The sequence below is a fragment of the Bacillus carboniphilus genome (genome assembly GCF_020524035.2).
Taxonomy (GTDB): Bacteria; Bacillota; Bacilli; order Bacillales; family JAIVKR01; genus Bacillus_CC.
In genome coordinates, this window is record NZ_CP129013.1 from 403,700 (window position 1) to 519,042 (window position 115,343).

101 protein-coding genes, 14 pseudogenes and 1 riboswitch (1 of these 116 cut by a window edge) are annotated in these 115,343 nt (G+C 34.6%); of the genes and pseudogenes, 79 read left to right on the forward strand and 36 right to left on the reverse strand.

The features are described from left to right. The 6 genes from kynU to LC087_RS02090 all read left to right on the forward strand — a co-directional run. A protein-coding gene (gene kynU / locus LC087_RS02065; protein WP_226538846.1) for a kynureninase crosses the window boundary here: on the forward strand, nt 1–515 show its 3' end. The gene continues 742 nt to the left of window position 1, outside the view; only the last 515 of its 1,257 coding nucleotides appear in the window; its start codon lies beyond the left edge, outside the window; it ends in the stop codon at nt 513–515. Nucleotides 516–935: 420 nt separating this feature from the next. Further along, a complete protein-coding gene (locus LC087_RS02070; protein ID WP_226538847.1) occupies nt 936–1,133 on the forward strand; it encodes a hypothetical protein in 198 nt (65 codons plus the stop codon). A gap of 163 nt (nt 1,134–1,296) precedes the next feature. Continuing rightward, on the forward strand, nt 1,297–2,784 hold the full coding sequence (locus LC087_RS02075) for a hypothetical protein (RefSeq protein WP_226538848.1): 1,488 nt from the start codon (nt 1,297–1,299) through the stop codon (nt 2,782–2,784). Beyond that, nucleotides 2,781–3,677 (forward strand): hypothetical protein, encoded by an 897-nt coding sequence (locus LC087_RS02080; RefSeq protein ID WP_306019852.1) that lies wholly within the window; start codon nt 2,781–2,783, stop codon nt 3,675–3,677. Before LC087_RS02075 ends, LC087_RS02080 begins: the two co-directional genes overlap by 4 nt. Beyond that, nucleotides 3,674–3,949, forward strand: coding sequence for a hypothetical protein (locus LC087_RS02085; RefSeq protein ID WP_226538850.1), 276 nt, complete (start codon nt 3,674–3,676; stop codon nt 3,947–3,949). The genes LC087_RS02080 and LC087_RS02085 overlap by 4 nt, the downstream gene beginning before the upstream one ends. A gap of 131 nt (nt 3,950–4,080) precedes the next feature. Continuing rightward, nucleotides 4,081–4,434 (forward strand): LytTR family DNA-binding domain-containing protein, encoded by a 354-nt coding sequence (locus LC087_RS02090; RefSeq protein ID WP_226538851.1) that lies wholly within the window; start codon nt 4,081–4,083, stop codon nt 4,432–4,434. Nucleotides 4,435–4,560: 126 nt separating this feature from the next. Here the strand turns inward: LC087_RS02090 and LC087_RS02095 are convergent, their stop codons facing one another. The 4 genes from LC087_RS02095 to LC087_RS02110 form a co-directional block, all read right to left on the reverse strand. Then, a complete protein-coding gene (locus LC087_RS02095) occupies nt 4,561–5,334 on the reverse strand; it encodes an ABC transporter ATP-binding protein (protein WP_226538852.1) in 774 nt (257 codons plus the stop codon). A gap of 84 nt (nt 5,335–5,418) precedes the next feature. Continuing rightward, on the reverse strand, nt 5,419–6,132 hold the full coding sequence (locus LC087_RS02100; RefSeq protein WP_226538853.1) for a LytR/AlgR family response regulator transcription factor: 714 nt from the start codon (nt 6,130–6,132) through the stop codon (nt 5,419–5,421). 234 nt (nt 6,133–6,366) lie between these two features. Continuing rightward, complete coding sequence (gene brnQ, locus LC087_RS02105; protein ID WP_226538854.1) at nt 6,367–7,668, reverse strand: branched-chain amino acid transport system II carrier protein; 1,302 nt, start codon at nt 7,666–7,668, stop codon at nt 6,367–6,369. Between the two features lie 285 nt (nt 7,669–7,953). Next, on the reverse strand, nt 7,954–8,364 hold the full coding sequence (locus LC087_RS02110; RefSeq protein WP_226538855.1) for a hypothetical protein: 411 nt from the start codon (nt 8,362–8,364) through the stop codon (nt 7,954–7,956). Nucleotides 8,365–8,525: 161 nt separating this feature from the next. Between LC087_RS02110 and LC087_RS02115 the strand changes: the two genes are divergently transcribed. Beyond that, nucleotides 8,526–8,837, forward strand: coding sequence for a hypothetical protein (locus LC087_RS02115; protein ID WP_226538856.1), 312 nt, complete (start codon nt 8,526–8,528; stop codon nt 8,835–8,837). A gap of 5 nt (nt 8,838–8,842) precedes the next feature. Here LC087_RS02115 and LC087_RS02120 read toward each other — a convergent pair whose 3' ends face one another. Genes LC087_RS02120 through nagA form a run of 3 tightly spaced genes read right to left on the reverse strand, consistent with a single transcriptional unit; the run spans nt 8,843 to nt 10,512 of the window. Next, a complete protein-coding gene (locus LC087_RS02120; protein WP_226538857.1) occupies nt 8,843–9,286 on the reverse strand; it encodes a GNAT family N-acetyltransferase in 444 nt (147 codons plus the stop codon). 55 nt (nt 9,287–9,341) lie between these two features. Beyond that, complete coding sequence (locus LC087_RS02125) at nt 9,342–9,689, reverse strand: amidohydrolase family protein (protein ID WP_306019855.1); 348 nt, start codon at nt 9,687–9,689, stop codon at nt 9,342–9,344. Then, nucleotides 9,667–10,512, reverse strand: a complete 846-nt coding sequence (gene nagA, locus LC087_RS02130; RefSeq protein WP_306019857.1) for an N-acetylglucosamine-6-phosphate deacetylase — start codon at nt 10,510–10,512, stop codon at nt 9,667–9,669. Before nagA ends, LC087_RS02125 begins: the two co-directional genes overlap by 23 nt. A gap of 95 nt (nt 10,513–10,607) precedes the next feature. Between nagA and LC087_RS02135 the strand changes: the two genes are divergently transcribed. The 4 genes and pseudogenes from LC087_RS02135 (at nt 10,608) to LC087_RS02150 (ending at nt 14,030) form a co-directional block, all read left to right on the forward strand. Next, complete coding sequence (locus LC087_RS02135) at nt 10,608–11,381, forward strand: S8 family serine peptidase (protein WP_306019858.1); 774 nt, start codon at nt 10,608–10,610, stop codon at nt 11,379–11,381. Then, the gene (locus tag LC087_RS02140) at nt 11,302–12,537 is read left to right on the forward strand and encodes a cell wall-binding repeat-containing protein (protein ID WP_306019860.1); all 1,236 of its coding nucleotides are present in this window, start codon (nt 11,302–11,304) and stop codon (nt 12,535–12,537) included. Before LC087_RS02135 ends, LC087_RS02140 begins: the two co-directional genes overlap by 80 nt. Then, nucleotides 12,521–12,688: a hypothetical protein gene (locus tag LC087_RS02145; RefSeq protein ID WP_306019861.1), complete on the forward strand. Its 168-nt coding sequence runs from the start codon at nt 12,521–12,523 to the stop codon at nt 12,686–12,688. Before LC087_RS02140 ends, LC087_RS02145 begins: the two co-directional genes overlap by 17 nt. A 159-nt stretch (nt 12,689–12,847) precedes the next feature. After that, nucleotides 12,848–14,030, forward strand: a pseudogene (locus LC087_RS02150) (multidrug effflux MFS transporter). 3 nt (nt 14,031–14,033) lie between these two features. Here the strand turns inward: LC087_RS02150 and LC087_RS02155 are convergent. Beyond that, a pseudogene (locus LC087_RS02155) lies at nt 14,034–14,938 on the reverse strand (DMT family transporter). A gap of 201 nt (nt 14,939–15,139) precedes the next feature. Here LC087_RS02155 and LC087_RS02160 point away from each other — a divergent pair. Next, nucleotides 15,140–16,110, forward strand: a pseudogene (locus LC087_RS02160) (S8 family peptidase). 116 nt (nt 16,111–16,226) lie between these two features. Next, nucleotides 16,227–16,517 carry a hypothetical protein gene (locus LC087_RS02165; protein WP_306019863.1) on the forward strand — a complete coding sequence of 97 codons (291 nt, stop codon included), beginning with the start codon at nt 16,227–16,229 and terminating at the stop codon, nt 16,515–16,517. A gap of 478 nt (nt 16,518–16,995) precedes the next feature. Here LC087_RS02165 and LC087_RS02170 read toward each other — a convergent pair whose 3' ends face one another. Next, complete coding sequence (locus LC087_RS02170) at nt 16,996–17,619, reverse strand: YczE/YyaS/YitT family protein (RefSeq protein WP_226538863.1); 624 nt, start codon at nt 17,617–17,619, stop codon at nt 16,996–16,998. A gap of 436 nt (nt 17,620–18,055) precedes the next feature. Between LC087_RS02170 and LC087_RS02175 the strand changes: the two genes are divergently transcribed. The 4 genes from LC087_RS02175 (at nt 18,056) to LC087_RS02190 (ending at nt 21,353) form a co-directional block, all read left to right on the forward strand. Continuing rightward, nucleotides 18,056–18,733, forward strand: a complete 678-nt coding sequence (locus tag LC087_RS02175; RefSeq protein ID WP_226538864.1) for a PspA/IM30 family protein — start codon at nt 18,056–18,058, stop codon at nt 18,731–18,733. 19 nt (nt 18,734–18,752) lie between these two features. After that, nucleotides 18,753–19,286, forward strand: a complete 534-nt coding sequence (locus LC087_RS02180) for an NfeD family membrane protein (RefSeq protein ID WP_226538865.1) — start codon at nt 18,753–18,755, stop codon at nt 19,284–19,286. A 36-nt stretch (nt 19,287–19,322) separates the two neighbouring features. Beyond that, nucleotides 19,323–20,882, forward strand: coding sequence for a flotillin lipid rafts scaffold protein FloT (locus LC087_RS02185; protein ID WP_226538866.1), 1,560 nt, complete (start codon nt 19,323–19,325; stop codon nt 20,880–20,882). A 153-nt stretch (nt 20,883–21,035) separates the two neighbouring features. Beyond that, nucleotides 21,036–21,353, forward strand: a complete 318-nt coding sequence (locus LC087_RS02190) for a hypothetical protein (RefSeq protein WP_226538867.1) — start codon at nt 21,036–21,038, stop codon at nt 21,351–21,353. A gap of 84 nt (nt 21,354–21,437) precedes the next feature. On the opposite strand, the pseudogene LC087_RS02195 reads toward LC087_RS02190, so the two are convergent. Both LC087_RS02195 and cudC read right to left on the reverse strand, forming a co-directional pair. Then, nucleotides 21,438–23,010, reverse strand: a pseudogene (locus LC087_RS02195) (sodium:solute symporter family protein). Nucleotides 23,011–23,179: 169 nt separating this feature from the next. Further along, nucleotides 23,180–23,727, reverse strand: a pseudogene (gene cudC, locus LC087_RS02200) (choline uptake/conversion transcriptional regulator CudC). A 254-nt stretch (nt 23,728–23,981) separates the two neighbouring features. Here cudC and betB point away from each other — a divergent pair. From betB to LC087_RS02245, 9 genes and pseudogenes are all read left to right on the forward strand, one after another. Continuing rightward, nucleotides 23,982–25,439, forward strand: coding sequence for a betaine-aldehyde dehydrogenase (gene betB, locus LC087_RS02205; protein ID WP_226539061.1), 1,458 nt, complete (start codon nt 23,982–23,984; stop codon nt 25,437–25,439). A gap of 61 nt (nt 25,440–25,500) precedes the next feature. Then, nucleotides 25,501–26,709, forward strand: a complete 1,209-nt coding sequence (locus LC087_RS02210; RefSeq protein ID WP_226538869.1) for a choline dehydrogenase — start codon at nt 25,501–25,503, stop codon at nt 26,707–26,709. A 500-nt stretch (nt 26,710–27,209) separates the two neighbouring features. After that, a complete protein-coding gene (locus LC087_RS02215; protein ID WP_306019870.1) occupies nt 27,210–28,688 on the forward strand; it encodes a glycine betaine uptake BCCT transporter in 1,479 nt (492 codons plus the stop codon). Between the two features lie 257 nt (nt 28,689–28,945). Continuing rightward, entirely contained in the window at nt 28,946–29,533 is a 588-nt protein-coding gene (locus tag LC087_RS02220) for a GNAT family N-acetyltransferase (protein WP_226538871.1), read from the forward strand. A gap of 426 nt (nt 29,534–29,959) precedes the next feature. After that, nucleotides 29,960–30,277 carry a hypothetical protein gene (locus LC087_RS02225; protein WP_226538872.1) on the forward strand — a complete coding sequence of 106 codons (318 nt, stop codon included), beginning with the start codon at nt 29,960–29,962 and terminating at the stop codon, nt 30,275–30,277. A 63-nt stretch (nt 30,278–30,340) separates the two neighbouring features. Continuing rightward, entirely contained in the window at nt 30,341–30,889 is a 549-nt protein-coding gene (locus LC087_RS02230) for a cysteine hydrolase family protein (RefSeq protein WP_226538873.1), read from the forward strand. Between the two features lie 159 nt (nt 30,890–31,048). Next, nucleotides 31,049–32,454: pseudogene (locus LC087_RS02235) on the forward strand (nicotinate phosphoribosyltransferase). 21 nt (nt 32,455–32,475) lie between these two features. Continuing rightward, nucleotides 32,476–33,288 carry an ammonia-dependent NAD(+) synthetase gene (nadE, locus tag LC087_RS02240; protein ID WP_226538874.1) on the forward strand — a complete coding sequence of 271 codons (813 nt, stop codon included), beginning with the start codon at nt 32,476–32,478 and terminating at the stop codon, nt 33,286–33,288. A 378-nt stretch (nt 33,289–33,666) separates the two neighbouring features. Next, on the forward strand, nt 33,667–34,341 hold the full coding sequence (locus LC087_RS02245; protein WP_226538875.1) for a MerR family transcriptional regulator: 675 nt from the start codon (nt 33,667–33,669) through the stop codon (nt 34,339–34,341). Nucleotides 34,342–34,426: 85 nt separating this feature from the next. Here LC087_RS02245 and LC087_RS02250 read toward each other — a convergent pair whose 3' ends face one another. Beyond that, nucleotides 34,427–34,792 (reverse strand): YueI family protein, encoded by a 366-nt coding sequence (locus LC087_RS02250; protein ID WP_226538876.1) that lies wholly within the window; start codon nt 34,790–34,792, stop codon nt 34,427–34,429. Nucleotides 34,793–34,960: 168 nt separating this feature from the next. On the opposite strand from LC087_RS02250, the gene LC087_RS02255 reads away from it, so the two are divergent. Together LC087_RS02255 and LC087_RS02260 are read left to right on the forward strand one after the other, a co-directional pair. Continuing rightward, complete coding sequence (locus LC087_RS02255) at nt 34,961–35,974, forward strand: right-handed parallel beta-helix repeat-containing protein (RefSeq protein ID WP_226538877.1); 1,014 nt, start codon at nt 34,961–34,963, stop codon at nt 35,972–35,974. Nucleotides 35,975–36,158: 184 nt separating this feature from the next. Further along, on the forward strand, nt 36,159–36,335 hold the full coding sequence (locus tag LC087_RS02260; RefSeq protein WP_226538878.1) for a hypothetical protein: 177 nt from the start codon (nt 36,159–36,161) through the stop codon (nt 36,333–36,335). Nucleotides 36,336–36,633: 298 nt separating this feature from the next. Here LC087_RS02260 and LC087_RS02265 read toward each other — a convergent pair whose 3' ends face one another. Together LC087_RS02265 and LC087_RS02270 are read right to left on the reverse strand one after the other, a co-directional pair. Continuing rightward, the gene (locus tag LC087_RS02265) at nt 36,634–38,403 is read right to left on the reverse strand and encodes an ABC transporter ATP-binding protein (RefSeq protein WP_226538879.1); all 1,770 of its coding nucleotides are present in this window, start codon (nt 38,401–38,403) and stop codon (nt 36,634–36,636) included. Next, on the reverse strand, nt 38,400–40,118 hold the full coding sequence (locus LC087_RS02270; protein ID WP_306019876.1) for an ABC transporter ATP-binding protein: 1,719 nt from the start codon (nt 40,116–40,118) through the stop codon (nt 38,400–38,402). The genes LC087_RS02265 and LC087_RS02270 overlap by 4 nt, the downstream gene beginning before the upstream one ends. A 152-nt stretch (nt 40,119–40,270) precedes the next feature. On the opposite strand from LC087_RS02270, the gene LC087_RS02275 reads away from it, so the two are divergent. The 6 genes from LC087_RS02275 to thiM all read left to right on the forward strand — a co-directional run bounded on the left by LC087_RS02275 (nt 40,271) and on the right by thiM (nt 46,034). After that, a complete protein-coding gene (locus LC087_RS02275) occupies nt 40,271–41,269 on the forward strand; it encodes a C45 family autoproteolytic acyltransferase/hydrolase (protein WP_226538881.1) in 999 nt (332 codons plus the stop codon). Between the two features lie 153 nt (nt 41,270–41,422). Next, nucleotides 41,423–41,525, forward strand: a riboswitch (TPP riboswitch). Nucleotides 41,526–41,636: 111 nt separating this feature from the next. Beyond that, nucleotides 41,637–42,305: a thiaminase II gene (gene tenA / locus LC087_RS02280; protein ID WP_306020743.1), complete on the forward strand. Its 669-nt coding sequence runs from the start codon at nt 41,637–41,639 to the stop codon at nt 42,303–42,305. Nucleotides 42,306–42,333: 28 nt separating this feature from the next. Continuing rightward, nucleotides 42,334–42,915: an ECF transporter S component gene (locus LC087_RS02285; RefSeq protein WP_226538882.1), complete on the forward strand. Its 582-nt coding sequence runs from the start codon at nt 42,334–42,336 to the stop codon at nt 42,913–42,915. Nucleotides 42,916–42,931: 16 nt separating this feature from the next. Then, on the forward strand, nt 42,932–44,380 hold the full coding sequence (locus tag LC087_RS02290) for an ABC transporter ATP-binding protein (protein ID WP_226538883.1): 1,449 nt from the start codon (nt 42,932–42,934) through the stop codon (nt 44,378–44,380). A 24-nt stretch (nt 44,381–44,404) separates the two neighbouring features. Then, nucleotides 44,405–45,205 carry an energy-coupling factor transporter transmembrane component T family protein gene (locus tag LC087_RS02295; RefSeq protein ID WP_226538884.1) on the forward strand — a complete coding sequence of 267 codons (801 nt, stop codon included), beginning with the start codon at nt 44,405–44,407 and terminating at the stop codon, nt 45,203–45,205. 19 nt (nt 45,206–45,224) lie between these two features. Next, on the forward strand, nt 45,225–46,034 hold the full coding sequence (gene thiM, locus LC087_RS02300) for a hydroxyethylthiazole kinase (protein WP_226538885.1): 810 nt from the start codon (nt 45,225–45,227) through the stop codon (nt 46,032–46,034). 36 nt (nt 46,035–46,070) lie between these two features. Here thiM and LC087_RS02305 read toward each other — a convergent pair whose 3' ends face one another. The 5 genes from LC087_RS02305 to LC087_RS02325 form a co-directional block, all read right to left on the reverse strand. Beyond that, the gene (locus tag LC087_RS02305) at nt 46,071–46,271 is read right to left on the reverse strand and encodes a cold-shock protein (protein WP_226538886.1); all 201 of its coding nucleotides are present in this window, start codon (nt 46,269–46,271) and stop codon (nt 46,071–46,073) included. A 232-nt stretch (nt 46,272–46,503) separates the two neighbouring features. Then, nucleotides 46,504–47,187, reverse strand: a complete 684-nt coding sequence (locus tag LC087_RS02310; RefSeq protein WP_226538887.1) for a hypothetical protein — start codon at nt 47,185–47,187, stop codon at nt 46,504–46,506. Next, the gene (locus tag LC087_RS02315) at nt 47,184–47,921 is read right to left on the reverse strand and encodes a hypothetical protein (RefSeq protein ID WP_226538888.1); all 738 of its coding nucleotides are present in this window, start codon (nt 47,919–47,921) and stop codon (nt 47,184–47,186) included. The genes LC087_RS02310 and LC087_RS02315 overlap by 4 nt, the downstream gene beginning before the upstream one ends. After that, nucleotides 47,902–48,789, reverse strand: a complete 888-nt coding sequence (locus tag LC087_RS02320; protein ID WP_226538889.1) for an ATP-binding cassette domain-containing protein — start codon at nt 48,787–48,789, stop codon at nt 47,902–47,904. Before LC087_RS02320 ends, LC087_RS02315 begins: the two co-directional genes overlap by 20 nt. Then, on the reverse strand, nt 48,786–49,097 hold the full coding sequence (locus LC087_RS02325) for a GntR family transcriptional regulator (RefSeq protein WP_371932644.1): 312 nt from the start codon (nt 49,095–49,097) through the stop codon (nt 48,786–48,788). Before LC087_RS02325 ends, LC087_RS02320 begins: the two co-directional genes overlap by 4 nt. Before the next feature lie 509 nt (nt 49,098–49,606). Between LC087_RS02325 and LC087_RS02330 the strand changes: the two genes are divergently transcribed. Then, on the forward strand, nt 49,607–50,794 hold the full coding sequence (locus LC087_RS02330; RefSeq protein WP_226538890.1) for an ETX/MTX2 family pore-forming toxin: 1,188 nt from the start codon (nt 49,607–49,609) through the stop codon (nt 50,792–50,794). An 89-nt stretch (nt 50,795–50,883) separates the two neighbouring features. Here LC087_RS02330 and LC087_RS02335 read toward each other — a convergent pair whose 3' ends face one another. Then, entirely contained in the window at nt 50,884–53,040 is a 2,157-nt protein-coding gene (locus LC087_RS02335; protein WP_226538891.1) for a DNA topoisomerase III, read from the reverse strand. 198 nt (nt 53,041–53,238) lie between these two features. On the opposite strand from LC087_RS02335, the gene LC087_RS02340 reads away from it, so the two are divergent. After that, nucleotides 53,239–54,612 (forward strand): MFS transporter, encoded by a 1,374-nt coding sequence (locus LC087_RS02340; RefSeq protein WP_226538892.1) that lies wholly within the window; start codon nt 53,239–53,241, stop codon nt 54,610–54,612. A 14-nt stretch (nt 54,613–54,626) separates the two neighbouring features. Here the strand turns inward: LC087_RS02340 and LC087_RS02345 are convergent, their stop codons facing one another. Continuing rightward, nucleotides 54,627–55,139 (reverse strand): GNAT family N-acetyltransferase, encoded by a 513-nt coding sequence (locus tag LC087_RS02345; RefSeq protein ID WP_226538893.1) that lies wholly within the window; start codon nt 55,137–55,139, stop codon nt 54,627–54,629. A 246-nt stretch (nt 55,140–55,385) separates the two neighbouring features. Here LC087_RS02345 and LC087_RS02350 point away from each other — a divergent pair, with 246 nt between their 5' ends. Next, nucleotides 55,386–56,207 (forward strand): hypothetical protein, encoded by an 822-nt coding sequence (locus tag LC087_RS02350; RefSeq protein WP_226538894.1) that lies wholly within the window; start codon nt 55,386–55,388, stop codon nt 56,205–56,207. 92 nt (nt 56,208–56,299) lie between these two features. On the opposite strand, the gene LC087_RS02355 is transcribed toward LC087_RS02350, so the two are convergent. Continuing rightward, nucleotides 56,300–56,815, reverse strand: a complete 516-nt coding sequence (locus LC087_RS02355; protein ID WP_226538895.1) for a gamma carbonic anhydrase family protein — start codon at nt 56,813–56,815, stop codon at nt 56,300–56,302. Nucleotides 56,816–57,065: 250 nt separating this feature from the next. Here LC087_RS02355 and LC087_RS02360 point away from each other — a divergent pair, with 250 nt between their 5' ends. From LC087_RS02360 to LC087_RS02390, 7 genes and pseudogenes are all read left to right on the forward strand, one after another. Then, the gene (locus LC087_RS02360; RefSeq protein WP_226538896.1) at nt 57,066–58,064 is read left to right on the forward strand and encodes an ABC transporter substrate-binding protein; all 999 of its coding nucleotides are present in this window, start codon (nt 57,066–57,068) and stop codon (nt 58,062–58,064) included. 180 nt (nt 58,065–58,244) lie between these two features. Next, a pseudogene (locus LC087_RS02365) lies at nt 58,245–59,251 on the forward strand (ABC transporter permease). After that, nucleotides 59,226–60,020, forward strand: coding sequence for an ABC transporter ATP-binding protein (locus LC087_RS02370; protein ID WP_226538898.1), 795 nt, complete (start codon nt 59,226–59,228; stop codon nt 60,018–60,020). The pseudogene LC087_RS02365 and the gene LC087_RS02370 overlap by 26 nt, the downstream one beginning before the upstream one ends. A gap of 408 nt (nt 60,021–60,428) precedes the next feature. Beyond that, nucleotides 60,429–61,512, forward strand: a pseudogene (gene hppD, locus LC087_RS02375) (4-hydroxyphenylpyruvate dioxygenase); the annotation flags it as partial. A 91-nt stretch (nt 61,513–61,603) separates the two neighbouring features. Then, nucleotides 61,604–62,134: a flavin reductase family protein gene (locus LC087_RS02380; RefSeq protein WP_371932645.1), complete on the forward strand. Its 531-nt coding sequence runs from the start codon at nt 61,604–61,606 to the stop codon at nt 62,132–62,134. 5 nt (nt 62,135–62,139) lie between these two features. Beyond that, on the forward strand, nt 62,140–63,051 hold the full coding sequence (locus LC087_RS02385; protein ID WP_226538901.1) for a fumarylacetoacetate hydrolase family protein: 912 nt from the start codon (nt 62,140–62,142) through the stop codon (nt 63,049–63,051). Nucleotides 63,052–63,082: 31 nt separating this feature from the next. Further along, on the forward strand, nt 63,083–64,228 hold the full coding sequence (locus LC087_RS02390; RefSeq protein WP_226538902.1) for a homogentisate 1,2-dioxygenase: 1,146 nt from the start codon (nt 63,083–63,085) through the stop codon (nt 64,226–64,228). On the opposite strand, the gene LC087_RS02395 is transcribed toward LC087_RS02390, so the two are convergent. After that, nucleotides 64,223–64,579: a hypothetical protein gene (locus LC087_RS02395; protein WP_306019887.1), complete on the reverse strand. Its 357-nt coding sequence runs from the start codon at nt 64,577–64,579 to the stop codon at nt 64,223–64,225. The genes LC087_RS02390 and LC087_RS02395 overlap by 6 nt on opposite strands. Before the next feature lie 658 nt (nt 64,580–65,237). Between LC087_RS02395 and LC087_RS02400 the strand changes: the two genes are divergently transcribed. The 3 genes from LC087_RS02400 to LC087_RS02410 all read left to right on the forward strand — a co-directional run bounded on the left by LC087_RS02400 (nt 65,238) and on the right by LC087_RS02410 (nt 67,380). Then, on the forward strand, nt 65,238–65,807 hold the full coding sequence (locus LC087_RS02400) for a GrpB family protein (RefSeq protein ID WP_306019889.1): 570 nt from the start codon (nt 65,238–65,240) through the stop codon (nt 65,805–65,807). Between the two features lie 163 nt (nt 65,808–65,970). Continuing rightward, on the forward strand, nt 65,971–66,306 hold the full coding sequence (locus LC087_RS02405; protein WP_226538905.1) for a PadR family transcriptional regulator: 336 nt from the start codon (nt 65,971–65,973) through the stop codon (nt 66,304–66,306). 615 nt (nt 66,307–66,921) lie between these two features. Next, complete coding sequence (locus LC087_RS02410; protein ID WP_226538906.1) at nt 66,922–67,380, forward strand: serine hydrolase domain-containing protein; 459 nt, start codon at nt 66,922–66,924, stop codon at nt 67,378–67,380. Between the two features lie 10 nt (nt 67,381–67,390). Here LC087_RS02410 and LC087_RS02415 read toward each other — a convergent pair whose 3' ends face one another. The 3 genes from LC087_RS02415 to LC087_RS02425 are packed head-to-tail and all read right to left on the reverse strand — an operon-like array spanning nt 67,391 to nt 69,809. Beyond that, a complete protein-coding gene (locus tag LC087_RS02415) occupies nt 67,391–68,230 on the reverse strand; it encodes a hypothetical protein (RefSeq protein ID WP_306019892.1) in 840 nt (279 codons plus the stop codon). A 31-nt stretch (nt 68,231–68,261) separates the two neighbouring features. Then, nucleotides 68,262–69,023, reverse strand: a complete 762-nt coding sequence (locus tag LC087_RS02420) for an ABC-2 family transporter permease (protein ID WP_306019894.1) — start codon at nt 69,021–69,023, stop codon at nt 68,262–68,264. Beyond that, complete coding sequence (locus LC087_RS02425; protein WP_226538908.1) at nt 69,024–69,809, reverse strand: ABC transporter ATP-binding protein; 786 nt, start codon at nt 69,807–69,809, stop codon at nt 69,024–69,026. A gap of 193 nt (nt 69,810–70,002) precedes the next feature. Here LC087_RS02425 and LC087_RS02430 point away from each other — a divergent pair, with 193 nt between their 5' ends. After that, nucleotides 70,003–71,172 carry a M20 family metallopeptidase gene (locus LC087_RS02430; protein WP_226539065.1) on the forward strand — a complete coding sequence of 390 codons (1,170 nt, stop codon included), beginning with the start codon at nt 70,003–70,005 and terminating at the stop codon, nt 71,170–71,172. 10 nt (nt 71,173–71,182) lie between these two features. Here LC087_RS02430 and LC087_RS02435 read toward each other — a convergent pair whose 3' ends face one another. Beyond that, complete coding sequence (locus LC087_RS02435) at nt 71,183–71,620, reverse strand: MarR family winged helix-turn-helix transcriptional regulator (RefSeq protein ID WP_226539066.1); 438 nt, start codon at nt 71,618–71,620, stop codon at nt 71,183–71,185. A 122-nt stretch (nt 71,621–71,742) separates the two neighbouring features. On the opposite strand from LC087_RS02435, the pseudogene LC087_RS02440 reads away from it, so the two are divergent. Both LC087_RS02440 and LC087_RS02445 read left to right on the forward strand, forming a co-directional pair. Next, nucleotides 71,743–72,158 (forward strand): annotated as a pseudogene (locus LC087_RS02440) (organic hydroperoxide resistance protein). A gap of 238 nt (nt 72,159–72,396) precedes the next feature. Further along, nucleotides 72,397–73,737, forward strand: a complete 1,341-nt coding sequence (locus LC087_RS02445) for a helix-turn-helix transcriptional regulator (protein WP_226538910.1) — start codon at nt 72,397–72,399, stop codon at nt 73,735–73,737. A gap of 325 nt (nt 73,738–74,062) precedes the next feature. Here LC087_RS02445 and LC087_RS02450 read toward each other — a convergent pair whose 3' ends face one another. After that, complete coding sequence (locus tag LC087_RS02450; RefSeq protein ID WP_226538911.1) at nt 74,063–74,206, reverse strand: hypothetical protein; 144 nt, start codon at nt 74,204–74,206, stop codon at nt 74,063–74,065. Nucleotides 74,207–74,342: 136 nt separating this feature from the next. On the opposite strand from LC087_RS02450, the gene LC087_RS02455 reads away from it, so the two are divergent. Beyond that, entirely contained in the window at nt 74,343–75,200 is an 858-nt protein-coding gene (locus LC087_RS02455) for a vanadium-dependent haloperoxidase (protein ID WP_226538912.1), read from the forward strand. A 60-nt stretch (nt 75,201–75,260) separates the two neighbouring features. Here the strand turns inward: LC087_RS02455 and LC087_RS02460 are convergent, their stop codons facing one another. Further along, nucleotides 75,261–75,569, reverse strand: a complete 309-nt coding sequence (locus LC087_RS02460) for a MerR family transcriptional regulator (protein ID WP_226538913.1) — start codon at nt 75,567–75,569, stop codon at nt 75,261–75,263. 114 nt (nt 75,570–75,683) lie between these two features. Then, a complete protein-coding gene (locus LC087_RS02465) occupies nt 75,684–75,956 on the reverse strand; it encodes a hypothetical protein (protein WP_226538914.1) in 273 nt (90 codons plus the stop codon). A 276-nt stretch (nt 75,957–76,232) separates the two neighbouring features. Here LC087_RS02465 and LC087_RS02470 point away from each other — a divergent pair. From LC087_RS02470 to LC087_RS02540, 15 genes and pseudogenes are all read left to right on the forward strand, one after another. After that, a pseudogene (locus LC087_RS02470) lies at nt 76,233–76,692 on the forward strand (MarR family winged helix-turn-helix transcriptional regulator). Nucleotides 76,693–76,881: 189 nt separating this feature from the next. After that, nucleotides 76,882–80,127: an efflux RND transporter permease subunit gene (locus tag LC087_RS02475; RefSeq protein ID WP_226538916.1), complete on the forward strand. Its 3,246-nt coding sequence runs from the start codon at nt 76,882–76,884 to the stop codon at nt 80,125–80,127. A gap of 31 nt (nt 80,128–80,158) precedes the next feature. Continuing rightward, on the forward strand, nt 80,159–81,013 hold the full coding sequence (locus LC087_RS02480) for a TetR/AcrR family transcriptional regulator (RefSeq protein WP_226538917.1): 855 nt from the start codon (nt 80,159–80,161) through the stop codon (nt 81,011–81,013). An 823-nt stretch (nt 81,014–81,836) separates the two neighbouring features. After that, nucleotides 81,837–88,387, forward strand: a pseudogene (locus LC087_RS02490) (DNRLRE domain-containing protein). 208 nt (nt 88,388–88,595) lie between these two features. Continuing rightward, a complete protein-coding gene (locus LC087_RS02495) occupies nt 88,596–88,868 on the forward strand; it encodes a hypothetical protein (protein ID WP_306019904.1) in 273 nt (90 codons plus the stop codon). A gap of 662 nt (nt 88,869–89,530) precedes the next feature. Then, nucleotides 89,531–89,849, forward strand: a pseudogene (locus LC087_RS19540) (RHS repeat-associated core domain-containing protein); the annotation flags it as partial. Nucleotides 89,850–89,908: 59 nt separating this feature from the next. After that, nucleotides 89,909–90,034, forward strand: a pseudogene (locus LC087_RS19545) (hypothetical protein); the annotation flags it as partial. 165 nt (nt 90,035–90,199) lie between these two features. After that, nucleotides 90,200–90,364 carry a hypothetical protein gene (locus tag LC087_RS02505; RefSeq protein WP_226538920.1) on the forward strand — a complete coding sequence of 55 codons (165 nt, stop codon included), beginning with the start codon at nt 90,200–90,202 and terminating at the stop codon, nt 90,362–90,364. A gap of 30 nt (nt 90,365–90,394) precedes the next feature. After that, entirely contained in the window at nt 90,395–90,853 is a 459-nt protein-coding gene (locus LC087_RS02510; protein ID WP_226538921.1) for a hypothetical protein, read from the forward strand. 47 nt (nt 90,854–90,900) lie between these two features. Then, nucleotides 90,901–91,731 carry a hypothetical protein gene (locus tag LC087_RS02515; protein ID WP_226538922.1) on the forward strand — a complete coding sequence of 277 codons (831 nt, stop codon included), beginning with the start codon at nt 90,901–90,903 and terminating at the stop codon, nt 91,729–91,731. 342 nt (nt 91,732–92,073) lie between these two features. Continuing rightward, on the forward strand, nt 92,074–92,340 hold the full coding sequence (locus LC087_RS02520) for a hypothetical protein (protein ID WP_226538923.1): 267 nt from the start codon (nt 92,074–92,076) through the stop codon (nt 92,338–92,340). A 432-nt stretch (nt 92,341–92,772) separates the two neighbouring features. Further along, a complete protein-coding gene (locus LC087_RS02525) occupies nt 92,773–93,858 on the forward strand; it encodes an SDR family oxidoreductase (RefSeq protein ID WP_226538924.1) in 1,086 nt (361 codons plus the stop codon). A 330-nt stretch (nt 93,859–94,188) separates the two neighbouring features. Then, nucleotides 94,189–94,980, forward strand: a pseudogene (locus LC087_RS02530) (TerC family protein). A 180-nt stretch (nt 94,981–95,160) separates the two neighbouring features. Further along, nucleotides 95,161–95,889 (forward strand): RNA polymerase sigma factor SigI, encoded by a 729-nt coding sequence (gene sigI, locus LC087_RS02535; RefSeq protein ID WP_226538926.1) that lies wholly within the window; start codon nt 95,161–95,163, stop codon nt 95,887–95,889. After that, nucleotides 95,886–96,098: an anti-sigma factor domain-containing protein gene (locus LC087_RS02540; protein ID WP_226538927.1), complete on the forward strand. Its 213-nt coding sequence runs from the start codon at nt 95,886–95,888 to the stop codon at nt 96,096–96,098. Before sigI ends, LC087_RS02540 begins: the two co-directional genes overlap by 4 nt. Before the next feature lie 60 nt (nt 96,099–96,158). On the opposite strand, the gene LC087_RS02545 is transcribed toward LC087_RS02540, so the two are convergent. The 3 genes from LC087_RS02545 to LC087_RS02555 form a co-directional block, all read right to left on the reverse strand. Next, a complete protein-coding gene (locus tag LC087_RS02545) occupies nt 96,159–96,362 on the reverse strand; it encodes an alpha/beta-type small acid-soluble spore protein (RefSeq protein WP_226538928.1) in 204 nt (67 codons plus the stop codon). Nucleotides 96,363–96,493: 131 nt separating this feature from the next. Then, on the reverse strand, nt 96,494–99,544 hold the full coding sequence (locus LC087_RS02550) for an efflux RND transporter permease subunit (protein ID WP_226538929.1): 3,051 nt from the start codon (nt 99,542–99,544) through the stop codon (nt 96,494–96,496). A 121-nt stretch (nt 99,545–99,665) separates the two neighbouring features. Then, the gene (locus tag LC087_RS02555) at nt 99,666–100,343 is read right to left on the reverse strand and encodes a DUF1836 domain-containing protein (protein WP_226538930.1); all 678 of its coding nucleotides are present in this window, start codon (nt 100,341–100,343) and stop codon (nt 99,666–99,668) included. A gap of 190 nt (nt 100,344–100,533) precedes the next feature. Here LC087_RS02555 and htpX point away from each other — a divergent pair, with 190 nt between their 5' ends. The 3 genes from htpX (at nt 100,534) to LC087_RS02570 (ending at nt 103,837) form a co-directional block, all read left to right on the forward strand. Further along, on the forward strand, nt 100,534–101,409 hold the full coding sequence (gene htpX / locus LC087_RS02560) for a protease HtpX (RefSeq protein WP_226538931.1): 876 nt from the start codon (nt 100,534–100,536) through the stop codon (nt 101,407–101,409). A 101-nt stretch (nt 101,410–101,510) separates the two neighbouring features. After that, on the forward strand, nt 101,511–102,065 hold the full coding sequence (locus LC087_RS02565) for a GNAT family N-acetyltransferase (RefSeq protein WP_226538932.1): 555 nt from the start codon (nt 101,511–101,513) through the stop codon (nt 102,063–102,065). A gap of 422 nt (nt 102,066–102,487) precedes the next feature. After that, a complete protein-coding gene (locus LC087_RS02570) occupies nt 102,488–103,837 on the forward strand; it encodes a TrkH family potassium uptake protein (RefSeq protein ID WP_226538933.1) in 1,350 nt (449 codons plus the stop codon). A 62-nt stretch (nt 103,838–103,899) separates the two neighbouring features. Here LC087_RS02570 and LC087_RS02575 read toward each other — a convergent pair whose 3' ends face one another. Both LC087_RS02575 and LC087_RS02580 read right to left on the reverse strand, forming a co-directional pair. Next, entirely contained in the window at nt 103,900–104,655 is a 756-nt protein-coding gene (locus LC087_RS02575; protein ID WP_226538934.1) for a sulfotransferase family 2 domain-containing protein, read from the reverse strand. A gap of 378 nt (nt 104,656–105,033) precedes the next feature. After that, nucleotides 105,034–105,786: a sulfotransferase family 2 domain-containing protein gene (locus tag LC087_RS02580; protein WP_226538935.1), complete on the reverse strand. Its 753-nt coding sequence runs from the start codon at nt 105,784–105,786 to the stop codon at nt 105,034–105,036. Nucleotides 105,787–105,978: 192 nt separating this feature from the next. On the opposite strand from LC087_RS02580, the gene LC087_RS02585 reads away from it, so the two are divergent. From LC087_RS02585 to LC087_RS02605, 5 genes are all read left to right on the forward strand, one after another. Then, a complete protein-coding gene (locus LC087_RS02585) occupies nt 105,979–106,143 on the forward strand; it encodes a hypothetical protein (RefSeq protein ID WP_226538936.1) in 165 nt (54 codons plus the stop codon). Further along, nucleotides 106,136–106,321, forward strand: a complete 186-nt coding sequence (locus LC087_RS02590) for a hypothetical protein (protein ID WP_226538937.1) — start codon at nt 106,136–106,138, stop codon at nt 106,319–106,321. Before LC087_RS02585 ends, LC087_RS02590 begins: the two co-directional genes overlap by 8 nt. 134 nt (nt 106,322–106,455) lie before the next feature. Beyond that, complete coding sequence (locus LC087_RS02595) at nt 106,456–106,755, forward strand: ArsR/SmtB family transcription factor (RefSeq protein WP_226538938.1); 300 nt, start codon at nt 106,456–106,458, stop codon at nt 106,753–106,755. Nucleotides 106,756–106,878: 123 nt separating this feature from the next. Further along, entirely contained in the window at nt 106,879–107,649 is a 771-nt protein-coding gene (locus tag LC087_RS02600; protein WP_226538939.1) for an SDR family NAD(P)-dependent oxidoreductase, read from the forward strand. A gap of 43 nt (nt 107,650–107,692) precedes the next feature. Then, the gene (locus LC087_RS02605) at nt 107,693–108,574 is read left to right on the forward strand and encodes an acetoacetate decarboxylase family protein (RefSeq protein ID WP_226538940.1); all 882 of its coding nucleotides are present in this window, start codon (nt 107,693–107,695) and stop codon (nt 108,572–108,574) included. Between the two features lie 25 nt (nt 108,575–108,599). Here the strand turns inward: LC087_RS02605 and LC087_RS02610 are convergent, their stop codons facing one another. Continuing rightward, nucleotides 108,600–110,369 carry a B12-binding domain-containing radical SAM protein gene (locus LC087_RS02610; RefSeq protein WP_226538941.1) on the reverse strand — a complete coding sequence of 590 codons (1,770 nt, stop codon included), beginning with the start codon at nt 110,367–110,369 and terminating at the stop codon, nt 108,600–108,602. A gap of 219 nt (nt 110,370–110,588) precedes the next feature. Here LC087_RS02610 and LC087_RS02615 point away from each other — a divergent pair, with 219 nt between their 5' ends. From LC087_RS02615 to LC087_RS02635, 5 genes are all read left to right on the forward strand, one after another. Continuing rightward, nucleotides 110,589–112,811: a PAS domain S-box protein gene (locus LC087_RS02615; protein WP_226538942.1), complete on the forward strand. Its 2,223-nt coding sequence runs from the start codon at nt 110,589–110,591 to the stop codon at nt 112,809–112,811. 656 nt (nt 112,812–113,467) lie between these two features. Then, nucleotides 113,468–113,611 carry a hypothetical protein gene (locus LC087_RS02620; protein ID WP_226538944.1) on the forward strand — a complete coding sequence of 48 codons (144 nt, stop codon included), beginning with the start codon at nt 113,468–113,470 and terminating at the stop codon, nt 113,609–113,611. Nucleotides 113,612–114,003: 392 nt separating this feature from the next. Further along, entirely contained in the window at nt 114,004–114,390 is a 387-nt protein-coding gene (locus tag LC087_RS02625; protein ID WP_226538945.1) for a hypothetical protein, read from the forward strand. A 32-nt stretch (nt 114,391–114,422) separates the two neighbouring features. Then, nucleotides 114,423–114,833, forward strand: a complete 411-nt coding sequence (locus LC087_RS02630; RefSeq protein WP_226538946.1) for a hypothetical protein — start codon at nt 114,423–114,425, stop codon at nt 114,831–114,833. 86 nt (nt 114,834–114,919) lie between these two features. After that, complete coding sequence (locus LC087_RS02635) at nt 114,920–115,324, forward strand: hypothetical protein (protein WP_226538947.1); 405 nt, start codon at nt 114,920–114,922, stop codon at nt 115,322–115,324. The last annotated feature ends 19 nt before the right edge of the window (nt 115,325–115,343 follow it).

Sequence of the window (115,343 nt, forward strand, 5' to 3'; positions counted from 1 at the left end):
AGAGACATCACGAAAAAGAGCCTGCTTTTAAAGGTTGGTTTGGCTGTGATAAACAACAGCAATTTAACATGAGTCATACGTTTTATAAAGCTAAAGGTGCAGGTGGATTTCAACTGGGTACGCCTCATATTTTAAGTTTAGCCCCATTAAAAGGGTCATTAGAATTATTAGAACAAGCCGGTATAGAAAACATACGTTTAAAATCAATGAAAATAACAGATTATATGGTCGATATAATAAAAGAGTTGATACCTGAATTAACAATTGTTTCCCCTTTGTTAGCTAATAACCGTGGTGGGCACATTGCTATTACGCACGATGAAGCTTATCGAATTTCAAAAATCATGAGAGACTATAAAGTAATTGTAGATTGTCGGGGTAATATTATTCGTTTATCACCCCATCCTCTTTACTGTTCCTTTCGAGAAGTATGGGAAGTGGTCAATCTTTTGCAAAGAATAATTGACGAAGAACTATATTTAAAATATGAGAAGAAGTTGGACATAATTACATAATAAATAATGGATGTTTTACAAAAATACGTTTAGCAAACTAGAAGTGCGTGTTAAAAAAGTAGGGAGTAGGCATTATAAAAGGAATGCAGCTCAAGGAGAGGAGAGTGGAATCTTTATTCGATAAAATAAAAGATTAGATGGGAGTAGTGATTCAAGCGGATTGTTCATTTATTTTCCTTTTTGAACTTGAAATAAAGAGAAAACAGGCATTCCTTTCTTATACAATCAAAATTATATGAATTTTTAGAATTAAAACATTTATTTCAATATTGTTAATAAAGAAATAATCATGCAAACTAGCAGAAGAATCAATAGAGTAATATGATTATGCAATAACATTTGTGGGCAACGAAAATCTTAGATACTATAATAATGAACACAGCCGGAAGGGATTAAAATTATTGGATGGGGGAATTTAACATGAACTATGTAAAGCCTACTGTAGAATTAAACAACGAAATGACTAGCAATGAAGCAATCGAATGGGCAATTGTTGCAATCGTGGCAATTGTAGTAGTTGGAGGATATGCAGCATATTGCACAGCTACTGGAGCAAACTTCGATTCTGCATTTAACTTTTCTGATCAAGAAGTAAGCATTGGCTGTAGCCAAAACTAATCGTAATTTATCAATAATAGTTATTAATTTTATCTGAATCTTTTACTTATTCCTACGGCTGTTGTTCTCTTAATAGAGTACCTCATTCAAAAATTATGCTAGAATAAATACTTTTGAAATACAAATAGATTACAATAAAGGAAGAAAGACTGAAGGTGGACATATGCAAATTACAACAATCAGTAAAATGATACTAAGGATGTGGAAAAACCGTTATGTAGCACTTGTCAAACGGTTTCCACTGGCAGGATTGCTTCCGATTATTTTTCCTATTGTTTTATATATCGCCTTTAATCAATTATATAATTATTTCAAAGTTCAAGTATCGGATTTATTAGGTTTTGAAAACGGGGATATTGTTTTTGAGTTTATTGGGAATATTGGTGTATTCTCATTTTTTGCTATGCTTTGTTCAACTTTAATATTGTGGCAATGGGGAATACGTGAAACGATTAATCATCCTATTTTAGAACATCTACCTGTCCGAAAGGGGAAATGGATGATTGGACAAATGTTTTTAATTCTAGTCATAATGTGGATCATATTTAATGTTATGTTCCTTCCATTTGTCTATGTTTTTTTAAACGAATATAATTTAAGTCTCGTAAATAAAAGTCTAATTACGGTCTTGTTTTCGTTGTTAATCTTAATCGCGATTACATGGAGTTTTATTTGGCAACAAATGATTGATATTTTGTCTAAGCTATTAGCATCTAGAACAAATGCTTCTTTTCAAAGAATTTTGCACTCATCTCTTTTATTATTATCTATGGTAATGTCGTTTGGTTTGTTAAGTGCAATTTATGTTTACGACCTTTCTAAAGACTGGATTCCAGGTTTCTTATTTTCAAGGATACTAGTAGATATTGTCGATCTTAATAGCCAAGGAATTATGTTAAGTCTTTATCTTGTTTTAATGTTTATTGGTTCTGTTGTATTAAGCTATTTATTTATTTATATTGATTCATTTGTTTCATTAGATGAAGTGGCGAGCTATGTTCCTCTCCGAAGGCTTCGTTTTGGTAAAGTAAAGTTTTGGACAATTACTAAAAGTGAGATAAAAAGGATTGTGAGAAATGAAGAGACTTTACTAAACGTTTCTCTTTCACTGTTATTATTATGGGGGATGGGCTGGATCATCATTTTAAATGACTGGAGAATGTATTTTACTATTTATTTAGACAGTCTTTTTTATGGTTTGCCTGTCGTGTTAAGTGTTGTCAGCTTACAATCACGCGGAGCAGATCAAAATATTAATGATTTTATTCGAACAATGCCAATTAATGCTTTTCAATATGTACTTGGTAAAATAGTGGTTTACTTAACGGTTTTACCACTATTTTCTTACCTTATTTACACACTAATTCTTATCTCAATTGATTCATATCAATATAGCATGGAAACAATGATTTCATTTTATTTATATCAAATAATGTTGTATCTTGTAGCGTATACAGTAGGAACATTTTTTCCTAAACAAAATGGTGGACAACTATCCCAAATGTTACTCTTCTTTTTATTTAGTTTACCTGTTATTTTAGGATTTCAATATATTCAAGATTTTTCTTTTATGTATTGGATTATTGCTTTTGTTATTTGTAGTTTATACTTTTTCTTAGTGAAAAATGAAAAAAGGGAGGGGTTGTCATGATCAATCATTTGTCGATCCCCTTTTGGCCATCTGAGCTTCAGTTGACGGAAGATCGGATCTTAGATAAAACGTTGGAGACGGAACATCCAATCAATCCAATATCCTATCAATTGCTAAAAGAAATTGATGGGAAAAAATCAGTTGAAGAAATTGTAGTGAAAGTGACTGAAAAATATGGATGGCCTTTTGAAGAAGTGTTACAAGATTTTAAAGGCCTACTCGTGGGTTTAAATCAAAGCTTTTGTATTAATTGGAGGCAGCCATTATCAATTTTAAATGTTTTAAGAACAAGTTTAATTTCGGTACTTTTCTTTTTAAGAACAATGCAGAAAACAAGCTTGGATCGTAATGTCAGAATTACGTTATCTAAGGACGATTCAATTATGCAAAATATGAAGATCTTGTTCTTATCTGTAATTAAACATAATATTGGGAAGACATTGCTTTTGTTATTGCTTTTCTTCATGGGGGCTTATATTTTTAGTTTAAATATGATTCTACTGCCCTTTTTTGCAACTTTCGCCTTTTTATTAAGTTTATTCATTCATGAATTAGGACATTTTTTATGTTATCGAAAGCTTTTAATAAACCGATATGGAGCTTTTGTTGGAGTAACAAGAAGAACGATTGCTATATATCGTCGAAAGAGTGAACCTAGAGAAGAACTGCTTATTTCTTTAGCGGGTCCGGTTTTGGCTATGGTTTGTTGTATTCCTTCAGCTATTCTTGCTTATTATCACTTTGGTTCTGAATTATTTATGTATTATATGGTTTCGAGTGCCATTTTTATATCACATTTTATTTCATTAATGCCATTTGCTGTTGACGGAAAGAAAATTATTCAATCACTACTTTTTCTTAAATTACAATCAAGGGGGAGACATCAACAATGAATCTAGTAAAAGCCTTTTTCTCTGGTTTTGCATTATTATTAGTTTTGATCATTGTCGGTTCATTAGGGCTAGGAGTATATGCGGATCTCAACAATTGGGAATCATTTACTTTCGATCTTTTTGGTACTTCTTTTTATCGGTTTGAAAATTTTGAAGACGGTGGGCATCGACTTCATTTTAAATTAGGAATTATTTGGTTTGGTGTTGTCGGTGGTATACTGAATGCATTGCTAGCTTTCTTCATTCATCGTTTTGAACAAAAAACATCATAATAGTTACAAATGTTTTAAAAAAACGACCTAATATGACAAAAATATGACATGATAAGATTTTCCGGTAGATTTTTATTTAAAAACCCTTCATAATTAAATTAAATGAAAATGTTGATTATGGAGGGGATGGGATGGTTAAACTTGTAAAATTAAGTGATCAGGTGAAGTTAGTTATTGAGTTTCAATCTAAACTTCACTTTATAGAAGTTATGGATATCGTCATGATTGAAAAAGTTCTTAGGAAAACAGTAGTCACGACTAAAGATGGACGGTCATTTGAGACTTATATATCCCTAAAAGAATTCGAACAAAAATTACCAGACAATTATTTTTTCCGAACTCATAAATCTTATATTATTAATATGTGTCAAATTATGAGGATAGAGCCATATTCTTCAACTATTTCTTCGGTAATATTTAAAGGACTTAAAAAGGGCGCTTTTATCACAAAGGAGCGTTATAAAATTTTACTTGAAATGATCTGAAAATTTCAATTTAAAAGAAAAAAGATTTTTAATAATAAAAAGACCATAACCATAAATCGGTAATGGTCTTTAGGTTTGAAATTTTCTTTATGTTCAATGTTGCTAAACGGGCGCACTGAGCTTTTCTTATTTCCATTTTTCTAATGTTTGTGATAAGGTGTATTCGTTGTACAGTTCCCCACTAACTTTAATGTATACTTCCTCAAGGCTTTTCGATTCGTACCGTGAAAATAGCACATCAACCGATTCTCCTGAAGTTAATAGAGAGCCATCCTTCATAATTGAAATACGGTCACAAGTTGTTTCAGCAAATTGTAAGTTGTGAGTCGTAAGTAATATGCTCGTTCCTTTTTTCTTAATTTCTTTTAGTAAATCTTTCACAATAAGTATCATATCAGGATCTAGGCCGTTTGTTGGCTCATCAAATAATAGAAATTTTGGATGATGAAGAAGAGCTGAAATAATTTGAAGCTTTTTCTTCATTCCATGAGAAAAGGACTTAATAAGCTCATCTTTATGTTTCCATAAATGAAAAATATTCATCCACTCTTCTATGCTTTCGTAAGTTGATTTTGAATCTAGTTGTCTAAGGGATCGTACGAAATCTAAAAACTCAAAAGCAGTTAAGTCATCAATAAGTTGATCAGAATCAGGTACAACGCCTATTAATTGTTTAACCTTTAGGTTTTCTTTAGGAATAGGGTGATCAAAAATAGTGATCGATCCATTGTCGGCTTGAATTAGTCCTGTAAGTAGCTTTAAAGTAGTTGTTTTACCACAGCCGTTAGATCCAATTAGGCCAAAAATTTCATTATCATTAACTTGAAAAGAGATATTTTCAATAATTTGTTTTTTCCCAAAGTTTTTTGACAAGTTGGAAACGTTTAGTATTGGTTTCAATGGATTCACCTCTAGGATCACTATAATACCAAATAAAAAGAAAAGCTAGTCTTCTTGTTGGAAGTGGTCGGATTTTTGAGTGAATTAAATTGACAGTTGTTTGATAAGAGGTTGATACTTTGATTTACTTACTTTCACTAAGTCAGAAGAACCAGACACTTTAATATTGTAAGATTTCATATAAGGATCAGGAGAGATCTCATCTATCTTATTTAACGAAACTAAGTATGATTGATGAGGTCTGAAGAATCGATATTTTTGAAGCCTTAATTCTAAAGCTGATAGAGATTCATTCGTTTCAATTCGCTCATTATCTGTTAAAAAAATGAACGTTTTTTTTCCTTGCCTTTCAATAAATACAATATCGTTTATGGAAACAAATTTGATTGAGCTTTTTATTTTAATCCCAATTCTATCTTGTTTATCAGTTGTTCTTATCCGACTAATTGCTTTATAAATAGATAAATATAACTTATTTAGGTTAACGGGTTGAACTAAATAGTCCACTGCATCAACTTCATATCCCTTTATAGCATCTCCCTTATGTTGTGCTGTAAGAATTAGTTGGACAGAGGGGTGAGTTTTTATAATATTTCTGCATAAAAGAAAACCATCAACTGTTGTAGCGTGAATATTTACCATAATGATGTCGATATGTTGTTTATAGAGCGCTTCGCTAATTTCTGGTAAATGATTGCTAAAATACACTTTATCCACCTCCGATAAGAGGGTTAAAAATGAATAGAGGTTTTCTATAGTCTCTTCATGATCATCTATCATTAAAATATTTATACTCATAACCTTCACATCCTTTATATCCATGGAGAAAATGGGTACTTTGTCCTTTGAATTTTATATTAGTACTTTTATTATTTAAATAATAAAGAGGAAAATCAAGCTGTTTACTTAAAAATGAAGAATTTTAACTAGATTTTAGGAATAAAAAAACAAATGAATAGTTAATATTTACAATTTTAATAAACTTGTATATACAAGTTAAAAAATTAAAAAAGCTAACGATTTACGTCAGCTCTAATAATGACTTGTAACTTTTTCTTTTCGAAATAGAATTCCTATAAGACCACCAACAATACAAGGGAGAATCCAAGCTAAGCCTTGTTCGTATAAAGGTAGAAAACTTAACAAGCTGCTAAACGGTAGCTTTAAGCCTATCATAAGGCTAATGATTCCAGCTCCAATTGTGGCTCCTATATATATGCTTTGTGAAAGATTAAGCATAGAATCAAGTAAAGTAAGGGTAATTAACACTATTGTTATAGGATAAATAATAGTTAAAACAGGAATTGAATAAGCGATAATGGCTTCTAGGCCTACATTAGAAACAAGAGCACTGACAACAGAAAATAGTAAAACAAATTGATGGTATAGTATTCTTGGGAGAATCTTATGGAAGTATTGGCTACATGCAACAATGAGTCCAACGGTAGTTGTAAAGCAAGCTAACGTAATTACTGTACCTAATAATATGGTTCCAGTATGACCTAAGATGGTAAATGCGATTTTAGATAAAAGATCTCCACCATTCTTAAAAGTTCCTAATGATTGACTAGTAGCACCTAAATACCCTAAAGCAATGTACACAAGGGCAAGTCCTGAAGCAGCAATTATACCTACTTTTATTGTGAGTTTTTCTAATTCTATTTTATTAGCGACACCCAGTTGCTTCATTAATGAAATGACGACGATTCCAAATGTAACAGAGCCTAAAGCATCCATTGTTAAGTATCCATCATTAAACCCTGCGAAAAAAGCTCCTTTTTCAAAATTAGGTGTTGGAGTACCGAGTTCTCCAATAGGATCCATTATTCCTTTAAACGACATTACGGCTAAAATGAGTAAAATAATAGGGGTTAAAATACTCCCAATTCGATCAATGAGATTCGAAGGATTCAATGATACTTTATAAGCCATAAAAAAATATATAGCGACGAAAATAAATAAAATGAATGGTGATGGCTCTGTTTGAAAAAAGTTACTTACACCTACTTCAAAACTGACTGTGGCTGTTCTTGGAATAGCAAAGAACGGTCCAATGGTAAGGTAAAGTATACAAGAAAATATCATTCCAAAGGTGGGATGTACACGACTCGATAAACTTTCGATATCTGAACCAGATCGTGCCACTGCCAAAATACCTAAAAAGGGAAGTCCGACTGCTGTTGTTATAAAGCCTGCCATAGCGATCCAAAAAGATGTTCCAGAAGCTTGTCCGATTAACGGTGGAAAGATTAAGTTTCCTGCCCCAAAAAAAAGTGCGAAAAGCATTAGGCCTATCATAATAGTCTGTTTAATTGAAATTTTACTGTTATTCATGATGTAAACCTCCGAGTGTGATTATTCAGATATTTTTAGATATGAACAAATACCGAATTAGATTATCACACTTTAAGGTTCTAGGGAAGGAGGGTTCGATTAAAGAAAAGAACTTATTTAAAAACCTGAAGATGAGGGGAGCTGTCCAATAAGTCCATGTTCATTGTAAATGAGGACAAATTGAAAACCCAAAAATGTCGATATAACAGCATTTTTGGGTTTTACTTTTATCAAGGATTTGTCTAAAAAGTTACTTTTCAGACAGCCTCTCCATGTCTCAAAATATTAAGAAAAAACTCTTGGTCTAATACGAGGAATTGTTTCGTTAATTAATGGAACTGGGGTGTCGTCAGCTGCTGATGCATCTGCAACTGCTTGAAGGACCGTTTGAACTGTAGAATCAACTTGCTGATCACTTCTTTGTGCAATTTCTATTACGACTTCAATGGCTAGTGTCGAAAAATTAGAAAAATCAGAAACGTCGAATTGGACGATTGAAGAAGAATTGCTAGCAACGACTACTTCCGTCACATCTGTTCTTGTGTCAGCATTATTAAATAAGCGGACTCGAACGGTTGCTGAAAACGTTGGATCAGTATTCTTAATTCCAACAGAAAGGGTGTTGACGATGGTAGTCATGGCCTGATTTGGATTAGTGTTTACGAATTGTCCTGTTCCTCTAACGATTCTTCCCATTTATATCCCTCCTTTCAATGTTCTCACTATATTAATATTTTTTTAACTTCCTTTTTGATTGGACAACTTTTAAAAATGTGCTCATAACTACATTAGGGGTTAAATAATTTTGTTTTATAGTACATATATTTATTAATAGTGATTGAAAGGGGGAGGTCAAGTTGAGTGAAAAATTCTGGCCTATAGTTATGGTAATATTGATCGTAGTTTCTGCTTCTTGGGTGCAAGGGGACATGCTTAAGATCGACGATCAACTTTCTTCATATTATGGGGATAGTGAACAAATAGAAGTGAGTAATCAAACGAATCATTACTCTTATGTGGAATTTGAAAATCGTTTAATCAACCGTCGAATTGTAAATGGTTATGTGGTAGAAACGTTTCAAGAATTTGAAATTTATAAGGATGAAAAGGGTAGCTTAATAAAAGAACGACCTACGAATCACATAAATTACATTAGGTATCGAAACTAGAAGATTCATATCTTTAATGACATTAATGTTTGTCTCTCTGAGAACCCCATTTTTTTATATAGATACTTTGCTGGGTTGTTAACAAAAACATTTAAACGAATCTCGTTATAGCCTTTCTCTTTTAAAGAATTGATTCCTGCTTTAAGAAGCTTCGTTCCAATTCCTGTTTTTCGCTTTGGAGGAAGGACATAAAGGTCGAAAATATAGCCAATTGTCTCCTTCTCAATGTAATAATCCATGTTTTCTCCTAACAAAATCCAACCATAAATTTGGTTGTTTCCTTTTGCGATTAAATAATAACCCCCGTTTTGAAGGATGAATTGGTTAAGTTTGATCATTTTATCTATATTTGTTGGCAATAATGGTTCTTCTGCAAGGGTGTTATCAGGACTATTGAAAATGAATTCAATATCTGTCTGATTGGCTTCTTTTATATTGAAGATAATCATCACCTGCTTAAGTAGAATAAGGTTTTACTACTATCTTATGAAGAGAGGAAAAGATTTATTTTCTAAGAAATGGTTCGCAATGGTGACTAAAAGCAATGGTCCCCTTGCAAATGGTCATGACAACAAAATTGTTTTCATTTAACACGACAATGTCAGCGTCTTTTCCAATATCTATACTCCCTTTACGCTTCCATATACCGAGCTGCTTTGCAGGGTTAACAGAACTCATTTTAATACAATCTTCTATCGAGCAGTTTGTAAAACTCATCATGTTTAATACAGCGCTGTTCATGGTTAACATACTTCCTGCTAGAGTACCATCTTCCAATGTAGCTTTCCCATCTTGTACGAAAACTCTTTGATTAGCAAGCTCGTAAACGTCATTGTCTAAGCCTTTTGCCATAATGGAATCGGTGACTAGTAAAATGTTCTCCCGGTCCTTTTACTTGATAAACGAATTGAATAGTTTCTGGATGAAGGTGGATGCCATCTGCAATTAGTTCTACCATAATTCCTTCACTACTGAGACATCCTCCAACAATCCCAGGCTCCCGATGGTGAAATGGGCGCATCCCATTAAATAAGTGGGTTGCTTGTTTAGCACCAGATGTATACCCTTCTATAAATTCTGAAAAGGTTGCGTTACTATGTCCAAGAGAAGGAATAACATTATTATTGGCTAAAAATTTTATGAAAGGGGTCGCGTTTTCACCTTCAGGTGCAACCGTAACAACTTTTATTTTTCCTTTTGCTAACTTTTGCCATTTTGAAAATTGGATTATAGAAGGTGCTTGAATATGGTGCTTTGGTTGCGCTCCGGCTCGTCGTTCATTTATAAAAGGACCTTCTAAATGGATACCAATAATCTCAGCTTCATCAGGATGAGAAGTATATGTTCCAACAGATTCAAGAGCTCTTTCAATCTCTTTGTTTGAGGTAGTCATAGTAGTAGGTAAAAAACTTGTTGTACCTTCTTTTACGAGTTGTTTTGCCATTTTTGAGAGAGATTTGTGAGTGCCGTCCATGGCATCTGCTCCACCAGCTCCATGAAGATGAAGATCGATTCTTCCAGGAATTATTTTAAAGTTACTTGGGAAAACAAAATGATTTTGTTCACATAGTTGAATGTTTGGATCGGCAAAGGATTGAATGATCCCGTTTTTTATTACTATACCGCGATTTACAATTTCTTTTTCACAGTACAAGGGTGCACCAGTTAATATCATCATTTTCTCCTTACACTAAAAATTTATATAACAACCTTAATAAGATTATTATATAATAAAGATTGGTTCAATAGACATTGAAAGGAGGTTATTCGTTGAAGAAGTATTTACTTTTCATCACAATTATCGTAACAACAATTACATTTCCAACTAATATTTTCGCCAATCAAAATGATGAAAGAGTCGAAAAATTGGTAGTGAAACAAAAAGACAATGAGATTATAAAAGTCCCAGATTCCGTAAAAGAAATTTCAACAACCATTAAAAATGTAAAAGTGATTGAAGGAACGAAAGAGGAAATTAAGGGGATTAAAAAAGAATTACAAAAAGATTCAGATGTAGAATATGTTGAGGAAGTCGTGAAATATAAGCTCTTTAAAACATCGGATGATTCTTACTATAAGGGGAACCAACAAGATGTCTTTCAGGAAATAGGTGTAGAGGCAGCATGGGATATTTATCAGCCTCTCCAAAGGGTAAAGGTAGCGATCATTGATTCAGGAATTGATTCAGACCACTCTGATTTAAAAGCGAATATATCAAGTGACAAAAAAAGTATGATGACATCAACTGTTGAAGATATTGATGGTCATGGTACTCACGTAGCTGGAATCATTGGCGCAATAACAGATAACAATAAAGGAATTGCCTCTATATCTAAAGGAACGTCCCTTCTTCCAATTAAAGCTGGAGAAGGAGACGAGATAGATGATTATGTCATTGCTCAAGCGATCATTTATGCAGTTGATAACGGAGCAAAAATAATTAATTTAAGCTTAGGAGGTATTTATGACTCCAAAGTGTTACAAGACGCAATTGATTATGCCGATTCAAAAAAATGTTTTAGTTATTGCTGCTGCTGGGAATGAAAGTACGAATAGAGAAAGTTTTCCTGCAGCTTCTAATAATGTGTTAGGCGTTGGTGCACTTGATAATCGTTTAAATAGCCTAGCTAATTACTCCAACTATGGTTCTTGGGTTTCGGTTTCAGCACCGGGTACAAATATCTTTAGTACTTATTTAAATAACACATACCGTTCATCAAGTGGAACGAGTATGTCTAGTCCATTTGTAGCATCTCTAGCTGCAATGATTATGAATCAAGCACCTTATTTGTCTGCTGATCAAACAAGGTGGATTATAGAAAAAACAAGTGATGATTTCACAGGTAGTGACAAGATTAGTCATGGAAAAATAGATGTGGACGGTTCACTTAAGTTTATTGATACGTATAATCGAATTTATGGACAAGATGGGATTGAAACATCCATTGCCATTTCCAAAAACAGTTGGCCTGAGAGAATGCAGGCAGAGCTTTCTCCTTATGAACGTTCATTAAACAAAAACATTGAAGAGAAGAGTGGCTCGTTTGCCTACCTAGCAAGCTATGAAACGTTCCCTGATAGTTTATCTGCCAGCTCATTAGCCTATAAAACGCAGGCACCTATTTTGCTGACTCAATCGAATGGATTAAATGATTCTGTTAAGGAAGAATTGAAAAGATTGAACATTACAGATGTCGTTTTACTAGGTGGAGAAGTTGCTCTATCAGATAAAGTCAAGGAAGACGCTGAAAATGAAGGTTATCGTACGACAAGAATTAGTGGTCCAACAAGGTATGAAACAGCTGCTGAGATAGGAGACTATATTGCAAAGAAAAACGGTGAAGTCATTGTTGCCAGTGGTCAAAGCTTTGCAGATTCTTTATCGGCTTCAGCAATAGCGGCGAAGCTTCAAATACCGATCGTTTTCGTTAAAGGTAATGAAATACCGACAGCAACAAAAGAGTTTTTAAATAAATATGACTTTTCCTCCATTTATGTCGTTGGTGGAGAAAAGGTCGTTTCAAAGAAAATTGCTTCAACTCTAAAGGCTACTCGAATAGCAGGAGTGGATCGCTATGAAACAAATAAAGCGATATTATCTTATTTTTCTAAGCGCTATCCTATAGATGATCTCGTTTTTGCAACAGGTACCAATTATAAAGATGCTTTAACGGGTAGTGGGTTTGCAGGCTTCAAATAACGCTGGACTTGTTTTGACACATCCTAGTGAATTACAGTCTTCAACAAAAGCCTATATTGGACAGGTTAATTCTGATAATTTCACTGTTTTAGGAGGACCAGTAGCTATTGAATCAGAAATAGTCTGGCAAATTGATAGTATCATACAGTGATTTTTCGAATATAGTTACATTTGGAAAAGGTTAACGAGTGGGTTAACCTTTTTTCTATATATAAATATGATAAAATGTGAAGGTGATATTTTCAAACCACTGTAGAAAGGAAAACATAGATTGAATGATTTGAAGATGACAAAATCAAGAAGAGTTTTTATCGCATGTATTTTAGGCTCTTTATCGGCCCTTGGCCCGTTATCTATCGATATGTATTTACCATCGTTACCCTTGTTAACGAAAGATCTACATACGACAACCTCTCTCATACAGTTGTCGTTAACTGCATGTTTACTTGGGATTGCTATAGGGCAACTTTTTTTCGGTCCAATCAGTGACAAGATTGGGCGAAAAAAGCCGCTTATAGTTGCTTTGTTATTATATAGTTTTTCATCCTTTTTCTGCTCTGCTACAGACTCTGCTTTTATGTTGGTTATTTTTCGATTTTTACAAGGTTTTTTCGGTGCTGGCGGGATTGTAATTTCTCGATCTATTGTAAGAGATCTTTATTCGGGTAGTGAGTTAACAAAATTTTATGCCTTGTTAATGCTTGTAAATGGTTCTGCTCCTATTTTAGCACCAGTCATTGGAGGCCAATTGCTTTATATTACATCATGGAGAGGTGTATTTGTTGTATTGGCTATATTAAGCGTGATTATGCTTATCGCTGTGGTATGGAAAATTCCTGATACATTATCTGAGGGGAATCGAATACAAGGCAATTGGAAAGATACATTTCACTCCTACTTGTCTTTGTTAAAAAATCGACAATTTATCGGTTATGCCTTCACTCAAGGATTTGTCATGGCAGCGATGTTTGCTTATATTGCTGGTTCTCCATTTGTTATACAATCCATTTATGGTGTCTCTCCGCAAATGTTTAGTTTTATTTTTGCAGTAAATGGGGGGAGGTATTATCATTGCTAGCCAATTAACAGGGAGATTGGCAGAAAAAATAGGAGAAATGAGACTTTTTAAAGCGGGTATTTCAATCGCATTTCTTGGTAGTATATTGTTATTCGTCAGTATTCTATTCAGCTTGCCGCTAGTGGTTGTTCTTATTGCTCTTTTCCTAGTTGTCTCAAGTGTAGGGTTAGTGGCCACTTCCTCTTTTTCACTTGCTATGCAAAATCAGGAGCGGTCTGCGGGAAGTGCAGCAGCGATGCTAGGTTTACTTCCGTTTGTTTTAGGCGCAGTGGTTGCACCATTAGTAGGATTATTTGGTGAAAAAACAGCCGTTCCTATGGCAATCGTCATTGTTGTGTGTGAAATACTAGCTTTGCTTAGTTATTTTCTTTTGGTGAGGAAAACAGAAGGCCAAGTAAGTCGTGAAGTAGCCTAAAGGTCAATTGAAAAACTGGACACGAACATTTTTAGCTATTCGTGTCCAGTTTTTTTTTTCAATTTGGTTGTTTTTAATAAACATATAAAAAGCAGCTGAGAAGATGGTAATATAACCAATAACACTTAGTAAATCTGGACTCTCTCCAAAGATAAAGATGCTTAATAGTGTTGAAAAGACAATATTAAAGTAAAAGAAAATCGATATTTCCTTCGCAGGAGCAAATTTATAGGCTGAAGTGATTCCAAACTGTCCTACTGTTGCAAAGATTCCTGCAAGTAGTAAATATATCGTTTGTGTCGTGGTCATCGGTTCAAAAAATAGGAATACAAAGGGGAAAAGGGTTATGGTTGAGAAGGATGAAAAATAAAAGACAACCGTATAAAACTTTTCTCTAGATCCTAATACACGCAAAACCGTGTAGGCTCTCTGCCGCAAACACCGATGACAAAATTCCAATTGTATAAGGAAAAATATCAACAGAAAACTGTGGTTTAATAATAAAAAGAGTCCCTACAAAAGCAACAATAATAGCGAACCATTGATAAACAGCGGCTTTTTCTTTTAAAAATATAGATGAAAAAATTATTAATAAGAAGGGACTTAATTTATTTAACATGTCTGCATCTGATAGTACTAAATGGTCAATAGAGTAAAAGTATAACAAGATTCCCAAAGTTCCTAAAATGGACCGAAGTAATAAGAAAGGTTGATTTTCTTTTTTTTCCAAATAAACGTTCTTTATAGTGAATAACCATCATAAAGGAGATGATTGCTGAAATTAAATTTCGAAAAAACGTTTTTTGAACGGTAGGCAAGTCTCCAGATAGTTTTACGAACATCGACATAAATGAAAAACCAAGTGCTGCAACTAATAAAAGAATAATTCCTTTGTTTTTATCCTTCATTTTCAACCTCCATTATGTCCAATAACCAATTTTTTGCTTTTCTATGTAAAGTTAAGCATAAAACTTAATATATCACTGATTAATGCAAGAGTAAAAGAAATGACCATTTATTAAAAATTCGGACATATATATCTAGTAAAGGTCTTGATATTATGTTAAATTTACAGAAAGTTCAGTAAATTACTTATGGGAGGCATTCAAATGTCAGCTAATCAAATAATGAAGTTAATACCTTATGTTATTAATGAAAAGCTAGATGCAGTTAATGAAATACCTAAAGGTGTTGAATTAGTGCAAGCACCTCTTTTATGGAAGGAAAACATTACAGGAAAAAAAGTAAAGGTTGCTGTGTTAGATACAGGCTGTGATCTTTCTCATACAGATTTTAAAAATAGAGTAATAGATGTGAAAAACTTTACAACAGATGATAATGGAAACGCAAAAAATGTGACCGATTACAATGGTCACGGTACACATGTAGCAGGAACAATAGCGCAGAGCGAAATGGACAAGGAGTAGTAGGGGTTGCACCAGAGGCAAATTTAATTATCATTAAAGTTCTAGCAGGTGAAAAAGGGTCTGGAAAATACGAATGGATTACGAGTGGAATTCAATATGCAACAAAAATGAATGCAGACATTATCTCATTATCGTTAGGGGGACCAGTGGGTAATGACGAGCTTCATCAAGCAATAAAAGAGGCAGTAGATAAAGGTATTTTAGTCGTGTGTGCTGCTGGAAACGAAGGAGATGGAAATGAACGGACAGATGAGTACTCTTATCCAGCTGTCTATAATGAAGTGATTTCTGTTGGATCTGTCAACCTTCTTTATAAATCTTCAAGGTTTTCAAACTCTAATAAAGAAATAGATGTGGTCGCCCCTGGTGAGGCTATCCTCTCGACAATACCTGGAGATAAGTATGCAAGGTTAAGTGGTACATCAATGGCGACTCCACATGTTTCGGGTGCATTAGCATTAATAAAACAACTGTCAAAACGACAATTTGACCGTGAAATGTCAGAGCCAGAGTTGTATGCGCAATTAGTAAAGAGAACCATCCCTTTAGGATATTCAAAAACGTTAGAAGGAAACGGTTTTGTTTATTTAACGACACCATCTATATTGAGTGAAATAGTGAAAGACCAACAGATTGTCGATAAAGTATTATAATTTGATCGGAAAATGATCTCTCGTACCATAAATTAATGTAGCTGTTGAAAAAAATATCACATCCTTTTAATTAAAATAATGGTAAGATAGTAGATAGCAATAAGGAGGTGGTAATGTTGAAAATGACTTCTGAACAAGCAAAAAAATTAAACGAATTAAAACAACAATTGATGAATGCTTCGACATCCGAAGAAGTAAAAAATTGGTCCCAGGCTATACAAGAATTTATCGATAATATTGACAAGCATTCAGATGAAAAAGAAGTAGTTTTTCATTTTAGAAACAACGATTTCTTTGAGCTAAAAGATAAAATGATGAATGCAACAGACCCCGAGGAAGCAGCTAAATATGAACAAAGAATTCATCAATTTATAGAAAATTTAGAAAAACGCCGTGTTTCTAATTAGTTAAAGTTAATGAACCACTTATTAAACGAGGGTATCCAATTCTGTCTCTAGACGATTGGATACCCTCTAGTAATTTAAGCATAATAAAGGTCATAGATAGAATAAGAAAATGTCTCTCGAATAAAATTATTTATTTTTTGTTGACTTTTAAGGCTATATTTGGTATATTTTAATTAACAACATGACGAAAGCTAACAAGATAATTCTCCGTTAAGTATGTATTGTTTGGTTTCATTAACCCCCTTTTCGCGTCCTAGCTTAAAGCTAGGCTTTTTTTAATTTTCGTCAAAAAAAAAAAGAATGGCTCTTAGGAGTCATTCTATCAAAAGGGGAGTACAATGTAATAGCTGTTGTTAGCTATAAACACATTGTATGATTGAAATGTGTCAGCAATAAGTCAAGATAATACTTTTTATCATTTTCTGAAACATACAATGTGCTAGCGTTGCCGTCCCTCCAAGCGTAAGCTTCCGCTTTACTACTTCGTTGTAGGAGTAGGTGCTCCTTCCATGAGCTTAGCGAAGATAGGAAAAGAGAATTGAACAACGAACCCAAGTGTTAAAGTTACGACAATTGTACCAATTCCAATAGCACCAGCTGGAAGTCCTCCCAATATGAAAGCAAGTGTTAATGCAAATCCTTCACTAATTAACCGTGATTGTAACAGATTTAGTTTAAAACGTGTTTGAACCGCTACCATTAACGTGTCCATTGGACTTGCTGGGAATTTTGCTTGTAAGTAAATCGCAATCCCCATTCCAAGAGTTAAAATTCCAGCAATGATTGTTGCCCACTGGAGCGGGAATGTACTTGGGTTAAGCCCCCCAAAGACAAATAGCCAAAAGTCAATTAACTTACCTATTAGTAAGATTGTAAGGGCTTCTAAAAATCTAGGTCTTTCATTTAAAAGTAGAGCATTAATAAAAATTAACCCAATCCCGTTAATAAATACAAATGTTCCGATCGTTAAACCAAATAAACTGTATTCGCTTACAGCTAACGAATCCCAAGCAGACGCTCCTAGGGAAGACTTAATGATGAGAGCAACACCCATTGTTAAAATTAGTACCCCAACTGAGAAAAATAAAAGTCTACGTTTCATAATTTGTTTCTCCTTTATTATTAAATATAGCATCCCATTTTTTAGAGTTCATATCGTTTCTTTGCAATCGTTATCAAAAATAGGATTGGACTAATCAGTCATTTTTATTAGAAATGAATTATTCCGCCCTATTTATATCATATAAACATGTGAATATTACAAATGTTCTTTCATATAGTTTCTCTATATTCAATTGTTAACTTCTTCACATAGTAGAGTGTTATTGATAAAATAATGATATGCAAGCTATAAAAATTGATGCATAGGAAGGATGTAGAATTGGAATTATTAGAGGTCAGACATCCGACTGACAACAACTATAGTGTACTTGATAAAGACTCACTTTTCAACGATAAACTTTTGTAATAAATGAAACATTTGTCTGTTTTGAAACGTAGAATAATTGTGAGTGACAAAAAATGAAGGAGGCATTATTATGTTCGAACTTTTTAAAAGAGTTAAAACGGTTGTGAATGCTGAGTTACATTCTATGCTCGAGAAAGCAGAAGACCCTGTATTGATGATTGATCAATATTTAAGGGAAATGAATAAAGAGTTATTGGATGCAGAAAAAAACACATCTAAAATGATAGCTGAAGAAAAATTGTTAGCTAGAAAAAAAACAGATCTCACATCACAAATAGCAAAACGTGAAATGCAAGCTTTAGAAGCATTGAAAAATGAGAGAGAAGATTTGGCTAAACGAGCTTTAGAAGATAAAAAGCGGTTGAATGAAGAGGTAGAACAAATGAAGAGTTTACACCATTCTACCTCATTACAAGTAGAAGATTTAAAGGACAGATTAAAAGTAATGAAAAATGATTATCGTCAAATGGAGTTAAAACGTGATTCGCTGAAAGCTCGTGCAAAGGCTGCTAGTACGAAAAAAACGATAAATGAGGCCTTTCGTACCTCAGACGAACAAAGTCCTCAATCTGGTTTTGGACGTATGGAAGAAAAAGTAATTCGTATGGAGGCAGAAGCTCATGCGAGTGAAGAGATGGGAATGGTAAATCGCACTCTAGATCAAGAGCTAGATTCAATAACCACCGATCAAGAAATTAATGACGAACTAGAGCAACTAAAAAAGAAATTAATAAATGAAAAAGAATGAATCAAAAGGATGACCTAAATTGGAATTATTCGGATCTCAAATTGAATCAATCTATTTAATCGTTCTTATTGTGTCAAGTCTTCTGACAGTATTATATATATTCTTTGGAGATATTATAGAAGGAATGAGTGAAAGTACGGGCTTTTTAAACCCAACGTTAATACTGTCTTTTTTCACCTTTTTATCAGCGATTGGATATATATTGGAGAAGCTAACACCGTTTGGAACAAGCGCTGTCTTAGGAATTTCAATTATACTAGCTCTTGCTTTGGACACTCTGTTAAACTATTTTGTCTTAATTCCATTATCTAATGCAGAAGAGTCTCTTGTTTATACAGAGGACTCATTAAAAGGAAGAGTGGGAAGAGTAATTACATCTATACCTAAAGATGGTTTTGGAGAAGTATTAATTGAAAGCTATAGTGGGGCTGTTGCTAAATCCGCAGTGAGTTTTGACAATATTGATATTGCTAGTGGAGAAAATATACTAGTTATTGATGTTATAAATGGAGTCTTACATGTAACTATTCAAGAAAGTTTTGATGATTACTAAATAAATAGGTTTCAAAAAACATAGGGAGAGGATCATATGACGTTAACACCCATATTTGTAATTATTGGAGTAGTGGTATTTTTACTAATTGCTCTTATTGGAGTTTTTATCTCAAAATATCGAACGGCTGGTCCAGATGAAGCGCTAATTGTTACAGGAAGTTATTTAGGAAGTAAAAATGTCCACGTAGATGAATCAGGTAATAAGATTAAAATTATTCGCGGTGGTGGGGCTTTTATTTTCCCAGTTTTTCAACAAGCTGAGCCATTAAGTCTATTATCGAGCAAACTAGAAGTAACAACACCAGAAGTGTATACAGAGCAAGGAGTCCCTGTTCTTGCAGATGGTACAGCTATCATCAAAATTGGCGGCTCAATCGGTGAGATTGCGACTGCAGCTGAACAATTTCTAGGAAAGAAGAAAGAAGATCGTGAAGGTGAAGCTCGTGAAGTGTTAGAAGGGCATCTCCGATCTATATTAGGTTCTATGACGGTTGAAGAAATATATAAGAATAGAGATAAATTTTCACAAGAAGTGCAGCGAGTAGCCACGCAAGATTTGGCGAAGATGGGATTAGTAATCGTTTCATTTACGATTAAAGATGTTCGAGATAAAAATGGCTATTTAGATTCTTTAGGGAAACCTAGAATTGCTCAAGTAAAACGAGATGCTGATATTGCAACGGCTGAGGCAGAAAAAGAAACACGAATTAAACGAGCCGAAGCTGATAAAGATGCAAAGAAATCTGAGTTAGAAAGAGCGACAGAAATCGCAGAATCAGAAAAAGACAATCAAATGAAAATGGCAGAATATCGTAGGGATCAAGATATTGCCAAAGCCAAAGCAGACCAAGCATATGACTTAGAGTCTGCAAGAGCAAAGCAAGAAGTAACAGAGCAAGAAATGCAAATTAAAATTATTGAGCGACAAAAGCAAATTGAGTTAGAAGAAAAAGAGATACTTAGAAGAGAGCGTCAATATGACTCGGAAGTGAAGAAAAAGGCAGATGCGGATCGTTATTCCGTTGAACAATCCGCTGAGGCAGAAAAAGCAAAAAATATTGCCGAAGCCGATGCGAATAAATATCGAATTGAAGCAATGGCCAAGGCTGAGGCAGAAAAAGTTCGAATTGATGGGGTAGCAAAAGCAGATGCCCAGCGTGCGCAAGGGGAATCTGAAGCAGAAGTTATTCGTCTGAAAGGGCTAGCAGAGGCGGAAGCGAAACGCAAAATTGCAGAAGCCTTTGAATACTACGGTCAAGCCGCTATTTTAGATATGATCACACATATGCTTCCTGAATATGCGAAAGAGGTTGCTCGTCCACTTGCGAATATAGATAAAATTACCGTAGTTGATACAGGATCAGGTGAGCAAGGCGGAGCGAATAAAGTTACAAGCTATGCAACAGACTTGATGGCAACTCTGCAAGAAAGTTTAAAAGCCTCTTCAGGTCTAGATGTAAAAGAACTAATTGAAAATTTCTCAGGTAAAGGAAATGTGCGGAATAGTATTGATGAACTTACACATCAACTCGCCGAATCAAAAACAGAAATGGCAGCAACAAATCAAAGTAATGAAGAGAAAGAGGAAGATTAGGGAAAGAATATAGTTTAAGAGGTTGTAAGAAATTTTCTTATTCCTAATACAGATTAATATGGCGAAGGCGATGAAGGGCAAAGAAGTCTTTCTTTTCATCGCCCTCTTTCTTTTTCTTTTAAAATGCGTACATACATACTAGGAGAATATAAAATGAATAAGATCAAATCAAAACTAAAAAAAGAAAAAAAGTCTGAAAAAGAAGATTTTAAGAATAAAACCATTTCACTAATAGCTATAACGATCATATTTGCGATCTTAATTGTTACTATTAAGTTATTGGGATTTACAGGAATTGATAATCAGTGGATTTCATTTGGAGCAGCATTCATTACTCCTATTATCTTTAATCCTTTAGATAAGTTTCTAAATCGTATTTTAGGATCAAAGGACGATGACACCTTATCTTTAATCTTAATTTTGAGTGGGTTTCTTTCATTATTATTGGTTGCTGGTTTGTTTGGTATTTAACCAGTTTGGTATTAGTAGATTGCTACATTATCTTTTGAAATCTAAAACTAGTCACGTTTTATACGTGACTAGTTTTTTGAATATTTACGCAACCTCTTCATTAGAAGCTTTATGCTCTGGTAACTTTAATGAAAGTGGTTTATGTTTTTTCTTTGTTAGCTCAGATACAACAAAGATTGTGATGAAACAAGCGATTGTCGCTAGCGTTCGAAATGGAAATTTTACAATTCCGTCTTCAATCATAGGATAAGGTAAAAACGCAGGGAGTCCAAATTCTGGTTCTCCTCCACCTAATCTTAAGAATACAGCGACGCAAAGACCTGCTAAAGAACCAACCCAGTTGGCATTCTTATAGAAAAGCGCCATCGTTAACTGTGGAAATAAAATACAATAAACGAGGTCAGATGCTAGATACCATAAGACATAAACACTTTTTACGTTTAATGCAATGACCATCGCTGCTGTACCGATAATAATAATTGAAGCTTTTATCACTTTTTGAAGCTGTAAATCTGTAGCTTTTGGCTTGACCAATGGTCGATACACGTTCCAAGCAGCCATTGATGACGCGGATAAAATTGATGAATCCATGGATGACATTACTGCCGCTGCTAAAGCACCAAGTCCAATAGAAGCAATTATTTCAGGCGTTAAAAATTTAAAAACATAGGGTAAAATATTGGCTGCGTTTTCAGGGGCAGTCGTACCGAATGTCTGCCCAATCAGCATTATAGCCAATAACCCCAATCATCGTTGCTGGAATCGCCGCAATAATACAGATGAACCCTGCAGTTATTGACAGCCACATTGCTGTTTTTTCATCCTTTGCCGACAGTACACGTTGGAAGTATACTTGCCAAGCAATTCCACCAAATATGAGTAATAAAGCATAATCCCACCAATTCCAGAAATCATATCCCCAATCGGGATGATTCCAACCATCAAGCGGAGGGATGAGATTTGCGAAAGTTCCCATGTCAGCTTTATAGGTTGACCAAAGAGTAGAAAACTCTCCTACACTATCAATTGCAAAAGGAAGGACGATAAATAAACCTAATAAGAGTACGATCATTTGGAAAACGTCAGTGTATGCTACCGCCCACATTCCTCCTACGACCGTATAAGAGATTGCAATAATAGCAGAAATGATAATAGATGTAGTGAAATCAATATTTAAGATGGTCCCAAAAGTGGTTCCTAGAGCCGTTAAGATGGCTGCACTCCAAAACATTTCTCCTAATAATGCAGGGATGTAAAGAGCACCTGCTAATTTCTTACCAAAACGTTGTTCGAGAGGATCGATGATCGTTTTGAATTCATAGCGACGCATTTTTCTAGCATAGAATATTCCACCAATGATAAGAGATAAAGCATAGCCCCATGGAGCTTGTACCCAAACAACACCCCAGCTATAAGCGTATTCTGCAGTACCATTGATGTATCCTCCACCAATCCAAGTAGCAGACATTGTAAACATGGCAATAAATAGAGGCATTTTTCTACCAGCTACAATCATGTCGTCGATTGAGTTTGATTTTTTAGAAGCCATAAAGGCCCCAACATAATAAACAATCGCGTAGAATACGAGCATTGAAATAAATCCACCCCAGTGGATATTTTCACTCGTTAAAGCTACATAAACCGTAATTCCGAGCATTAGAGCAATAAATAAAATGATTTTTAATGAATTCTTTTTTTGTTTTTCTTGCTGCTGATTCAGCACTGCAACACACTCCTTATTTTTAAAATATTCTGTTTTTTAAAAAATGTACAAGCTTCTCAAAGAGCTTGCATGATACAAACAAATGAAAATGATTGTATTCAAGTTATTTTTCTATATCGTCAAAAGGGATATGTTTAAATAACTCTTTACTATGGATGGCATCAACCAATTTTATAAGCCAATGGTAATAAGGCTTAGAGGATTCTAACTGCTGGTGAATCTTTTTTGCTTCAGCCAAGGCTTGTTCTGGGGGATCTTCCATTAACAACACATTCATTAATTTCTTTTGTGATCTTTCAATTGCTTCAAGATTCATCTTTACTTCACGTTCCCATTTACTCGTAAAGAAATTGATGAAAAATCGAAAGAAATCTTTTTCAGCAACATAGGTATGTTTACGACTACCTTTCGTAAACGTTTTTTTGACCATATCTGCTCTTGAAGCTTTTTCACTCCGGTGCTCATACTAGGTTTACTCATTCCTAGTTCTTCTCTCATCTCATCAAGAGTCATATCGCTTTCAAAATACATCGTTCCATACAGAGTACCTATGCTTCTTGTTACTCCATATAAGTCCATCGTTTCTGAAATAGATTCAATCACTAGCTTTTTAGCTTCCTCAATTGACTGCCACGCAGCAGCATCCTCCATAACGTACCTCCTATCAAAATTTATTTGCCACGAATACTATGTTAACAAAAAGATTTGGTTTGTCAAAAAAATTAAGTTTTTTTTGAACCTTTTAGTGATAAATATCATATTATTTTTTGAAAGTCCTTTTTATTAAAGGTTTTGACAACATCTTTTTTAGATGTTACGGTTAATTTGTCGTTAGCGTTAAAAAAAAAATTTAACAAAGTTAACGAAAAGTGAAACAAGGAGGGTGCATATTGAAAATACAAAAAATGTTTATTGACGGTCAGTGGATCGAATCAATCTCAAATGAAAAGCGCGAGATCATTAATCCTTTTAATAAAGAAGTGATTACAGAAGCATATGAAGGTGACCGAGAAGATGCAAAAAAAGCCATCAATGCTGCTCGTCATGCATTTGATCATGGCAACTGGGCGCAAATGCCTGCTCTTGATAGAGGTCAAATCGTGCTAAACATTTCAAATATGATCCGAAGAGATAAAGAAGAACTTGCTAAATTAGAAACGTTAGATACAGGTAAAACCATAGAAGAAAGTCGTGCAGATATGGATGATATCGCTAACGTTTTTCAATATTTTGCTGGATTAGCAGATAAACATGCGGGTGAAGTTATTGCGTCACCTATTCCAGACTCCGAAAGTAAGATTGTACGTGAACCAATAGGGATATGTGCACAAATCACTCCTTGGAACTATCCATTGTTACAAGCAGCATGGAAGATTGCTCCTGCTCTTGTTGCTGGAAATGCCATTGTCGTTAAACCTTCTGAAATTACTCCTTTAACAACGGTGAAAGTATTTGAACTTATCGAAGAAGCAGGGGTGCCAAAGGGAATTGCTAACTTAGTGCTAGGAGCTGGTGCTTCTGTAGGGGCTGAACTAAGTGAAAATACAGATGTAGACCTTGTTTCATTCACTGGTGGAATTGAAACAGGAAAGAAAATCATGAGAGCTGCGAGTGTAAACGTAAAGAAAATAGCTCTTGAGTTAGGTGGTAAAAACCCGAATATCGTCTTTGCCGATGCAGACTTTGAAACGGCTGTTGACCAAGCCTTAAACGCTGTATTCTTCCATGCTGGACAAGTTTGTTCTGCTGGTTCACGACTTTTAGTAGAAGAAAGTATTCACGATCAGTTTGTTGAAGAACTTATTAATAGAGCGAAGAAGATTAAGTTAGGTAATGGTTTTGATGATGATACACAAATGGGACCTGTTATTTCAGCAGAGCACTTAGCTAAAGTTGAGGGCTATATTAAAATCGGTCTAGAAGAGGGGGCGACTCTTGCATTAGGTGGTAAGAGACCAGAAGATTCAGAGTTACAGAACGGTTTCTTCTTAGAGCCTACAATCTTTACAAACTGTCAATCTAGTATGCGTATTGTTCAAGAAGAGGTGTTTGGACCTGTTTTAACAATTGAAAAATTCAATTCAACTGAAGAAGTAATTGAAAAAGCAAATGATACGATTTATGGATTAGCAGGGGCTGTCTGGTCAAACGACTTAAATAAAGCAGAATTTGTAGCTTCCAAGTTAAGAATGGGAACAGTTTGGATTAATGACTTCCATCCATACTTTGCTCAAGCTCCTTGGGGTGGATATAAACAGTCTGGATTTGGTCGTGAGTTAGGTCAAATGGGACTAGAGGAATATACAGAAATTAAACACGTTTATCGAAATACTAATCCTCAACCAGTAGGTTGGTTTAACTAATAAAACTGAAACTTAAGCAGAAATCTTAAAGTTTTTATTCGGAAAAAAGGGGCGTATATAGATGACTTTAAATATGAAAGTAGAAGCAATGCAAAATTTCCACACATTTGAAATTCCAACAGTGATCAAACATGGTATTGGTTCCATTAAACATATTGGAGACGAATTGAAAAAATTAGGGGTTTCAAAAGCGTTAATCGTCACTGACCCAGGAATTTATAATGCAGGAGTTGTTTCACCTGTTGAAACAGCAGTCAAAGAAGCGGGTATTGAGGTTGTTTTATTTAATAAAGTTGAACCTAATCCACCTGTAAGACTTGTAGCGGAAGGTTCAAAAGTATATAAAGAAGAAGGTTGTGACGGTCTAATTGCTGTCGGTGGCGGAAGTTCTATGGATACAGCTAAAGCAATCGGTGTGGAAGCCGTTCATGATGGTAGCGTACTTGATTATGAAGCAGCTGAAGGCAAAAAGCCACTTGAAAATCGTATACCACCATTAACGACCATCCCTACTACGGCTGGTACAGGGTCAGAAGTTACTCAATGGGCTGTTATTACCGATGAAAAACGCGAATTTAAATTTAATACTGGTGGTCCATTAATCGCTGCTCATTTAACGATTATTGATCCGGAAATGCATGTGTCTATGCCGCCACACGTAACTGCAATGACTGGAATTGATGCACTTGCACACGCTATTGAATGTTATACGATGAAATATGCACAACCAATTACAGATGCGGTTGCCTTAATGGCGATTGAATACGGTGCTAAATATATTCGTCGTGCCTTTAGTGATGGTGAAGATTTAGAAGCGCGTTATGCAATGAGCCAAGCTGCGATGTTAGCTGGACTTTCTTATGGCTCTGAATCTGCTGGTGCAGCGCACGCAATGAGTCAAACTTTAGGAGGAATTATTCCAGTTGCTCATGGTCAATGTGTTGCAGCAATGATGGGACCTGTTATGGAATACAACTGGAAAGGATATCCTGAAAAATTCGCGCGTATTGCTCAAGCATTTGGCATCAATACATCAAATATGTCTGTTGAAGAAGCAGCTAAAGCTTCTGTTAATTGGATGTATGATCTAGTTGAAGATTTAGAGGTACCATCTCTTCAGGAACAAGGCGTATCACCTGATATGGTTGAAAGATTAGCAAAAGAAGCGATGAAAGATCCTCAAACAGTTGGTAATCCAAGAGACTTAACTGAAAAAGACTATGTTTGGATTTACAATCGTTGCTTTAACCTAACGAAAAAAACAGTATAATAACTAATTAAAGAAGAGCTTCCAATATTTATATTGGGAGCTCTTTTTTACATAGACAATTTCATATAAGAGGTTGTTCAAAAAGTCCTACGATGGCCTGGATGGCCTAGCATCATCGTTAGCCACAGGACATGGCTGAACTTAGATGATGTTCCTTAAATGTCGGTTGAATAACTTTGTTGGTTTGCTTTTCCGACACTCCGACGCCAGGATTGGCTAGCACGAGCGTTGTCCCTAGGATGGGGACGTATTTAGCTCGTGATCTTTTTCCTTAACGTACACTGTGGTGCTTCGATGCCCAGGACGGGCTAGCGCAGGCGTTGCTCTCGCGACGTGGCTGAACTTAGCCTGTGATCCTTTAACTAGTCGCTTCGTTCTTCAGCGTCCTTTTTTCCCTACTTTTTGAACACGCACTATAAGAAATAAAATGAATAACCCTGTTTTTTTATTACAATACTAACCCCATACATGTTCAGTGTTAAATAGAAGGAGGGTTAATCTTGAATAGAAAATTTACATCCGTTTTTATCATATCGGTCACGGTCGCGATCCTCTTTATCATATGGGGAGTCATCCCAGAAGAATCGTTAGGAAGTGCCAGTTTAGAGTCAGTTACAACTTCTGTACATAAATTTATTATCGAAAAGTTTGGCTGGTTCTATTTGTTAACCGCTACGTTCTTTCTAGTGTTTGCAGTTTGGTTGTTGTTTACAAAATATGGAACTATCAAGCTTGGACCAAACGACTCAGAGCCAGAATATAATTATATAACGTGGTTTGGAATGCTTTTCAGTGCTGGAATGGGGATTGGTCTCGTTTTTTGGGGAGTAGCAGAGCCCATGTATCATTATAGTACTCCACCTGTTGGAGAAGGATTCACAGATCAAGCAGCGAAGGATGCCATGCGTTATTCCTTTTTTCATTGGGGACTACATCCATGGGCGATTTATTCTGTTTTAGGACTTGCACTTGCCTATTTTACTTTTCGAAAAGGAGAGAATGGGATTATTAGTGGAATTCTTAGGCCTATCTTCGGAGACCGTGTAGATGGACCTCTTGGAACACTGATTAATTTTATTGCTGTCTTTGCTACCATTTTTGGCGTGGCAACTTCTTTAGGATTGGGAGCTATACAAATAAGTGGGGGTGCCTCCTATTTATTTAGCGGCATTGAGAACAATATTACCACTCAACTCATTATTATTGCTATCGTGACCGTCCTATTTATGCTATCTGCTCAAACAGGGCTAAATAAGGGGATCAGATATTTAAGTAATATTAATGTGATTTTGGCTATATTATTAATGTTGTTCCTTTTGTTTACAGGTCCTACTAATTTTATTATGGATTTCTTTACGACTACATTAGGTGTATATGTTCAAAATTTACCATCCATGAGTTTTCGGTTAACTCCATTTAATGCTGATAACACATGGGTGCAAGATTGGACAATCTTTTATTGGGCTTGGTGGATTTCATGGGCTCCATTTGTAGGCATGTTTATTGCAAGAATATCAAGAGGTAGAACCATTCGAGAATTTATTTTAGGCGTTTTATTAGTGCCAACAATTTTTGGAGCGTTATGGTTTTCTGTATTTGGAGGATCAGCCCTTCATTTACAACATTTTGATAGCATTGCGATATTAGATATTATCAATGAACAAGGAACGGAAATTGCCCTCTTTTCTGTCTTTGAAGAATTTCCATTAGGATCTTTAATGTCATTTATTGCTGTATTGCTTATTAGTACCTTTTTTATTACATCGGCAGATTCTGCGACTTTTGTTCTAGGGATGCAAACGACAAATGGAAGTTTAAATCCATCTAATTTCATAAAGTTTGTGTGGGGAATCATACAATCCGCTTCAGCTGCGATTCTTTTGTATAGTGGTGGACTTGCAGCATTGCAAAGAGCTTCCATTATTGCTGCGCTCCCGTTTGCCATCATTCTGATTTGTGTAGTCTTTTCTTTTTTTTAAAGCTTTAGGAACAGAGAAGGTTGTTCGCTATAAAGTAACAAGTAATGGTGAATAAACCGATGTGACGAGGTATCTGTAACTTGTATGGGTCATTCCTATAGAAATATCAATCAATGTAGAGGAATTATAAAAAAAGTAATAGTTTTCTTAATTATCAGGAAAATATCACGTGATTTAAAGAAAAATCTCCCTATTTAGAATTTGTTCCAATATTTTGATTATGTTAAGATGGTGTCGATAAACTAAGGAGGTCACTTATGAATTGGTATGAAAAGCTTAATCAATACTTTCCTGTACAAGAAATGAAATCTGAAAAACATTTTAATCTTCTGCTGAATGAAAAAGGGGACATTTACAAAAAGGACGAGGGACCTTATCATGTCCTTCTCTATGCAGAGTTAAAAGATTTTATTTTTATTGACTATATTTATGTATCCAAAGATGCAAGAGGGAAAGGCATTGGGCATAAAATTATCGATCGACTTAAAAATAAAAATAAAGCGATTATTTTAGAGGTTGAGCCTGTGAATTACCAAGATAGTGATACGGAAAAAAGGTTACATTTTTATGCTCGTGAAGATTTTAGGCATGCCAAGAGGATTGGTTATGAAAGAAAATCGCTTGCAACTGATGAGTTAAATGTGATGGAGATTTTATATTGGACTCCAACAAATGAATCCGAAGAGAGTATTCTCGAAAAAATGAAAAAAACTTATGAAGAAATTCATACGTATAAAGATGATGAGATCTACGGTGAATCCTATCAACCTGTTGAAGAGGTTTTAACCCTCGATCAAGAAAAAGACGATATTTTAGAGCAAATTCAATCAGGAATAAAAAGCTGATTCTTTTATTCCTACTATTTCAAATAAAATGACAAAAGACTTTCTGAAAAGAGGGTCTTTTTTTTAACTTTTAAGAAAAAAGAGGGATCCCACAACAATGAATAAATAATTTTGCTTTTTATCTTAAACTTTATAGGCAAAAAGGGTAGAAATATATTTATCTAAGTAAAAAAGAAAAAGTATTCTAATTTTTACAGAAAAATATTGTAATAATCATGGATACCTTTATAACACTCATATTTATAAAAAAGGGTCTTAATACCTATGCACGCTGGAAAAAATAGTAACAATGTATGATTTAAAATTATTGCTCCTTATTTTACCATTAACATAGTAGTTAAAATCACTGTGAAACAGGATCTTACGTAATATTGTCATGTTCTTTATTAAGAACAAACCATTAAAGTATTTTAAGGAGGAATCGTAGTGAAAAGTAAAAATTTGTATAAACAAGCTTATAATGAGATCAATCGAATTGCTATTCAGTATCAAGGGGTTTGGGATTCAGGGGATTTATTGAAGAATATACCTAAAAATCCAGTTCATGATGAAAGAAAGTCTTTAAATAACTTGATTTCTATTGCAGAACAAGAGTATATAAACGTTGAAGAACAAATAAAGACATTTAGTTATGTTACAATGGAAGGTGTGACAAAGAGAGATTTAAAAAAATTAGAAAAACGCTTACGCCGATTTGTTGAAAAATATCAAGAGTATTTATTTGAAATACAGATAAAAAGATAAATTTTAAAATATACTGACTTATATTTTTAAGCTTAATATAGTGACAAAGGGAGGTCTTAAAACATGGCAAAAGCACTTATTACGATTGATTATACGAATGATTTTGTTGCTGAAGATGGGGCATTAACTTGTGGAGAACCAGCTCGAATAATAGAGCCTCAAATGGTTGAATTGACTGAAAAGTTTATTCAAAATAACGATTATGTCTTTTTTGCTACTGATGTTCATGAAAGAGATAATATGTACCATCCAGAGTCCGAATTATTCCCTCCACATAATTTAAGAGGTACAAAGGGGAGAGAACTATTTGGTCGTTTAAAAGGGGTGTACGAATCCAATAAGAAAAACAGTCGAGTGATCTGGCTTGATAAAACAAGGTACAGTGCATTTGCTGGTACAAATCTCGAAATACTGTTGCGAGAAAGAGGGATAGAAGAACTGTATTTAACAGGTGTCTGTACGGATATTTGCGTTCTTCATACGGCAATGGATGCTTACAATAAAGGTTTTCAAATTGTTGTTCATCAAGAGGCGGTAGCAAGCTTTAATCAAGCTGGTCACCAGTGGGCACTCGATCATTTTAAAAGCTGTTTAGGAGCGAAAGTTATTTAGTTATTGAATGCTGGATCTTTCTTCACAAGAGTCTCCTTAACTCTTCAGTGTTGTTTTTGTACTTTTTAAAAGATCTAGACTACTATAATTGTAAGGGTGATCTACTTGACTTATAGGGATGATAGCTTTTCATTACATACAGATTTATATCAAATAAACATGGTTGAATCTTATTGGCGAGATGGCATTGCTGACCGAAGAGCCGTTTTTGAAGTTTTTTTTAGAAGCATTCCTTTTGGAAATGGTTATGCGGTTTTTGCAGGTTTGGAGAAAGTAATTAGTTATTTAAACAACTTTTCCTTTACAGAGAGTGATTTAGCTTATTTGCGAGATCAATTAGGTTATGATGAAGATTTTATTTCTTTCTTGAAAGAAATAAGATTTACAGGGACTGTTCGATCGATGGTAGAAGGAGAGGTTGTTTTTGGTGGAGAACCTCTTATTCAAATTGAATCTAATTTAGCAGAAGCTCAGCTAATTGAAACGGCGATTTTAAATATAATCAACTATCAAACTTTAATTGCAACCAAGGCATCTCGAATGAAGCAAATTATCGGAGAGGCTTCTGCTCTTGAATTTGGATCAAGACGAGCACACGAATGGGATGCAGCACTTTTGGGGAGCGAGAGCTTGCTTTCATTGGAGGATTTGAGGCTACATCGAATGTTAGAGCAGGTAAAATGTTCAACATTCCAGTGGCTGGGACACATTCTCATTCATTTGTACAAGCTTATCAAGATGAATATATCGCTTTTAAGAAATACGCCGATTCTCACAAAGACTGTGTTTTCTTAGTCGATACGTATGATACGCTTAGGTCAGGGGTTCCAAATGCAATCAAAGTAGCAAAAGAGTTTGGGGAGAAAATTAATTTTAATGCGATCCGCTTAGATAGTGGAGATATGGCTTATTTATCAAAAGAAGCGAGAAAGATGCTCGACCAAGCAGGGTTCACTGATACGAAGATCATAGCTTCAAACGATTTAGATGAAGAAAAAATATTAAATTTAAACCTCCAAGGTGCAAAAATCGATATTTGGGGTATTGGAACTAAATTAATAACGGCTTATGATGAGCCCGCACTTGGAGCAGTTTATAAACTTGTATCTATTGAAAATGATCAAGGTGAGATGAAAGATTCGATTAAGATTAGTGCTAATCCAGAAAAAGTAACCACTCCAGGTATTAAAAAGGTCTTTCGTATCATTAATAATCGAACGATGAAATCTGAAGGAGATTATATTTCTTTGTATACAGAAGACCCTAATAAACAAAAACAACTTCATATGTTCCATCCTGTTTATACATATTTAAGTAAAAATGTGGACGACTTTAATGCGATCGATCTGCATAAGACCATTTTTAAAGATGGGGAACTCTTGTATACAACACCTCAAGTGAGAGAGATACAAGAAAAAGTCAAGGGGAATTTAGCTTTACTTTGGGACGAGTACAAAAGGACATTGAATCCTCATGAGTACCCAGTAGACTTAAGCGAATTAGTGTGGAAAAACAAGGTCGAAATTATTGCCAAGATAAAAAACTCATTGGAAGTTAAAGACTGATTCAAGATAGGAGGAGTAATCGTGAGTTTACAAGAAAAAATCATTAGCGATTTACATGTTAAGCCAAGTATTAATCCTAAAGAAGAAATTGATAAGAGAGTTCGCTTTTTAAAAGACTATTTGATCCATACAAGAGCAAAAGGATTTGTTCTTGGAATTAGTGGAGGCCAAGATTCAGCCCTTTCGGGTAGACTTGCTCAAATAGCAGTAGAGGAATTAAGACAGGAAGGCTATGAAGTAACCTTTTACGCTCTTAGATTACCTTATAAATCTCAACTAGATGAAGACGATGCACAATTATCAATTTCGTTTATTAAACCAGATATAGCTAAAACCTTTAATATTTCAACGACTGTTGATGCCTTTGCTGAACACTTTGCTACTTCGAATCAACCGTTGTCAGATTTTAATAAAGGAAATGTAAAGGCGAGAGTTAGAATGATTACTCAGTATGCATTTGCAGGGGAGCATAACTTATTAGTTATTGGAACGGATCATGCTGCGGAAGCACTCACTGGGTTTTTCACAAAGTATGGAGATGGTGGTGCAGATTTATTACCATTAACAGGGTTGAATAAAAGACAAGGGAGAGCTTTATTACAAGAGCTACAAGCTCCAGAACAACTGTATAAGAAAAAGCCAACTGCTGACTTATTGGACAATGTTCCTCAGCAAGAGGATGAAACAGAATTAGGGATGACTTATGATGAAATTGATGATTATTTAGAAGGGAAGGATATTGGTATAAAGAGTGCGCGAATTGAAAAAAGGTATGTAGCTACGGAACATAAAAGACAAGTACCTGCCACGATGTATGATACGTGGTGGAAATAAATCAAAAGCACAAAATCCTTATTTTACAAGGTTTTGTGCTTTTTTTCTGGCTCAAGCGCCCAACGACTCCGATCCACACGATGTGGTAGCGTCAACGTTAGTCACATGAGGTGAACTGACCTTAGTTGACGTTCCATCACATTCATATGTCGACGCACAGGAAGTGCTAGCATCATCGTTAGCTTACAGGGCGTGGGCGTTTTTAGATGATGATAAATTTGTTGTCGTCGTTAGACGGCCGCTTGCGCATTTCTTAAAAAATACAAAGGATAATAGCAATTGTTGACTTGTTTTTAGAACCTTTGTCGTCTAGCAGGATTTGGCTTTAGTCGATGGGGAATAGAGTTAAGAAACAAACTTTAAAAAGGAGTGTTTCTAATGTCAGAGAATAAGATGACGATCTCTAAAGCTGCTAAAAAGTTAAAGGTCAAAAACAATCAATTAAAGACATGGGAGGACGAGTTTTCCGAATGTTTATTTGTTGATCGTGATTCAAACAATGCGAGAGTATATACGGAAGAGACGATCGATTTGTTTCATATGATTAAAGAGATGAAAGAAACCGGTACTAGCGACCAAGATATTAAAATGGAGTTAAATAAGCTTCATGAAGAGAAAACAACAATGCCCATTAAACAAGAAGAATTTATCCCGGATATTTATAACGTGACCGCATTGATAGAAAAAGTTCAATGCTATTTAGATAAGGATTCAAGAGAAAATGAGAAAAATAAGGAGGAGCGATTAATAAAAAGTATACAAGAAATTGTTCATCATGAAGTAGAAAGTGCAGCAACTTTACAAATAAATGAACAAAAAAAAGCGTTAACGGAATTGTCAGTGAAAATTGATCAACTTGAAGAGACATCTCTAAATGAAAGGGACCTTTATCAGATTAAAATAAGTAGCGAACAAGAACAACTAAAAGAAAAACTGGATGAGAGAGAGCAGCGGTTTTTATCATTTGTAGAAAAATATCAAAAGAAAAAGGATCAGAGAAACGAAAATAAGAAGTTTCAATTGTTAAAAGGTCTTGCTGGTTTTGTGAAATAAGAAATAACCAAAAGGTGATCAAATTTGAGGGTGAAGCCCCCTGAATTTTATCACCTTATCTTAATAATGCCGGATTCCTGCTTCCTTATTCAATAAATATTTCTTCTTTATTAATTGCGTATGGATAGGATAAGACTAACCCTATGTCAGTTTGGGTATTTTTAACTGTTACCATTTGAAAAGGGATATTTAATTGAGTTGCTTTTATTATATAGTCTCTTAAGTATGTATAATTCATATTCCCATTCAAATAAAGAGTGGTTTCCGGGTTCTTGTTCATTTCATCAATTACTTGTTTGTAAGTGCCAGTTTCTCTAACCTGACTTTTCGTTAAAGCAATGACAATTCTCTCCCGCAAAGTACTTAAAAAGCGATTTCTTTCCTCCACCTTTGTTTGCTTCGTCCCATACATTCCTCTATTTAAATAATCATTTACATCATCTTTGCCCATATATACCCCTTCTTTCTAAAGAATGTTCTTGTTATCGAAGGATGAACTTTTTATGTTATCCATTATATCAAGGTGAATAATGGATGTGTATTGTATCTACTAATAATTTGTTTTAACAGATAATATGTTATACCAAGGGTTATAAGTTTGATTAAGGGAGGAGAACAAATGATAATTAAAGTCCCTTCTTCTGAAATTAAGACCATTCAACAAGCCATTGACCAAGCTGTTCAAGGTGACACCATTACTATTTCAGAAGGTATATATAAAGAAGCGGTCACAATCCCGAAAGGAAAAGATAATCTTAAATTAATTGGGGATAAAAGTGGAGAGGTCATCCTTGATGGCTTAGGTGTAGGACCTAATCAAAATGGAATAAACATTATAGCAAGTCGAGTCACAATTGAAGGGTTAAAAATTATTCGATTTTCAGAAAATGGTCTGCAAATAAGTGGAACTGAAAATGTATTGAATGATTTGTTTATTTCAGAAAATCATGTTAGCGGGCTGAAAATTAAACTCATGTCTGAGCGCAATTTAATAAGTGATGTTATTTTTAAAACCAATGGAGTTAACGGTTTTACTGTTTTTTCTGGAGACAATTACTTTATTAGCTGTAGAAGTATATTGAATAAAAAGGATGGGGCATTATTAGAAGGTAGTAAAAATTTCATTTCTGATCTATTTTTTTCTGAGAATGAAGAAAACGGGTTAAGTGGAAAAGGGAGTCAAAACGTCATTACGAAAACACATATTGTTAAAAATAACGGATCAGGATGCAAATTGTTTGGCAAAAAGAATTTTCTTTATAATAATATAATAGAAAAAAATGGATTATGCGGTGTGGAACTAGGAGGTAACAATTTGGTATGGTCAAATCGCCTTGTCCTTAATGAACAAGGAATTAGTATGAATGATGGAGAATTAAATAGAATTCACAAAAATACCATTGAACAAAATGAGAGGATTGGTATTGTAGTTAATGGATCGAAAAATAGTATAGATACAAATCAAATACAAAATAATGGTGAGGTTGGAATTTCACTTAATGAATCCTCTAGTGGAAATTGTTTAAGGACTAACTTCATTTTTCATAATAAAACGGATGTTCTTAATGAAGGAGAAAGTAATATGTTCGAGCAAAATAAATGTGAAACGTTTCATCCAATACAAGAAGAATAAAAATTAAAAATTGGAATATTATCAAAAAAATGTAGACATTGAAAGGATATATTTATATAATAATAACAAATTGATAATTTGATTGGACATGTAAGGGTTTTCAATATTGGTTTTGTTCAAGAAGTCAAGAGAAGACGTTTTAAAAACTTCTTGAACACCTCTTTTAAAAGGAGCGGTAATGAAGATGGCAAAAGTGAAATTTTCAACTCATTCATCACAACTAAAGTTTGAAGAGGTTATTGAAATCCCAGACGAAATAGTAGTTGGAAAATCGGATATTCAAAAGTATTCTATTTATCAAGAATATTTAAAGGAGTGGCTCATACGGAACGTTCGGGGGAGTTTTCGAGAGGTGAAATAATAGATAATGATGAATGTGATGGGCTGTCTAATCATAGACAGCCCTTTTGAAGGTTTCTTTATTACTCGTTGCTAAACGGCCGCTTGTGCTTTTCTTACAGAGTAAGAAAGTATAAAAAATCTGTCCTTATTCGGATGGTGCTTTTATTTTTGTCTAGCTCCAGCGCCCAGCGACTGGTGTTGCTTCGCCCTCCTCTCTACGATAAGTCAACATCGAAGCCTGCGGCATTTCGTGTTTCCTATATCTCATGCGGGGGGCTATAAGCACCTGCGTCGCTAAACGGCCGCTTGTGCTTTTCTTAAGATGTCAGTACTTCATTAATTGTTTGAGTCTTGTACATACTTGCATAATATCCACCTTGAGCTAACAATTGATCATGTGTCCCTTTTTCGATAATCTTCCCTTCTTTAAGGACAATAATTAAGTCGGCATCCTTAACGGTGTTAAGGCGATGAGCGATAATAAAGCTCGTTTTATTATACATTAAATAATCGAGTCCGGCTTTAATTTTTTTCTCGGTTAACGTATCAATATTACTTGTTGCTTCATCTAAAACTAAAAGGTTCGGCTCACTTAAAATCGTTCGCGCAATTGAGATGAGCTGTCGTTGGCCGAAGCTTATATTTGTTCCTCTTGCATCCAACATGGTTTGGTATCTTTCTGGTAACTTTTTAATAAAATCATCCGCTCTTGCCTTTATAGCAGCTTCAATGACTTCTTCGTCTGATGCATTTAATCGACCATATCGGATGTTTTCCATAATGGTTGACTGAAAAAGGAATGTGTCTTGTAGCACATAACCAATTTGCTTTCTTATGGACGCTTGGTTTACTTCATTAAGATTCATTCCATCAATATAAATGTGTCCGTTTTCTAAAGGATAAAATTTTGATAGAAGATTTGTTAACGTTGTTTTTCCAGCGCCTGTTGGACCCACGATAGCGACTTTTTGTCCAGGAGAGACTGCTAAGTTAATATCTTTTAAAACAACTTCATCTGCTGTATAAGAAAACGTTGCATGATCAAATAGAACATGGCCCTTTATAGGAGGAAGATCAGTCGAGTTTTCACTATCAATATTTTCATGGTTTTCTTCCATAATGACAAACACACGTTCAGCACCTGCAAAAGCGGATAATAAAAGGTTGAATTGATTTGCTAAGTCATTTAAAGGTCGGGTGAATTGTCTAGCATACGTTGTGAAGGTCACGATAATTCCAACTGTAACACCCGCATAATTGTTAAAAGCAAATAGTGCTCCCACACCAATAATTAAAGCAAAACCAACGTTATTCAACATATTCATGAGTTTAGGAATAAAACCTGTATACGTTTGTGCCCAATAACTTGAATATTTCAAGGCTAGGTTTTTTTGATTAAATTCTTCAATCATATCGTTTTCTTTTGAAAAACTTTTAATGATTTCTTGACCAGAAAAAATTTCTTCTATAAGTGCATTCATTTCACCTAAATCTCTTTGTTGCAATTTAAAGAAACGTTTCGTTCGATTTGTGATCCATCGCATGCCGAAGTACATAACGGGGACAATGGTCAGTGTAATCAATGTTAAAAGAGGGCTTAACCAAATCATTAAAATAAAGGTTCCGATAATGGTAACAACACTAGTTAACACTTGAATAAAGGCACTATTCAGCGTACGACTAATATTTTCGATATCATTGGTTAAACGACTCATTAAATCTCCTTGTTTCGTTTGTTGAAAGAAGCGTAAAGGAAGTCCTTGAATGTGATTGAAAAAATCATTTCTTATTGCTGTAACAGTATTTTGAGCAATCCCAATCATTAAATAGTTTTGTGAAAATAAAAAAATCGATTGAGCAATGTAAATAGAGATTAAAAAGAAAATAAGATAATAGGACTCATCTCCTTTGTTGTAAAGAAGAAATTGATCAATAGTAAATCCAAGTAAATAGGGTCCCAGTAAAGATAATCCTGAACTAACAAAAACAAGCAAGGTGACGAGGAAAAGAAGAACTTTTTGTTTAGAGAGATAGCGCCATAATTTTGAAAATGTATATTGCCAGTTGTTTATTTTTATGTTTTTCAAATAACCTCCCCCTTTTCTTGTTGTGAGCTGTAAAGATCACGATAAGGCTGGCAACTATTCAGTAATTGCTCATGTGTTCCTTGACCAATAATGGTCCCGTCCTCTAGGTAAAGAATATTATCACATTCCAATACAGAACTGATCTTTTGAGCAATTATAATCGTTATACAATTGATTGTAGATAACGATTTTAAAAATCGACTCTCGGTTTGGCTATCTAACGCACTCGTACTGTCATCAAGAAGTAGGAGGGAAGGCTTTCGAACGAGGGCGCGGGCTATCGATAGTCGTTGCTTTTGCCCTCCTGACAGTGATATCCCCTTTTGACCTAAATACGTATCATACCCTTCAGGAAGACTTTCGATAAAGGTATGTATTTGTGCATCTTTACAAGCTTGTATGATGTCATCGTCGGTTGCAAAACGGTTTCCAAAGCGAATGTTTTCCTTTAACGTTCCTGAAAATAACTGATTTTCTTGTGGAACGATACTCATTAAACTTCTTATTTGTTGTAGTGGCATTGCATTCATTTTTGTTCCGTTTATAGTTATGGTTCCTTGGGTAGGTTGATACATGCTTATGATAAGCTCAAAGATGGCCGATTTACCAGATCCTGTAGAACCAAGAATTCCAATTGTTTCTCCTTCATTAACGTTAAAAGCTACGTTTTTCAATTGATCCATTTGGCTAGTTGGATAACTAAATGAGACTTGCTCAAATGAAAACTGATGAATTTTATTCATCGTTTGAAACGAATGAGTGGGAGTTACTTCTTCCTTTTCATTTAAGATTTCATCCACTCGATTAGCTGACGCTCTTCCTCTAGAGTAAAAAAGTAAGAGAAAAGAAAAGAGCGAAAAAGAGAACATGATTTTCGTTCCATAGTTGATCACAGCCACTACATCTCCGACATTGGTTGTACCTGCATCCACTTGATTTGTTCCTAAAAGTAAGATAAATATGATAGTCAAGTTCATTCCTAACATAAATAACGGCATAGGCACTTCCATAACTCTTAGAGCCTTTCGATTCACTTTCATCAAATTGTCTGTAGCTGATTGAAATCTTTTACTCTCGAATGCATGTCTAGAGAAAGCTTTAATCAATTTTATCGAGGTTAAATTTTCTTGGAGAACATGATTGACGTGATCGACTTGTACTTGCCCTTTTTTAAAAAGATCAATCCCTTTATTTAACATATGTATGATAAAATAAAATAGAAATGGGACAGTCAATAACAAAAGAATTCCTAATTTAACGTTAACAATGATGGCTAAGATTAGCGATCCAATGATAAATAGGGGTGCCCGTAGCATGATTCGTAAAGAAATGAATACAAATGCTTGCACTTGACTAACATCGTTCGTCACTCGAGTGATTAAGGTTGATTCACTATAATTTCTAAACCGCTCAATGGGTAAATACTGAATTTTATGAAATAGATCTTTTCTTATGTGAAAGCCTACATTTTGACTTACTTGAGAAGAAAAATAAGTGTTGGCGATTCCTGCAATAAAAGCAAGTATGGCAGAAGCAAATAGCATGCTTCCCCAAAAATAAACCGCTTGAATATCTCTTTCGATGATTCCTTCATTTATAATAATCCCCATAATAATGGGTTGACTTAACTCGACTAAGAGTTCAATTCCCATAAGGAATAAGGCGATCCACATGGAAACTTTATGGTTTAGGACGTATTGATATATTCTTTTCATCGTGACCTCCTACCTTTTATGATTTCACTTAAAACTTAATTATAATAAAAGACACGGTTAGAGTAAAAATATTCAACTCGTTTGAATTTTTTTAGAGTTATAGTATAAAATTGTTAAAGAATGAACGGATATTAAAGGGGGATGGGTAAATAGTGGAATACCAAGTTGAAATCGTTCAAAGTAGAGGGAGTGCATACCATGTAGGGCAAGAGGTAGCACGAAAGTATGTGGAATATACACACTTACAAGGGGAAGTTCCTACTATCAACATAGAGGAAATGGAAAAGGTGTATGAAACATTTGCTCCACATTTTATTGAAGAGCTACAGGGGATAGCTGAAAGACTTGAAATACCTTATGAACGAGCAGCTTCCTTATACAGTGGATTTGCAGTACCGAAGCTTTCTGTGATGGGTTGTTCTGCTTTAATGACTCACGACTTTTATGTGAGGAACTATGATTTCTCTCCAGATTACTATGATGGTATATTCTCTCTTATTCAACAAGACGAGACTTTTGCATCTGCTGGTTATAATTTAAGTTTATTAGGACGTCACGATGGGGTCAATGAGAAAGGAGTTGTGGCAGGGTTACATTTTGTTAGCTTTAAAGATTATCAACCTCAAGTTTCTGCTTGGGCTGCCGTTCGGATGGTGTTAGATCGATGTGGATCCGCTAAAGAAGCAATCGACTTATTAAAGGAGATTCCGCACGCCGCCTGTTACAATTTTTCAATTGCAGATTCAACTGGTATGAAAGTGGTTGTTGAAGCGAGTCCAACAAAAGTAATGGTGAGAGAAGCAGTAGATAGGCTACCTTGTGTCAATCATTTTCAGCATCAAGAGTTAACACATTATAATCGCGAAAACATCCAACTCTCTACTAAAAGACTTGATTCATTTGAGGAAATCAAGGATCAGAATATGAACGCAAACGAAGTGTTTGACTTATTTCGTAAGGAAGAATCTCCTTTCTTTTTTAAATACTATGATGAACTGTTTGGTACGTTACATACGATTATGTACGAGTATAAAAGTAAAACAATTACAACTTGTTTAGCCAATGGAGAGAAGATTGTGATTCCTTTTGATAATTGGGTTAAGGGAGAGAATATGACTCTATCTGAACTGACAGGAATCATAACTCGTTGATAAGGGATGAAGATTTGAGAAAAGAATGATGACCAATGGAGAACAAGTAGCAAAGACACTTCATTTATATTAAGCTTTTACTCCTCTTAAAAAATATATCTCTTGTATTCAATCAAAAAGTATAGTAATCTTTATTTTGAATTAAATATGATCGTTTACCACTAGGGGTGCATATGAAATGCTGAGAGAAGCTGTTGCTTCAACCCTTGTACCTGATCTAGATTATACTAGCGTAGGAAAGTGGATGAATGGACTTGGTATGTCTATTTCCCACTCTTTCGTAGAGTGGTTTTTTATTGGCAAAATATTCTTTTTACATTTACCTCCTAGTGAAACGATTAAAAAACAGTAAGGTGGCGATTAAATGATGTGCTTTACAAAACAATTGAGAAAGGAAGCCGATTCCATTTGGCAAGCTAGTTTTGACCATCCGTTTGTGAAAGAGCTCGGAGAAGGAACGTTGTCTCTTGATCGGTTTAAATATTATGTATTACAAGATTCGTATTATTTAAATCATTTTTCCAGAGTTCAATCGATTGCTGCTTCGCAAGCGAAAGATTTACATATGACCAGTCGTTTAGCTTCTCATGCGATTGGGACAAGTGAAGCAGAATTATCACTTCATAAAAACTTTATTGAGCAGCTAGGTGTGACAAAGGGTGAGCTAGCGAACTTTAAACCTGCACCAACGGCTTATTCTTATACGTCTCACATGTATCGATCTGCCTTTACAGGGCGAATCGGTGATACGATTGCAGCATTATTACCTTGCTATTGGTTATACTATGAAATCGGGGAAAACCTTGCTGATAAAAAGCCAGATGAACCTATTTACCAAGAGTGGATTGCAACATATGGTGGAGACTGGTTCCGTCAGCTTGTAGAAGAAGTACTTCACCTATTAGATGAGATTGCTGAGAACGCTTCAGAAGAAGATAAGGAAAGAATGAAAGAGCATTTTATGATTAGTAGTCAATATGAGCTCATGTTTTGGGAAATGGCTTATCAAAAAGAAACATGGTTAGTTAATCAATAAAGAGAGAAAAGAATGAAGGTGTTTAAAGATGAAAAAAGGATTAAATTTAACAGATATTTTAGTAACCATCGTAATTGCAATTGTTTTTGGAATCGTTTATAAATTATGGGGCCCGCTTTGGGCAACAGTAAAGCCGATGGGTTTACATATTGAAGACTTAATCTATGGTATGTGGTTTATTGCCGCAACGGTTGCGTTTTTAATCATTCGTAAACCCGGTGTTGCCTTACTTGCAGAAACAGCAGCTGCCTCTGCAGAATTTATTACAGGATCAGAATTTGGGTTGTCGGTTTTAGTATATGGAATTCTACAGGGACTGTTTGCTGAACTTGTTTTTGCGGCAGCACGTTATAAACGATACGATATTATGATCGTTTCTATAGCAGCGTTTGCATCAGGGGTTGCTTCATTAATTGGGGATTATTATCAAGGTTATATTACTAGTTTAGAAACGTGGAACTTATTATTATTAGTAGGTGCAAGATTACTTGGATCGGTACTCATTGCTGGAGTGTTTGCCTATTATCTTGTTAAAGCATTGGAAGCAACAGGTGTGACGAATCTTGTTCGACCTGCATCGAAAGAAGATTATGATGCATTAGAGAAATAATTAGGATGTGTATAGCATGTCAAAAGAAGCTAGTGTAACAGATTTACGACTCAAATTTCCAGGGAGTTCATCTTTATTATTTAAAGATGTCTCCTCTTCTTTTATTAAAGGAGAAAAAGTATTAATATTAGGTCCTTCAGGGTGCGGAAAATCAACGTTGTTACAAGTGTTGTCAGGTTTGATTCCTCATTCGATTGAGGTGCCAATCAAAGTTGAAAAACAAACAATCCCAAATTCATGGGGTTACGTCTTTCAAGATCCAGACACGCAATTTTGTATGCCTTTTGTGGATGAAGAAATCGCTTTCGTTTTAGAAAACTTACAGATTCCTCGTCAAGAAATGAACGAAAAAATTAAACATTATATCAATATGGTCAGTCTTGATATTGAAAATCTCCACACATCAATTCAAACCCTTTCAGGAGGAATGAAACAGAGACTTGCAATTGCTTCTGTTATGGCGCTTGAGCCAGAAGTGCTTTTTTTAGATGAACCAACGGCTATGCTGGACCCAAAAGGTACAAGGCAAGTGTGGGAGACGATTAAATCGGTTACAGAGGATAAAACCGTTATCGTTGTGGAACATAACTTAAATCATGTATTAGATTTTATTGATCGCATCATTTTAATGAATGCCAATGGAGAAATCATGGCAGACGGACCTAAACAAGAGATCTTGTCTAATTATAAAGAAGAAATCATTGACCAAGGGATTTGGTATCCGGGTGTTTGGGATGATTATATCGAATCAAGAGAATCACTATCATACGACCAGTCCGAGGAACCTCAAATATCATTAAAAAATTTTAAAGGGTTTCGTGGGAAAAAAGTAAAAATCGATATAGAAGAAGCAGCTGTCACAAAAGGAGAATGGATTACGGTTATTGGGGAAAATGGAGCTGGAAAGAGTACACTTCTTCATGCCCTTATGAAGCTAGTGAAAACGTCAGGTGATTATTCCATTGAAGGACAGACAGTAGAAAATATAAAAAAATTAACCGACCAAGTGACGTTTGTTTTTCAAAATCCCGAGTTTCAATTTGTCACAAACTCTGTTTTTGACGAGGTCGCTTTTACATTGAGATTAGAAAAGCATGATGAAATATTTGTTGAAGAAAAAACGAATAAGCTCCTTCATGAATTTAAAATAGATGAACAAAAAAATCAACATCCTTATCAGTTATCCATGGGACAAAAACGAAGACTTAGTGTAGCAGCAGCGATTATTAAAGAACAAAAGATAGTCTTATTAGATGAACCAACGTTTGGGCAAGATGCGAAAAATACGTTTGCGATTTTAGAGATGATTGAACATTGGCAAAGAAGAGGAACGACAATCATTATGGTGACACATAGCATGGAAATCGTTAAACACTTTTCAACGAGAGTGTGGGAAATTTCGAAAGGAACACTTGTTTTTGATGGAGATCCAAAAGACTATTTTAGAAAAGAAAAGGAAAAGTAACAAAGGATTGGAGGTGATAGGACAGTGCAATTTGACTTTACATATAAAGAAACGTGGCTTCATAAAATCAACCCTAGCTTAAAACTGCTGACGATGGTTGTCCTGTTTTTATTTGTGCTGTTTATTCATAACATTAACTATATGATAAATTTTACGATCATTACATTTATTCTTTTTCTCTGTTTTTCAGGTCATCCGATAAAAAGAGTGCTCATAATTATGATTCCTTTTATCTTCATATTTATATCAACGGCAATGTCCATGATTTTATTTGGAGAAGGTGAAACCACTTGGTTTAAGTGGGGACTCATCCATATCACAGAAGAAAGTTTTTTTAGAGGAGTACATATTGGTTTTCGTGCATTAACCTTTGCTGGTTTAGGTGTGACATTTGCATTAACCACGAGGCCTGTTTATTTATTTTATTCATTGATGCAACAATTAAAGCTTCCGCCAAAGTATGCGTACAGTTTTATGGCTGGTTTAAGATTAATTCCGATTATGATTGAGGAATTTCAAACGATACGCTATGCCATGAGGATTCGTGGAGTAGAAAGTAAGAAAGGAATCAAAGGATTTTATGAGAAACTGAAAGCCTTTTCGATCCCCATGTTGTCCCAAAGTATTAGACGTGCCCATCGAATTGCGGTTGCGATGGAAGCAAAAAGGTTTTCACAAGTCAAAGAGAGAACCTATTATTATAAGATTTCTTTTTCAAAGTACGATGTAGTGTTTGTGTTCTATTTTGTAGTGATGGTTTCACTTGCCTATATGTCTAGTCAACAATTTCCATATTTTGATATTTTGGATGTGAGAAATAATTAATTATAAAGGAGAAAATCTAATGAACAACGAACAAATAACCTTTACCTTAAAAAAGGTAAGAGAACAGTGTCCGCTTATTCATAACATTACAAATGTGGTTGTGACGAATTTTACGGCTAATGGATTGTTAGCAGTTGGTGCGTCACCTGTAATGGCCTATGCGAAAGAAGAAGTAGAAGATATGGTTAAGATTGCAGGAGCACTTGTTTTAAACATCGGCACCCTTAATGAAACAGATGTAGAAGCAATGATTTTAGCAGGAAGAGCAGCAAATAAAAAGGGGATTCCTGTTATTTTTGACCCCGTCGGTGCAGGAGCGACTCCCTATCGAACAGAGACGGCCAAACGTATCATGAGTGAAGTTCAAATCACTCTTTTAAGAGGAAATGTCGCTGAAGTGGCAAATGTCATTGATGAAGTTTGGGAAATAAAAGGAGTAGATGCGGGTAGTGGTTCTCAAGACCTTAGCTCTTTAGCCAAAAAAGCTGCTAAGCAGTTAAACTGCACGGTTGTGATTACAGGGAAAGATGATGTCATTACAAATGGAGAAACAACGTATGTTATGAGTAACGGTCATATCTCTTTAACAAAAGTGACTGGGACAGGCTGCTTGTTATCGTCTGTCATTGCTGCCTTTTGTGCGGTAGAAGAAAATACGGTAGAAGCGTCAGCTGCGGCGGTTGGTTTTTACACAGTAGCGGCGGAAATAGCCTTTGAAAAAGAGGGGAGGAAAGGGATTGGCAGTTTTCAAGTTGAATTTTTAAATCAGTTAGAGCAAATAGATGAGATTGAGCTATATAATCGAGTTTTAATTGAAGAAAAAAGGTAATGAAAAACCCCCTTCTTAGTGAAGGGGGTTAATAAATTATGCTACTACTACGTTAGCAGCTTGTGGTCCACGTTGTCCTTCTTCGATATCGAAGTTAACTGTTTGACCTTCTTCTAAAGTTTTGAAACCTTCGCCTTGAATAGCAGAGAAATGTACGAATACATCAGAACCGCCTTCAACTTCGATAAATCCAAAACCTTTTTCTGAGTTAAACCATTTTACTTTACCAGTGTTCATAAAAAATTTCCTCCTAGTGCCATTAAGCACAAAATATTACTATTCTTGCTCTTACATATTCATTCTAGACAAAATTACATAAAAGTATTTCTGCTATCACTCATCATATTCCGAACGCCAATAGTATATTCATCTTAACATACAAATATAAAAAAAGAAACATCTAGTGGAAAAAATATTATTGAAATGATCAATCTAATTTTGAATCATACAGTTGAAACTTGGGATTTACCTAATTGATATATTGGATCATAACATTATCACTAGATGTAATGGTAAGATCAGCAGGAACAATTAAATAAATGCTTTGAATATCCATTCGTTCATATTGTTCTGAGTGATCCATTAACGTTTTTTCTGATATTTGTCTTGAAGGAAAAGGTAGGCTGCCTAAAGAAAGTTCAATTTCAAGATGCTGAGGAACAATGATCAACCTACCATCCCTTATTTTCACTTGATACGGTTTTACATACTTAGAAAAATCATATCCATTCTTGGTTAGATAACCAAAAAAGAGATACCCTTCAATTAAATCCTTATGTTGAGTACTTCTTTCAACAAAAATGTCAGCATAATATTCGGAAAAATCAATGTGTAATGATTTTTCTTGGTAATTGGTAAATACGAATGTGTCTTTTAAGTGTTCTTCTTTCAACTTATCGATGTTTCCCTTTTCTAAAGCTGAATAATCCTTTTCAAAGTCAGTATTGGAGATCTCACTTTTGTTTACTTCGTTGTTAAAAAAGAATGTCATATATAACGTACTTGCGACTATTACAACAACGTAAGCAAGGATCCAATAGTTTGTTGCCTTTAATGTGAAAATGGTGGATTTTTTAAAAAAATGAATAACGCCAATGATAATACCAAGTACTAGTAAAAAAGTGATGAGTTGAGCCCAAATAAATGAATTCATCGTCTTACCTCCAATCGGTTGATAATCGTAAAGGAAACACTGAATAGGACAGAGGCTACAATGACAATTTTAAAGATCAATAAACCACTATTGGTTTCCTTCATAAAAAATGTAAAGGTGTTAGCCATGATCGAATTTTCATCGTTCGCAGATAAAAATAGCGTTCCGAAAAAAACAATAGGGATCATGAAGGCGAACATTTTATGAAGTTGGACAATCGAGCCGACTAAATAACCAATCGAGCTGATTAATCCACAATAGAAAAAGAGAACAATAACAGTGACTAACCCTTCTAAAAAAGTAGCATGTACATTTACGAATTGATCGTTAATAAAAAAATAAACAATAAGCTTTAATAAGTTTCCTGAAAGAATCGAGGTGATGCTCCCGATTAGACAGCAAATGAGTATAAAAAGAAGATTAGAAAGGTTGCTTGTGAACCGGTTTGTGATGAATACGAAGTCTTGGGCACGATAAGGTCTCGTTGTTACTGTTAAAGCGATGATAAACGCCCATATAAACGTAAAAATAATCACCATATCAGCTGTATAGTAGCTAACATAGAGATTGTAATATGCTCCACCACTTCCTGAGCTAGCTACACCATTTAATGAAAAAAGGATGCCCACTAATTGAACGAGAATTAATGAACTAAATGCATCGATATTTGCCTTTAGTTTGAAAAGGAATTGTTTTTTTATTGTTTCTAGTAAACTAATTATTTGAAAAGACATCGTCAATTCCACCTTTAGTTTCATTCGTTAAATATACACATAAATCACTGGTTTTCACGCTAGAGATTTCTAAACTAGAGTCTAAATTTAGTTGTAAGGTCTGGTTATTTTTTACAACAGCATAAAGTGTGTTTTTTCCTAGTTCTTTTTCAAACAATATTTCTTTTCCGCTTAGGAACTCCTTCACTTTTTCGGATGGCCCTTTAATTCCTCCAGCCCATTCTGTTAGTTCTGAAATCGGTTGGTGAAGAAGGACTTGCCCCTTTTTTAAAAGGAGAACATCTTCAATAAGGTTATCAATTTCATCTAAATGATGACTTGATATAAGAATCGTACGTGGAAAAGCGATAAAATCTTTGACCATGACCTGATACATATCTTTCCTAACGGATTCATCCATTCCAGTCATAGGTTCATCAAGGATGGTCAGCGGACAACGAGAAGCTAAACCGAAAATTAAGTTAAACGTACTCGTTTTTCCTTTTGAAAGCTGATGATGATATTGTTTTGAATTAAAAGAAAAGTAGTCAAGTAATCGATTAGATAGTGAATGGTTCCAATTGGGGTAAAAGCGTTTGCCCCAATCAAACACCTCACCAAGAGGAATCGTTTTAGGGAACGTCATATTTTCATCAACAAAAATCGTATTTGCTGAAACGGTTAAACTGTTGAAAGGTTTCTCTGAAAATACGTTTATGTCACCACTTGTTTCTTTTATGTGACCTGCAATGATGTTTAACAAGGTGGTTTTTCCTACACCATTTCTTCCGATAATGCCAGTTATTTTGTTTCCTTCAATTGTAAAAGAAAGATTGTTTAAGATTTTGTTTGATCCGTATGTTTTTACTAGATTTCTACATTTTATCACCTTTCTGACCCCCTTTTCATTTCTTCTCTAAGAATCTGTATTAATGTTTGTTCATTAATTTGTAGCTGTGCTGCTTCTAAAACGAGTTCTTTTACTAAACGATCAAACGTTTGATTTTTCCGTTTAGCGATAATTCTTTCTTTTGCTCCTGCCGAGACGAACATACCGAGCCCCCTTTTTTTGTACAAAATTTTTTCATGGAAAAGGAGATTAAGCCCTTTTGCGGCCGTAGCAGGATTAATGGTATACATTTCAGCTAATTGATATTGAGAATACACTTTTTCATCCTCGTCAAAATGACCATTCAAAATTTCTGTTTCAATCCATTCTGCGATTTGAACATAGATAGGATTGGGACTATTTGAGTTAAGTATTGGTTTCGCCTCCTTATAACCTAGTGCATTACTGTTGTAATGTAGTATATACTATTACGGAAGTTTTTACAATAAAAAATTAGCTTTTATCTTAAAAAAAAACTTATGGTAAGTAGCGTTAAAATGAATCATTTAGAAGGGCTTTATTTTCTATACCTAGCTTTAGTTTGCGGAAGCACCTGCGTAGCAGGAGGTGTGGTATAAAACCACCTACTTTTAGTAGCATTTCTTTTAGTCGGCTTTAGCCGATAAAACTCGTAGGCGGTTCAGTCCGCCTACGAGAAACCTCCGTACTTTAGTGCGGAGTCGTTTATTTCGTGAAAATCATGAGGAGTTTATTTGAAAGATTGAATAAGGTTGTCTTCATCAACATTGTAACCAATTTTGACGCTGAGACGTAGTATATGATGTTAAGAATGTTTAAATAGGAGGAATATAGATATATGTTTTATCATCACCATTGGGGACGTGGAAACAATGACCCTTTCCTATATCAATTACCTATGGATACCTATATAGCAGCACCTCAACAAGTTTTCAGTCAGATTAACCCTCACCTTCGATATGAAGATATTCAATGTTTGGTTAAGAATAAATTACTGGAAATTGAAAGGATTTCATTTTTGAGGATGAGATATGGTTTATCTTTTCCAGAAGCCAGACAGTGGGCAAGAACTTGGGATAGTTATCATTTAAACAAGGTTCAACAAAAAGGAGGTCATCATTACAAACCAAATTTCTCACTTTCAAGGAGTAGCATCTTAAATTTTGAATCGCTGGTCAATCAATATGCTTCAAATGCATACCTTGGCCTTTTAAAACTATCAAGTCAATATTCTGAATCAAGCACATATGAACTAACTTCAGTAGATATTTATGATTTGACAGCATCTGACGTATATATTAAAGAGCAATCATCAAATATTTCCTATGAAGATACAGGAAGTATGTTATATATGGGTACTTCTACACTCAAAAACAGTAGCTCAGATACTCAAAACTTGACAACACAATCTTTCACAAAAACGACAACTGATTCTATCTCCTATACTGTCACTGAAGGGATTGATGTTGGAACAAAAATATCCGCTTCAGGAACTATTTTTGGAGGAGAAGTAAGTTCCACTTTTTCTTATAGTAGTACAGATACAACGTCAAGTTCGTCATCAGTTTCTTATACAGCTTCAGCTCAAGATATTTCTGTACCAGCTAATACAACAGCAATTGTAGATGTATATCTACAAAAAGCAACACTAACTGGTACTGTTGATTTACATGCAGCTCTTAATGGAAATATACAAGTTGAGTGGAAGGTGGATGGCGTTTTTGATAAGACAGTTTTTACACCCTATTTATTTTTTTATGAAGCCATTGACTTTGGGGGAGCATCGGATTTACCTGACACTCTTTCACTTGATAAAACAAATAATAAACTCTTATTTAATGGAACAGGCAGTTATACGTCAAATTATGGCGCAAATTTTATTGTAGAGGTTTCATATGCTAACAGTGATGAATCGGTAGCATCAAGAGAAGGAAATGATTCAATTAAATACTCGATACCAGTTAAGCCTATAGATAAAGAAATAATCAAAACGACCACAGTAATTATACCTAAAGAAGAAGATTAAACCACTAGTGGCCGTTTTAAGTTAGTAGCTTTGAAGAAAAAATATTATGGGTGTTATGAAATTTGAGTATGCTTGAAATTGCTCTTGATTTATTTAAACTGAAATTCGACTTTCTTTTCTGCTTCATTCCAAGACAAAGAGGCATCGAACGTTTTGTCGCCTTTTTTAAATCCTTTAATTTTGTTGGTCTTTCCTGTGTCTAATATTTTTTTAACATTTGCTTGCGAAATTGTTTTTCCTAAGATCTTTTTAGAAATAGAAAACTTGCAATCGGTCTTCTTGTAGTTTGAACAGCCGTAAAATTTCCCGAAATCAATAATTGAGCCTCCGCACAGTTTACATGTACCAACTTTCATTTTTGTTTTTTTATATGGTTTTTGCGTAGATTGTGAACAGATTTCTTCTACTTGACCTTGATCAAATGACCAGGTTTCTTTTTGTTGTTTAGCATCTTCAATTAATTTTAATGCGAGCTTACTTACTTGCTCCATAAAAGCTTTAGGAGAGGCTTTACCTTTACTAATTTCTGCTATTCTCTGTTCCCACTTTGCTGTCATGCTAGCCGAAGTTAAAAGATTCTCTCCAAGTGCTTCAATAATGAGCATTCCTTTAGAGGTTGCAAAAACTTGGTTTTTTTTAATATCAATATAGTTTCGTGATTTTAATAGATTAATAATACTTGCTCTTGTTGCTTCCGTTCCTAACCCTTCCGTTTGATTTAGTATTTTTTCTAACTCACGATCTTCTAAATGTTTTCCTGCTGTTTTCATTAACGTAATTAAGTTTCCTTCTGTGTAACGTTTAGGCGGTTGCGTCATGCTTTCTCGTAAGTTGATTTTTGCAACGCTTCCTTTTTCTCCAATGTTTACGTCTGGAAGGAGTTGGTCTTTTTCTTTATCATCTTCAAAGAATACTTTTCTCCATCCTTCATCAATGAGTTTCTTTCCCTTTGATCGAAATTCAGCCCGACTATCTACTAGAGAGTCGAGTGTCATATAACTAAATTTGGCAGGCGGATAATGAGCGGCAATTAACCTTCTAACAATAAGGTCAAATATTCTTCTTTCTTCAACTGAAAGTTTTGAAACGTTCGGAACTTGTTCCGTTGGTATAATTGCATAATGATCAGTTACTTTTTTTTCATTCACATATCGTTTGTTGCTTAAAATCGATTGTATTGGCGCAGGTAATAACGCTTGATAATCCTCAATACTTTTTAATTGATCAAAAATAATAGGGATCGTTAACGCTTCTTCTTTCGTTATAAAACTTGAGTCTGAACGAGGATAAGAAATAACACCTTTCAAATAAAGCTTTTGAGCAATATCTAATGTTTTTTGTGGTGGATATTTAAACAATTTATTAGCTGTTGCTTGTAGGCTGGAAAGGTTAAAAAGGAAAGGAGGGTGGTACACTTTTTCTTCCTCTTTTACATTTACAACGGATGCCGGTTTGTTTTTACAAAACTCCCCAATCGCTATAGCTTGCTTTTGATCCATGATCTTTGTTTCACCTTTAAAATGCCATTTCGCTTGAATATCGTATTCTCCGTATGTTAATTTTGCTTCTACTTCCCAAAAAGGTTGCGGTTTAAAATCAGTTATTTCTTGTTCTCTTTTGACGATTAAAGCGAGTGTAGGAGTTTGCACTCGTCCGATAGAAAATACATCTTTCACTCCTTGTTCTTTCAGTAAAAGGGTATATAATCTGGATATATTCATACCAATGAGCCAATCGGCACAAGCTCTGCTTAATGCACCATAATATAGTGAACGTGTTTCATTTTCAGTAAGGAGATTTGAAAACCCAGTTTTGACCGATTTTTCTGTTAAAGATGAGATCCATAACCGTTTCATCGGTTTTTGAACACCACATAGTTTAATAATCGTTCGAACAATAAGTTCTCCTTCGCGGCCCGCATCACCCCCGATCACAACTTCTGTTACGCTCGGCTGTTTTAATAGGTCTTTGATGGTCTTAAATTGTTTATATTTATTTTTTGAAACCTTATATTGAAATTTGTCAGGCATGATAGGTAACCTATTGATATCCCATTTTTTCCATTCTGGTTTATATTCTTCAGGCGGCTTTAATTCACAAAGGTGTCCAATTGCCCAAGTGATTTGTGCTCCTTGAGGGAAAAGCTCGTTAGGAGTAATTTCATAATATCCGATCTTTTTTTTATGGTTAAAAGGGGCTGCTAGCTTCGCCGCTTGATCAGGTTTCTCGGCAATCACAATTTTCATAAAATAATCCTCTCTAAACTTGAATTCGTTCCATTTCGCTCTCTCCCTTTATAGCATATTTTCATTTGTATGGGTAGCTGGTCATTTCTCACGAATGGTAATTTTATTTAAATGATGCATATTAGTTTACATTTCGAGTAACGAAATATATGATAATTAAAGTAAATTTGAAATGACTTAGTTAGAGGTGACCCTTAAATGGAAGGTCAAGAAAAGAAGTTGGTCTTTTTAGTTTGTATGGTTTTAGCTTTTTCGGTATTAAATGGTACGATGTTCAATGTGGCGATTCCTGATATCGCTAAATCTTTTGATTTGTTACCTTCACAAGTAAGCTGGGTACTGACAGCCTACATTGTTGTTTTTGCAGTTGGCTCACTTCTATATGGAAAATTAGCAGATATTTATTCAATTCGAACGATTTTTACATTTGGAATTGCTCTTTTCTCAACAGGTGCATTTATAGGTTTTATTTCGATAAATTTTGAAATGCTTTTAGTAGCGAGAATCATCCAAGCTTTAGGAGGGGCGACTATTCCAGCTTTGGCGTTTTTAATACCGATTCGTTTTCTCCCTCATATTAAAGGAAAGGTGTTCGGGATGATTTCTTCAACGGTGGCGTTTGCTTCTGGAGTGGGACCTATTTTCGGTGGAATCATCGGGGGAATGTTGAATTGGCGATTTATGTTTTTATTAGCCGTTTCATCAGCAATTACCATTCCTTTATTCCTGAAATGGCTTCCTAAAGAAGAGAAGAAACAAGGAAAAATTGATTATTTAGGTGCACTATTAGTAGGGTTATTCATTGTGAATTTATTACTATATATCACAAGTTTTAATGTTTACTTTCTTCTATTATTTGTTTTGTTCTTTAGCTTATTTATTTGGAGAACAAAGAAAGTGGAACAGCCATTTATTGATCCGTTGCTATTTAAAAATCAAAATTACTTGATGACAATCTTAACGAGTTTTCTAAGTACAGCTGTATTATTTGGTTTGATTTTCTTGATGCCTATTATGCTCAGAGACGTTTATCATCTATCTACGATTGGCATTGGCTTTGTTTTGTTCCCAGGTGCCTTTTTATCAGGGATGGTCGGACAAATTATCGGGTCAATTATTGATAGACGAGGGGGAATTCCTGTCTTAAAGACAGCTCTTGTTTTAATTAGCTCAGGTCTATTTTTATTATCAACGTTTGCAGGAAGTTTCCCATGGCTTTTAGCGATTTGTTTAATGGTCGCTTATGTTGGATTCCCATTAATGCAAAGCTCAACGGCTGATTTGCTTTCAGATTTTTTAGAAAGTCATCAGCAAGGGGTAGGATTAGGCTTATTTAATTTGTTAAACTTTACCGCTGGGGCTTTAAGTAGTACTATTATCGGGAAAATTTTAGATCAGCAAACGACTTCGGTACATTTAAACTTATTTAATAGCCATGAACAAAGCTTTATATATAGTAATGTTTTAATTGGATTAGTGATGATTGCTCTTATTGCGTTTATTTTCTTTTCGTATAGTTTTACAAAGAAGAAACGTCATTTTCCTTCAAATGAAATAGTGAGAGAACAATAATTCGCTTAAGCGAATTATTGTTCAATCCAAAAACGCATGACCACATTGCCATTTTCTTCGGTATATCTTGACTCCAAATTTCCTCCGTTTTTCTCAATGGTTTTCTTTGAAGCAAGTTTTTTTTCATCACAAGTAACGAGTACTCTTTTAATATCCATTTCTTTCGCTTTTTCTAAACTTAGAGCTAAAATCTTGCTGGCATATCCATTTCCACGTTCCAAAGGTCGCACCCCATAACCGATGTGTCCACCTTTCGTTTTTAACTTATCATTTAATCTGTGACGAATGTTGGCAGCAGCTACTATCTTTCCTTCATCATTGACAAGCAAAAAAGTGGAGTTCGGGACAAAAGAGGAAGAGGTGTGCTCTTTTAGTTCTTGTTTTTTAAAAAAGTCTAATAAGGTATTAAAATTGCTCGGGTCCTCACTAACACTCCAAGGAACAATTTTTTCTCCACTTTCCATCCACTCATGATAAAAATCTAAATAAGCTTCTTTTACTTCTATCATTGGTTTAATTAATTGCATAATTTCACCTCTTTTTGTAAGTATAATAAAAGGTAGGGGGAAATTCTACAAAGAAGGATGAGGTAAACACTATATGTTAGAAATAAAACGTAATAAAAAAATAGATATTGACCATTTGGAGAAAACGTTCACGGACTTGTCATCTTTGTGAAATATTGATCATTCAAAATGGACAACCTTTATGTTATATTAGAAATATAAAGAGAAACAAATACTTAATTTAAAAACTTACAGGTGGTGGTTACCATGGCTTTTTGGCCTCATATTATTTCTATGCCGCTATACTTTGCATTACTTTGGTTTATCATTCACATCTTTCGTAAACATTACAAGGCTTCCCTTTATTTTTGGATCGCTACTTTATTCACATTTCCGCTTTGGATGATGGGAGGAGTAGAAGGATGGTTTCGCTGGGTTAAAATATTAAGCGTAATCATTCCAACGATCATCATTGCGATCGCCCGTGTTTCCGTTATAGAAGAACGCAAGGGTAAGTTTTGGAAGTTTTTCCAAAATGACAAATTTTTATGGTTCCCGTATGGTATATTGTTTTTAAACATTTTAGAAGCAACCATTAAAGATGCTCAGCTCGGAAACTACTTCAACTCAGCAACAGGTTTCTTACTATGTGTAACGATCCCATTTGCACCGAAGTTTTGGTCCATTACAAAAACGCATTACGGAGATTTAGTTGGTTTTACAACCGCTTCTTGGAACTTCCTTTATACAACGTGGAATGCATGTTTCGTTTTCGCTGAAAGTCCAGTTTATTTTGGTAGTTCATTGTGTATCTTATTAGTAGCTGAAATTTATCCTATTGTGAAGAAACGACCTGAATTATACATTACAGCTCGTATGTTTACGTTAGCGGCACATTTATTGTTACGTGCTTGCTACGATGTGTTCCCACAAGTAATGAATACATCTAGTTGGTATGATCCACAAGTATTAAAAGTATGGGGAATCATCAACTTTGTCTTAATTGTTCCTTATACTTTCTGGCATATGTGGCAGCTTCATACGATGAATGCGGAAAACTCTTTCCGTCGTATAAAACCAGCCCTCTAGTAGGAGGGAAATAACTAAAGATCTTAAGAATAAAGCAAGTGGAGGATGGGAAACTTATTCTTCACTTGCTTTTTGTATTGTTTAAGAAATGTTTAGTCTATGAGTTTTAATTGATAGTCCTTTCCTTTTTGAACATAAACATCAACCGATAGTTTAATAAGTTCTAAATCTTTTTCTGTAATTTGACGAACGATTCTTCCAGGAGATCCAACCACTAATGACCTAGGTGGAATCGTCTTATTAGATGGAATGAGTGTATTTGCTCCAATGATGCTTTCTTCACCAATTTCTACTCCATCCAAAATGGTAGAGCCCATGCCAATTATGCAACGATTATGAATTGTGCAACCATGTAAAACGGCATTGTGACCGACTGTAACTTCATTTCCGATAGATAAAGGAGAGCCTTCATAAAGGTGACACGTGACATTGTCCTGAATGCTTGTTTTAGCTCCAATCTTAATAGGTCCTTCATCTCCACGTAACACGGAGTTAAACCAAATAGTAGAATATCTTTCAATGGACACATTCCCAATTATATGAGCTCCTGGGGCCACAAAGACCGTTTCATGGATAGATGGTTCAATACCATTATATTGATGCTTCAAAGGTAATCCCTCCCAATTGAAATATTCTATTAGTGCATGTTCAAAAAGTAGGGAAAAAAAGGACCTTTTGAACAACCTCTATTATCTCTATGTATACGATTTATTAAATGAAATATGTTTAACGATTTATACAAGCAATTTATAATTTGAATAATATTAATAATTTTAATATTTAGAATATTTATTGACTGGGCATTCATGACAGTGGTACCATATTTACATTAAATGAAGAGAGAAAAGAGGGATGGTCATGAAAAGAAGATGGAGTGTCTTAGTCTTATCGTTTGTTTTAGGTGTATTGCTATTATCGGGTTGTGGAAGTGAAAGCAGTTCATCATCTAACTATGAGTATGTTATTGGGGTAACTCAAATTGTGGAACATCCTTCTTTAGATGAGGCCTTCACAGGTTTCAAAAAGGCATTAGAGGAAAATGGATTGGTCGAAGGGGAGGATGTTAAATATGATCTTCAAATTGCTCAAGGTGAGATCTCTAATAGTGATACAATTGCGAAAAACTTTGTTGGAGATCAAGTCGACTTAATTTTTGCCAATTCTACACCAAGTGCCATTAGTGCGTTAAATGCTACGAAAGACATACCGATTATTTTTACATCTGTTACGGATCCAGTTGGTGCCGAGCTTGTTGAAGCTTTTGATAAACCAGGTGAGAACATTACAGGAACATCAGACACACATCCTTTAGCTATGAGTAACACGATAGAGTTTATGTTGGAGGAAATTGGAGTGAAAAAGGTTGGTGTTGTTTACAATGCTGGAGAACAAAATTCAAAGGTGCAAGTTGAACAGGTCCAAGAAATGTTGGAGAAAGAGGGAGCCTCACTTGTAGAAGTTTCCGTATCAAACTCATCAGAAGTGAAACAAGCAGCAGAATCTTTGGTCGGTCGTATAGATTCAATTTTCTTTCCTACAGATAATACGGTTGTTCAAGCTTTAGAGTCTTTAATTGACGTCGCGAATCAAAATGATCTTCCGTTATTCGCTAGTGAACTGGACTCGATGGAGAAAGGAGCCTTTGCTGCTACTGGGTTTAGCTATAAAGATCTCGGCTATCAAACAGGATTGATGGCAGTTGAAATTTTGGAAGGAAACAAAAAGCCTTCAGAAATGGATGTTGAGCCACCTAACGTTGATGTCAAACTAACAATTAATAAAAAGGCAGCAGAAGAGCAAGGAATTACCATCAAAGAGGAGTGGAATGAAAAAGCCGATTATTATGAAGGAGAATAACTTCTTCTAGTGCGTGTTTAAAAAGTAAGGAAAAAGACTCTGAAAAACGCACTAACAAAATGGTTCAATCACTATTCCCGAACATCAACTAAGTCCACGTCCTGTGGATAATGATGATGCTAGACTATCGTAGGACTTTTTTCAACCTCTTCTATAAAAAAATTGAAAGGAAAGAAACCTATGCTTCTATCTATCTATTCAGCAATTGAAATTGGAATGATCTATGCAATTATGGCACTAGGAGTATACTTGTCCTTTCGTATATTAGACTTTCCAGATTTAACAGTGGACGGTAGCTTTGTCACAGGGGCAGCCACATCGGCTGTCCTTATAATCAATGGAGTAAACCCTTTTTTATCCACCATCATCGCTATTCTTGTAGGGTTTATGGCTGGTTGTTTAACGGGTTTATTGCATACAGTTGGAAAAATCAATGCTTTGTTATCTGGAATATTAATGATGATTGCTTTATATTCAATCAATTTACGCATTATGGGGCGACCTAACATTCCTTTACTCAATCAAGACACCCTGTTTTCAACATTAGAAAATAGCTGGTTTGGGAGGAAAATTGATCAAATGGTAGATTCATTCACCTCTTTTCTTTCTTTTCAACCTGAAACGTGGAATGTTCTATTTGTAATGATCTTTTTTTATCGTTGTTATAAAACTTTTGATGGATTATTTTTTGCAAACAGAAATCGGCTTAGCTTTAAGAGCAACTGGTGATAATCCAAACATGATTCGTAGTTTTTCTGCCAATACGAACATGTTAATCATTCTAGGCTTAGGTTTGTCCAATGCCCTTGTTTCATTGTCAGGAGCGTTAATTGCTCAATACGGCGGTTTTGCAGATGTGAGCATGGGAATTGGCATGATTATTATCGGCTTAGCATCCGTCATTGTTGGAGAAACTTTAATTGGAAAAAAAGTCAATGATGAGAGTTACCTTAGCCGTTATTATAGGAGCAATTGTATATCGAATGGTCATAAGTATCGCGTTAAGAGTGGAGTTTTTACAGCCTGGTGATATGAAAATGATTACTGCAACGATCGTTATTTTCGCTTTAGTTATTCCAAAAATGATTGAGCAACATAATCTGAAAAAGAAAAGGCAATCTAAACGAATCGAATTTCTAAAAGGGGAGAGTGGACAAGAAGATGCTTCATTTAAATCAAATTCATAAACTATTTCATCAAGATACCCCTGATGAAAAAAGGGCGTTAAACAATGTTTCACTGGAGATTGACAAGGGAGATTTCGTTACCGTCATCGGTAGTAATGGAGCAGGGAAGTCTACATTATTTAATGTCATTTCAGGTGTGATAAATCCAGAGATCGGCAATATATATATAAACGGGCAGGACGTCACATATATGAAGGAGTCTGATCGATCGAAATTTATAGGGCGTGTTTTTCAAAATCCTTTGGCAGGAACTGCACCTAATATGACGATTGAAGAAAACTTGGCCATGGCTTACTCACGCAATAAAAGAAGAACCATTAAGAAAGCAGTCACTAAGTCAAGAAAAGCTTATTTCAAAGACCTTTTAGTTGATTTACAGTTAGGACTTGAAAACCGCTTGAATGTAAAAGTTGGTTTATTATCAGGAGGGGAAAGACAAGCTTTATCTTTATTGATGGCAACATTTACAGAGCCAGAAGTTTTATTGTTAGATGAACATACAGCTGCTTTAGACCCATCAAGAGCCGAACTTATTACAACGCTGACAAAAGAAATTGTTGAGAAGTACGGTTTAACGACCATTATGATTACTCATAATATGTACCAAGCCTTGGAACTTGGTAATAAGTTAATCATGATGGATCGTGGCGCGATCATACTCCAAGTATCCGAGGAAGAGAAAGCTAGGTTAACGACTGAGGAACTTTTGGAGGAGTTTAAAAAAATCAAAGGTGGAAATGCCGTTTCTGACCGAACCTTACTGATATAATGTTGACCAATACTAACTAGTAATGTTAGTATATGGTTGTCTAGTTTATGTAAGCGCATACAAGAAAGGTGCATCACTTTATGTCCTCACTTATACAACTTCAACTATTTTCTACTAGTCCTTACAATCATCTTATCTATTATTCACCTAAGAGTGAGCGTTCAAAAAGTAGGGAAAAAAGGCAGTGAAATCGAAAAGCATCATCGCCCTAATCAGCCACGATTCGAGAGCTAACGATGATGGTACAACTTTCTGTTCACTGTTTGACTTTTTGAACAACCTCTAAAAGACATTCTTTATATGCACCTACGAACATATCATTCTAGTGAGGCTCCTGAAAGGAAAACTATGAACAAAGGAGAGGTTCAAGGATGAAAGAAGAAGTAACCCCTTTAAAAAAACAAGGATTTAGAAGATCATTTCCCAGTAAAGGATGTTGATTATTTAGAGATTTATTCTGGAAATGCCAAACAATCTGCTCATTTCTTTTGTACAGCTTTCGGATTTGAGGTTAAGGCTTATTCAGGGCTAGAAACAGGAAATAGAGAAACCGTCTCTTATGTTTTGCAGCAGCGGAATGTTCGACTAATAATCACGGGTTCGTTAAACGAAGATTCCCCGATTGCAAACTTTGTGAAAAAGCATGGGGATGGGGTAAAGGATATTGCCTTGACCGTTGATGATGTTGACAAGGCTTATGAAGAAGCGGTTACTAGGGGAGCAATCGCTTTATCAAAGCCGATGAAATTAACAGACGAATATGGTGAGATAAAAAAAAGCGATAATCGGTACATATGGTGACACTATTCATACCTTAGTGGAACGAAAGAGTTATACAGGTACCTTTATGCCTGGATTTAAAAAGATAGAGAACGCCTTTTCTAATATCGACACTGGCATTGTCGGAGTTGATCATGTTGTTGGCAATGTCGAAAAGATGGAAGAGTGGGTTGCTTATTATGAGAAGGTGATGGGTTTCAAAGAAATGACCCACTTTACTGATGATGATATTAATACTGAATATTCGGCTTTAATGTCAAAGGTCATGCATAATGGAGGAAGAATCAAATTTCCTATTAATGAGCCAGCTGAAGGAAAAAGAAAGTCACAAATTCAAGAGTATTTAGATTTTTATAATGGAGCAGGGGTACAACATATTGCGGTGTTAACGAATGATATTATTTCAACGGTCGCAAGGTTAAGAGAAAATGGAGTCGAATTTTTATCAACTCCAGATACGTATTATGACATGCTCATTGAACGTGTCGGTAATATTGATGAAGAAGTTGAAAAGCTTAGAGAACTTAATATTTTAGTAGACCGAGATGATGAAGGATATTTATTGCAAATCTTCACTAAACCTATTGTCGATCGTCCAACCTTATTCATTGAGGTTATTCAACGAAAAGGAGCAAAAGGATTTGGGGAAGGGAATTTTAAAGCTTTATTTGAATCGATAGAACGTGAACAAGCATTAAGAGGAAATCTATAGGAGGGTGTCATGGAAATTCGTCCATACGATATCGAATGGAAAGAGGCATACAAATTATTAATTGGTTCAATTGTCCCAAGGCCGATTGCGTTTGTTTCCCACAGTCGATAAAAAAGGCGTTTGTAATTTAGCTCCTTTTAGTTTTTTTACGGCCATATGTGCTGATCCAATGCTCATCTGTTTTTCTCCTATGCGAAAAGGAACCAATGGAGAAAAAAAAGACACACTCCATAACATTGAACAGACGAAAGAGTTTGTCATAAATATTGTTAACGAATCAATTGCAGAACAAATGAATATTACCTCTCAAGACCTTTCACCTGAACAGGATGAGTTTATAGAAGCGGGTTTTACAAAAGAAAAAAGTGCAACGTTAAAAGTTCCTAGAGTAAAAGAAAGTGAAGTTCATTTGGAATGTTCATTATATGAAGTTCGTCATTACGGGGAACATGCTGGGGCAGGGAGTTTAGTCGTAGGTAAAGTACAACACGTACATGTAGCCGATCATTTATATGAAGACGGAAAAATCAATACAGAAAAGTTGAATCCAATTGGGCGTCTTGCAGGGCAAATGTATACAAAACCAATGGCTGAAACCTTTGTTTTAGAAAGAAAAAGGTGATGTGAATGAAGTTTGTGACGTTTTTAAATCAAGAGGATAGGCAAGTGGCAGGAGTGATAAAAGGAGAGTCTGTGATTGATCTCCATCAACGATCTGGTGGGAAAATTCCTTCATCCATGTTAGCTATTTTAGGTGAGTATCATAGATTCAGACCGCTTATTTCCGCTATACAACAGTCAGCTCAACCTTCACAAGGAAGTTATCATTTAAATGAAGTTCAATTGCTTGCCCCTTTACCTAATCCACTCAGTTTACGTGATTTTTATGCATTTGAAGAGCATGTTGTAAACGCGAGGGAAAAACGAGGGTTAACCGTCGTTCCTGAGTGGTACGAGATTCCTGCATTTTATTTTTCGAACCATTTAGCGATAAAAGGCCCAAACGATAACATTCAGATCCCTCCTCACTGTCATCAGTTTGATTATGAATTGGAGATTGCTTGTGTAATCGGAAAGGAAGGAAAGGATATTAAAGCTGAGAATGCGGATGACTATATTTTAGGTTATTGTATCATGAATGATTGGAGTGCAAGAGACCTCCAAAGAAAGGAGATGAAGATTGGTTTAGGTCCAGCAAAAGGAAAAGATTTTGCGACATCAATAGGTCCTTACCTTGTAACAAAAGATGAGCTAGAAGAATTTAAAATTGGAAGCCGATATGACTTGAAAATGACCGCTTCTGTTAATGGGAAAATCTTATCTGAAGGTAATTTTCAATCCGTTTTTTACACATTTCCAGAAATGATTGAACGGGCTTGTACTGGAGTGACCTTGTATCCAGGTGAAGTTATTGGTTCTGGTACTTTAGGAACAGGCTGTTTATTGGAAATTGGTGATGATACGTGGTTACAGTCAGGTGATGAGGTTACCCTTGAGATCACTGGATTAGGGAGGCTAGTGAATCGAGTGATCGGATAAACCGTATTGAGGAGAAAGGAGTTTGATAAGATTGTACTACCGTAAAATGGGGATGATACCCAAAAAACGGCATACGATGTTTAAGAAAGAGGACGGGACCCTTTTCAGAGAACAAGTCATGGGGACAAAAGGGTTTTCAGGAGTACAATCCATTTTATATCATCTTTATATGCCCACTGAAGTAAAGGATGTAAGTATTGTTTCTCCTTATCAGCCAACCTATTTATCTAGTCAAACATTGAAGCATCGTCACTTTTATACTGATGCGGTAGAAAAGAAGGGAGACGCTATTGCATCAAGACAATACTGGCTTGGAAATGAGGATATCCTCATAGGAACGGCAAACATAACAGAAGAAATGGATGCTTTCTATCGAAATGGAGAAGGGGATGAACTCCTTTTCGTCCATAAAGGAAAAGGCGTCATTGAAACCATGTTTGGCACTCTTTCATATGGAAAGGGAGATTATTTAATTATTCCAATAGGTACTATTTACAGGTTGATTCCTTCACAGATGACGAAACTTTTAGTGATTGAGGCTGCTAGCCAAATAACCACTCCAAAGAGATATCGCAATGAGTACGGTCAGTTACTTGAGCATAGCCCTTTCTGTGAACGGGATCTTTCTGGTCCAGAAAAACTGAAGACAATGGATCAAAAAGGAGAGTTTCACGTATGGACAAAAACAGGTGGTCAAATTCACCGGCATGTTTATGGGCATCATCCTTTTGATGTGATTGGCTGGGACGGATATTTATATCCGTGGAAACTAAATATCAATGATTTTGAACCGATCACAGGTCGAATTCATCAACCACCACCTGTTCACCAGACGTTTGAAGGGAGCAACTTTGTCGTCTGTTCATTCGTTCCACGTTTATACGATTACCATCCCGAGGCAATACCCGCACCCTATTTTCATAGTAACGTCAATAGTGATGAAGTACTTTACTATGTTGAAGGGAATTTTATGAGTCGGAAGGGGATTAAAGAAGGTTCAATTACACTTCATCCAAGTGGTATCCCTCATGGACCTCACCCAGGAAAAGTTGAAGCGAGTATTGGAAAAAAACAAACGGAAGAATTAGCGGTCATGGTTGATACGTTCCATCCTTTAAAGGTTGCTAGTCATGTAGATTCTTATGAAGATGAAACTTATATGTACTCTTGGCTATAACGATTGTTGTTTTTGTACAAACGAGCTAGATTCACTAACATGGAATGAAGGGGATTCTTGTAATTCCCTTTGTTTTTTGGTTTTTTTAGCATCAATGAGAGGAATGGGTGAAATCACCTGTAAGTAATAAAGTACTTTTCCAGTATAGTAGATGATATTGGTCGATTGGTAAATGGCGATAGTTTTACATATTGCTTTCCCTCCCACTGTAAAAGAGGCAACGAGACTTGTTAATAAAATGGTTAAAATCATAGATTGCCAAAAGTTGTTATCATTTGCAATGAGTCTTGCTAATTGTATAACCGCGGAAGTTGTCGCTGCCCCACTTACAATTCCTGCTATATCCCCCATTACATCGTAAAAAAAAGCTTGAGAATAAAGGAGCATTCTTACTAATAAAGGCAGCTTCTTTTGCTCCTACTTTTTTCTTTGATGCCATAGCATGAAAGTGCGTTTCGTTTGACGTAGCTGCTGCTAGTCCGATCGTATCAGCGGCAATACCGATAAAAATAAATAACATAACGACTAGTATACTATAAAAAATATTAGCATCGGCTAAAACAAAAGTTGAAATGGTCGAAAAAATAGTCGCTAAAAAGAAAGTTAATATGGTAACTTTGCTACTCATTGGGAATGATTTTTTGATTTGTTTAAACGTTTTTCTCACCTCTATAAAAGTTAGTTAACGTTATATTTTTTTTACATAAGGAAACTTTTAATACATTTTAACTGAAAAAGGAGTCAATGTAAATGTTGGTTAGAGTAAAATTACTTTTAGTTAACAAATTCTATAAAAACTAAATAAAGGACGTCACCATAATATAACGAATATAATAGATTTTTAATAATAACTGCGGAAGCCAATTTTAAAGATGATAGAGGAAAAGACTTATCCGACCATGACCCTCGAGCAGCCGTATTGACTTATTTTTATCAATAAGGCCCTTCTTGAAAAGCGATCATTTAGATATAATCTAGGTGATGGCTTTTTTTTGAAAGGAGTGAGGGAATGAGAATAGTAGTAGTTGAACCTTATAATAAAAACTGGCTTGTGCTGTTTGAACAAGAAGCACGCATGATAAAACCAATTCTTGAATCAGAAGTGGTAAAAATATACCATATTGGAAGCACATCTGTACCAGGTTTGAGTGCGAAGCCTATCCTAGATCTGATGCCTGTAGTAAAAAATATACATAGAGTCGATGCTTTTAATGAGGAGTTCAAGGCAATAGGCTATGATGCTCTTGGAGAAAACGGAATTAAAAATAGAAGATTTTTTCGAAAAGGAGGAGATGACCGTACCCATCACCTTCATGTGTTTCAACTAGGAAGCCCTGAAATTGAACGTCACCTTGCTTTTCGAGATTATTTAATAGCACATCCTCTCGTCGCAAACGAATATGGGAAATTAAAAGGTAGTTTAGCAAAGAAATACCCCAACGATATTGATCAATACATGGCTGGGAAACACGATTTTATTGTTGAGGCTGAAAAAAAAGGCGATGCTGTGGTCTATAAATCGAAAGAATGTTTAAACATAATTTTTCTAAAAACCCTTGTGTTAATTCGAAAACTTTAGTAAAATAATCTTGAGTGATGAAAGCGCTTTCTATACTAAAGGGGAAAAATACATATTTCAAACAAAGGGGTAAATGTTTGAATAAAGAAGATTCCGTAAAAGGAGTCTTTTTTATTTTTATTATATACTTGAATAAAATATATATTTGTGATAAATTTATTTTATGGATAGAACAAGTTTAATTAAAGGTCATTTAGAGATGTGTGTTTTAGCGATATTATCTAACAAGAAAAGCTATGGATATGAAATTATGAAGGAATTAGAAGAACATCAATTAAAATTGAAAGGAGTTGGCAGCATTTATCCCATTTTAACGAAACTGAAGGACAAAGGATGGGTAGATGTGAGTAGAGAATGGAGCGAAGCAGGTAAAGCAAGAGTTTATTACAAGATTAACAGTCAAGGAGAAAAATATTTGCAAGTAAAAATGGATGAATGGAAAGAATTACAGAAGGATATTCAAGGGTTACTCAATCATCATATAAAGGAGGACAAATGATGTATGGAAAAAATCAATATATAAAAGAAGTTAAACTCGAATTAAATCGTTTCTTAATTCCTATAAGAGGTTGTTCAAAAAGTCATGAAAAATTGCTGTCGAATAACTTTGTTGTCTCGCTATTCCACTCCTCATGTACAGAGAACGTACACTGTGGTGCTCATAGCTTCGTCGCCTCGTTCTTCTCGGCCCTTTTCCCCCTACTTTTTGAACACGCACTATAAGTAAAAAACAAGAAGCAACTGAACAATTAAATGAACATTTCGATGCATCTCATGAAAGAGGGGAGGACGCGCTTAAAAACCTTGAACCTGCGAGAGAGTTTGCTGAAGCATTTGCCACTTCCCACGGTTATTCTCGAAAACAATCAAAAAGGAGCTGGAACCTGTACCTTAAGTCAATTGGAGCTTTTATGAGTGTTTATGCTATTTGCCAGGTGATATTTTCTCTTTTTTTAACAAAGTCATTTACGGAGGACTATATTCACTATAACCTCTTTTACAATATAGCTGAAAACAGTTGGTGGAATGCGTTTTTAATCTCAATTAGCTTGTTAACAGCTTCTATTTTAGCTCTTGTTAGTTTGTATATCTTGAAACGAAAATACATGGTTAAATGAAAAAAAGAAAACAGCCTCTAATTGTCAAATCCTGCACCATGATCATCATCTTAATTCTTCTAATTTTTGTTTTTCTCCCCATCACCTATGTACAAGGTCAAACTATCAAAGACATTGAGAAAACAATTCAAAGTACACTAGAACAATTGTCTATACCTGGTGCATCAGTTGTCATTTTTCAAAATAAACAACCTGTTTTAAAAACAAACTTTGGCAATATGACGAATGAAACTTCTCTACTAACTGGCTCTGTTAGCAAATCCATGACTGCATTAGCCATTCTCCAACTAGTCAATCAAAAACAAGTTGAAATAGATCGTCCAATTTCTGATTATTTATCGTGGTTTCATCATGAAAATGCCTCAAAGATAAAAATCAAACACCTTTTGTCCCATACGAGTGGGTTTAGTACCTTTTTACTTGACTGTCACATCATCCTTATAGAAAAGGTATAGAGTAAACACTCTATACCTCTTTCCACTGTTTACCTAACGCAAACTTCCAAGCAAGTGTTGATGTGACAATTAACAATATTAGATACCCTATTTTCCCATAAGGAACGGTTAAGAGATAATAATGTATACCTGCAAAAATAGCGATCGGAATCATAAAAATAAAAACAATCCAATTCGTGTTCTCAATCGTTTCGAACGAGCTTGAAAAGGGGAGTTCCTTCACCAATAATAAAAAACAAATAATAGAGGTTAGAATAGATACTCCTAGAACAATGAATAAATCAATAATCACTGTTGCACCATAAATCCATACATAAAAGACGCTTATCGGCAAAAATACAGGTAAAAATAGCTTGACGATAAAGGATTTTAACGTCCCGCTTGCTACATGATAAAAGTTTTTAATAGGAGTAGTCTTATAAATCCATGCCCCTTTATAATTACCGGAATAACTTAGCATCATAATAGCGGATGGAATAATAATCGTACATAAGTATATACCTAAATAACCGTTTCCTTGAGAAACCTCCTCGAATGTTTTCCATTGAAGCTCATTCATGAGAATGATAATTGGAAAAATAAACGCCATGCCTAAGGATGGATACACTTTTAATCTGAATTCTCGTTCGTTTTTCATCATCTGACTAGCAAACCTGTAGAATAATTGTTCCTCTTTTGAAAAGCAAATGAGCTGAATGAATTTTTTTCTTACGTTCGATAAAGGCTTTCGATTTGCTCCTTGCTGACTGGATAACTTCAATAAATTGTTTTCAAAAGAAGGGATAATCCTGATGTAAACAATCAAAGAAACGATCGGAACAGCGAATGCTAAGATGGAAAATGTAATCAAAAGCGGGTGAGTATTTCCGTTTAATAACCATTCATAAGGAAGCCCCAAACCAAATCGGTGGAATGAAAAATTGCCACCAAGCAACTTGGAAGGAGAAATCAAACATATCAAATGAACGGATGACTAACTGGTATCCAATGGCGATACCGATGGTTAAGCCAATTTGAATAAAGTTAATAATGTCTTTCACCTTTTCTCCGTCAAAAAACTTTAAAATAATAACGTAGATTAAAGAAGTGCATAAAATAATGAGAAACACCATTAAAATAATTTCAAGTAAATAGATCAAAAAGAAAATGGGACCATGAGCAATAAAACTCGCGAGCAAAGATGGAACAACGAACGATCCAGTCAGTAAAAACAAATAGATGGCAATGTGAATCGTTTTTGCTGTGTTAATCGTTTTTGATGAGATCGGCTTTGAAGAAATAATCATTTTTTCCCGAATATCGAGTAACACGTTAGAAAAGTCGGAAACCATAGACATCATAATTGTAATCATTAAAACGCTGAAAGTAACACTCATAGAAAGAATATAATTTTCATTTAGTAGTACAAAGAAGATTAAAAGAAGTCCCATCAAACCATAAACCCAAAGTGACTTCATGAATTTGTTTTCCTCTTTGTTTTCTTTAGCTTTTTTTGCATTTGATTGAAAGATGGTTGGTGTTCTTCTTTGATCCATGGTTAGTTTCATTTGTACTATTTTTCTCATCATCGGATAATCAACACCCATCTTCGTAAAAAACCACGTAAAATGGTCGAGAAATTGTAAGGTTCGGAATTCTTTCATTTATTTCACCTCAGTTACGATAGAAATGAATTCATCTGCTCGTTGTTTTTGATCATTAAAGCCTGTCACCTTGTTAAAAATCTCTTCTAATGATCCTTTTCCATCCTTTTGTTGTTGTTTTATTTCAGAGAAGGTACCGTCCGTTACGATTTGCCCATCGTTAATAATGACGATTCTTGTACTGATTTTTTCAACAACATCCATAATGTGAGAGGAATAAAAGATTGTTTTCCCTGCATTTGCTAATTGAGCTAAAATTTCTTTGAAAATCATCACGCTGTTAGCATCTAGTCCATTGATAGGCTCGTCCAAAAATAAAATATCTGGGTTATGTAGCATGCTGGATACAATGAGTAGTTTTTGTTTCATTCCTTTTGAAAAAGATGAAATTCTAGCGTTATACACATGCTCCATGTTGAAGACAGAAAAAAGCTGCTTTGCTTTTTGGTCAGTTGTCTCGAAGTCCATTCCATACAACTCACCAATAAAGGTTAAATATTCATGAGCTGTTAAAGCATCATAGAGCTCTGCCATTTCAGGGACGTAACCAACTCTTCTTTTATAGTTGATTGGATCATCTTTGATGTTTTTTCCAAATAAAGAGATGTCCCCTAAATAGTCTTGTTCAAGCCCTAAAATCATTTTGACTGTAGTGCTTTTTCCAGCACCATTGGGCCCAATATAGCCGATAATCTGTCCAGGATAAACATCAAGGTCAATCCCTTTCAACACTTCATTTGAGCCATAATTCTTTTTAAGTTGCTGTATTTGTAATATTGGTTCCATTATTTCACCTGCTTTATTATTATTTACATGCTCAATATGATTTATATACGATTTATGTATTAATAAGGTTTCATGTGTGATAGTTTGTTAAAATATAAGAAAATCCCTTTTTTAACTATATCACGTGAAAATTTCAAATTAAAATAGAAAAATATTAAAAAGGACAGTGATTAAATTGGATAAATTGTTTTATATGTTAGATGATTTATATGAAGAAATGGTTAATATTCGCCGATATTTACATCAATACCCGGAGTTATCTTTTCAAGAGGTTGAAACAGCAAAATTTATAGCCGACTATCATCGAAAATTAGGACTCGAAGTAAGGGAAGGAGTGGGGGGAAGAGGTGTAGTAGCAAAACTTAAAGGAAATAAACATGGGAAGACGGTAGCCCTTCGTGCAGACTTTGATGCTCTTCCAATACAAGAAGAGCGAGATGTCCCTTATAAATCTAAAAATGACGGTGTCATGCATGCCTGTGGTCACGATGGACATACAGCGACATTGTTATCTTTAGCAAAAGCTTTCGTTCAAATAAAGGAAGACCTGGCAGGTACAATCGTTTTTATCCATCAGCACGCAGAGGAGTTAACACCAGGTGGTGCAATTGCGATGATTGAGGACGGATGCCTAGAAGGAGTAGATGTTATTTTCGGTACTCATTTATGGGCAACAGAACCTTATGGTGAGATTCTTTACCGAGAGGGCCCGCTTATGGCCGCTGCCGATTCGTTTAACATTACAATTTTAGGGGAAGGTGGTCATGGTGCACAACCACATTTGACAAAAGATTCGATTGTGATCGCTAGCCAATTGGTTCAAGCGATTCAGCAAATTGTCTCTCGTCGAATTAATCCATTAGATTCTGCTGTTGTATCAATAGGGTCATTCGTTTCTGAAAATGCGTTTAATGTTATCGCTGATCAAGCATCATTACAAGGAACCGTCCGAACATTTAATGAAGAAGTAAGAGGAAATATTGAAAAAGAATTAGAAAAGATAATAGAAGGAACTTGTCTGTCTCATCAATGTGACTATCAGTTCAGTTATAATCGAGGGTATCCTTCTGTTGTAAATCATAAAGAAGAGACTGAACATATAAAATCAATCGCTAAAATGGTTCCTGAAGTAACCAAGGTATGTGAAACCGAACCATCTATGGGTGGAGAGGATTTTGCCTACTATCTCGAGCACGTAAAAGGCTGTTTTTTCTTTACGGGGGCTCAAGACCCGAATTGGGATGTGACCTATCCACACCATCACCCTAAATTTTCAATAGATGAAAGAGCGATGTTAATTGCCTCTAAAACATTAGGAGCGGCTACGTTATGTTTTTTAAAGGATGAAAATCAAAAAGCCTAGTCAAAATGAACTAGGCTTTTTGGTTTAGTTTCTTTAGTATATGGTGAAACTGTCTATTTAAATCAGCAATGTCTTCGTCCGTTAAGTCTGTTTCGTCGAAAATATGAATAGGGATGTTTTCAGCTTTCTTTTTCAGCTCTACACCTTTTTCAGTAAGTGAAACTTCCACTTTACGTTCATCTTCTTTAGAACGAATACGAGTGACAATCCCTGATTGCTCTAACCTTTTAAGTAACGGTGTCAACGTTCCTGAATCTAAGTAGAGTTCTTCTCCTAATTCTTTTACTGTTAGTTTGTTTTTTTCTGATAAAACAACTAATACTAAATATTGTGGATAGGTGATATTTAGTTCCTTTAATAAGGGGTGATAACGCTTTATGATTTCTCTGGAACAAGCGTAAATAGAAAAGCATAGGTGGTCCTTTAGAAAAAATGGTTTTTTATCCATCATCAATCATTCTCCTAGCATATAAGTTGACATCTATATTATAGTCATGATAAATTAAATATGCAAAATAATAATTGTGAACAATTAAATAACGAAAAATAATATTAGAGGAGTGTTTATTAATGAAACCATTGTACACAGCAACTGCAACAGCAATAGGAGGACGTGAAGGGAAAGTACAATCTTCAGATCGTGTTTTAGATCATAAGATTGAAATGCCAAAAGAGTTGGTGGAGCAGGTAAAGAAGGCACCAATCCGGAACAATTATTTGCAGCAGGATACGCAGCATGTTTTGATAGCGCTCTAAATTTAGTCGCTCGTACAAATAAAATTAAACTAGGAACAACTGAAATTACAACTCATGTATCAATTGGAAAAGATGATTCTGGTTTTGAATTAAGTGTCGTTCTTGAAGCTAAAATCCCAGAAGTAAGTAAAGAAGAAGCTGAAAAATTACTCGAGCAAGCCCATCAAGTTTGTCCTTATTCAAAAGCGACAAGAGGCAATATTGATGTTGAATTAAAAGTAGCTGAATAATAAAGAGATCAAAAAAAGAGGATAGGCTTTAAAACCTGTCCTCTTTTTATTGTGTAAAATAAACATATGAATTCGTTTATATTGACTAATTCAATGAATGTGGTAACATAAAAAGTGTGTTACTAATATTGAATAGTCTGAATATTCCTATTTGTCGTTTTTTAAAACCCGATAAAACTTATATGTTTAATGAAAATATAACCATCAGTAAAACCCCATTTAGAACGAGGTGAGGAGAGTGGAGATAGGGAATAGAATTCGCTTCTACCGTATTCAAAAGAATATGACACAGGAGGAATTAGCCAAAGGGATTATTTCGACTTCTTATTTATCGAAAATAGAAAATAATCAAACGCAGCCTAGTGGAGAGGTTTTAAGTTATCTCAGCAAAAGATTAGATATTCAATTAATTGAGCAAGAAGAAATCACTTTAATGGAAGACTTGTTTAAATGGTATGAGGATATTATTCATTATCGTAAAAATGAAGTTGAGTCACAATATGAACTACTCAAAGATAGAATTAATTTTTCCAATGATACTACAGCTCTCATTTTCTTCACTTTATTTGAGCTCCGTTATTTCTTCTTCGCAGGTAAACATGAATATCTAGACCGTTCACTTGAAAAAATTAATTTATATAGTGATATTTTAGAAGACAAGATGATCTATTTCTTTTATAAGTTTAAAGGAATGTACCATTATGTAAATCGACAGTACATAAAGGCATTAGATCACTTAAAGTATGCTGAAGAACACATCTCTAATCAAATGGCGTTTGAAAGTTGGGAGAAGGCAGACTTATTCTATATGATTGGTTTATGTCTCAATCAAATGAGAAAGCCTGCTCTTTCCATTCAATATACGAATTCGGCATTATTAATATTTAGAAGTGTTTATAACTTAAGAAGGTGTGGAGAAGCGCAAGTTTTATTAGGGTTAAATTTTCAAAGGGTGAACGAATTTAAAAAAGCCTACGAAAATTACCAACTTGCCTTGGTAATTGCTAAACAGTTAGATGAAACTGATTTACTAGGAATTATTTATCATAACATAGGGTATTATCATTTTAATCAGTTAGAATATGAGAAGGCTTTAACGAATTTTAACCTTGCTCTTCAGTATAAAAAAATAGAGCGGGAAGAATCGATGCTTGTGACAATGTATTGGATTATGCAAACTTTTTATTTCCAAGATAATAAAGATCAAGTTGCTCTCTGGCTTGAGAAGGGAGAGGAGCTATTAAAGCGTTATCCTCGAAAAGATTTTGAATATCGATTCAAAGTTTTTCGTTTTTTAATGGAAGAGATTTTAGATGAGGTATTTGAAAAGTTTTTAGAAAAGGAAGTCATTCCATACTTTAAGGATCAAAATTATGAAGATGAAGTAATTTTATTTTCAAAGTTTTTGGCCGTTCATTTTGAAAACCAAAATAAATATAAGGCGGCTTGCCATTATTATCGAATGGTCATAAACGCAGTAAATGAACAAAATAATCGAACGAACGCTTATGATAGAATCATTCAGCTGCATGCTAATAAAATTAAAGCAAAATCTCAAAAGGTTATTACTAAAGTATAAAAGGGGCTTGTTGGTGTTGGTACCAACAAACCCCTTTTTTTTGCAGAGTAAGAAAGTATAAAAATCTGTCCTTATTTGGATGGTGCTTTTATTTTTGTCTAGCTCCATCGCCCAGCAACTCGTAAGTTTTTCGACGCACAGGAAGTGCTAGCATCATCGTTGTCCACAGGACGTGGACGTCTTTAGATGATGTTCCATTTGTCTATGATAAGTCAACATCGAAGCCTGCGGCTTTTCGTGTTTCCTTTATCTCATACGGAGTGCTCAAGCCCCTTCGTTGCTAAACGGGCGCTTGCGCTTTTCTTAAATTTGTTCTAATGAGAAATCAAGTTAAGTTAGGAGGTTCTTCCGTTAGACCAGGAGGTTCTTCCGTTAGACTAGGAGGTTCTTCTAAAAAACTATAACTTCCTAAAGCACTTAAGAAAAGAAAACTAAACGAAAAAAGAGATTTAGACCATTTTTTAATCAATATAACCACTCCTATTCAAAATATTCATACTATTCAATATATTATATACTAAAAATCATAAAATATATATAAAAATTGTGACAATCATACAAGCATTTTTAGTTAACTAGCATAAAGTATTATGAAGTACAAGGAGGTGTTAAAAATAACAAACTATTTATTATGGTCGGAATGGCCTTATGCCGGTGAAACCACTCCACCTGTTCCAGAAGAACCTTACGCAGGAGAATGGCCCATGTATTACTTTACCATAAATAAACTAGGGCAAATTATTGATTGGAGAGGAAAAGTTGTTCATTTAGGAATAACGAATCCTAGTAAAATAAACTGGGATGAGGAATTAAAAGTTGTTGAGCAAACTATTAACGAGCGAACAAAAAAAACCGTAAAAATAGCAGACTATTGGAGTCGTGGTCCAGCAACAAAACAGTGGACGCCAATATGCGATGTACTAATTGATACGTATGGCGTAACTGCTCCTAGGGCTGCAAGAATTCTTTCTTGTGTTCAATCAGCTATCAATGACGTGTTTGTGATTTGTTGGTATTTGAAATTTAAATGGAATGTTGCAAGACCTAATCAATTAAATAATCAATTGGCTACTGTCGTTTGCACCCCTAATCATCCAACGTATCCATCCGGTCACGCAACAGTTGCAGGTTGTGCTGAAGAAATTTTATCTTACTTTTTCCCTGCGGAGGAATGTAGACTAAAAACACTAGCAAAACAATGTTCTGTGTCAAGGTTATACGGTGGCGTCCATTATCCTTCTGACAACAATGAAGGTTATTGTTTAGGAAAGAGGTTGGCGTATATTATAAGGAAAAAGTTTGAACAACAAATATTGCCTAATGGTGATCCGGTAGATACCCCTTATACAGAAGATCAATATGCTAAACTTTCTCCACCACCATATAGGCAAGCAATTCCTTACGACTTTAGTAGAAAATGCGCATCTCTTACTATTTATAATTCATGTAATAAGGAATCATAATTGATTATGAGTTGGCTGTTCAAAAAGTGTCTGATACAGGCACTTTTTGAATGAATGTTGTTAATTTTTCTTATTAAATTGCGCGTTAATTTGTCCTCTTATCATATTATTCCTAACGGATTGATTGCTTCCTTGTTTTCTTAATTCTCTTAAAATTTCGGTTGTTTGAACCCCTTCTTCTCGTTGATTAGCAATTATCATTAATTGTTCTATATCAGAGAAGGAATATTTTCTCGTACCTTTTGACGTTCGATCAGGTTCAACTAAATTTCGCTCTTCATAATAGCGAATTTGTCTAACAGATAGTCCAGTTATTTCGCTTACAGTACCAATGGAAATGACTTTTTTTAACTTGTATGAATCTTCCACATTTCCACCCCTTGAGTTGTATCCTTTATCTTAATTATACCGATTATATATTGAAAAATCCTCAGTATTGTCAGAAAATCTAACAATAAACAGCAATTAATGTTAGGAAAACTATCATAGAAAGGGTAGGAAGAATGATTTATTAAGTTGTGGTAAATGGGGTTTATGACAATTAGATAGATTATCAAGATAATTTTCGGAGAATAAGGAAGTAACCTCTTCGAAACGTTCAGATTTCAAGTTAAATACATACAAGGCATCTACTTTGAAATTACACAATATTAATTTATAAAATTGTTCGTTTTTTGGCTCTTTCTTGTTCAAAAAGTAAAGGACCACTACGCCTTCTTTTAATGGTTGTTTGGCAATCCATGCTAGATCTTTCATTTTTTCTCCCCGACTAAAAAGTATTGTACATAGTGTTTCCTTTATTATTAATTTATAGTCTAAAAAGTTTTTTTTGGAAAAACTGTTGAAGTTAAAAGATTTTTGAATATAATATTATTATAGATAATTATGTAAAGAGAGGAATAATGAGTTGTTAACTTAGAAGGATTTTAAAAGCCTCTAAAAAACAAATCTTTAAAATATGGTAATATAATAGTAAAATATACATAAAGTATTTTTTAACATATATTCAAATTGTTTGTAAAGGCGGTTGTAATGATGTCTTATACCGAAGAAGAAGTTGAACGGTCTCTTGCGTTATACAAAGTTTTTGCAAGGGCATTTAAAAGTATTTCAGAGCATTCGATTCGTGATAGTAAAGAGCACGGGTTTAATCCGACAGAGTTTGCTGTGTTGGAGCTTCTCTATACTAGAGGTCCACAGAAGCTCCAAGACATTGGAGCTAGACTGTTATTAGTTAGCGGAAATGTTACCTATGTAATTGATAAACTAGAGAAAAACGGTTATTTATATCGAGAGCAAAATACAAAAGATAAACGATCGATTTTTGCTCATTTGACGGATATGGGGATGAATTATATGAATGAAATTTATCCTATTCACTCGATCAGAATTGCTAGAGCCTTTTCTGGACTTTCTAAAGAAGAGCAGGAGCAGATGATTGAATTATTAAAAAAAGGCTGGTATTCATAGTCAACACTTACTTTTCCGTTAGTTTTCAAAAACATGTTTATAACATAAGGTTGCTTAGCAAAATAAGAACAGGGCAGAGTATGCTCTGTTTTTTTATTTTTCAATCGTTCTTACTTGAAATTCATTCGGGAATTCGTTTATAGTAGATGCATGTTGACCATTTAGTCGAAAATAAATATGACCCATTAGTCAAAGGGGGGATTTGAAATTAATGAAACTGAGTCGTTTCTCGATTAGAAGACCTGTTTTTACGATCGTTACCATGTTTTTAGTTATTATTCTAGGGATTGTTTCTTTACTGAATATTCCTATGAAACTCATTCCTGAAATTAATCCACCTATTGGAGTTGTTGTCACCAATTATGAAGGGGCAAGTCCAGAAGAAGTAGTGGAGAAAGTATCTAAACCTCTAGAAGAAGCGTTATCTACTGTAGAGGGTTTAAATACCATTTCCTCTACATCTGAAGAAAATGCAAGTCTTGTATTATTACGGTTTTCATGGACTTCAGATATTGACGAAGTGCAAGATGAAATCATGAGTAGTATGGAAAATATACCACTCCCAGAGGGTGCAGAGGATCCTCGGTTTTTAAAGTTTGATCCTAGTCAGTTTCCTATTATTCAATTATCATTAACATCAACTTCAGATAACAAACAGCTTCAAGATTTAGCTGATGATTTAAAGCAAGAGCTGACAAAAGCTGAAGGAGTTGCAAGTGTTAATTTATCTGGTCTTTCTTCAGAACAAGTTAGTGTATTATTAGATCAGGAAAAATTAAAACAATATAATTTAACTCAGTCTGAAATCGTAGATGTAGTGAGAAGCAATAAAATATCCTTACCTGGTGATCAAATCACAACAGACGGGAAGCAATTGACAACGAGAGTGATCAGTACTATTGATTCTCTTGATATTTTAAGGGATCTTGTGGTTACTCGAGATGCACAAGGGGAAAAAATAACGTTAGACCAAGTCGCTACTGTAGAAATAAAAGAGATAGAGAAAAAGTCAATCACAAGAGCCAATCAAGAGTCTTCCGTATTAGTAAGTGTCCTTCAGCAATCGGATGCCAATACAGCTGAAGTATCAGAAAATTTTCAAGAACGTCTTGATGAACTACTTGAGGATGAAAAATACGAATCTGTTAAGGCAGATATTTTATTTGATCAAGGGGACTATATTGAACAAGCAATCAATAATATGATGAGAACCCTTTTACTGGGCGGATTGTTTGCAATGATTGTTTTGTTCTTATTTTTACGGAGTGTGAAATCACCACTCATTATCGGAGTGGCCATTCCTTATTCTGTTATTGTGACCTTTGTGCTCATTTACTTTTCTGATTTCACCTTAAATATTATGACTTTAGGTGGTCTTGCCTTAGGAATAGGAATGTTAGTGGATAATGCTATTGTGGTGATTGAAAATATATATAGGCATCTATCGATGGGTAAGTCTTCTAAAGAAGCAGCTTATGAGGGCGCAAAAGAAATGGGCCCAGCGATTATTGCTTCGACTTTAACGACTGTTGCTGTTTTTGTTCCAGTTGTCTTTATTCAAGGATTAATCGGTCAGCTCTTTAAAGAATTTGCGATGACGATTGCGTTTAGTTTATTTGCTTCTTTATTTGTAGCATTAACGGTTGTACCGATGTTAGCAAGCAAATGGTTGAAAGTACCAAAAGAAAATGTAGAGAATAAGCGTCAAGAATCTCGTTTTATGCAATCGTTAGAATCACTCGTGAAGTGGGCTTTAAGAAGAAGAGGGTTCGTTCTTACACTTACGCTTGTCATCTTTTTAGGGAGTCTTGCAGGACTCTATCGAGTAGGTGCAGTTTTCTTACCAGCTACGGATGAAGGATATTTTTCAGTTGGAATCGAGCTGGAAAATGGGACTTCTCTAGAAGAGACAAAAAAAGTGATTAATGCAGTAGAAAAAGAACTAGAAGATAAAGATGATGTAGATGTTTATGTAAGTTTAATAGGATCGAATCAGGAAGAGTCCTTTAGAGGAACAGGACAAACGAATATTGCAGAGATGTATGTCAATATGGTTCCACTTGATAAGCGTGATCAATCCACCTTTGATTTTGTGGATGATATTGAAAGAGATATCGAGAGTACTGCCCGTAACGTCAACAAAACAGCAGAAGTTACCTTTAACTTACAGTCTTCAACAGGGTCAGAACCTAACACGTTATCGTTTAACGTTCGAAATGCTGATGAAGAACAATTGAAGGAAGATGTTGAAAAGATTGCATCGGCGATTGATGAACTTGAAGATGTTACTAATGTAGTGACAGATCTAAGTGATACGGTTGAAGAACTACAAATAACGGTCGATCGGGAAAAAGCTCTTGATAAAGGGTTAGTTCCGGGACAAATTGCAACAGTGGTCAACCAAGTGACGCGTGGAACAGATGCAATTCAAATCACGAACGCAGATAACAACGAAATTTATATGGTCAACGTTCAATATGATGAAACCGTAACTGAAAATATCGGTTCATTAGAGAAGCTGTTGATTAAAACACCTCTAGATGAGTTTGTTCAATTAAGCGAAGTTGCTACGATTGAAAAAGGAGAAGGTCCGACAGAAATAAACCGAATCGAAAAAGAAAATGCTGTAGAAGTTTCGGTTAAATATAACAATACAACGAATTTAGGAGAAATTTCTCAAAAAGTAGATGAAGAGATCGAGGAATTAGAGTTAGATGAGGATGAAACAAAGATCACGTTCTCTGGTGACCGTGAGCTTTTAGAAAATAACATTGATGATATGCTGTTAGCCTTTGTTCTTGCCATTGTGTTTATTTATATTGTGATGGCTGCTCAATTTGAGTCCTTTAAATATCCACTTGTGATTATGTTTACTGTTCCACTCATGATTGTAGGAGTATCGATCGCGCTTGTTTTAACTAATACGCCGTTAAGTTTAACAGTCATAATTGGTATCATCGTCCTAGCTGGTATCGTCGTAAATAATGCCATTGTGATTGTTGACTATATTAATCAACTAAAAGAGGATGGAATGAAATCGTATGATGCCATTGTGAAGGCCGTGAAAGTTCGATTACGACCTGTGTTGATGACAGCTTCTACAACGATTCTCGGATTATTACCTCTAGCGATAGGTTTAGGAGAAGGTACGGAAATTAATCAGCCTCTTGGAGTGAGTGTCATAGGTGGATTAATTACAAGTACACTTTTAACCTTGTTAGTTATTCCAGTTGTGTATAGTTTATTTGATAAACAAACGAGAAAACTAAACAAAAAATATGCGACTCCTGATGGACAATTAATACCAGCTTATTTATTAGAAGAAAAAATTGAAAGAGAAGAAGAACAAGCAGAATCGACTGAAATTGCTGAAACGCCTAAAGATAAACAGCAAATGGTGAAAATGCTTGAGCAAATGATTGAAATTGTAAAAAAGGACGACAAAGAAAATAGGTAATGTGTTTTGTTCCATTTGAAGGGGTGATTTTTTGGAGCAAAAAAGAAAACTAATTATTAAAGGGGCTATGGAACTCTTCTCAAAAAAAGGGTTTCAGTCTACTTCGATGCAAGAGATTGCCGATCATATAGGAGTTGCAAAAGGATCACTTTATCATTACTTCAACTCTAAACTAGAACTTCTCTATCAAATTTTCTTATACAATTATGATTTCTTTGCAAATAAAGTGGAGGAAATTGAAACGACAGACAATTTATCAAGTAGAGAAAAGTTTCGTTTACAGGTAATGGTTCAATTATCTGCTTTTGTGGAGAATCGAGATTTTGTTAGACAACAATGCCAAGTGAATATTTACCAACAAGATGACAGAATTAAAGAGTTCTTTGTAAAAGTTCGATTTGAAAGTCTCTCCTGGACTCGAATGAAAATGATGGAGTTGTATGGAGAAGATATTAAGCCATACTCCCTAGATTTAGCAACGATCATGAATGGAATTGTTAACGAATATTTATCTTACAATATCATTGATGGGATCCAATTCGATTTAGAGGGATTTTCACATTTTGTAATCGAGCAGTGTGATATTTTAGTCAATGGGTATAAAAAGGGAAAACGTTCCTTTTTAACAGAGGATGTTCTTCCCCCATTTGAAATCTCGCATTCAAGTAAGGAACTCTTGCTATCTTGTCAAAGTAAGCTTTCAAAACTAGAAATCGATAACAAAGACGAAATTAGTCATACCCTTGAGGTGTTAGTAGAAGAGTGGGGGAAAAAGGAAACGAAGAAAGTTGTGTTGGAAAGTGTGCTCTTTCGTTTAGAACATTTAAGTCAAGGATATTTTGAGCCGGAAATAACCGAATTAAGAAAGATCTTGAAGAATAGTTGAATGGTTTGATTAGAGGACAGGGGGGAAAGCTCTTGTCCTTTTTCTTGTAATCGTAAATCACAAGAAAAAAGGATAATTATAATTGATGAGTACAGTTCATTCGTTTTAAACCTATTGTAAAGGGGCATTGAGTCATATCAATGCTCCTTTACTGTTATTTATGCTTTGAATAATATGTTTACCTTATTAGTAAGAACATAGTGGGAAATTTTAACGGATTAATCATAATAACAAGAATTTTATCTCTATATATTTGAACACAAACATTTAATAGGATTTAACAACCATATTTACCACCATAGGAAAAAATATCACATAGACTAATTTATTTCTTTTTTTTATATTCTAATAAGGATTGTTAATATCTTTAATATTTTTCTACTTTATTGAAAAAGATGCTAATATCCTCATATTATTGAATGGAGTGGAAACTAGAGTGAAATATCATAGAATCATAAGGATTTTAGCTATTTTTTTATCTTTGACGTTGTTTATTTCTTCTATCCCTTTGCAAGGTTTTGCAAAGGAGACTGAAAAGTCAGGAAATAGAGAAACGACAGTTAAAGATCCTGATTTTCAGCCTTTCGAAATTGAAGGCTTAGAACCAGGCGATGAATTAGTGAATGAACGGACTAAAGATTCGAAAGTTTTTTACAACGGGAATGAATCGTATACGCAGGAATTTTATTTTGAACCTATCCATGCAAAGGAAGAGGGTGGGGAGAAGTTTGAAGAAATATCACCTGAGTTAATTGAGAATTCCACAGATGAAAAGCTTGTAGAAACAGAGAATACAATATTACAATCATCATTTTTAAAAGAAATGGAAAATGGACTTTATGCTACTTTTGAGAAAGATGGACATACCATTTCGTATGCTTTGCTTGAAGCAAGTGGAGATGGGAAGGATCCTATCAAAGCAAATGATGTAACAGCGACTTATGATGAAAATAAAATTCTTCACCAAGCTGTCTTTCCAGAAATTGATCTGAGAAATTTGACATTTGGACAAGATACAAAAGAAGACCTCATTTTACATTCTTATCAAGGCTATCATACTTTCTCTTTCCAAATTAATACGAACTTAACCGCAAAAGAGCAAGAGGACAGATCCATACATTTCTTAGATGATCGTGAACAAACGATCTTCCAAATTGCAGCCCCATTTATGGAGGACTCCAACTATGATGAAGAAAAAGGAGAAGCGGAGCGCTCTGATCAAGTAAAATACGAACTTCAACAGATAGAAAATGGATATCTGTTGAAAGTGGTGGCTGATCAAGCCTGGCTAACGGATCCAGAACGTAAATATCCTGTTTATATTGATCCTACGACTTCTATTAATGCGTCTACGGACACGTTTGTAATGAGTGCCTATCCTACAACCAATTACAATGCATCAACGAGTAAATGGGATAGCGGACAAAGTCAATATGTATTAAAGACAGGTTACTACGACTCTACCACTGGAACGAATTACGCTTTTTTAAATCACTCCCTAGATTCTTTAAAAGGGACGAATGTAACAGAGGCCCAGTTAAAAGTGTTTGTTACTCATGCCTATTATGCGTCACAGGCGAATGGGCTATGGTTAGATACAGTGAACAGTTCTTGGTCAGCTAGTACATTGACATGGAACAATAAACCTTCCTCAACGAATATTGGGACGGTAAATGTTGCAAGGGATCAATGGGCTACCTTTAATGTGACGGATGCTGTGAAGAATTGGGTGAATGGTAGTAAAACCAATTATGGATTTAAGCTTCATACGAATGGAAATGGAAAAGAATATTGGAAAAAAGTTGTTTCTTCCACTAATTCCACTTCTAAACCTTATCTTTCTGTAACTTACACTGTGCCTACCCCAACAGCACCAAGTGGAGCAGCTTATTCAAACGGTGACGATACGGGTTATGTAAACTTATCTTGGTCACAAGTAGGCGGGGCAGTAGGATATAAAGTGTGGATTTATAATGGAAAAGAGTACGAAGCATTTTCGGTTGGCAATGTGACTTCTTGGTCTACTAAAGGGAAAAATATATGGCCAACAGAAGCCGATATTAAAGCGGGAAAATTTGATTTGTATCAAGATGGAAAAGGAACAGAGTTATCTGTTGACCCTTCTCCGGTTTATAAAAATTCGGGTGGAAATTATTCAGCTAATAAAAATTATTGGTTCAGAATCAGTGCCATTTATCCTTCGGGAGAAAGCACGTACTCTCAGCCGTTTATGCCAACCATTGTTGATCTAGACAAGCCTAGTACACCTAATAGTAAAAGTTTTTCCTATGGAAATGGTACAGGATATGTTGATGTATCATGGCAATCAGTAGAGGGTGCTACAGGATATAAAATTTATTTATTTAATGGGAAGTCCTATGAATCTATGGATGTAGGTAATGTTACTACTTGGTCAACGAAAGGAAAGAAGATTTGGCCAACAGAAACAGAAATATCAAAAGGCCAATATGCCTTGCATTTAAGTGATCAAAAAGGAAGCGAACTTCCTGTAGATCCATCAGATACGTACAAAATTATTGGGTATTATCCCGATAATCAAAATTATTGGATTCGTGTTAGTGCCTATAATGAGCAAGGAGAGACCGCTTTTTCAGATGCAACAAGACCGACCATCTCGAGCCTTCCTCAACCACTCCTCCTACTGGATTTACTTATACGAATCTACTGGATAAACAATCTGGTTATATCGTATTGAATTGGGATGCGATTGAAGGAGCAACGGGATATAAGGTTTGGATGTTCAATGGTAGAGCTTATCAAGAGTTTGATGCAGGGGCCAATACAACATGGACAACACAAAATAAAGGCATATGGCCAACCAAAGAAGAGATTAAAAATGGACAGTTTACGTTACATTATGATCAAAAAGGAAGTGAACTAGCACTTAATCCTTCTGATGTTTATAAAAATGCCGGATACGGCTATGAAAAGTATCAAAAGTATTGGTTCAGATTAAGTGCTTATGATGACAACGGAGAAACCGTTTATTCGAGTAAAGCCTTTGAACCTTCATTTAGTGAACCAACTGAATTTTTAGGGAAAGAAGAATATTGGTCTTTTACAGATGTACCGAATGGTGAGGTTAACATAGCGACAGGAAACCTTATAATTTCTGAAGATGATATCTCAATCTCTGGTAGAGGTCCTAGCCTTGGAGTCGCACGAACGTATAATAGCCTTTCACCGGCAATTGGGATGTTCGGAGCTGGATGGCACTCTGATCTTGAAATGAGTATTGTCGCTTCATCCGATCAATTAAAACTTATTGATGAAGATAGTACCCTTCATATTTTTAACAAGCAAGCGGATGGATCGTATAAACCACCAACAGGGATTTATCTAGAATTAACGGAAACAGAAAACGAATATATACTCAAGTCAAAAGATCAAACCAAAGTATTTTTCAATAAGACCTCAGGAAAAATTGAGAAAATGATGGATGGTCATAATAATACACTTAAATACTATTATGATCAGGAACGACTTTCCAAGATGGAAGATGCTTCAGGACGGGCACTTTCTTTTGCTTATACGGAAGATGGAAAAGTTAAAGAAATCATTGCCCCAGAAAACCGGAAAATCGTCTATGAGTATTCTAATGACTTCTTGACTAAAGTGACTCAAACAGCTGGAGAAGTGACTCAATACGAATATAACGATGCAATGCGACTTTCGAAATTATATGAACCAACGCATCAAGAAAAGAACCCTAGTGTCACCACGTTTCTTTATCAAGACCAAAGGCTAGCTCAAGTAGTAAATGCAGAGAACCATGCTTACTCATTAACGTATGACAAGGAAAAAAATGAAGTTGACTTTATTAATCCAAATGGAAGTAAAGATCGCTATCGATTTAATGAAGCAGCTAATCCTATTGTAATTACCCAAGATGTAGATCAATTAAACATTACAACTAGCTATATTTATGAAGGAAATAATTTGAAAGAAACGAAAGTTCCAAATGACCAAGGCTCAAGTAAGCCAACGGAAAGCTATCAATATGATGAGAACGGTAATGTTACAAGTGCAACGGATAGCTATGGAACTGAAACCTATCAGTATAATGAAAATAATGATGTAACAAAGATTATCGACACTGAAAATGAAGAAACGACGATTGCTTATGATGATTTGAACCCTGTTTCAGAAACAAGCCCAAGTGATCAGACCTCTTCTGTAGCTAAGTATGATAGTTATGGCAATGTTATTGAATCGAGTTCAGCGCTTTCTAATGCTACAAACTTACTGGAAAATGCAAGCTTTGAACAATCTGAAGGTCTTTCTTCGTGGAATGTAACAACCTATAATGATTCAGGCAGTTTAAAGATTGACTCGACTACACAGGCAAGTAATATAGCTGGTCAAAAATCGCTCAAAATTCAATCAACATCAACAACTAAAACAGGACAATTAGGGTATGTAGCGGCCACTCAAGAAGTGACAGTAAGTCCGAATACGACCTATACGTTAAGTGGTCGAATGAAGACAGATCTTACGAATGCGAATGCCTTTTTTAACGTTAAGTTTTTAGATAAAGATAAAAAAGGAATTGGCTGGCAAGATAATCGTTATAGTCAAATGACTAAAAAGCATGATTGGATGGATCGTCAACTAACGTTCACTACGCCTTCAAATACAGCATCTATATTAATTTATTTGGAAGTGGATCACTTTAACGATCAAGCGACAGGTGAAGCGTGGTTCGATGGAATACAGCTCGAAAAGTCAGATGTTTCGTCTACGTATAATCCAATCATTAATAGTAGTTTCGAAAAAACGTTTAATGGTTGGACGGGCTCAGGTGGCTCCATTGATTCAAGTGGTTTTGATGGAAGTGCTTCTTTAAAAGCTACAGGTTCTATGGAATACAAACAAACGCTTGAACTTAACCAAAATGATAAGATGACGCTTAAGGCTTTAACGTTAACAGGGCTATCAAAGGCACTCAACGTGACTGAAAAAGGTTCTGTAAGTAGTAGTGACTATGCATTAACAGCAAAAGTAGTTTATCAAGATGGAACCACGAAAGACTATGTTGCTAGCTTCCCTAAAGGTTCTCAGGAGTGGAATCGATCTGCCGTCAAAATTCCTGCTTCAAAACCAATTAAGAAGTTGGAAGTAATCCTTTCTTTTAAAGGGAATTACTCAGATACGGTTTGGTTTGATGCCATTCGTTTGATTGAAGGTAGTGTCTTAACGAAAAACAGTTATGATGAAAATCATAATTATGTGACAAAAGTTGAAGATGCTAAAGGAAACATCGTACAAAATAAGTACGATACCTACGGGAATAAAATGGAGGCAATTGATGAAAAAAATCAATCGATAACTTATGCTTACGACAAAGCAGATCAATTGCAATCCTTGAACCTTCCGAACGGAGCATCGGTCAACTATCAATACGATTTAAATGGAAATATGACAAGTAAAGAGATTGTTTCCAATGGAAAAAAACAACCATTTCAGTACCAATACAATGGGTTGAACCAGCTTCTTAAAACAACGGGACCATTAAATGATATAACGGTAAACGAATATGATGAAAATGGGAATAAAATCAAAACCACTTTGCCAAGAGGAAATGATATCAAATGGTCGTATGATGGCTTCGATCGTATCAATACCATAAGCTATAATGACAAAGGTTATTATCGTTTTGCTTATGATAAAAATGGCAACGAAACGACTGTTGAGGCGCTTATAGATGGTTACACAAAAACAAGAGAGTACGATAAGTCCAATCGTTTAACAAAAGTCGTACAAAAAAATAGCAAGCAAGATTGGCTATACCCAACTGAGTCTGATAAATTAAAAACGTTCACGTTCACACACAAAGATTTCTCTCAGACAAATGAATTTTCTTATAATAAGCAAGATTCCAATACACTTGTAAAAAATGGTTCATTCACGTTCCGTTTTGATTACGATGAAGATGGGAACGTACAAACCTTCACTTCTGGTAATGGTGCGGGATCGACCTTTTCGTATGATGATTTAGGGTTAGTTGATTCGCTAAATATTGGAACTGATGATGGGCAAGAAATCTTGTTTGAAACGTATGAGTATGATGCCAACGGCAATCGAACAAAGATTGAATCATCTAAAGGTACAAATAAAATCTATGCATATGATTCGTTAGATCAATTAGTGAAAGAAACCCGTTCAGACGGTACTTTGATTGAATATGAGTATGATGGGTTTGGTAATCGTGTTTTGGAAAAAGGAACAAACACTTCTCCTATCGTTTCTAGCTATAATCTTGCTAATCAGCTAGTCCAATATGGCGATGAAAGACTCTCTTACGATGATAATGGAAATAGATTAGAGGATGGGAAATTTATTTATCATTGGAATGATGCAGATCAGTTGGCATCTGTGACGAAAAAGGGTGCATCATCCCCAATTGCAACCTATCGTTATGATGAAGACGGACGACGTATTCAAAAAGTTGTCAATGGGAAAACGATCAATTACTATTATCATGGAGATAGTTTAAATGTCCTGTATGAAACGAATGAGAATGATGAAGTCATCAGATCTTATACGTATTCAGAATCTGGCATTTTACTATCGATGAACCAAGGAAATAGCACCTATTTTTATCATTATAATGCCCATGGAGATGTTATTGCTTTAACAGATAAGGACAGCAAGGTTGTTGCTGAATATGAGTATGACGCATGGGGAAATGTATTAAAAGCTGAAGAAGCAGATGAAGTAAAAACGAATCCGTATCGTTATGCAGGATACCAATATGATCATGAAACGGGTCTGTATTATTTAATCGCTCGATATTATCAACCCACGCATGGCGTATTTTTATCATTAGACCCAGATCCTGGTGATGATGACGATATCTTAACACAAAACGGTTACACATACGCCAATAACAATCCTGTCATGTTAGTGGATCCAGATGGCCACTGGGTTTGGTTAGCTGTTAATGCTGGCTTTGCAGTTTATGATGGGTATAAGGCATATAAGTCAGGAGGGAATTGGAAGCAGGTTGCTTGGGCTGCAGGCTCAAATTTTATAAAGTTAGGTTATATAAAAAAGGCTTCTAGAACATTAAGTGCTGTTAAGAAGGGGAGAACTGGCAGACAAGGAAAACTTAAAGCACTAGTATCAGATCCTAAAGCTCCTAAACATGTAAAAGGGTTTATTAAAAATCAGATGAGACACAGAAAAATTAATGGGAAAAAGAGACATTTAAATAACCCACCTGGATATGAACTAGCTCATAAGAGAGGTTATGAAGCTAGAAAAGGGTATTCATATAGATACACTGTGTTGCAAAATACGAAAAATCACAAACTTCAACATAAGTACGATAGATATGGTAAGAAAAGATAATAATACACTTAGGAGTGATTGAGTATGAAAAAATTTAGTAAAATGTTGATAGGACTTAACAACAGTGGTATAGATTGTTATGCAGATAAAGGAGATTTCCTTTATATAGCTAGTAAGACTGATACCAAAAAAGGCTTTTATAGAACGGCCTCTTATATACATTTTTTTTGTATCTTTAAACAAAGATAGAAAGCCTTCAGCAGTTGGTGTGGTTAAAAAAATTGAAAGTGAACTAACGGCGGCAGAGTTAGCGAAAATCGATTATGAGTCTAGGGGAAAAGATTTGGAGAAAATTAATGAGGAAGTAATAAATGAATACCTTTGGTTTCTAGAGAATATAAATAAGCACCCAGAACATACACCAATAGGGGTATCTTGGTTTGAGAAGAGTTTACCTAAGCCAGAAAAAAAACTGAAGTTACACAAAGTGTTTTTTACTGGTTTAACAAAGGAAGAGAAAGATTTACTATTTAAATTTTAGAACTTATAAAGATATTTCTTAAAGAGTGTTTTCCTTTGGAGATTGTTGATGAAGGAGAAAGAAATATAAAGAATAACATATGGTATGATTTTCAGTGAGTTTTTTTTAGTTTGTTTTATTAATACAAGGAAAGCAATGAGATGATTACTTTTTCTGCCTCATTGCTTTCTAAAAGCTAAATAATCTTTTAAGTATAGAAATTTTGAAAGAGGTAGATGGGAAATTATTTAGAATTATTAAAGGTCAATCAACAAAATTAAATTTTGGTGTTGGTTTTTATTAAAAATAACACCTTACATCGGGAGTTATTTTTCCGCTCTAGACATTCGTTTTACTCTTTAATTTCACTTACCATTTTTTTGAAAGATACATATAACATAGTTATTTCATCCCATTCACCTTCAACCATGTTCAGCTGTTAGAACAGGCTATGATTCCTTTTCTACATCAACAAAGATTGGGTCACCAAGGTTCTGATCATAACCAATTACATACCAATTATCTCGCCAAAAACCATGTTTATCATCCATCAATGAATTCCCTTGGTTCTCTATCCTATATCCAATTTGTCCAATTGGTTTATAAGAATCTCTTTTTCTTTTTTTTACATAATACCTTTCACCTCTTCGTGTTTATTTACTTATTCAATACTTTAAACTATACGAAATTCAAGATACCAATATGATCATGAAACGGGTCTGTATTATTTAATCGCTCGATATTATCAACCAACTCATGGAGTGTTTCTATCATCAAATCCAAATCCTGGTGATGATGACGATATCTTAACACAAAACGGTTACACTTACGCCAATAACAATCCTGTCATGTTAGTGGATCCAGATGGCCACTGGGTTTGGTTAGCTGTTAATGCTGGCTTTGCAGTTTATGATGGATATAAAGCATATAAGTCAGGTAAGGGCTGGGGAAGTGTAGCTTATGCAGCAGCATCAAATTTTAGTCCAGGAAAATATATAAAATACGGATCGAAAGCTTTCAGCTTAGCAAAAAAAATCAATGCAAATAGTAAGTTATCTAAAAAGATTAATCATGGCAATAAGATTGTTGGCAAAAAAACTGGGAAGATTGCTAAAATTGGAATTAGTGGTGGGAAACTTAACAAAAATGGCTCGTCAAGAAGGGCAAATAGTCAAGCTAATAAATAGAATAAACAAGCAGGTTACACAAGATATAAACCATATGTGATTAAGAAAAACTTAAAAGGTAGAGCTAGGGCTCTTGATTGGGAAAAAGGACGAGCTCGTTCAGTTAGAAAAGCAGGTGGAGAGATGGATAGACACTCAAGACCTTGATTAGATGGGGTGGAAATCATGTATTTGCGGGATATTCAAATGGTACTAGAAGAAAAAGGAATTAAAGATATTTATAAAAGGATTGATACTCAGTCACTTTGTATAACGGATATGTTTATGAGGGAATTAGGGAATAGATATTCTACAAATGATTGTAAAGAAATATTCTTTACATGCGCATAATTCCAAAAAATAGAAATAACTGATAAAGTGATGGATAATATCTATTATGTGAATCTCCCATTCGAACTGACGTATTTCTTTTCTTTAAATGATAGTAAAAAAAAACATTATCTTGCTGAAAGATTAAGGTATGGAGTTATAACATTAGCTGAGCAACTTGGGTGGGATACTCAACCCTTATTAGAACCATTTGAAATTATGCGTAATAAAAATTATCGAAATCATTTTAAGGTTAAGCGCCCTAAATTAAGTCCAGATAAAAAAAGGAAGGCTTATGCCTATTTAGAAGTTGAATTATATGATATATCGTTATATTTGGTTGTAGAAGATCGAAAAAATAATATACTAATAAAAGAAATTATTGCAAAAACTGAACCATTTTTTGAAAGTGTAACATACTATATGAAAGAACTTAAATGGTTATCCAATGATGAAGTGGCGTTATATACTCGTGCGCATAAAACAAAATACAATAGTGTGAAATTGTAAAAAAGAGCAATTCTAGTATATCTCTCTTTAAACATAAGGAGTTAACAATGGGAAAAAAACTTATCTTTAAAAAATGTAATGACATAACAGTAGATGATTCTCAAAAAATAAAGCAAGTCGGTGTTGATAAAAATGGAAATATCTTTATTTTATATGAATTAGATCATTTCATTTATAAAATTACTCATTATGTAAATAATGATACGAACACTTATCTTTTCAAAATAAACAAGAAGATTGATTTTATTGGATTTTTGAAAGAAGAGGTACTTTTTGTAAAATCAGTTACTTCAGAGGATGAGGATAATGCTTTTTTATATAATTTAGATGGGTTATATGTAAAGTCATTTTTTGTAGGAACTGGAATTTCAGTTTGTCAAACGGATCACAAAGGAGAAGTTTGGATTGGATATAATGATGAAGGGATTTTTGAACCCAATTCATTAGGTGAAAATGGAATCATCTGCTTAAACGAAAAAGGTGAAATAATCATTTTTGAGAAAATACATAAATCAATGGAACAAGGTTTAGTACCTATAATAGATGAATGTTATGCGATGTCAATGTTTCAAAAAAGTATATGGATGTGCTACCTTGGAAATTTTAATACCCAACTAATTAGAGTTGAAAATGAAAATAATATTAGTGTATGGAATGATTTAAAAATTGGAACGGTTGATTGTTTTGCAACCAATGGAAAGTTCGTGGTTCTTAATGAAAATAAAGGATATTTCCTTCTTAATTTAGAGCTGCAAACAATGTTAGACCTTATTCCTTGTAATGAAAATAATAAAGTCATTGATCCGGATAGAACATTTGCATTTAATAATAAAGTATTTATAATTTCAGGAGAAGCAGCCTATATCTCTGAGATATAAACATTTATTATGAAAGATTAAGGTAATTTGATTGAGTTTAATTGTTATTGGAGCGATCGGTTTCTTTATTTGAAAGAAGGTCAATCGCCGTTGGTTTGTCTATCTTTATAATTAGCACAATAGAATACTAAGTAGAGGAAAAACAGTTGGAAAGTATAGTGAAATTATAGCTTAAGTTGATACTATGAACAAAAAGGATAAGAATTCATTTTATTTTTTGTGATGACATTCATTTAGGAAATTTAAATCTAATCAATTATGAGATCGTTATGTTGCTTAGCCTTTACGTTTTTAGAAAGCAATCAAGAAGATATAAAGGTAAAAAAAGGTAGGGGATAGAGAATGTTTCTAGAAAAACATGAACCAGTATCGATTAAAGAGTCCATTTGGTTCGATGAAAAAGGGGACGTCGTTGATAGTGAACATCCTCATGTTACATTACAATTATCAAAAATAAACAGATACATTGTAGAAGTAAGTCAGACTAACAAAATGACCATTCCTCCTTTCTTTCATTGGATGCAAAATATAGGCTATATTATATATTGCATCTCTGATTGCAGAAAGAGTGCTGATAATATGACAAAAATACAAAGAATTTTTTTTTGAAAAAGAGAAAGCAAGATTGAAATGGAATTCAAAGGAAGGATGTATTAGTGTTTAATCTGTTCAAGATAAAATGTCAAAAGTAATTTCTTTGGAACTAATGATTAGTCAAATTGAAAGTGCGAAATCTTTTAAGAAAAGTCTAAGACTTTCAATATTTTGAGAAAATAAGACATACTCCTTCCATGAATTCGTGCCTGCTTAAAATGTCTATTTTCTGTTTTTCATCCCCTTGATATAGGTCTGTAAAATATAAGACAACGACTCTTTCTTACTTACCCCAATTAAAATCTAATTGTCTGTTTATGCCTCTTTCATGAAGGAATTATTAGGGTGCTATTGAATAGTTTACTTATAAGAACTTGTCTTCTATGTAGGATTGCTTTTAAAATGATTGCTTTAGGTTATAAATATTGGAGAAAAAGAAGGGATCAAATGAATATCTTTATAACAGGGTTTCCTGGTTTTATTTCTGAGAGGTTAGTTGAAGAGCTTATTAAGGATGAGGACGTTGATCACATTTATTTGTTAGTCTTATCCCCAATGAAGCAAGAAGCAGAAAAGATATTAGCTAAACTGAATATAGGTGATCAGCAAGTAACCATCGTAGAAGGAGACATAACAAAGAAAAGGCTAGGAATAGAGGAGGGGCTGTTACATACGCTCTATTCCACTGTTACGCATATTTACCACTTGGCAGCTATTTATGATCTTTCTGTTCCATTTGATTTGGCTTATCAAGTCAATGTGAATGGGACAAAAAACATGAATGATTTTGTCTATTCTCTTGAACGGTTAACTAAATACGTATATGTAAGTACAGCTTACGTGTCAGGGGAAAGAGAAGGAACTATATACGAAAATGAATTAGACCAAGGTCAAACGTTTAAGAACCATTATGAAGAAACGAAATATTTTGCAGAAAAAGAAGTGCAAACATTAGTTGCAGATGGATTACCAGTTACAATTATAAGGCCTGGGATTGTAGTTGGGGATTCAAGGACAGGAGAAACAGCAAAGTTTGACGGTCCTTATTTTATCTTAAATATGTTTAGAAGAAGTTTGCTCCCGTTTCAACCAGATTTGGTATCAAGGAAGGAAGTAGAGTTTAATTTTATACCAGTTGATTACTTAGTAAAATCCCTTCTTGTAGTAGGGAAAGATTATCAAGCAAATGGGCTAACTCTACATATCACCCATCCGAATCCTAAATCGATTCAATATGTCTTAAGAGAAATGCTAAAAATTTATTCAGGAAAGGATTTCAAAGGCAAATTACCTGTTCAAGCTGCTAAGCAACTTGTGAAAAATAAAAACGTAAGAAATCGTATAGGTATTCAAAAAGAAGCGATTGATTATTATCTTTATGATGTACATTATAACTGCCAACATGCAGAGGAAATCTTAAAGAAACATGATGTCACTTGTCCAGAAGTTCAAGAATTCTTGCCAAACTTAGTAGAATACTACCGTCGTTACGCAGATGATACTAGTAAACAAGTGTATAATCGTTCGTATTGAATTAATATAATTTTAAATGTGTAAATTTCCTTTGATGCCTACCACTGAAGGAAGTTCTTGTTGACTTTTAAGACTTTTCCTATTAATCTATAAAAGTAGATTGATATTGTTCGGATTCCCACCAAAGGGGAGTAGCTGTCAAGAGATTCGTTTCTCTTGAAAACAAAGTCGTCAATTCATGGATAATCCATCGGCTTTGTTGACACTTTCGTGTTTTGCAAGACCTTTGCTCTATGGCAGAGGTCTTTTTTGTTTGTTATACACAATCTGCATGAAGGTTCTTGTCATGAATTCCGAATGGATTTGATTATAGAGAGGAGATCTTTTGTCTTGGAATTTACATTACTATTAGAATATGGATGGGTATTACTTGTATTAATTTTTCTTGAAGGACTTCTTGCTGCTGATAATGCCCTCGTTATGGCTGTTATGGTTAAGCATTTACCTTTATAGAAACAAAAGAAAGCACTATTTTATGGGTTAGCAGGAGCATTTATTTTTCGATTATCAGCGCTGTTTGCGATTTCATTTATTGTAGGAGTATGGCAGGTTCAAGCGATTGGTGCAGCCTATTTACTGTTTATCTCCATTAATCACATAATTAAAACTTATAAACATAAGGAAGAAGAAACTGAAGAAAAGGAAAGAAAACAGTCCGGATTTTGGATGACTGTATTAAAAGTAGAAGTAGCAGATATTGCCTTTGCCGTTGATTCAATTTTGGCAGCTGTGGCCCTTGCTGTAGCTTTACCACCTACATCTCTTCCAGCCATCGGTGGTATGGATGGAGGACAATTCCTAGTCATTTTTGCAGGTGGATTTATGGGCGTTGTCATTATGCGCTTTGCAGCAAATCTGTTTGTAAGGCTATTAAGAAAGCGACCTCATTTAGAGACAGCAGCGTTTGCAATTGTTGGTTGGGTGGGTGTCAAGCTTTTGCTTATGACACTTGCTCACCCTAATATCCATGTTATCTCGGAGCACTTTATCCATTCTATTTTATTTAAAGCGATCTTTTGGGGAGTATTACTTGTTATTGCTGTAGCTGGTTGGTTTTTATCAAGCCCTAATGTAGAAGAGGAGAATCATAAATCTAGCTCACAAGCAACCATTTCTCAATAATCATATTTATTTAAGAGAACCTCTAGTTTAAAAGAGGTTCTTTTTTGAGTTTTATAGGTGAATATACCTATTTTCAGATAGTGAGTCTTCTTTCCTGTTTTTCTTTCAAAGGTTTGAATTCAAAATATAAAGAGTCTATGATAAGAAGAAATAATGAAAGAGTAAAACAGGGAGGATACCATGCCTTACACTGTAATTGGTCTGGATGAATCTGTTGAGCAAACGGTTAGTCTTATTCAAGATGGAGACAAGTTTAGACAAAATCTATTAATTTCCCAATTTAAACCTTTTGTTGCTAAGACTGTTTCGCAAGTTTGTAAGCGTTATATAAGAGAACAAGACGATGAATATAGTATTGGGTTGATTGCTTTTAATGAAGCTATTGAAAAGTATACGACAGAAAAAGGTGGATCATTGTTATCATTTGCCCAAGTCATAATTAAAAGAAAAGTCATTGACTTTATTCGAAAAGAAGCGAAAACGAAAAAAAGTTCACACTATACTCTGTCCGAAGATGAAAATCAAAATAGCCTCATTGAGACTCAATTATCTATGGAAGAATACGAGGTGGAAAGAGAAGCTAAAAAACGTAAAGAAGAAATGGTCTTATTCAAAGAAAATTTAAAGCCTTTCAATTTGAGTATTAAAGATCTCGTTAAGTATTCACCAAAACATGCTGATGCAAGAAAAAATGCTATTTTAGTTGCTATAGCGATTACTCAAAATCAAGAATTACAAAATTATTTGTTTGAGAAGAAAAAGCTTCCTATTAATTGTCTGCAAAATAATGTATTGGTGAGTCGTAAAACTATTGAGCGTAATCGAAAATATATCATCGCAATGACCATTATTTTAACGGGTGACTACCTTTATTTAAATGACTATTTAAAAGGAGTGCTCCAAACATGAGAAAGGGCATTGTTGTTGAAATGTCTAAGAAAGAGGTTATTTTGTTAACTCGAGAAGGACAATTTCTTAAGAGAAAAATAGAGAAAAGGTCTTATCGATTAGGTGAAGAAGTAGATATTCTTAATGAAAAATGGAAGCCTTTCTATTTTTTGATTATTTCGATATTCCTTTTTATCTTTGTATTTCTTGGTGAAATGGTTCTTTTTTGAAGGTAAAAGTGGTTAACAAAGTCTCTAGGAGGATTTTCCTAGAGACTTCATTCTTAAGCCTTACTGATTTTGCTGTTGATTAGACAATTGACTTTGAGATTGAGCAACTAATCGTTTCGTTATTTCTCCACCAACAGATCCGTTGCTTCTAGCAGCTGAATCAGGACTTAAGTTCACACCAAATTCTTCGGCTACTTCCATTTTAAATTGATTTAAAGCAGCTTCTACTCCAGGGACCACTAGTTGATTCGAACCTCTAGCCATTAATAATCACTCCACTTCATTACATCTATAAATTGTATATTTAAATTCTTTCTGTTTAGACAATCGAGTTTACTTTTAGGATAACCTGTTTTACTTGCTCTATGAATTGTAATTATTTCAAATCTAATATATTAATCCGTTAGATTTTCCACTTTTCTCATTTTTGCTACGACAATGTAAAAGGCGGGAACGATGATGAGAGTTAAAATGGTTGAGAAAAAAACTCCTGAAACGATACTAATGGCTAAAGGTTTAAATAATGGATCGTTACTTAAAGCAACAGGCATTAAGGCTGCTAAAGCCGTAAAAGCGGTTAATAAAATGGGTCTAATTCTTGCTCTTCCAGCCTCAATGACCGCCTCATTTATTCCCAATCCTGCTTTAAGTCTTTGTTCAATAAATTCGAAAAGGACAACTGCGTTTCGAACGACAATACCAGCTAATGAAACTATTCCCATTGTTGCCATAAAGCTAAAGGGTGTTTGAGTGACGAAAAGTCCAGCTACGGCTCCAGCAATTGCTAAGTATACAGAACCTAAAACTAAGAAAGGAATGGATAAGGAATTGAACTGGAATGCGATCGTAATGAAAATTAAGATCATGACAATTGCAAATAATAGAGTGATTTCTACAAAAAACTGTGTTTGACTCTCGTTTTCTCCCCCAATTGTGAGTTGAACGTTTTCATCCATATTTCCTCTGGTATTATTGATTAGTTTCTCAACATCTTCTTCAAATGACTCTGAGTCACCCGGATAAGCTTTAATCGTTATCGTCTTCTCTCCGTTCTTATGCGGAATGGTCTCATAAGATTGGATCGTTTCCTTTGTTACGAACTGATCTAATGAAATACTATTGAAATCTCCATTCGCTTTTTGAACTGGGATTGTTAAGGCGTTTAAATCCACTTCCTTTTTATGGATATTTGTATCCTGCTTAAGAACTAAATCGATTTGATTCGTTTTGGTTTGAAAGCTTCCGAGAGGAATTCCTTCAGTTGCTAACCGTATTTGATCACTAATCGCTTTTGCGCTAGAGGAAGACTCTGCTAGCTTGTCACGATCATACGTATAAAGGTACGTATCTGTAGGTTCCTTTACGTTATCAATAATGAGCCCATTATCAATTTCACCAATGTCTTCTTTTAGTTGGTCTCTAACTTCTATTAGTTTTCCGAAATCATCCCCCTCAATGTCCACCGTTACAGGTGCGCCTACTGGAGGACCTTGAACAATGGTGTCTAAGAAGATTTCCGCCTGTTGATATTTCTCTCTTATTGGACTGGTGTTTTCTTCAATGAATTGAGTGGCTGTTAACGATTCATTATCAACTCGAATGACTAGTTGCCCCGTATTATCACCTGGATTTGTTATGGAGGAACTAAATAGGTTAGGTACGCCTGAACCAGCAAAAATCGAAGTTTCTTCTATTCCCTGTTTATTTTTTAGATCGTTTTCTAAATCCGTTAATAATGCAAATGTTTCTTCTAACGTTGTGTCAGTAGGAGTTGTTACGGAAATAACTACTTCTTGTTTATTGGCTGCCGGAAAGAATTCAAAAGGAACAAAGGCACTTAATCCAAAAATTGCTGTCGATAAAATAAGTCCACTTATACCAAACATAATCGGTTTTTTTGTTACTTTTTTCAATAGAACATCTGCATAGAAATCAGCTAACTTTTTTAAAGGTTTTCCTAATAATCCAGGTTCTTTTTTGGAGATTTTCTTTTTTCTTTTATTGATCTGATATTGATAAACAGGAACTAATGTCAACGAAATAATCATAGAAGCAACAATGGTTAAAATTAAAACGGTAGGTAATGATCGAATAAACGAGCCATTTGAGCCTGACAAGAATGTTAAAGGTAAAAATGCAAATACAACGGCCAGTGTTGAGGTGACAATCGATCCCCATACTTCCTGTACGCCTGTTTTTGTGGCTTGAAGCAAGTTTTTTTGTCCTGTCATTTTATATTGCCTCAAAATATTGTCATTCACCACGATTGCATCATCAACAAGAATACCTAACGCGACAATCAGTCCAATTACAGATATTTGGTTTAAGTCAATATTAAGAAAAGGTAAAGGTAGCAAACCTAATGTAATGGAAATTGGAATCGCAAGTGAAACAATAAAGGCTCCGCCAATGGTTAACCCTAGAGTTGTTATAATAATTACGGCTAAAACAGCGACACTTGCCTCTTTTATTAAACTAGAAAATATTGAATCGACATCGGCTTTTTGAGAGTAATATGAAATCATTTCTATATTTGATGGTAAATTTACTTCTGTTTTAATTAAATTATTTACTTCGTTGTATATAGTAGGAATATCTAATCCAGGTTTAATATTAATAGTGATTGAATAAGCGGGTTTTCCTTCATATGAAACAATATCTTTAAGGGTTTCTTCCTCTAATCGAAATGTCCCTACATTGGATAATTGGATTGTATTTTGTGTAGTTGGGGAGTAAAGCCTAATGTTTTCAATGTCAGAAATATCGGTATAATGATCGAGGGTGAGTCGTGTACTCCCTTTTTCTCCAAGAGGAGTCGTGTTATACTCTTTTTGAATGGAATTAATAATTGTCCCAACATTTAAACCGTATTTAGCTAATGATTCTTGGTTAAGGTCAAAAGCTGCCTGCTCGTTTTCAAACCCTTTAATTACCACATTTGCAACGCCATCAATTTCTTCAACAGATGAAGCTAAGTCTTTAATTTTGTCTTGTGAACCTTTTAAGTCTGAAAAGCTATTTGCGGTGAACAAATAGGATGCAACTGGTACATTTCCAAATTGGTTATTAATCGTTGGTTCAAGTGTTTCCTCTGGTAATGAGTCCTTTACCTGATTTATTTCTTGTTGCAAGACTGTTGTAAAGTCATCAAAATTCACTTGATCTTCTACTTCTATAATGATGTTGGAAAATTCGGTAGATGAAGTGGAGGAATATTCTTCAATTCCCTGCATATCTGAAAATCTCTTTTCCAATATATTGGTCACTTCCGTTTCAACTCGCTGGGCATCTGCGCCAGGATAGACAGTCGAAATGGCCATAATATTAGGAGTAAATTCAGGAAGTTCTCTTTTTGGAAGTTGAAAAAATAAATAGCCTCCTGCAAGTGTAATTGCAAAGTATAGCAGAATGATCAGTTTGCCCCTTTTTAAAAAACGTTCAAACATGTTTCTCCCCCTATCTCGATAAAATTTAGTCAAATTTGACTAAATTAACTATACCACACTTTCTTAATGTATTCATGTTATAAAATTGTAAAAAATAAAGCTCATTCATCATGAATGAGCTTTATTTAAAATAACAGTTGTAATAGATTAATGCTTTTCTTTGTATGTGAGAGGAAAGGACAGAGAGAACAGTAATGGAGATAATGTGCCTGATTGTCATCTTCTCTTTCGATGTAAGGATGGTAATTTGTTCTAAATTATAATTTACGATTTCATCTATTTTAGCCTCCAAGGATGGCTCGGAAAAATGAATAATTTTTACATCTTTCAAATGATCAAGAGCTAAAGCGTATTGCTCGTAAAAAAAGAGGGGACTTAATAAATCGTCACTTCGATCTGATAAAGTATTAAATACAAAAGAAAGAAGATGTCGTATGGCTTCAAAATCTAAAGTCGCCTTTAAATCTCGAACGACTAACAAAAGTGCAGCCTGTTCAATCGAATATTTTTTTCCTAGTTCTGGTGATCCAATTACTTCTTTTACGTCTCGTTTAATCCAGTTTTGAACGGAGGTAGATTTTAAAGATGTTAGTTCACATAAATTACCTAATGAAACAATGTCATTCGTCGATAGTCCAAAAGGTTGTTTTGGTTTTTTTCGTTCAAATCTCAACAAAAATTCAGGAAGTCCTTTTTGAATTTGGTTTTGTAAGATAGAACGAGGTGTTTCATGAAGCTCACCTTTTAACGAGCGAAGTAATCTTGCCATTGTTTTTCGGTTGATTTGATATTCCTCCATAGTAGCCTCCATTTCTTAGGACGAGGAATGTTTTTTTGCTTTTCTATTTCTGTCCATGAATCTATATGTAAATATTTTTACAAACTGTTTATGTGATTTAAAGGTTTTATACTTGCTATTTTAACAATTCCTAACTATAATTCATATTATAATATAAGTTCAAATGAACTCAAAATTTCTGGAGGTAGAAATGGCAAAACGAATTTCATTACTGATACTTACCAATGTTTTGGTATTAACCACAATTGGAATCGTGTTATCTTTGATTGGTTTTTCTGGATACGTTGATGGACAAGGAAATTTAATGATTGGACCATTATTAGTATTTAGTTTAGTAATCGGTTTTAGTGGATCTTTTATTTCACTTCTAATCTCAAGATGGATGGCAAAAAAAATGATGGGGGTTCAAGTTTTAAACCCTGATGATCAGCTTTCCCCAATGGAGCGCCAATTAGTTGATCGTGTTCACCGTTTAGCTAGAGCCGCTGGAATGACTGTGATGCCAGAGGTAGGGATCTATCGTTCTCCAGAAGTCAATGCTTTTGCTACGGGCCCTTCTAAAAGACGATCACTCGTCGCCGTTTCAGAAGGACTATTAAATGAAATGGATGAAGATGCAGTAGAAGGAGTGTTAGCTCACGAGGTTGCTCATATCGTAAATGGAGATATGGTCACAATGACTATCCTGCAAGGAGTTGTCAATACCTTTGTAGTCTTTTTTGCAAGGATTGCGGCTTGGATCGTATCGAATTTTGTTAATGAAGATTTAGCAGCGATTGTTCATTTTGTTGCAGTGTTAATTTTTCAAATTTTCTTCTCTATACTTGGTAGTCTCGTAGTTTTTGCATTCTCAAGATATCGAGAGTTTCATGCAGATCGAGGAGGAGCGGATTTAGCAGGAAAGGATAAAATGATTCATGCTTTAGAATCCCTCAAACGCTATACGGAACGTATTGATGATAGTCAGGATTCCTTAGCGACATTAAAAATTAGTGGGAAACGTTCAAGTATATTCTCAACACACCCAGATTTAAACGACAGAATAAGACGTTTAGAAGCAAAATAAAGATGATAAAAAAAAGATGAATTCGAATTGGAATTCATCTTTTTTCAATTATAGGGTGATTGCTGTATAATTACCTAAAACATAGAAATTCGGAGGGGTTTATGGTTAGACTTCAAGGGGAACAAGTAGTATTAAGAAATTTTAAAGATGAAGATTTAGATATATTGTATTATTGGCGATTTGAAGACCTTAATCAAGAAGCGAAAAAATGGAATGGTCCATACATTAAAGAAAGATGGATGTCGAAAGAAGAATTTTCAAAGAAGTGGGGACCAAAAGATCAAATCAGTCCAGGTGTTTATGACCAGTTAATTATTGAAGTAGAAGGGAAGGTTATTGGGACTTTTAGCTGCTATTGGATTGATCAAAATACCAATTGGTTAGAAACAGGAATTGTTATTTATGACCCTCAATACTGGAGTGGAGGGTACGGAACAGATGCTTATCGATTGTGGATCGATTATTTATTCAATGAAACTTCTATTCACAGATTAGGGATGTCTACTTGGTCAGGAAATATAAGAATGTTAAAAGTCGCTTCAAAAATTGGAATGAAGGAAGAAGCAAGAATTAGAGAAGCGAGAGAGGTTAACGGAGTATTATATGATGCTATTAAGATGGGGATCCTCCGAAAAGAATGGACAGCTTTAAAATGAGAACAAATTTTTAAGAAGTGACCTATACATACCCTATCAAACCCACCTTACATTTTCGGTGGGTTTTTAAAAGAATACGTTTCGAACCACTTGTTCTCTTTATTAAGCTTATAAACATCAAAGGTTATCCAAATACTATAGATAAACGCTAGAAGTGGTGAGAAGAAGCTCCCTATACCTTCTGAGAAAAATAAGAAAGCATAGTAGATAAGTCCAATCGTTACTAGTAACTTTAAAATAAATACGTGTAAGTAAGTAGGTTTCAAAATTTTTGTCCTTTCTTTATAACTTTTCCTTCATCCTATATTATCATGATGGTCTAAAATAAATGTCAAGAAAAGATTTTATTGATTAACCCTTTCAATTCCTCTTTTTATTCTTTAATATAGAGGAATGATATGAATGCTAGAGGAATGAAAAAAATGTATAGAAAAATTCGAAGGAAATTATATCGTTTATCTCCTTTTCAATTAATTGTCTCTTACTATTTAATCGCGATCGTTGTGTCCGTTAGTTTATTAAGCTTACCTATTTCACTGCAAGAAGAGGCGGAATGGACCTTTATCGATGCCCTTTTTACTTCCGTTAGTGCAGTTAGTGTAACAGGATTAACAACAGTGCCTACTGCTGAAACCTTTTCTGTTCCGGGGGTTTTTATTTTAGCCTTTGTTTTACAGTTTGGTGGAATTGGGGTAATGACACTTGGAACATTCATCTGGATGATCATGGGGAAAAAGATTGGGTTAAAAGAGAGAAACTTAATTAAAACAGACCATAATCAATCTAATTTGTCAGGTCTGGTTAACTTGATCAAGCAAGTATTGCAATTAATTATTGCCATTGAAATTATAGGAACGATCATTTTAGGAACGTATTATTTGAATTATTATCCTTGGCAAGAAGCTTATTTGCAAGGTTTTTTTGGTGCGGTTAGTGCAACGACGAATGCGGGATTTGATATTACTGGTGAATCGTTAAAGCCATTTGCTAATGATTATTTTGTTCAGTTTGTGACCATTGTATTATTAATTCTAGGATCTATTGGTTTTCCTGTTTTAATTGAGATTAAAGATTTTATGCTTTCAAAAAATCCACAAACCTATCGTTTTTCTTTATTTACTAAATTAACGACGATTACTTTTTTTGGATTGTTGATTTATGGAACGGTGATGATTCTTTTACTTGAAATGAATCATTTTTTTGCAGATAAATCTTGGCATGAAGCTTTTTTTTATGCTTTATTCCAATCAGCAACGACGAAAAGCGCTGGATTATCTACATTGGATATGAAACAACTTAGTTATCCAACGCTATTTGTTATTTGTGGATTAATGTTTATTGGAGCTTCTCCAAGTTCAGTAGGTGGAGGAATTCGAACAACCACTTTTGCGCTAAACGTTTTATTTATTTATTCGTTTGCAAGAGGATACAGGTCCGTTAAGATTTTTAGAAGAGAGATTCATGAGCTAGATATTTTAAAGTCATTGGTCGTTACAATAGTCGCTATTTTCATTTGTTTTGCTTCAACTGTGATTTTATTAGTGACTGAATCCTTCACTATTATGGAAATTATCTTTGAGGTGTGTTCTGCATTTGGTACGAACGGACTATCTATGGGGATTACGCCTTATTTATCAAATGCAGGAAAGATTGTCATTATGTTTTTAATGTTTGTTGGTCGAGTTGGCCTCTTGACATTCCTTTATTTAATTGGAAGTAACCAAGTGGAGGCGAGATACCATTATCCGAAAGAACGAGTAATTATTGGATAATAACAATTAAATACATGAGATGGTATTTACCATCTATGCCCGTCTTGTAGACGGGTTTTTATTTATTTAATAACATTTAAAGGATACGAGTAGGCTTCAAAATCTACTTTATATAATTTTTCGACAAGTGATTTTGTTTCCTTGTCATAAAAACAATCGTAGGAAGGGATAGGCTCGTTTTTAATTATTTGTTTCGTATATAATTTGGTATCCGCATATTGTTCATTTAGCTTCATGTTTGATCTGTTATGGTGGTTAGATTTTGTCAGTTCATGCAAGGGGGAGTTTTTTAAATTATATTTTGCTTCAATTTGTCTGATGTGCTTATTAAAGCTTTCAAGTTTAATATAGTGATCAATTAGATGTTCAACCCCTTCAGTGTATTGATAAGCAAAATGATTGTTGATGTGTGAATGTTGTAAATTATAGTTAGTTAGTGTTTGTAAAAAAAATTTAAAGGATAGTCCCTTTGTAGCATCCACATTAATTTCATCTTGAAGGATTTTATGTTTCACTGTGTGAAAAAAAATACTAACGGCTCGGGTGTAAGGGTTTCGAATTAACTTATATACTACTTTTTCTTTTCCTTTAAGTGATTTTATAATTTCATTTTTATTAGGAATATAGTATTCATTTTTACAATAATTATGAATTTTTCTAATATTATCAATATTATCCTCTCCCATTTGATAAAGAAACCATTTTGTCAGTGATGTACACCCGCATTTAGGTGCGTAAAATATTATTATTGGAAATTTATTCGAATATAAAGGACCTTTAATGTGATCTAAAGAAAACTGTTTTTGTGAGTTCTTCATCATTCAATTCCTCATTTCCTTTTTTAGAGTCAGAAAGCATAAAAATTTATCCTTATTTGGATGACGCTTTCATCACTGTCTAGCTCCATTGCTTAGCAACTCGTAAGTTTCTCGACGCACAGAAACAAGATGTGTATTTTTAGACGGGCGAATGCTCCTTTCTTATATTTAATGTAAAAGGTAGTCAATTTGCTTGTGTGTTTGTCTATTTTATAATTGAACTAACATTTTTTTGTTTAAACTTTATATATTGAATAACATATAGGTTTTTTGAGACAGGGTTTGTATTTTTTAGAGTTTTGAGTTAAGTAGAAAAAATGTATGACAAGGCTCGTCTAAATGACGGGCCTGTCTTATAAAAAATCACCTCAGTTATTATTAAATAAAATTCCGTTTGTAAGAGTAGGTTTCAAAATCTACTTTATATAGTTTTTCGACAAGTGATTTTGTTTCCTTGTCATAAAAACAATCGTAGGAAGGGATAGGCTCGTTATTAACTATTTGTTTCGTATATAATTTGGTATCGGCATATTGTTCTTTTAGCGTCATATATGAACGGTTATGGTGGTCAGATTTTATTAGTTCATTCAAGGGGGAGTTTTTTAAATTATATTTTGCTTCAATTTGTCTGATGTGCTTATTAAAGCTTTCAAGCTTAATATAGTGATCAATTAAATGTTCAACCCCTTCAGTGTACTGAACTGCAAAATGATTATTTCCTGGTCCATGCTTTAAATTACGGTTAGTTAAAATTTGCAAAAAATTTTTAAATGATAGTCCCTCAGTAACATCCACATTAATGTGTTCTTGTATTTTTTTGAATCTTAAAGTTTGTAAGAATATACTAACGGCTCGGGTGTAAGGGTTTCGAATTAACTTATATACTACTTTTTCTTTTCCTTTAAGTGATTTTATAACTTCATTTTTATTAGGAACATAGTATTTTTTTGTATAATACTTATGAATTTCTCTATTAATATTAAGATTATCCTCCCCTATTTGATAAAGAAACCATTTTTTCAGTGATGTACACCCGCATTTAGGTGCGTAAAATATTATTATTGGAAATTTATTCGAATATAAAGGGCTATTAATGTGATCTAAAGAAATCTGTTTTTGTGAGTTCTTCATAAATCAATTCCCCATTCCTCTTTTTTATATTAGATGTAAAAGGTAGTCAATTTGCTTGTGTGTTTGTCTATTTTTGAATGAAGTTTTAAAATGTTTCGTTTTAACTTTGATACATTACTGTCATTCGATCATTAAAGGTATGAATAAATTGTATTCTTTTTTAAAAAAAATAGAGATAAAGGAGGAATCAAAATGAAAAGGAAAGTACAGTATAACCAAGCTCAAAAAAATAACACGACGCCAAAAGAAAGTAAATCTGATACTGAATTTTCTTCTACGTATGACCAGGAAAACCCTATGAAAGGTGCCAATAGAAATTCAAAAGCAGGCTCACAAGGAGAACATATAAATGACTAAAAAAAATGAAAAAAAGAGTGGAGAACAAAAGCAGCATAAAAAAACGATGAATCCATCTATTCTGCAAGAAGAGTTTAGCTCTGAATTAGGGGATTACAACTCAACCAAGATTTATGATGTTCTGGAAGGAAATCGTCATAAGATTAGAAGTGATAAAGAAAAAGACGATCAATGTTAATTCATACTGCGGGAGACTTTATACAAGGTTCTCCCTCTAAATACTATGAAAGAAAAGGTAAGTTGATTGACATGCAATTTAAAATTGAGTATGATTCGTTTAAGTACTTAAACGTATAAACTGAGGTGGACATTTTGACAGAAGAAGTAATTGATGTTTTTCGTAGTTGTATCCCCTTATTACAAACATTAAGTGATCCTGCTAGACAAGATATTATCGTTCTATTGGTTCGTCATCATACATTAACGGTTAATGAAATAACAAATCACTCAACTTTATCTCGACCTGCGATTTCGCATCATTTAAAAATTTTGCGCGATAATGGTTTAGTTACGATCGAACAGAAAGGGACTCAGCGTTTTTATTCTTTACAACTAACCGACGCTATTGAAAGAATGAAACGGTTAATTACAACAGTAGAAGGTGCTTGTTAAGGGTGAATGGTCAAGAGGCAGACGAAGGTTTTAGCCAATTCGTTTGTTTTTGCCCTAAGAAAGTTCTACTTATGGTGCTTATGTTTATATGTTTAAACAATTAAAAAAAGGAGTGGGGTAAAGATGAATAAAACAGTTTTAATTACCGGTGCATCTTCAGGTATTGGGAAAGAGTTTTCCTATCAACTAGCGGAAAAAGGAATGAATCTTGTTCTAGTAGCAAGAACAAAAACAGCTTTAGAACAGCTAGCACAAGATATTAGGAGCAAATATAATGTAGAGGCAACTGTTTTAACTGCTGACTTAAGCGTCGAGTATGCGGCAAAGGAGGTTGTGGCTAACCTTAAGGAAAAAGGGTTAGAAATAGATTACTTAGTGAATAATGCAGGGTTTGGAACGACAGGAGAGTTTCTAGATAACGCTATGGAAAAAGATCACCAACAAATTATGGTGAATATTGCGGCAGTTACAGATTTAACACATGAATTGTTACCCTCAATGGTTAAGAAAAAATCAGGAACCGTTATTAATGTTGCTTCGTTAGTTTCTTTTCAACCAGTACCTTATATGGCTGTTTATGCAGCTACGAAAGCCTTTGTTTTATCGTTTACAGAGTCATTGGCAGAGGAGTACCGTTCGAAAGGAATTACTTTCTTTGCTATATGTCCAGGAGCAACAGAAACGAACTTCTTTAACGCAGCTGGAGATAAGACCCCAAGTAAGACTAGAACACCAGAGCAAGTCGTCCAAACAGCTTTAAAAGCAATAGAGAAAGGGAAGAATTATGCGATTGATGGCAAAATGAATTACGTCATGGCTCACTCATCAAGGTTTTTCTCTAGAAAACAAGTTGCCAAACTTTCAGCAAAAATGTCTCAAAAAAATATGCAATAAGCATATAGTTTAGTAGAGCATGATTTTCTAGAGGAGGAAGAGGATGAAACCGACATTTGTTTACGATGATAAACTACTTGAAAATGAGGATCGTTTTACAGATCCTTTTTTCAAGCGTTACAAATTGAAACCAGCTGATCAACCTCTACAACTTGATAAACAAATAAGGAAAACGTATTTGTTTCCAACTTTTTATCGTGATGTTACATGTTCAATCGCAATTTTTTTATGCAACTATGAACAAGCAGAAAAACTGATGCCTCATCCTGAGATTAAACCAATAAAGATGCCCAATAATCGATCATTAGTTGTCTTCTCAAGTTATATATACAATGAAGTGTTGGGGATTCAACCATATAATGAGGTGGCTATGAGCATACCAATATTGGTTAACCCTTCACGTAATCCAATGGTTTTACCACTTGTTTTAGAAAATTTATTTAAAAATTTTGGCTATTATGTTTTCTCTATGCCAGTTACCTCTCAGGAAAATTGCATTCGTGGAAATGAAATTTGGGGTCTCCCTAAAGTGGTGCAAGAAATTGATATTTATGAGGAAAAAGAACAGGTGATTACAATCGTAAAAGAGTATGATGGGACCCCTTATTTAACGTTAACTTTGCCTTCAACAGGCAAACAGAAGAAATTCGATGTGACTTCAAATTTATACACCGTTTTAAATGGGGACCTATTGCAAAATGAAACAAGCTTCCAAGGTGATTTTACCATTCAAAGAAATATGAGGAAGCTGTTGAGTATAGAAAACAGGAGTAAAGCCATAAAAATTGGAAAGAGCCCTCATGGGGATCTATTGAATCAATTACAAATTGAAGAAGAACCTTTGCAAGTTAGATTTGCTAAAGGAATGAATAGTTGCTTTCATTTGCCTAATGAGCGATACAAAGCGCCTATAAATATGGGGTAAAGAAAACGAGATCGTGAGGAAGAACTCACGATCTCGTTTTCTTTTGTATTTCATCTAATGGACTACTATAGAGTTGAACGTTCTCATTTTTATAGTAAAACAGCACAAGAGTTTCTTGCAACTTGATTTCTTTCTTTTTTAAATAATGCTCTAAATCAAATGTAAACGTTTCGATTCTTGTATGTTTAAATAAATCCTTTTCTAATAATGGCTGTTTTGAGAAGTTCCCTCCAATTGTTTCAGGAGTTTGCAGGATTACTTTATAAATTTGCTTTTGCTCTTCTTTTGTCAACGTATTGCCTTTCCACCATGACTTTCTAGGTCGATGCTTTTGTAATCGTAAGTAGTCATAGGTCAGTAAATCTTTCGTTAATTGTGCGCTCTGTTTGCTTGATGAAGCTTTGATAAACTCATATAAACGATAAAAAAGATCTTCTAACTGATGGCCAATCCTGCTCCAATCATGTACCTCCCAGTACGAACCGAATTGTTGGAAAAAATCAAAAGGCGTGTCGAACAATTCACATACAATAAATTCAATCGTTTCATCCATTCGATGATCATTCCAATACTTTTCTAATACGTCTTCTACTTGTTTAATTTTAATAATATCGTCAAAGGATAGAACATTGTTTCCTAAAATTTCATAAGGAGGGGTGTCCATAAAAATATATTGATGTTTGTCTGCACTTAGTCTCAATCCAGTGCCTCTTAACATTTTTAAAAAACCTAATTGTAATTCTTCGGGTCTTAAGGCAAAGACATCGTTAAACGTTTGACGGAATGAATGGTAATCTTCTTCTGGTAATCCAGCAATAAGATCTAGGTGTTGATCAATCTTTCCACCTTCTTTAACCATGCTTACTGTACGGGTTAATTTGTTGAAATTTTGTTTTCTCTTCACTAGTTCATTGGTTTCATCATTGGTAGACTGCACACCAATTTCGAAACGGAATAGTCCTTCAGGGGCATTCTCATTTAGAAATTGGATGACTTCTGGTCTCATAATGTCTGCCGTTATTTCAAACTGAAAAACGGTTCCAGGAATATGTTCATCAATTAAAAATTGAAACATCTCTAAAGCATAACTTCGACTAATGTTAAAGGTTCGGTCGACAAATTTAATTGTTTTAGCACCATTTCTCATTAAATGTCGAATGTCTTCTTTTATTTTCTCCCTATCAAAATACCGAACACCCACTTCTATAGAAGACAAACAAAATTGACAGCTAAAGGGACAACCCCTACTTGTTTCAATATACGTTACCCTTTTTGATAAATGAGGAAGGTCTTCTTTAAAGTTAAAAGGAGAAGGCAAAGTTTTTAAATCAATCTTATTTCTTTGTGGGTTCATAATAATTTTGCCATCATCTCGGTAGGCTAAACCACTAACTTCTTCAATCGAACTTTTATCGTTGATAGCTTGCAAAAATTGCTTGAACGTTGCTTCTCCTTCGCCTATTGAAATAAAGTCAATTTCCGGTACAGTTTCCATCCAGTGCTTAGTATCATAAGTGACTTCTGGTCCGCCAACTATAATAACCAATTGTGGGTCGATTTTTTTAAGCATTTTGATAACTTCAATGGATTCTTTAATATTCCATATATAACAACTGAATCCGATTACTTCAGGTTGCCTTTTATATAGATCTGTCACTATATTCATAATCGGATCTTTAATGGTATATTCTGTTATTGAAACATTAAATTCTTCTGAGGCATAAGCTTTTAAATAACGGATAGCTAAGTTTGTATGAATGTATTTTGCATTCAACGAGGTTAATACAGTATGCATAATGATTTCCACTCTTTCTATATTTCTTTCAATTCATTATACGCGAATTTACTTTAAAAATAAAAGGAGCATGAATGGTTGAAAAAATTGAAAGATACTGTATGATGATTCAGTTTAATAAAGGATTCTGGTTGACTTTGTAGAACTTTATACAATAAACACCAAATTTAAATTAAATAATCATATAGATTTTTTGTTACATTTTAAGGGGTGAAATATATGGATCCTAACATAGGGATTGAAGAGAAATGGAGAATAAAATATGAAATGGCTAAACAGGAACTCGATCAATTAAAACAAGAGTACTCCGTGAAACAGTTTGAGCTTGATCATAAAAATTTTATGCTAGAGCAAGTGTTAGATGCCATGATTGTTTTTGATCAATCTTTTCATTTTGTTGATGTAAATGATATAACATGTAAACTGTTTGAACTAACTAAAGAGACGCTTTTAAGAAAGAATCTAAAAGATTTTCTTGAAAAGAAAGACTTAGAAAAGTTATCTTTTAAAAAGCAAAAGTTCTTACAGAGAGGGTACTTAAAGGGAGAGTTAACGATCCATCTGTTAGATGGTACTTATAAATATGTAGAATATACGATAAAAAGGGATACATACAGTCATTATTACATAGCTATTGGACGAGACATAACATCGAAAAAACAATTAGAATCCGAGAAAAACATGAGTGAGGAACTTTTTCATGAGTTGTTTCATCATGCAATTGACGGAATGATTGTCTTTGATGAGATGGGGAAATGTATAGATGCAAACCCCTCATTTTGTAAATTAGCAGGTTTATCTAAAAATGAGTTAGCATATAGGGATTTTAGGATATTTATTGAAAAAAATCAGAAGGAACGTATTCGTAGCATAAACAAGTCCTTGTTAGAAACTGGAAAGGCGAGAGGGGAAATTCGAGTTGTCTTCACTAAAAACGAAATAAAATATGTTGAATTCACGGTTAATTCTATAGGTTTTAATGGTTTTTACGTAGCCATCGTTAGAGACATAACAGAAAAAAGAAAGATGGAAAAAAGATTATTTGATAGTGAACAAAGGTTCAGAAATATTTTTGAGAACGCAGTGGACGCAATTTTACTTCTAAATAATAATGGGCAAGTAATTCGTGCAAATAAAGCGGCTTCTAAAATGTTTGAAATTTCTAGGGATAAACTAGTAAAAAGCAAGGTTTTTGAATTTATTGATAAACGTGATCCAGAACTGCGTCATATTTTAAAGAAATACTTACGAACAGGTACCTTACGTGAGGAGCTATTATTTAGTATGCCAAATGGACAAATGAAACAACTGGAGTTCACCGCTAAACGAGATTACATAACAGGTCAACACTTAACTATTTTTAGAAATGTTAGTGAGCGAAACATGATGGAAAAAGAGTTGAGGGAAAGTGAACAGAAGTTTAGGAAAATCTTTGATGGTGCTATGGACGGAATCATATTGTTTAATGATGAGTTTTATGTAATTGATGGGAATCTTGCTGCTTCAAAAATATTAGAAGTACCGTTAAATAAATCAAAGAATCAGCGTATTTTTGAGCTTATTTCTGATATTAATACCGAAGTTGTTGGACCTGATAAAAATTGTATATTTTGTGAACAAGATGAGTTTTCAGAAGAGTTTTCTACTACTTTACTAAACGGCACAGAGAAAATTATTGAGTGGTCTTTAAGAAGAGGCATTTTAGAAAACTTAAATATTGTTATCTTTAGAGATAAAACCGAGAGAAAAGAGATGGAGGAGCGACTTCGGAAATCAGATACTTTAAATGTTGTAGGAGAGCTTGCTGCAGGAATAGCACATGAAATTAGAAATCCAATGACTGCTTTGAAAGGGTTTATTCAACTTTTAAAAGGTAGTTTAGAAAATGATTATAGTATGTATTTTAATATTATCTCTTCAGAATTAAACAGAATTGAGACTATTATAACGGAGTTTTTAATCTTAGCAAAACCACAGGCTGTCAGGTTTCAGAAAGAAAATATTGTTAAAATAATGAAGGAAACGATAGAATTATTAAGTCCTCAAGCCATTTTAGTTAATGTTCAAATTCAATTAAGCTATGATGATCAACTGCCTAATATATATTGTGAAGCGAATCAATTAAAACAAGTCTTTATCAATATTATTAAAAATGCAATTGAAGTAATGGAAGATGGAGGGGAAATTCAAGTTCGTATAAAGAATAAAGGGAAGAATATGATTCAACTATTTATTAAAGATGAAGGAACGGGAATACCAAAGGATAAAATTAAACGATTAGGCGAGCCCTTTTATACAACAAAGGAAAGAGGAACTGGCTTAGGTCTGATGGTCAGCTATAAAATAATCGAAGAGCATGAAGGTACGGTAAGAGTCTGGAGTAAAGAAGGGGAAGGGACTACTTTTTCCATTTCACTACCAACTAAGCACCAGAACATTTGAGATATGTTTGAATAGGACAAGTTAAACTAATCCTTGATATGGATAATTTCCAAGAAAGCTTGTATATCAATGTCTTTTCTTTGTAAGTAATTAAGAAAACTCAAGCCAGTTACATACTTTCACTTTTTCATTCATTAATTCTCTTCCCTGTCATACAAATAAGATGAATCAGTTAAAAGGAGGCATCATGAGATGACATATGAGGAAAGAAAAAGAATATCAACGTGTGATTGTTGCGTAGAGGGGCTAGAGAGAATTATCCGCAATAGCTTTAGACAAGGGGATACCATCGGTGTAACGTTTTTTTAACCAGACACAAGGAGCAGCAAGTATTTTGTTGGGGAATTTGTAAATGTATGTGATAAGGTATTAATTGTCGATGATTTACTAGTGGAAAATACAAGAAGCTTTCTTCCTTTATGTGATATTGAAAGCGTTGAAAAAGGGATTGTCTTAGATGAAATTCCTCCTGAACCATTGGTGATCCAAAATTCCAAAAAGTAGTTGTGTATACGTATACCATTAATAGTACGATAAAAATCCTTTTTCTTTATTGAGAAAGGGTTTTTTTATGGTGACTTGTCACAATGTTTCCTTAAATACATATTATTTATTAAGAGAAAAATACTTGACTGAAGGAAAGAGGTGTGTGCCAAGTGAATAAAATTCAGAAAAAAATGTTTATGTATACGATGTTTCTTGAAAAAACAAATATTATTACGGAAAATCAGGCGAAAGAGTTAAAAAAGATAGCTTTAAGAGGTTGTTCAAAAAGCCCTAAAAAAATGTCGGTTGAATAACTTTGTTGGTTTGCTTTTCCGCTCCTCAGGCGCACACGAGGTGCTAGCGCAGGCGTTAACTCGCGCGACGTGGTTGTTCTTAGCCTGTGATCCTTAAGCAGACCGCCTCGTTCTTGTCTAGCTTCAGCCCTTACATCCTCGAGGTCATAAGTCAAACATTTAGTGAAGGTAAAGAACACCTTCACGTTATGTTCGCCTTATGCTGGTCGGATGTGAGCAAAGGGCTTCAGCTTTTCTATTCAGCGTCCTTTTTTTCCCTACTTTTAGAACACACACTTTAAACAAGAGTTCATAAAGAATGAGACTAATTTTGAAAAATTGAGGCAACCGCATAAGCACGTATACTTACATTCACATATAGTGAAGTATATTAGAGTAAAGGAGGTTAATGAATGGCTAGTATTGTTTTTACAAGTGGCAACATTTTAAATAACTCCTTTTTTGGTCCAACCAATAGTGTTTTAATTCGCAACACTGATCCCAATAATGCTGCTACCGTATCTTATCGATTGTATGATGTAACCACATCACCGCAAACCTTAGTAAATCAACAGATTTTTAGTGTGTCAGTCAATACAACTGAGGAAGTTATATTCGATCCAACCTCATTAACAGAATTCGCAATAGATCTTCGAGTAGATATGAATAATCGTTCCGAAAGTATTATGGCTACAGCTGTACAACCTACGTTTACACTGTTTGATGGTGATGGGAATATTGTTCAGTTTGAACGTTTCTTTGTTTCTAGGCCAAGAAGGACTGTAACGATCAGCCTTTAGATAAGTAAATCTAAAATAAAGGAGGCGAGAAAATGCCAAGTGTTGTTTTTTGTAGTGGGCCTTTTGCAAACCCATCTCTACAGATTCAATCGGTTGAAGTCATTGTTCGAAATACTAGTACTACTGAAGCGGTTACTGCAACCGTGCGACTTTTTGATGAGTCGGTTCAGCCAGAAACCCTAAGTTCATCTACAGTCGTAAATGTTCCTGCTAGCTTAGGAGCAAATCAGGCTGGGACTGGTTCTACAACATTAGATGTTTCAACTTTAACGAAATTTGCCATCGATATTCGTGTGGATGCCGCGACATTAACACAAAATGTCATCGCAACGGCTGTACAGCCAGGACTTACATTACTCGATTCAAGCGATGAATTTATTCAGTATGAGCGCAACTTTGTTTGTCGACCAAGACGGAAAATTTTAATTGATTTTGGAGATTAAATTCAATAGGCAAACAATATATAGAGTTATCAAAAAAAATACTATTCGTTTTTTAAACTTTACTTTTAAGAAGGGAGGATTCTATTATGGCACGTGTTGTGTTTTGTGGGGGACCCATTCCAAATCCAAGTAATAACTTTGACGAAATAGATGTACTTGTTCGAAATACTGATCCTGCTCAAAGTGCTACGGTTGTTGTCCGTTTTTATGATTTAGGAGTCGCGAATAATACAGTCGAAACATTAGTTGCTAGTCAATCTTCAACGATTACACCTCAAAATAGTGATTCTTATCAATTTACAAATCCAATGAGCTTAACAAATTTTGCAGTTGATGTGCGTGTAGACATGAATCGATCTGAAGAAGTCATTGCAACGGCAGTAATGCCTTCGTTTACGCTACTTTCTTCAGGGGATACAGTATTTGAACAATTTGATCGTCAATTTATTTGCCGCCCTCGTGGACAGTTAGAAGTTGATTTTGGTTCTTAATAAAGAAATACAAACCGCA

Excerpts from the sequence above, each read along its gene's own strand:
- LC087_RS02070 (WP_226538847.1), top strand. The coding sequence starts at position 936 with ATGAACTATGTAAAGCCTACTGTAGAATTAAACAACGAAATGACTAGC.
- LC087_RS02075 (WP_226538848.1), top strand. The coding sequence starts at position 1,297 with ATGCAAATTACAACAATCAGTAAAATGATACTAAGGATGTGGAAAAAC.
- LC087_RS02080 (WP_306019852.1), top strand. The coding sequence starts at position 2,781 with ATGATCAATCATTTGTCGATCCCCTTTTGGCCATCTGAGCTTCAGTTG.
- LC087_RS02085 (WP_226538850.1), top strand. The coding sequence starts at position 3,674 with ATGAATCTAGTAAAAGCCTTTTTCTCTGGTTTTGCATTATTATTAGTT.
- LC087_RS02090 (WP_226538851.1), top strand. The coding sequence starts at position 4,081 with ATGGTTAAACTTGTAAAATTAAGTGATCAGGTGAAGTTAGTTATTGAG.
- LC087_RS02100 (WP_226538853.1), bottom strand. The coding sequence starts at position 6,132 with ATGAGTATAAATATTTTAATGATAGATGATCATGAAGAGACTATAGAA.
- brnQ (WP_226538854.1), bottom strand. The coding sequence starts at position 7,668 with ATGAATAACAGTAAAATTTCAATTAAACAGACTATTATGATAGGCCTA.
- LC087_RS02110 (WP_226538855.1), bottom strand. The coding sequence starts at position 8,364 with ATGGGAAGAATCGTTAGAGGAACAGGACAATTCGTAAACACTAATCCA.
- LC087_RS02120 (WP_226538857.1), bottom strand. The coding sequence starts at position 9,286 with ATGATTATCTTCAATATAAAAGAAGCCAATCAGACAGATATTGAATTC.
- LC087_RS02125 (WP_306019855.1), bottom strand. The coding sequence starts at position 9,689 with ATGGCAAAAGGCTTAGACAATGACGTTTACGAGCTTGCTAATCAAAGA.
- nagA (WP_306019857.1), bottom strand. The coding sequence starts at position 10,512 with ATGATATTAACTGGTGCACCCTTGTACTGTGAAAAAGAAATTGTAAAT.
- LC087_RS02140 (WP_306019860.1), top strand. The coding sequence starts at position 11,302 with ATGACTCCAAAGTGTTACAAGACGCAATTGATTATGCCGATTCAAAAA.
- LC087_RS02170 (WP_226538863.1), bottom strand. The coding sequence starts at position 17,619 with ATGAAACGTAGACTTTTATTTTTCTCAGTTGGGGTACTAATTTTAACA.
- LC087_RS02175 (WP_226538864.1), top strand. The coding sequence starts at position 18,056 with ATGTTCGAACTTTTTAAAAGAGTTAAAACGGTTGTGAATGCTGAGTTA.
- LC087_RS02185 (WP_226538866.1), top strand. The coding sequence starts at position 19,323 with ATGACGTTAACACCCATATTTGTAATTATTGGAGTAGTGGTATTTTTA.
- LC087_RS02190 (WP_226538867.1), top strand. The coding sequence starts at position 21,036 with ATGAATAAGATCAAATCAAAACTAAAAAAAGAAAAAAAGTCTGAAAAA.
- betB (WP_226539061.1), top strand. The coding sequence starts at position 23,982 with ATGTTTATTGACGGTCAGTGGATCGAATCAATCTCAAATGAAAAGCGC.
- LC087_RS02210 (WP_226538869.1), top strand. The coding sequence starts at position 25,501 with ATGACTTTAAATATGAAAGTAGAAGCAATGCAAAATTTCCACACATTT.
- LC087_RS02220 (WP_226538871.1), top strand. The coding sequence starts at position 28,946 with ATGAATTGGTATGAAAAGCTTAATCAATACTTTCCTGTACAAGAAATG.
- LC087_RS02230 (WP_226538873.1), top strand. The coding sequence starts at position 30,341 with ATGGCAAAAGCACTTATTACGATTGATTATACGAATGATTTTGTTGCT.
- LC087_RS02245 (WP_226538875.1), top strand. The coding sequence starts at position 33,667 with ATGTCAGAGAATAAGATGACGATCTCTAAAGCTGCTAAAAAGTTAAAG.
- LC087_RS02250 (WP_226538876.1), bottom strand. The coding sequence starts at position 34,792 with ATGGGCAAAGATGATGTAAATGATTATTTAAATAGAGGAATGTATGGG.
- LC087_RS02255 (WP_226538877.1), top strand. The coding sequence starts at position 34,961 with ATGATAATTAAAGTCCCTTCTTCTGAAATTAAGACCATTCAACAAGCC.
- LC087_RS02260 (WP_226538878.1), top strand. The coding sequence starts at position 36,159 with ATGGCAAAAGTGAAATTTTCAACTCATTCATCACAACTAAAGTTTGAA.
- LC087_RS02270 (WP_306019876.1), bottom strand. The coding sequence starts at position 40,118 with ATGAAAAGAATATATCAATACGTCCTAAACCATAAAGTTTCCATGTGG.
- tenA (WP_306020743.1), top strand. The coding sequence starts at position 41,637 with ATGTGCTTTACAAAACAATTGAGAAAGGAAGCCGATTCCATTTGGCAA.
- LC087_RS02285 (WP_226538882.1), top strand. The coding sequence starts at position 42,334 with ATGAAAAAAGGATTAAATTTAACAGATATTTTAGTAACCATCGTAATT.
- LC087_RS02290 (WP_226538883.1), top strand. The coding sequence starts at position 42,932 with ATGTCAAAAGAAGCTAGTGTAACAGATTTACGACTCAAATTTCCAGGG.
- thiM (WP_226538885.1), top strand. The coding sequence starts at position 45,225 with ATGAACAACGAACAAATAACCTTTACCTTAAAAAAGGTAAGAGAACAG.
- LC087_RS02305 (WP_226538886.1), bottom strand. The coding sequence starts at position 46,271 with ATGAACACTGGTAAAGTAAAATGGTTTAACTCAGAAAAAGGTTTTGGA.
- LC087_RS02310 (WP_226538887.1), bottom strand. The coding sequence starts at position 47,187 with ATGAATTCATTTATTTGGGCTCAACTCATCACTTTTTTACTAGTACTT.
- LC087_RS02315 (WP_226538888.1), bottom strand. The coding sequence starts at position 47,921 with ATGTCTTTTCAAATAATTAGTTTACTAGAAACAATAAAAAAACAATTC.
- LC087_RS02330 (WP_226538890.1), top strand. The coding sequence starts at position 49,607 with ATGTTTTATCATCACCATTGGGGACGTGGAAACAATGACCCTTTCCTA.
- LC087_RS02335 (WP_226538891.1), bottom strand. The coding sequence starts at position 53,040 with ATGAAAATTGTGATTGCCGAGAAACCTGATCAAGCGGCGAAGCTAGCA.
- LC087_RS02340 (WP_226538892.1), top strand. The coding sequence starts at position 53,239 with ATGGAAGGTCAAGAAAAGAAGTTGGTCTTTTTAGTTTGTATGGTTTTA.
- LC087_RS02345 (WP_226538893.1), bottom strand. The coding sequence starts at position 55,139 with ATGCAATTAATTAAACCAATGATAGAAGTAAAAGAAGCTTATTTAGAT.
- LC087_RS02350 (WP_226538894.1), top strand. The coding sequence starts at position 55,386 with ATGGCTTTTTGGCCTCATATTATTTCTATGCCGCTATACTTTGCATTA.
- LC087_RS02360 (WP_226538896.1), top strand. The coding sequence starts at position 57,066 with ATGAAAAGAAGATGGAGTGTCTTAGTCTTATCGTTTGTTTTAGGTGTA.
- LC087_RS02370 (WP_226538898.1), top strand. The coding sequence starts at position 59,226 with ATGCTTCATTTAAATCAAATTCATAAACTATTTCATCAAGATACCCCT.
- LC087_RS02385 (WP_226538901.1), top strand. The coding sequence starts at position 62,140 with ATGAAGTTTGTGACGTTTTTAAATCAAGAGGATAGGCAAGTGGCAGGA.
- LC087_RS02395 (WP_306019887.1), bottom strand. The coding sequence starts at position 64,579 with ATGGGGGATATAGCAGGAATTGTAAGTGGGGCAGCGACAACTTCCGCG.
- LC087_RS02400 (WP_306019889.1), top strand. The coding sequence starts at position 65,238 with ATGAGAATAGTAGTAGTTGAACCTTATAATAAAAACTGGCTTGTGCTG.
- LC087_RS02405 (WP_226538905.1), top strand. The coding sequence starts at position 65,971 with ATGGATAGAACAAGTTTAATTAAAGGTCATTTAGAGATGTGTGTTTTA.
- LC087_RS02410 (WP_226538906.1), top strand. The coding sequence starts at position 66,922 with ATGAAAAAAAGAAAACAGCCTCTAATTGTCAAATCCTGCACCATGATC.
- LC087_RS02420 (WP_306019894.1), bottom strand. The coding sequence starts at position 69,023 with ATGAAAGAATTCCGAACCTTACAATTTCTCGACCATTTTACGTGGTTT.
- LC087_RS02425 (WP_226538908.1), bottom strand. The coding sequence starts at position 69,809 with ATGGAACCAATATTACAAATACAGCAACTTAAAAAGAATTATGGCTCA.
- LC087_RS02430 (WP_226539065.1), top strand. The coding sequence starts at position 70,003 with ATGTTAGATGATTTATATGAAGAAATGGTTAATATTCGCCGATATTTA.
- LC087_RS02435 (WP_226539066.1), bottom strand. The coding sequence starts at position 71,620 with ATGGATAAAAAACCATTTTTTCTAAAGGACCACCTATGCTTTTCTATT.
- LC087_RS02465 (WP_226538914.1), bottom strand. The coding sequence starts at position 75,956 with ATGAAAGATCTAGCATGGATTGCCAAACAACCATTAAAAGAAGGCGTA.
- LC087_RS02475 (WP_226538916.1), top strand. The coding sequence starts at position 76,882 with ATGAAACTGAGTCGTTTCTCGATTAGAAGACCTGTTTTTACGATCGTT.
- LC087_RS02505 (WP_226538920.1), top strand. The coding sequence starts at position 90,200 with ATGTATTTGCGGGATATTCAAATGGTACTAGAAGAAAAAGGAATTAAA.
- LC087_RS02510 (WP_226538921.1), top strand. The coding sequence starts at position 90,395 with ATGGATAATATCTATTATGTGAATCTCCCATTCGAACTGACGTATTTC.
- LC087_RS02515 (WP_226538922.1), top strand. The coding sequence starts at position 90,901 with ATGGGAAAAAAACTTATCTTTAAAAAATGTAATGACATAACAGTAGAT.
- LC087_RS02520 (WP_226538923.1), top strand. The coding sequence starts at position 92,074 with ATGTTTCTAGAAAAACATGAACCAGTATCGATTAAAGAGTCCATTTGG.
- LC087_RS02525 (WP_226538924.1), top strand. The coding sequence starts at position 92,773 with ATGAATATCTTTATAACAGGGTTTCCTGGTTTTATTTCTGAGAGGTTA.
- sigI (WP_226538926.1), top strand. The coding sequence starts at position 95,161 with ATGCCTTACACTGTAATTGGTCTGGATGAATCTGTTGAGCAAACGGTT.
- LC087_RS02540 (WP_226538927.1), top strand. The coding sequence starts at position 95,886 with ATGAGAAAGGGCATTGTTGTTGAAATGTCTAAGAAAGAGGTTATTTTG.
- LC087_RS02545 (WP_226538928.1), bottom strand. The coding sequence starts at position 96,362 with ATGGCTAGAGGTTCGAATCAACTAGTGGTCCCTGGAGTAGAAGCTGCT.
- LC087_RS02550 (WP_226538929.1), bottom strand. The coding sequence starts at position 99,544 with ATGTTTGAACGTTTTTTAAAAAGGGGCAAACTGATCATTCTGCTATAC.
- LC087_RS02555 (WP_226538930.1), bottom strand. The coding sequence starts at position 100,343 with ATGGAGGAATATCAAATCAACCGAAAAACAATGGCAAGATTACTTCGC.
- htpX (WP_226538931.1), top strand. The coding sequence starts at position 100,534 with ATGGCAAAACGAATTTCATTACTGATACTTACCAATGTTTTGGTATTA.
- LC087_RS02565 (WP_226538932.1), top strand. The coding sequence starts at position 101,511 with ATGGTTAGACTTCAAGGGGAACAAGTAGTATTAAGAAATTTTAAAGAT.
- LC087_RS02570 (WP_226538933.1), top strand. The coding sequence starts at position 102,488 with ATGTATAGAAAAATTCGAAGGAAATTATATCGTTTATCTCCTTTTCAA.
- LC087_RS02575 (WP_226538934.1), bottom strand. The coding sequence starts at position 104,655 with ATGAAGAACTCACAAAAACAGTTTTCTTTAGATCACATTAAAGGTCCT.
- LC087_RS02580 (WP_226538935.1), bottom strand. The coding sequence starts at position 105,786 with ATGAAGAACTCACAAAAACAGATTTCTTTAGATCACATTAATAGCCCT.
- LC087_RS02585 (WP_226538936.1), top strand. The coding sequence starts at position 105,979 with ATGAAAAGGAAAGTACAGTATAACCAAGCTCAAAAAAATAACACGACG.
- LC087_RS02590 (WP_226538937.1), top strand. The coding sequence starts at position 106,136 with ATGACTAAAAAAAATGAAAAAAAGAGTGGAGAACAAAAGCAGCATAAA.
- LC087_RS02600 (WP_226538939.1), top strand. The coding sequence starts at position 106,879 with ATGAATAAAACAGTTTTAATTACCGGTGCATCTTCAGGTATTGGGAAA.
- LC087_RS02605 (WP_226538940.1), top strand. The coding sequence starts at position 107,693 with ATGAAACCGACATTTGTTTACGATGATAAACTACTTGAAAATGAGGAT.
- LC087_RS02610 (WP_226538941.1), bottom strand. The coding sequence starts at position 110,369 with ATGCATACTGTATTAACCTCGTTGAATGCAAAATACATTCATACAAAC.
- LC087_RS02615 (WP_226538942.1), top strand. The coding sequence starts at position 110,589 with ATGGATCCTAACATAGGGATTGAAGAGAAATGGAGAATAAAATATGAA.
- LC087_RS02625 (WP_226538945.1), top strand. The coding sequence starts at position 114,004 with ATGGCTAGTATTGTTTTTACAAGTGGCAACATTTTAAATAACTCCTTT.
- LC087_RS02630 (WP_226538946.1), top strand. The coding sequence starts at position 114,423 with ATGCCAAGTGTTGTTTTTTGTAGTGGGCCTTTTGCAAACCCATCTCTA.
- LC087_RS02635 (WP_226538947.1), top strand. The coding sequence starts at position 114,920 with ATGGCACGTGTTGTGTTTTGTGGGGGACCCATTCCAAATCCAAGTAAT.